Source organism: Lysinibacillus sp. NPDC048646 (genome assembly GCF_050272295.1).
In the GTDB taxonomy this organism is placed as follows: Bacteria; Bacillota; Bacilli; order Bacillales_A; family Planococcaceae; genus Lysinibacillus.
The window spans coordinates 1-87,158 of record NZ_JBNNLZ010000021.1 but is presented as its reverse complement, the minus strand read 5'-3'; the positions used below and the strand labels follow the sequence as shown (position 1 = coordinate 87,158).

81 protein-coding genes, 1 tRNA gene, 1 rRNA gene, 1 pseudogene and 4 riboswitches are annotated in these 87,158 nt (G+C 37.3%); of the genes and pseudogenes, 64 read left to right on the top strand and 20 right to left on the bottom strand.

What is annotated here, in order from left to right; genetic code table 11:
- From rrf to tsaD, 7 genes are all read left to right on the top strand, one after another.
- Positions 1–94 (top strand): 5S ribosomal RNA (gene rrf, locus ACQKII_RS18980); the annotation flags it as partial.
- 184 nt (positions 95–278) lie between these two features.
- Positions 279–351: transfer RNA gene (locus ACQKII_RS18975), tRNA-Asp, on the top strand.
- A gap of 273 nt (positions 352–624) precedes the next feature.
- Positions 625–966: a hypothetical protein gene (locus ACQKII_RS18970; RefSeq protein WP_427461908.1), complete on the top strand. Its 342-nt coding sequence runs from the start codon at positions 625–627 to the stop codon at positions 964–966.
- Between the two features lie 115 nt (positions 967–1,081).
- Positions 1,082–1,531: a tRNA (adenosine(37)-N6)-threonylcarbamoyltransferase complex ATPase subunit type 1 TsaE gene (gene tsaE / locus ACQKII_RS18965; protein ID WP_427461917.1), complete on the top strand. Its 450-nt coding sequence runs from the start codon at positions 1,082–1,084 to the stop codon at positions 1,529–1,531.
- Positions 1,528–2,238, top strand: coding sequence for a tRNA (adenosine(37)-N6)-threonylcarbamoyltransferase complex dimerization subunit type 1 TsaB (tsaB, locus tag ACQKII_RS18960; RefSeq protein WP_427461906.1), 711 nt, complete (start codon positions 1,528–1,530; stop codon positions 2,236–2,238). Before tsaE ends, tsaB begins: the two co-directional genes overlap by 4 nt.
- A complete protein-coding gene (rimI, locus tag ACQKII_RS18955) occupies positions 2,228–2,680 on the top strand; it encodes a ribosomal protein S18-alanine N-acetyltransferase (RefSeq protein ID WP_427461904.1) in 453 nt (150 codons plus the stop codon). The genes tsaB and rimI overlap by 11 nt, the downstream gene beginning before the upstream one ends.
- Positions 2,680–3,699, top strand: a complete 1,020-nt coding sequence (tsaD, locus tag ACQKII_RS18950) for a tRNA (adenosine(37)-N6)-threonylcarbamoyltransferase complex transferase subunit TsaD (RefSeq protein ID WP_427461902.1) — start codon at positions 2,680–2,682, stop codon at positions 3,697–3,699. The genes rimI and tsaD overlap by 1 nt, the downstream gene beginning before the upstream one ends.
- A gap of 477 nt (positions 3,700–4,176) precedes the next feature.
- Here the strand turns inward: tsaD and ACQKII_RS18945 are convergent, their stop codons facing one another.
- On the bottom strand, positions 4,177–6,120 hold the full coding sequence (locus ACQKII_RS18945; RefSeq protein WP_427461915.1) for an ATP-binding cassette domain-containing protein: 1,944 nt from the start codon (positions 6,118–6,120) through the stop codon (positions 4,177–4,179).
- Positions 6,121–6,367: 247 nt separating this feature from the next.
- Between ACQKII_RS18945 and ACQKII_RS18940 the strand changes: the two genes are divergently transcribed.
- The 3 genes from ACQKII_RS18940 to tatC all read left to right on the top strand — a co-directional run bounded on the left by ACQKII_RS18940 (position 6,368) and on the right by tatC (position 8,177).
- Positions 6,368–7,003 carry a redox-sensing transcriptional repressor Rex gene (locus ACQKII_RS18940; RefSeq protein ID WP_427461900.1) on the top strand — a complete coding sequence of 212 codons (636 nt, stop codon included), beginning with the start codon at positions 6,368–6,370 and terminating at the stop codon, positions 7,001–7,003.
- A gap of 152 nt (positions 7,004–7,155) precedes the next feature.
- On the top strand, positions 7,156–7,341 hold the full coding sequence (locus tag ACQKII_RS18935; RefSeq protein WP_268807934.1) for a twin-arginine translocase TatA/TatE family subunit: 186 nt from the start codon (positions 7,156–7,158) through the stop codon (positions 7,339–7,341).
- A gap of 17 nt (positions 7,342–7,358) precedes the next feature.
- Entirely contained in the window at positions 7,359–8,177 is an 819-nt protein-coding gene (tatC, locus tag ACQKII_RS18930) for a twin-arginine translocase subunit TatC (protein WP_427461898.1), read from the top strand.
- A gap of 124 nt (positions 8,178–8,301) precedes the next feature.
- Here tatC and ACQKII_RS18925 read toward each other — a convergent pair whose 3' ends face one another.
- Entirely contained in the window at positions 8,302–9,066 is a 765-nt protein-coding gene (locus tag ACQKII_RS18925; RefSeq protein WP_427461896.1) for a CPBP family intramembrane glutamic endopeptidase, read from the bottom strand.
- 172 nt (positions 9,067–9,238) lie between these two features.
- On the opposite strand from ACQKII_RS18925, the gene groES reads away from it, so the two are divergent.
- The 7 genes from groES to ACQKII_RS18890 all read left to right on the top strand — a co-directional run bounded on the left by groES (position 9,239) and on the right by ACQKII_RS18890 (position 15,567).
- On the top strand, positions 9,239–9,523 hold the full coding sequence (groES, locus tag ACQKII_RS18920; protein ID WP_427461894.1) for a co-chaperone GroES: 285 nt from the start codon (positions 9,239–9,241) through the stop codon (positions 9,521–9,523).
- 57 nt (positions 9,524–9,580) lie between these two features.
- Positions 9,581–11,221, top strand: coding sequence for a chaperonin GroEL (gene groL / locus ACQKII_RS18915; RefSeq protein ID WP_427461892.1), 1,641 nt, complete (start codon positions 9,581–9,583; stop codon positions 11,219–11,221).
- Positions 11,222–11,696: 475 nt separating this feature from the next.
- Entirely contained in the window at positions 11,697–12,179 is a 483-nt protein-coding gene (locus ACQKII_RS18910; RefSeq protein WP_427461890.1) for a DUF2975 domain-containing protein, read from the top strand.
- A 10-nt stretch (positions 12,180–12,189) separates the two neighbouring features.
- Positions 12,190–12,411, top strand: coding sequence for a helix-turn-helix domain-containing protein (locus ACQKII_RS18905; RefSeq protein WP_427461888.1), 222 nt, complete (start codon positions 12,190–12,192; stop codon positions 12,409–12,411).
- Positions 12,412–12,731: 320 nt separating this feature from the next.
- Positions 12,732–13,781, top strand: coding sequence for a FecCD family ABC transporter permease (locus ACQKII_RS18900; RefSeq protein ID WP_427461913.1), 1,050 nt, complete (start codon positions 12,732–12,734; stop codon positions 13,779–13,781).
- Between the two features lie 3 nt (positions 13,782–13,784).
- Positions 13,785–14,546 carry an ABC transporter ATP-binding protein gene (locus tag ACQKII_RS18895; RefSeq protein ID WP_143997080.1) on the top strand — a complete coding sequence of 254 codons (762 nt, stop codon included), beginning with the start codon at positions 13,785–13,787 and terminating at the stop codon, positions 14,544–14,546.
- A 10-nt stretch (positions 14,547–14,556) separates the two neighbouring features.
- Positions 14,557–15,567 carry an ABC transporter substrate-binding protein gene (locus ACQKII_RS18890; RefSeq protein ID WP_427461885.1) on the top strand — a complete coding sequence of 337 codons (1,011 nt, stop codon included), beginning with the start codon at positions 14,557–14,559 and terminating at the stop codon, positions 15,565–15,567.
- A 251-nt stretch (positions 15,568–15,818) separates the two neighbouring features.
- Here ACQKII_RS18890 and ACQKII_RS18885 read toward each other — a convergent pair whose 3' ends face one another.
- From ACQKII_RS18885 to ACQKII_RS18875, 3 genes are all read right to left on the bottom strand, one after another.
- Positions 15,819–16,496 carry a 4'-phosphopantetheinyl transferase family protein gene (locus ACQKII_RS18885; protein WP_427461884.1) on the bottom strand — a complete coding sequence of 226 codons (678 nt, stop codon included), beginning with the start codon at positions 16,494–16,496 and terminating at the stop codon, positions 15,819–15,821.
- Positions 16,496–19,669 carry an amino acid adenylation domain-containing protein gene (locus tag ACQKII_RS18880; RefSeq protein WP_427461882.1) on the bottom strand — a complete coding sequence of 1,058 codons (3,174 nt, stop codon included), beginning with the start codon at positions 19,667–19,669 and terminating at the stop codon, positions 16,496–16,498. Before ACQKII_RS18880 ends, ACQKII_RS18885 begins: the two co-directional genes overlap by 1 nt.
- Positions 19,670–19,737: 68 nt before the next feature.
- Positions 19,738–21,489: a methyl-accepting chemotaxis protein gene (locus tag ACQKII_RS18875; protein ID WP_427461880.1), complete on the bottom strand. Its 1,752-nt coding sequence runs from the start codon at positions 21,487–21,489 to the stop codon at positions 19,738–19,740.
- A gap of 647 nt (positions 21,490–22,136) precedes the next feature.
- On the opposite strand from ACQKII_RS18875, the gene ACQKII_RS18870 reads away from it, so the two are divergent.
- The 12 genes from ACQKII_RS18870 (at position 22,137) to ACQKII_RS18815 (ending at position 34,381) form a co-directional block, all read left to right on the top strand.
- Positions 22,137–23,474, top strand: a complete 1,338-nt coding sequence (locus ACQKII_RS18870; RefSeq protein WP_427461878.1) for an AAA family ATPase — start codon at positions 22,137–22,139, stop codon at positions 23,472–23,474.
- Positions 23,467–24,201 carry a hypothetical protein gene (locus tag ACQKII_RS18865; RefSeq protein WP_427461876.1) on the top strand — a complete coding sequence of 245 codons (735 nt, stop codon included), beginning with the start codon at positions 23,467–23,469 and terminating at the stop codon, positions 24,199–24,201. The genes ACQKII_RS18870 and ACQKII_RS18865 overlap by 8 nt, the downstream gene beginning before the upstream one ends.
- A 121-nt stretch (positions 24,202–24,322) precedes the next feature.
- On the top strand, positions 24,323–24,877 hold the full coding sequence (locus ACQKII_RS18860) for a hypothetical protein (protein WP_427461874.1): 555 nt from the start codon (positions 24,323–24,325) through the stop codon (positions 24,875–24,877).
- Positions 24,878–25,040: 163 nt separating this feature from the next.
- A complete protein-coding gene (locus ACQKII_RS18855) occupies positions 25,041–26,330 on the top strand; it encodes a LysM peptidoglycan-binding domain-containing protein (protein ID WP_427461911.1) in 1,290 nt (429 codons plus the stop codon).
- A 132-nt stretch (positions 26,331–26,462) separates the two neighbouring features.
- Positions 26,463–28,691, top strand: a complete 2,229-nt coding sequence (locus ACQKII_RS18850; protein WP_427461872.1) for a YcdB/YcdC domain-containing protein — start codon at positions 26,463–26,465, stop codon at positions 28,689–28,691.
- Positions 28,692–28,816: 125 nt separating this feature from the next.
- Positions 28,817–29,284, top strand: coding sequence for a YusW family protein (locus ACQKII_RS18845; protein ID WP_427461870.1), 468 nt, complete (start codon positions 28,817–28,819; stop codon positions 29,282–29,284).
- Positions 29,285–29,468: 184 nt separating this feature from the next.
- Positions 29,469–29,903: a MarR family winged helix-turn-helix transcriptional regulator gene (locus ACQKII_RS18840; protein ID WP_427461868.1), complete on the top strand. Its 435-nt coding sequence runs from the start codon at positions 29,469–29,471 to the stop codon at positions 29,901–29,903.
- 53 nt (positions 29,904–29,956) lie between these two features.
- Entirely contained in the window at positions 29,957–30,940 is a 984-nt protein-coding gene (locus ACQKII_RS18835; RefSeq protein ID WP_427461866.1) for a ring-cleaving dioxygenase, read from the top strand.
- Positions 30,941–30,966: 26 nt separating this feature from the next.
- Positions 30,967–31,584 carry a nitroreductase family protein gene (locus ACQKII_RS18830; protein WP_427461864.1) on the top strand — a complete coding sequence of 206 codons (618 nt, stop codon included), beginning with the start codon at positions 30,967–30,969 and terminating at the stop codon, positions 31,582–31,584.
- Between the two features lie 62 nt (positions 31,585–31,646).
- Entirely contained in the window at positions 31,647–32,189 is a 543-nt protein-coding gene (locus ACQKII_RS18825; protein ID WP_427461862.1) for an NADPH-dependent FMN reductase, read from the top strand.
- A 133-nt stretch (positions 32,190–32,322) separates the two neighbouring features.
- Complete coding sequence (locus tag ACQKII_RS18820; RefSeq protein ID WP_427461860.1) at positions 32,323–33,717, top strand: ATP-binding protein; 1,395 nt, start codon at positions 32,323–32,325, stop codon at positions 33,715–33,717.
- A complete protein-coding gene (locus ACQKII_RS18815) occupies positions 33,695–34,381 on the top strand; it encodes a response regulator transcription factor (protein WP_427461858.1) in 687 nt (228 codons plus the stop codon). Before ACQKII_RS18820 ends, ACQKII_RS18815 begins: the two co-directional genes overlap by 23 nt.
- 98 nt (positions 34,382–34,479) lie before the next feature.
- Here the strand turns inward: ACQKII_RS18815 and ACQKII_RS18810 are convergent, their stop codons facing one another.
- Together ACQKII_RS18810 and ACQKII_RS18805 are read right to left on the bottom strand one after the other, a co-directional pair.
- Entirely contained in the window at positions 34,480–35,055 is a 576-nt protein-coding gene (locus tag ACQKII_RS18810) for a DUF1541 domain-containing protein (RefSeq protein WP_427461856.1), read from the bottom strand.
- 161 nt (positions 35,056–35,216) lie between these two features.
- Complete coding sequence (locus ACQKII_RS18805) at positions 35,217–35,813, bottom strand: biotin transporter BioY (protein ID WP_427461909.1); 597 nt, start codon at positions 35,811–35,813, stop codon at positions 35,217–35,219.
- Positions 35,814–36,001: 188 nt separating this feature from the next.
- Positions 36,002–36,189, top strand: a riboswitch (cobalamin riboswitch).
- Positions 36,190–36,341: 152 nt separating this feature from the next.
- On the opposite strand from ACQKII_RS18805, the gene ACQKII_RS18800 reads away from it, so the two are divergent.
- Together ACQKII_RS18800 and ACQKII_RS18795 are read left to right on the top strand one after the other, a co-directional pair.
- A complete protein-coding gene (locus ACQKII_RS18800) occupies positions 36,342–37,409 on the top strand; it encodes a FecCD family ABC transporter permease (protein WP_427461854.1) in 1,068 nt (355 codons plus the stop codon).
- A gap of 5 nt (positions 37,410–37,414) precedes the next feature.
- Positions 37,415–38,227 (top strand): ABC transporter ATP-binding protein, encoded by an 813-nt coding sequence (locus ACQKII_RS18795; RefSeq protein WP_427461852.1) that lies wholly within the window; start codon positions 37,415–37,417, stop codon positions 38,225–38,227.
- A 117-nt stretch (positions 38,228–38,344) separates the two neighbouring features.
- On the opposite strand, the gene ACQKII_RS18790 is transcribed toward ACQKII_RS18795, so the two are convergent.
- The 4 genes from ACQKII_RS18790 to ACQKII_RS18775 all read right to left on the bottom strand — a co-directional run bounded on the left by ACQKII_RS18790 (position 38,345) and on the right by ACQKII_RS18775 (position 40,174).
- Positions 38,345–38,653, bottom strand: coding sequence for a monooxygenase (locus ACQKII_RS18790; protein WP_427461851.1), 309 nt, complete (start codon positions 38,651–38,653; stop codon positions 38,345–38,347).
- Positions 38,654–38,859: 206 nt separating this feature from the next.
- Positions 38,860–39,174, bottom strand: a complete 315-nt coding sequence (locus ACQKII_RS18785) for a DMT family transporter (RefSeq protein WP_427461849.1) — start codon at positions 39,172–39,174, stop codon at positions 38,860–38,862.
- A complete protein-coding gene (locus ACQKII_RS18780; RefSeq protein WP_427461847.1) occupies positions 39,174–39,527 on the bottom strand; it encodes a DMT family transporter in 354 nt (117 codons plus the stop codon). The genes ACQKII_RS18785 and ACQKII_RS18780 overlap by 1 nt, the downstream gene beginning before the upstream one ends.
- Before the next feature lie 68 nt (positions 39,528–39,595).
- On the bottom strand, positions 39,596–40,174 hold the full coding sequence (locus ACQKII_RS18775) for a TetR family transcriptional regulator (RefSeq protein ID WP_427461845.1): 579 nt from the start codon (positions 40,172–40,174) through the stop codon (positions 39,596–39,598).
- Positions 40,175–40,326: 152 nt separating this feature from the next.
- On the opposite strand from ACQKII_RS18775, the gene ACQKII_RS18770 reads away from it, so the two are divergent.
- The 4 genes from ACQKII_RS18770 (at position 40,327) to ACQKII_RS18755 (ending at position 44,020) form a co-directional block, all read left to right on the top strand.
- The gene (locus tag ACQKII_RS18770; RefSeq protein ID WP_427461843.1) at positions 40,327–40,497 is read left to right on the top strand and encodes a hypothetical protein; all 171 of its coding nucleotides are present in this window, start codon (positions 40,327–40,329) and stop codon (positions 40,495–40,497) included.
- A 74-nt stretch (positions 40,498–40,571) separates the two neighbouring features.
- Positions 40,572–41,741 carry an endonuclease Q family protein gene (locus ACQKII_RS18765; protein ID WP_427461841.1) on the top strand — a complete coding sequence of 390 codons (1,170 nt, stop codon included), beginning with the start codon at positions 40,572–40,574 and terminating at the stop codon, positions 41,739–41,741.
- 140 nt (positions 41,742–41,881) lie between these two features.
- The gene (locus ACQKII_RS18760; protein ID WP_427461839.1) at positions 41,882–43,501 is read left to right on the top strand and encodes an S-layer homology domain-containing protein; all 1,620 of its coding nucleotides are present in this window, start codon (positions 41,882–41,884) and stop codon (positions 43,499–43,501) included.
- A gap of 150 nt (positions 43,502–43,651) precedes the next feature.
- On the top strand, positions 43,652–44,020 hold the full coding sequence (locus tag ACQKII_RS18755; protein ID WP_427461837.1) for an ion channel: 369 nt from the start codon (positions 43,652–43,654) through the stop codon (positions 44,018–44,020).
- 53 nt (positions 44,021–44,073) lie between these two features.
- Here the strand turns inward: ACQKII_RS18755 and ACQKII_RS18750 are convergent, their stop codons facing one another.
- Both ACQKII_RS18750 and ACQKII_RS18745 read right to left on the bottom strand, forming a co-directional pair.
- On the bottom strand, positions 44,074–44,361 hold the full coding sequence (locus ACQKII_RS18750; protein WP_427461833.1) for a DUF2653 family protein: 288 nt from the start codon (positions 44,359–44,361) through the stop codon (positions 44,074–44,076).
- Positions 44,349–44,822, bottom strand: a complete 474-nt coding sequence (locus tag ACQKII_RS18745) for a hypothetical protein (protein WP_427461832.1) — start codon at positions 44,820–44,822, stop codon at positions 44,349–44,351. The genes ACQKII_RS18750 and ACQKII_RS18745 overlap by 13 nt, the downstream gene beginning before the upstream one ends.
- 180 nt (positions 44,823–45,002) lie before the next feature.
- Here ACQKII_RS18745 and ACQKII_RS18740 point away from each other — a divergent pair, with 180 nt between their 5' ends.
- The 3 genes from ACQKII_RS18740 (at position 45,003) to ACQKII_RS18730 (ending at position 49,221) form a co-directional block, all read left to right on the top strand.
- Positions 45,003–46,019 carry a YdcF family protein gene (locus ACQKII_RS18740; protein ID WP_427461830.1) on the top strand — a complete coding sequence of 339 codons (1,017 nt, stop codon included), beginning with the start codon at positions 45,003–45,005 and terminating at the stop codon, positions 46,017–46,019.
- Positions 46,020–46,092: 73 nt separating this feature from the next.
- Positions 46,093–47,376: an SEL1-like repeat protein gene (locus ACQKII_RS18735; RefSeq protein WP_427461828.1), complete on the top strand. Its 1,284-nt coding sequence runs from the start codon at positions 46,093–46,095 to the stop codon at positions 47,374–47,376.
- Between the two features lie 549 nt (positions 47,377–47,925).
- Positions 47,926–49,221, top strand: coding sequence for a protoglobin domain-containing protein (locus tag ACQKII_RS18730; RefSeq protein WP_427461826.1), 1,296 nt, complete (start codon positions 47,926–47,928; stop codon positions 49,219–49,221).
- Between the two features lie 283 nt (positions 49,222–49,504).
- Here the strand turns inward: ACQKII_RS18730 and ACQKII_RS18725 are convergent, their stop codons facing one another.
- The gene (locus ACQKII_RS18725; protein WP_427461824.1) at positions 49,505–49,714 is read right to left on the bottom strand and encodes a hypothetical protein; all 210 of its coding nucleotides are present in this window, start codon (positions 49,712–49,714) and stop codon (positions 49,505–49,507) included.
- A gap of 176 nt (positions 49,715–49,890) precedes the next feature.
- Here ACQKII_RS18725 and hemG point away from each other — a divergent pair, with 176 nt between their 5' ends.
- The 4 genes from hemG (at position 49,891) to ACQKII_RS18705 (ending at position 57,539) form a co-directional block, all read left to right on the top strand.
- Positions 49,891–51,279 (top strand): protoporphyrinogen oxidase, encoded by a 1,389-nt coding sequence (hemG, locus tag ACQKII_RS18720; protein ID WP_427461822.1) that lies wholly within the window; start codon positions 49,891–49,893, stop codon positions 51,277–51,279.
- Positions 51,280–51,403: 124 nt separating this feature from the next.
- Positions 51,404–51,505: riboswitch (SAM riboswitch) on the top strand.
- A 97-nt stretch (positions 51,506–51,602) separates the two neighbouring features.
- On the top strand, positions 51,603–53,450 hold the full coding sequence (locus ACQKII_RS18715; RefSeq protein WP_427461820.1) for a bifunctional homocysteine S-methyltransferase/methylenetetrahydrofolate reductase: 1,848 nt from the start codon (positions 51,603–51,605) through the stop codon (positions 53,448–53,450).
- On the top strand, positions 53,443–56,874 hold the full coding sequence (gene metH / locus ACQKII_RS18710) for a methionine synthase (protein WP_427461818.1): 3,432 nt from the start codon (positions 53,443–53,445) through the stop codon (positions 56,872–56,874). The genes ACQKII_RS18715 and metH overlap by 8 nt, the downstream gene beginning before the upstream one ends.
- Positions 56,875–57,038: 164 nt before the next feature.
- On the top strand, positions 57,039–57,539 hold the full coding sequence (locus ACQKII_RS18705) for an N-acetyltransferase family protein (protein ID WP_427461817.1): 501 nt from the start codon (positions 57,039–57,041) through the stop codon (positions 57,537–57,539).
- 15 nt (positions 57,540–57,554) lie between these two features.
- Here ACQKII_RS18705 and ACQKII_RS18700 read toward each other — a convergent pair.
- Positions 57,555–57,757 (bottom strand): annotated as a pseudogene (locus ACQKII_RS18700) (IS5/IS1182 family transposase); the annotation flags it as partial.
- 254 nt (positions 57,758–58,011) lie between these two features.
- Between ACQKII_RS18700 and ACQKII_RS18695 the strand changes: the two are divergent.
- From ACQKII_RS18695 to ACQKII_RS18680, 4 genes are all read left to right on the top strand, one after another.
- Entirely contained in the window at positions 58,012–59,043 is a 1,032-nt protein-coding gene (locus tag ACQKII_RS18695; RefSeq protein ID WP_427461815.1) for a fatty acid desaturase, read from the top strand.
- A gap of 223 nt (positions 59,044–59,266) precedes the next feature.
- Positions 59,267–60,412, top strand: a complete 1,146-nt coding sequence (locus tag ACQKII_RS18690) for a sensor histidine kinase (protein ID WP_427461813.1) — start codon at positions 59,267–59,269, stop codon at positions 60,410–60,412.
- Positions 60,413–60,431: 19 nt separating this feature from the next.
- A complete protein-coding gene (locus tag ACQKII_RS18685) occupies positions 60,432–61,037 on the top strand; it encodes a response regulator (RefSeq protein WP_427461811.1) in 606 nt (201 codons plus the stop codon).
- 87 nt (positions 61,038–61,124) lie between these two features.
- Complete coding sequence (locus tag ACQKII_RS18680) at positions 61,125–61,841, top strand: 3-ketoacyl-ACP reductase (protein WP_427461809.1); 717 nt, start codon at positions 61,125–61,127, stop codon at positions 61,839–61,841.
- Between the two features lie 393 nt (positions 61,842–62,234).
- On the opposite strand, the gene ACQKII_RS18675 is transcribed toward ACQKII_RS18680, so the two are convergent.
- From ACQKII_RS18675 to ACQKII_RS18665, 3 genes are all read right to left on the bottom strand, one after another.
- The gene (locus ACQKII_RS18675) at positions 62,235–63,209 is read right to left on the bottom strand and encodes a proline dehydrogenase family protein (RefSeq protein ID WP_427461807.1); all 975 of its coding nucleotides are present in this window, start codon (positions 63,207–63,209) and stop codon (positions 62,235–62,237) included.
- A gap of 74 nt (positions 63,210–63,283) precedes the next feature.
- Positions 63,284–64,036: an ABC transporter permease gene (locus ACQKII_RS18670; RefSeq protein WP_427461805.1), complete on the bottom strand. Its 753-nt coding sequence runs from the start codon at positions 64,034–64,036 to the stop codon at positions 63,284–63,286.
- Complete coding sequence (locus ACQKII_RS18665; RefSeq protein WP_427461803.1) at positions 64,033–64,764, bottom strand: phosphate ABC transporter ATP-binding protein; 732 nt, start codon at positions 64,762–64,764, stop codon at positions 64,033–64,035. Before ACQKII_RS18665 ends, ACQKII_RS18670 begins: the two co-directional genes overlap by 4 nt.
- A gap of 124 nt (positions 64,765–64,888) precedes the next feature.
- Between ACQKII_RS18665 and ACQKII_RS18660 the strand changes: the two genes are divergently transcribed.
- A complete protein-coding gene (locus tag ACQKII_RS18660) occupies positions 64,889–65,389 on the top strand; it encodes a methylated-DNA--[protein]-cysteine S-methyltransferase (protein WP_427461802.1) in 501 nt (166 codons plus the stop codon).
- 58 nt (positions 65,390–65,447) lie between these two features.
- Here ACQKII_RS18660 and ACQKII_RS18655 read toward each other — a convergent pair whose 3' ends face one another.
- Positions 65,448–66,743 carry an ammonium transporter gene (locus ACQKII_RS18655; protein WP_427461800.1) on the bottom strand — a complete coding sequence of 432 codons (1,296 nt, stop codon included), beginning with the start codon at positions 66,741–66,743 and terminating at the stop codon, positions 65,448–65,450.
- Positions 66,744–66,757: 14 nt separating this feature from the next.
- On the bottom strand, positions 66,758–67,099 hold the full coding sequence (locus tag ACQKII_RS18650; RefSeq protein ID WP_427461798.1) for a P-II family nitrogen regulator: 342 nt from the start codon (positions 67,097–67,099) through the stop codon (positions 66,758–66,760).
- 312 nt (positions 67,100–67,411) lie between these two features.
- Between ACQKII_RS18650 and ACQKII_RS18645 the strand changes: the two genes are divergently transcribed.
- The 17 genes from ACQKII_RS18645 to ACQKII_RS18565 all read left to right on the top strand — a co-directional run bounded on the left by ACQKII_RS18645 (position 67,412) and on the right by ACQKII_RS18565 (position 86,799).
- The gene (locus ACQKII_RS18645) at positions 67,412–68,881 is read left to right on the top strand and encodes a nicotinate phosphoribosyltransferase (protein WP_427461796.1); all 1,470 of its coding nucleotides are present in this window, start codon (positions 67,412–67,414) and stop codon (positions 68,879–68,881) included.
- 15 nt (positions 68,882–68,896) lie between these two features.
- Positions 68,897–69,721 carry an ammonia-dependent NAD(+) synthetase gene (gene nadE / locus ACQKII_RS18640; protein ID WP_427461794.1) on the top strand — a complete coding sequence of 275 codons (825 nt, stop codon included), beginning with the start codon at positions 68,897–68,899 and terminating at the stop codon, positions 69,719–69,721.
- A gap of 164 nt (positions 69,722–69,885) precedes the next feature.
- Entirely contained in the window at positions 69,886–70,206 is a 321-nt protein-coding gene (locus tag ACQKII_RS18635; RefSeq protein ID WP_427461792.1) for an NAD synthetase, read from the top strand.
- A gap of 334 nt (positions 70,207–70,540) precedes the next feature.
- Positions 70,541–71,179, top strand: a complete 639-nt coding sequence (locus ACQKII_RS18630; protein ID WP_143996299.1) for a nitrous oxide reductase accessory protein NosL — start codon at positions 70,541–70,543, stop codon at positions 71,177–71,179.
- Positions 71,180–71,236: 57 nt separating this feature from the next.
- A complete protein-coding gene (locus ACQKII_RS18625; RefSeq protein ID WP_427461790.1) occupies positions 71,237–72,511 on the top strand; it encodes a right-handed parallel beta-helix repeat-containing protein in 1,275 nt (424 codons plus the stop codon).
- Positions 72,508–72,960, top strand: a complete 453-nt coding sequence (locus ACQKII_RS18620) for a nitrous oxide reductase accessory protein NosL (RefSeq protein ID WP_427461788.1) — start codon at positions 72,508–72,510, stop codon at positions 72,958–72,960. The genes ACQKII_RS18625 and ACQKII_RS18620 overlap by 4 nt, the downstream gene beginning before the upstream one ends.
- Positions 72,957–73,769: an ABC transporter permease gene (locus ACQKII_RS18615; RefSeq protein WP_427461786.1), complete on the top strand. Its 813-nt coding sequence runs from the start codon at positions 72,957–72,959 to the stop codon at positions 73,767–73,769. Before ACQKII_RS18620 ends, ACQKII_RS18615 begins: the two co-directional genes overlap by 4 nt.
- The gene (locus tag ACQKII_RS18610; protein ID WP_427461784.1) at positions 73,769–74,446 is read left to right on the top strand and encodes an ABC transporter ATP-binding protein; all 678 of its coding nucleotides are present in this window, start codon (positions 73,769–73,771) and stop codon (positions 74,444–74,446) included. Before ACQKII_RS18615 ends, ACQKII_RS18610 begins: the two co-directional genes overlap by 1 nt.
- Positions 74,447–74,743: 297 nt before the next feature.
- Entirely contained in the window at positions 74,744–75,688 is a 945-nt protein-coding gene (locus tag ACQKII_RS18605) for an AAA family ATPase (protein WP_427461782.1), read from the top strand.
- Positions 75,685–76,866, top strand: a complete 1,182-nt coding sequence (locus ACQKII_RS18600) for a DUF58 domain-containing protein (protein ID WP_427461780.1) — start codon at positions 75,685–75,687, stop codon at positions 76,864–76,866. Before ACQKII_RS18605 ends, ACQKII_RS18600 begins: the two co-directional genes overlap by 4 nt.
- Entirely contained in the window at positions 76,863–79,046 is a 2,184-nt protein-coding gene (locus tag ACQKII_RS18595) for a transglutaminase TgpA family protein (RefSeq protein ID WP_427461778.1), read from the top strand. The genes ACQKII_RS18600 and ACQKII_RS18595 overlap by 4 nt, the downstream gene beginning before the upstream one ends.
- Positions 79,047–79,081: 35 nt before the next feature.
- Positions 79,082–79,183: riboswitch (purine riboswitch) on the top strand.
- Between the two features lie 153 nt (positions 79,184–79,336).
- Positions 79,337–80,890: a glutamine-hydrolyzing GMP synthase gene (gene guaA / locus ACQKII_RS18590; protein WP_427461776.1), complete on the top strand. Its 1,554-nt coding sequence runs from the start codon at positions 79,337–79,339 to the stop codon at positions 80,888–80,890.
- 399 nt (positions 80,891–81,289) lie between these two features.
- Entirely contained in the window at positions 81,290–81,439 is a 150-nt protein-coding gene (locus tag ACQKII_RS18585; protein WP_016429071.1) for a hypothetical protein, read from the top strand.
- A 452-nt stretch (positions 81,440–81,891) separates the two neighbouring features.
- The gene (locus ACQKII_RS18580) at positions 81,892–82,977 is read left to right on the top strand and encodes an SH3 domain-containing protein (RefSeq protein WP_427461774.1); all 1,086 of its coding nucleotides are present in this window, start codon (positions 81,892–81,894) and stop codon (positions 82,975–82,977) included.
- Positions 82,978–83,774: 797 nt separating this feature from the next.
- Entirely contained in the window at positions 83,775–83,981 is a 207-nt protein-coding gene (locus ACQKII_RS18575; RefSeq protein WP_427461772.1) for a hypothetical protein, read from the top strand.
- 584 nt (positions 83,982–84,565) lie between these two features.
- The gene (locus ACQKII_RS18570) at positions 84,566–84,778 is read left to right on the top strand and encodes a hypothetical protein (protein WP_427461770.1); all 213 of its coding nucleotides are present in this window, start codon (positions 84,566–84,568) and stop codon (positions 84,776–84,778) included.
- A gap of 485 nt (positions 84,779–85,263) precedes the next feature.
- Positions 85,264–85,365: riboswitch (purine riboswitch) on the top strand.
- Between the two features lie 129 nt (positions 85,366–85,494).
- On the top strand, positions 85,495–86,799 hold the full coding sequence (locus tag ACQKII_RS18565; protein ID WP_427461768.1) for an NCS2 family permease: 1,305 nt from the start codon (positions 85,495–85,497) through the stop codon (positions 86,797–86,799).
- Positions 86,800–87,158: the final 359 nt, after the last annotated feature.

The window sequence follows — 87,158 nt, the reverse complement described above, 5'->3', positions numbered from 1 at the left end:
TCACACCCGTTCCCATACCGAACACGGAAGTTAAGCTCTTTAGCGCCGATGGTAGTTGGGGGCTTCCCCCTGTGAGAGTAGGACGTCGCTAGGCATCCAAAACAGTCAGCTGATTGCTGGCTGTTTTTTTATGTTCTTTAATAGATAGTTGGATTTTTTAGAGTTGGTACTAATCTATAAATAAAATTACAGAATTTTTTACTATATTTTATTGTAAATATGAAAAAAATCATTGTGTAGTAAACGTATTTATGTTATATTTATTAATGTCTTAAAGAGGTCCCGTGGTGTAGCGGTTAACATGCCTGCCTGTCACGCAGGAGATCGCCGGTTCGATCCCGGTCGGGACCGTTATTTATTGATTATACTGCTCTTATGATATGAAAATATCATAAGGGCTTTTTTATTTTTATTGGAATAATAAGAGTTATTTTCCATGGATATACAATGTAAGAGGAGAACATGCACACGAGTATTATAGGAACGAAATGGTATATGATTACATATGTATAGTGAGACAAATAGAATTTATCCATATAAGCAAAGAAAAATTTAAGAAGTTTCTCAAGTGATGGTGATGGGTACTAATTTAGTAATAGGTAGAATGTGTACAGGAGGGATAGTATGCGATATTACTATTTCTGGAGAATGATATATGCAGGCATATTCATAGGGTCATTAGCTATTATAGGAGGCTGTGTAGATCGAATTATTGAAATAGAAGAGTCTAATACGTATCACTGGCAAAGAAATATGAATCAAGCCGAATTTGAACAATTAAAAAAGGGTATGACATATTTAGAAGTCGTTGAAATTGTAGGAGGCGCTGGTGAAAAGACAAAGAATAATCATTACCGTTGGGATGATGAAATTCTCCTGACGCAAGCCTATATTGTTCAGTTTAAGGATGATAAATTGATAAGTAAAGAGGTTATGATAGTGAAGGGTCATTCAACAAGAGAGTAGACACGTCTTCGAAAAGATGGCGTGTTTATTTTTTTGAAAATTACTGGATGCTTTGAACATTTGCGTTTGTTTCGGTAAACTAGAAGTAATGTAGCTAGGAGAGGACAAAAAGATGATGTTTGAAATAATAATGAATTCACTTGAGGATACGGAAAATTTTGCACTAAAGCTCGCGGACTTACTAGAAGCACAGGATACGATTACGTTAGAGGGTGATCTTGGTGCTGGTAAGACTACATTTACAAAGGCACTGGCAAAAGGGCTAGGTGTGACGAGAACAGTTAATAGTCCAACATTTACAATTATCAAACAGTATGAGGGGCGTTTATCTTTTAATCATTTAGATGTGTATCGTCTGGCAGAAAGTGATGAAGACCTTGGATGGGACGAGTTATTTTATGGAGATGCTGTGTCAGTAGTCGAGTGGGCCCATTTAATTGAGCAGGATTTACCGCGGGAACGTTTAGGGATTGAGATTTACCGAATTGGGGAACATGAACGTCGATTCGTGTTAACGCCTCAAGGAGAGCGATATGAGGCATTATGTGAGGAGCTAATAATATGATTTGGTTAGGAATTGAAACGGCGAATGCACCACTTTCTGTTGCTGTTGTAAAGGATGGTAAGGTGGTGGCAGAGGTTGTTCAAAATATTAAATTAACGCATTCTGCAGGTGCGATGCCTGCAATTGAAAATATTCTTGCGAATGCAGGGGTAAAACCCAATGAATTAGATGCCATTGCTGTATCAGAGGGACCTGGTTCTTATACGGGTGTACGCATTGGTGTAACGCTTGCTAAAACATTGGCATGGACGCTACATAAACCATTAGTAGGTATATCTAGCTTAAAGGTATTAGCAGCAAATGCTACACTCTATGATGGACTAATTTGTCCTATCTTTGATGCGCGTCGTGACAATGTCTACACAGCTGTTTATAAAGGAGCTGAACTTGATGTGGTTGTAGAGGATTATCACGATCATATTGATGGACTGTTAAACCGTTTGAAGGCTTTTGAGTCGCCAGTATTATTTATTGGAGCTGATGTCCATGCTTTTTGGGATAAAATCATAGAGGTATTGGGAGATTATGCCCTTCGTGCTCCATTTAGTAATGAATTACCTCGTGCGAGTGAGGTTATACGTTTAGCAAGTATGAGGGAGTTGCCGAGCGTAGAGGAAATACATCATTTTATACCGCAATACAAACGTATTACTGAGGCTGAGGCAAATTGGTTAAAGGGACAAAAGGAGAAGGCTCATGAGCAGTGATATAACATATCGTAAAATGGTGTCTGAAGATGTACCAGAAGTATTTGCAATTGAGCATGCATCGTTTCCAATACCCTGGACGCTTGATTCTTTTTACTATGAAATGCATGAAAATCAATATGCCTATTATGTGTTGGCAGTGGATGAAAGCAATAATATTATAGGTTTCTGTGGTATGTGGATGGTCATAGATGCTGCGCAAATTACGAATGTGGCAGTTACAGAGAATGCTCGTGGTCGAGGAATAGGTGAAGGCTTAATGCGAGAGGCGATACGCATTGCACGTGAACATGGAATGGATATAATGAGTCTAGAAGTGCGTGAGAGTAATACTGTGGCACAAAACCTTTATCGTAAGCTCGCGTTTCAAGATGGCGGCATACGTAAAGGTTATTATACAGATAACGGGGAGGATGCCCTTGTCATGTGGGTGAATTTATAATGGATAATCGAGTTATTTTAGCAATTGAATCAAGTTGTGATGAGACAGCAGCAGCCATTATTCGTAATGGTTCAGAGATTATTTCGAATGTTGTCGCGTCACAAATCGACAGTCATAAACGATTTGGTGGGGTTGTACCAGAAATTGCATCCCGTCACCATGTAGAGCAAATTACCGTTGTCATTGAAGAGGCACTAGCGAAGGCAAATATGAAACCAGCTGATTTAGATGCAGTTGCGGTAACAGAGGGTCCAGGTCTTGTAGGAGCACTGTTAATCGGTATAAATGCGGCGAAGGCTTTTGCGTTTGCAAACAATTTGCCTATTTTAGGCGTACATCATATTGCAGGACATATTTATGCAAATGCACTGGTACAACCAATGGAGTTTCCACTTCTAGCTCTTGTGGTATCAGGAGGACATACGGAACTTGTCTATATGAAAGAGCACGGCTCATTTGAAGTAATTGGAGAAACACGGGATGATGCAGCAGGTGAAGCTTACGATAAAGTGGCGCGCGTATTAGGCTTACCATACCCTGGAGGCCCACGTATTGATCAGTTAGCCCATGAAGGAAAGGAAGCAGTTGTTTTCCCTCGTGTATGGCTGGAGGGAGATTCATATGATTTTAGCTTTAGTGGCTTAAAATCGGCAGTTATTAACTATAAGCATAATATGGATCAGCGAGGAGAAGAGATTTCCTCAACGGCTGTTGCAAAAGGCTTTCAAGAAAGTGTAGTGGAAGTGTTAACAGCAAAAACATTGCGTGCAGCTCGTCAGTATAATGTTAAGCAAGTCATTGCAGCGGGCGGTGTAGCAGCGAATAAAGGCTTACGTACATCACTCGAGGTGACTTTTGCTGATGAAGGCATCCCATTCTATGTGCCACCATTGAAATTATGCACAGACAACGCTGCAATGATTGGAGCTGCAGCAACACCGATGTTTGAAGCTGGTAAACGTAGTAATTTGACGATGAACGGTCGCCCGGGAATGGAGTTGAAATCTTGGGTCGAATAGTAAAGTTAGTGACTTAAGGATGACTTATGTCCTAAAAAGGTATCTCAGAAACATTCTGGGATACCTTGTTTTACTTTTTTGAAAAAATAATTAAGTTAAAATAATGAAAGTAAAGGGAGTAAATCCGTTCTTATAATAGCAAGATGTTAATTGACAAATTTTTCAGAAAATTATCCGCAGGTATTGTGAAAAAAACTGCGAACATTCGTACTTATGCACAATTTGTTGATAACTTGTGCATAACTTGTGATTATTCTATATATAGTAGCGTGTTTTTCACAAAAACATGTGGATTAAATAATTTGAAATTGTGGACAATGTGGAAAAGTCTGTTGATATGTTGATATTACTAGATTTATAGTGTGTATAAAACTGTGGGCAGTTTTTGTCGAAAAATAGCACTTGACCAATATATATGAATAAATAGGGCAAGTAAAGAAAAAAACCATGTGACAAGGTACATGGTTTTACGAAGTGTTATGCAATAATATTTTCCAGTTCTTCATTTAGCTCTAGCCACTCCATTTCGAATAGCTCATGTTGCTCTTTAGCGGTAGCTAATTCACTTTGCAATTGCGAAATTTTTTCATGATCTGTGAAAATCTCAGGATTACAAAGCGCTTCTTCTAAACGAGCAATTTCTGTATCTATTTCCTGCATTCTCCCCTCTAAATCTTCGATGGCGCGCCGAATTTGGCGCTCGCGTTTTTTTACTTCTTTGTCTATTTTAGAGGTAGATACCTTTTCTGGAGCTTCTGCATGGATTTGAGGTTGAGCAGCAGCTTTCATTTGTGCAATTTCCAAAAGTTCTTGTTTTTTCTCAAGGTAATAATCATAGTCACCTAAATACTCAAATGAACCATCACCTGACAGCTCGACTACTTTCGTAGCAATTCGATTGATGAAGTAGCGGTCGTGAGATACGAATAATAGTGTTCCAGGATAATCAATCAGCGCATTTTCCAGTACTTCTTTACTGTCTAAGTCTAAGTGGTTGGTCGGCTCATCGAGAATAAGGAAGTTGGCTTTTTGCATCATCAATTTAGCTAATGCAAGTCGGGCCTTCTCGCCACCAGATAGAGAAGTAACGGTTTTATCAACATCTTCTCCACTAAATAGGAAGCGACCAAGTACTGTACGAATATCCTTTTCGTTCATTAATGGCCATTCATCCCACAGTTCTTTTAATACACTTTTATTACTCGAAAGTTTCGCTTGTTCTTGATCATAATAGCTAATCTGTACATTTGTACCGTAACGAATTTCCCCTGTAAGTGCTGGCAAATCCTTCACAATGGTTTTTAATAAAGTTGATTTGCCTACGCCATTTGGACCTACGAGTGCAATACGATCTTCACGGAATGTACGCAATTTAATACCGCTTGAAATTTGCTTATTACCATAACCAACAGTTAACGCATCAATAGACAACACATCATTTCCGCTTTGGCGTTCAATCGTAAAGCCGAAGTTAGCAGATTTTTCATCGCCATCAGGGGAGTCCATCCATTCTGTGCGCTCAAGCATTTTACGACGACTTTGAGCCATTTTTGTCGTAGATGCACGGGCTATATTTTTTTGGATAAAGTCCTCAAGTTTGGCCTTCTCATCTTGTTGGCGTTCAAACATCTTCGTGTCACGCTCATAGTTCTTCGCTTTTTCGTCTAAATAGGCACTATAGTTTCCAGGATATTTCGTCACACGGTGACGAGAGACTTCATAGACAATGGAAACAACTTGGTCTAAGAAATAACGGTCATGAGAAACAATTAAAATTGCACCTTCATAGCCTTTTAAATATGTCTCTAGCCAGGAGAGAGTTTCGATATCTAAATGGTTAGTTGGCTCATCGAGAATTAATAAGTCGGGCTTGCTTAGAAGGAGCTTAGCAAGTGCTAGACGTGTACGCTGTCCCCCGGATAGTGAGCTTATAGCCTTTTCATAGTCATCAGGATAAAACTGCATACCGTGTAGTACAGAACGAGTATCTGATTCATACTGATAGCCGCCTGCATCCTTAAAATCGTGCTGTAATTGGTCATACTCAGACATTATTTTTGCATATATATCGGCATTTTCATAAACAGCTGGATCAGCCATTTGTTGTTCAAGGGAACGTAAAGTCTTTTCTTGTGCATGTAGCGCTTCGAAAATTGTCATCATTTCGTCCCAAATCGATAATGTAGAATTTAGCCCAGCATGTTGTTCTAAATATCCTATTTGTACACCCTTCGGAATAATGATATCACCAGAGTCATACGACATTTGGCCAGCAATTATTTTTAGTAAAGTGGATTTGCCAGCGCCGTTGCGTCCTACTAATGCTACGCGATCACGGTGTTGAACTTCTAGTTTTACACCACTTAAAATTTCATCTGCAATGAAGGATTTATATAGTTGATTGACTTGTAATACAATCATTCTTGACACCTCAATTCCTTCTTAGTGTAAAGGATGGGAGATTTGCTTGCAATGTCAGTGCTTTACTTATTCCGAGCTGTCATGTAAGATTGAAACGATTTCCCTTTAGTTGGTGGCGTATTAGACGCCACTAACTAAAGGGAAATCCTCCAGTGGATGTCAAAAATTTTAATCGTATAAGCATGTTTCAAAATTAGTATTCAAATCCGCTGAGGCGAATTTGATGTGTTTATAAGGAGGAAAAAGTTTGAAACAAGAAGTGAAAATTCCACAAGCTACGACCAAAAGACTTCCTCTTTACTATCGATTTATCCAAAACTTTGCACAAGAAGGAATGGAACGTATTTCGTCGAAGGAACTGAGTGAAGCAATGAAAATTGACTCTGCAACTATTCGCCGTGACTTTTCTTATTTCGGAGCGCTAGGCAAAAAAGGATATGGCTATGATGTGCAACATCTATTAACGTTTTTTAGCCAAACACTCGATCAGCATGAAACAACAAAAGTAGCGTTAATTGGTGTAGGGAATCTAGGTAATGCGTTATTAAAGTATAATTTCCAAAAAAATCATAATACACACATTGTGGTTGCATTTGATTCAAAGGCACCTAAAGAAGGCAAAATGACAAGTAATATTCCTGTTTATCATCCTGATTTATTAGAGGAAAAGTATGCGGAATATGGTGCGGAACTGGCTATTTTAACGGTATCTCCTCGCTCTGCGCAGAAAACGGCAGACCGATTAGCAGCAATGAATGCAAAGGGCATATTAAATTTTACGCCAGAGCGTATTACAGTACCTGAGAAGATGCAACTCTTAACAATTGATTTGTCTGTAGAATTGCAGGCATTAATTTATTTAATACGTAATCAGGAAGATTAGGGATTACATAGAGGATTGGAATTTTTGTCAAATCACGGTGCTAGATATTTAACGTTTAGAAGATATCTAGACGAAAAACTTTCACATATAATTAGTTAGCAAAATGACGAAATATGCGTTAAAATGATGGATATAAAGAGGAGGTGGCTTGAGTGGGTGGTATTGGTCCAATGAGCCTCATTATTATCGGTGTTGTTGCTTTATTAATTTTTGGTCCTAAGAAGTTGCCGGAGCTAGGTAAAGCATTCGGTTCGACTCTTCGCGAATTCAAAAATGCAACTAAAGGATTAGCAGACGATGAAGATGATGACAAGAAAAAGAAAGAATTAGATAAGTAAGTTAGGATGTTTGAGGAATGAATCCAAAAGATCTAACTGTCATTCAACATATAGAAGAATTAAGAAAACGGCTTTTCATTGTTGCCGTTTTCTTTGTGCTAGCGATGATTGGAAGCTTCTTTGTTGCAAAACCACTTGTAAAGTATATTCAGGATACAGGTAAGTCTTATAATTTAGAACTCCATGCATTTGATGTGACGACACCACTTGCGATTTATTTTCAAGTGATTTTTTTACTTGCATTTATTCTCTCTTCACCAGTGTTAATGTATCAATTATGGGCATTTATTAGCCCAGGACTTCGTGAGGTAGAGCGAAAAGCAACACTTAGTTATATACCGTATTCGTTTATTTTGTTTATTGCCGGAGTATCTTTTTCGTATTTTTTACTATTCCCTTATGTCATGAAGTTTATGATGAATTTATCTGGGGAACTTGAAATTACTCAGGTAATAGGCGTACATGAATACTTCTCGTTTTTATTTAAACTCACAATACCTTTTGGTTTTCTGTTCCAACTACCCATTGTGGTATTGTTCTTTTCACGTATTGGGATATTAAGTCCTAATTTACTAATACGTATTCGAAAGTATTCATATTTTGCATTATTTGTTTGTGCTGCTTTGATAGCACCGCCTGAATTAGGATCGCATTTAATGGTTTCAGTACCGTTGTTTATGCTTTATGAAGTTAGTATCATGATTTCACGTGTTGGCTATAAGAAATACTTAAAATCAGAAGAAATTCGTTTGAAGGAAGAGCAAGAGGCTGAGCAAAAGCGTCAGGTTGAAGAGGCCCTTGAGCAACAGCGTCGTCAAATTGAAGAATTAAAATAATATTTAACTATAGGAAGCCCGATGCATTATAAAATGCACGGGCTTTTTGTTATGTTAGAAACTATAAACGTTCTGCTATAAAAAACCGCTCTGGTGTCACTATACCCAGAGCGGTCAAAAAAATTTATTGCATTTTTTCTAGTTCTTCAAGAAACTTTTGCAGTGGTTTTGCATAGAATTGTATGAGTGTCACAAATCCATTTAACATTATATGTGCGATGATTGATGTCCATATTCGTTTTGTTTTGTGATATAAAAAAGCAAAGATTAAACCGCAAATTGTATAGAGTAAGATATGTGAAAAATCGAAGTGAATTAGTGCAAAAAAGATCGCACTCACGATGGCGGCTACCCAGAAGTTTGTAGTCTGGACAAGCGAACCAAAAATAACACGACGGAAGACGAATTCTTCCAAAATAGGACCAAATACAACAATGGCTAGAATAGCAATTGGGGCACCTTTGGCAATAGCTACAATGTCAGCCGTGTTTTGTGAGCCGCCTTCAATACCAAAGATGGCCATTTCAATAGCTGCACCGATCATTTGTCCGAAAAATACAAGGAAGAAACCGATGATTCCCCACATGATTGTTAGTGGGATTGTTTCCTTTTTACCTTGATAGACATCCCAAAATGATTTGTCACGAGATGTTAAGATTAAACTTAGAATCAAAGCAATGGCAAAGCTAAGCGCGATATACCAACCTTGTGTTATAGGGGCTGCTTGTTCAGCGGGTAAACCCGTCGTACTCATCAGAACTTTGTGGAACGGCAAAATTAGCCATTTGCCTGACAACTGCATGATAATGTAAATGATTAAAACGTAGAGAGCTGTTTTTTTATGGTTAATACCTTTTAGAGAATTATTCACAGACAAAATCCTTTCCATTCATATGCTTCTTTTCTATTGTAGAGGAATATGGAAAGAAAACAAAATTTTTCGAAGTTCTGGCTTGCAAAAAAAGAAGTGATTGATTATCATAATAAATGTGTTAGCACTCATTGATATAGAGTGCTAATAAACTAACAACAAATATTTTATTAATAGGAGGTTGTTTCACTTGTTAAGACCACTAGGAGATCGTATTGTAATCGAACTAATCGAGGTAGAAGAAAAATCTGCATTTGGGATTGTACTACCAGATTCTGCAAAAGAAAAGCCGCAAGAAGGTAAAGTAGTAGCAGTTGGGACAGGTCGTGTTTTAGAAAACGGACAACGTGTAGAGCTTGACGTTAAAGTTGACGACCACATTATATTCTCTAAATATTCAGGTACAGAAGTTAAATTTGAAGGCAATGAATATTTAATTTTACGTGAAGGCGATGTTCTTGCAATTATTCAATAATATTAAAATATATTAATTAAGCTTAACGAATATTCCATTTCAGGAGGGTAAATTCAAATGGCAAAAGATATTAAATTCTCAGAAGAAGCTCGTTCATTAATGCTTCAAGGTGTAGATAAATTAGCTAACACAGTGAAAGTGACATTAGGGCCAAAAGGTCGTAACGTTGTTTTAGAAAAAAAATTCGGTTCACCACTTATTACAAATGATGGTGTAACTATCGCAAAAGAAATAGAGCTTGAAAATGCATATGAAAACATGGGTGCAAAATTAGTAGCAGAAGTTGCTTCTAAAACAAATGAAATCGCAGGGGACGGTACAACAACTGCAACAGTTCTTGCACAAGCAATCATCCGTGAAGGTTTGAAAAACGTAACGGCTGGTGCAAACCCAGTAGGTATCCGTAAAGGAATCGACAAAGCGGTAGCAGCAGCTCTAACTGAATTACATGCCATTTCTCGTCCAGTAAGTAACAAAGAAGAAATCGCACAAGTCGCGGCTATTTCTGCTGCTGACGAAGAAGTTGGTGAATTAATTGCAGAAGCTATGGAGCGCGTTGGTAACGACGGCGTTATCACAATCGAAGAGTCAAAAGGCTTCACAACTGAGCTTGATGTTGTAGAAGGTATGCAATTCGACCGCGGTTATGCATCTCACTATATGGTAACAGACACAGATAAAATGGAAGCGGTACTAGAAAACCCTTATATTTTAATTACAGATAAAAAGATTACGAACATTCAAGAAGTTCTACCATTATTAGAGCAAGTGGTACAACAAGGTCGTCCACTGTTAATTATCGCTGAAGATGTTGAAGGTGAAGCTCTTGCCACACTTGTTGTGAACAAACTACGTGGTACATTCAACGCTGTAGCGGTTAAAGCGCCTGGATTCGGTGATCGTCGTAAAGCAATGCTTGAGGACATCGCAATTCTTACAGGTGGTCAAGTAATCACTGAAGAATTAGGATTAGATCTAAAATCTGCCGATATTACTTCACTTGGTCGCGCAGCAAAAGTTGTTGTCACAAAAGACAATACAACAATCGTAGAAGGCGTTGGCGGTGCAGATGCAGTTGAAGGTCGTATTGGCCAAATTCGTGCGCAACTTGCTGACACAACTTCAGAATTTGATAAAGAAAAATTACAAGAACGTCTTGCAAAACTTGCTGGCGGGGTAGCAGTCATTAAAGTGGGTGCTGCAACAGAAACAGAATTAAAAGAACGTAAACTCCGCATTGAAGATGCTCTTAACTCAACTCGTGCAGCAGTTGAAGAAGGTATTGTTTCAGGTGGTGGTACGGCACTTCTTAACGTATATGCAGCAGTTGAAAAAGTGGCTGACGTAGTAGATGGAGACGTAGCGACAGGCGTTAAAATCGTCCTTCGCGCATTAGAAGAACCAGTTCGCCAAATTGCCAACAATGCAGGTCTTGAAGGTTCAATCATCGTGGATCGCCTAAAACGCGAAGAAATCGGTGTAGGCTTCAATGCTGCAACAGGCGAATGGGTAAACATGATGGAAGCAGGCGTAGTAGACCCAGCGAAAGTAACTCGCTCAGCACTACAAAACGCAGCATCTGTCGCAGCTCTATTCCTAACAACGGAAGCGGTAGTTGCAGACATTCCAGAACCAGCTGGTGCAGGCATGGGTATGCCTGACATGGGCGGTATGGGTGGTATGGGCGGCATGATGTAATAAGCCGCTTCAACCCTTGATATGACTGGGTTTTATGTAAGGCGAAAGTGTGATGTTAACATTTTGCTAACATTAATGATTTTAACGGAGGCTTCTCATAAGTTCACTGAACTTTTGGGAAGCTTCTTTTTTCATTTCTTTTTGAACAATACTAAAATCGATTAATAATGATCGAATTACATACATTTTATCTTCATTGATACTATATTGAGGTTTGTTCATCAGTAATTAGTAGGTGTAGCAATATGCTGACCTTCCATGTGTATAAACATCGGCAGTATTCATAGAAATTTGCAATTTGGCCAATGCCTCAGGGCAATAGCAATAAACAAAGTTATAAAGAAGAGGTACAAAGTTATTTTCAAAGCGTTCACTGTAAAGAGGTATTAATTCATAAAAATCAATAAAAATTTATTGAAATTCGATAAATGTTGTATTAAAATCAAATTAACAATAAATAAGTGAGGTGCTTTTTATGAAAAGAGGTTCAACACTCTTTTTAAAGATCGCTGTTATTTTTAGTGGAATTCCTGTACTTGCTTTGTGCATATTTTTAGTACCTGAAATAGCAAATTATGCAGCAGAACTGTATCCAGATCATGCATATATCAAATATCTTGTTTTCATCGACTTGTATGCAACGGCTATACCTTTTTACTATGCTTTGTATCAGGCTATTAAAATTTTAAGCTATATCGATAAGAATAAAGCGTTCTCGGAATTATCTGTTAAATCTTTAAAGATTATTAAATACTGTGCATTTATCATCAGTGGGTTGTATGTGGTAGGCATGCCACTCTTCTATCTCATAGCGGAAATGGACGACGCCCCAGGCCTCATATTAATTGGAATGGTCTTTATTTTTGCTTCTATGGCAATTGGAGTGTTTGCTTGGGTTCTTCAAAAGCTTTTAAAAGAGGCGATCGATATAAAATCAGAAAACGATTTAACAGTCTGAGGTGGGGGATATGACAATTATTATTAATATTGATGTGATGTTAGCAAAACGAAAAATGAGCGTAACGGAGCTTTCAGAGAGGGTTGGGATTACGATGGCGAACCTTTCCATTCTGAAAAACGGGAAAGCAAAAGCGGTTCGTTTTTCAACATTAGAAGCGATATGTAAGGCTTTGGATTGTCAGCCAGGTGATATTTTGGAGTACAAAAGTAATGAAGACACGCAAGAATAATAAAGTAGGAAGAAGCGTTAATGCAAAAGGGATTAACGCTTTTTTTATGGAGCTTATTATACGAACGAGGCAGGTTAGGTGAAAATGAATTAGTATGTAAAAGCCCCCATGAGTTTTCCTGAACTCATGAGGGCTTTTACTTTTCTGTTGTTGAGGTTAATGAAGCTACAATTTCGCAAATTATTCTTAAATAAAATTTCTTATTGTATTTCATATAATTATAAATTACAATACTAATGATAATGATAATCGTTATCATTTATGTTAGTATTGTAGATAGAGGTGAAATCTTGAATAAACAAGAAATAAACAGAATAGGGATGGGCAACATTTATTATGTGATTATTGTTCTTTTAATAGCCTTAATACTGTTATCCGCTGTTTTTTCTGTATCGATAGGACAAGTGAATATACCGTTCAAGCAATCTATGGACATATTATTGCATGCTATAACAAATGGATGGCTTGGATCACTAGATAATGTCCAAAATGAATCTTACTTGAATATTATTTTACAGGTGAGGATGCCTCGCGTTATTTTGGCGTTGTTGATAGGCATCGGGCTTTCATTGTGTGGAACTGTTATGCAAGCAGTTGTACAAAATCCGCTAGCTGACCCCTATATACTTGGCATTTCGTCAGGTGCTTCTTTAGGTGCAACATTTGCCATTTTAGTTGGATTTGGAAGTAGTGCGTTTTTGGCTCAATTTGGTGTAGCGTTCGGTGCCTTTGTTGGTGCCATGTTTACATCAATGGCAGTACTGATTTTATCGAGTATAGGCGGTAAAGCGACATCGGTAAAACTCGTTCTTTCAGGGGTTGTCATTGGTGCATTATGTAGTTCTTTCTCAAGTCTAATTATCTTTTTTGCTAATGATGCCGAAGGAATTAAAACCGTTACATTTTGGTCTATGGGAAGCTTGGCCTCCGCAAGTTGGGAGAAGACGCCTATCATGGCAGTAGTAATTTTACTTGGTTGTGGACTGTTCCTGTTCCAGCATCGCGTATTAAATACGATGCTACTAGGTGATGAGTCAGCTATTACGCTTGGTATTAATTTAAGTGTCTATCGTAAATTTTATATGATTATCACTGCGCTTATTACAGGGACAATGGTTGCATACGCAGGAATGATTGGTTTTGTAGGTTTGATTATCCCTCATATCACAAGGGGGATTTTTGGGGCGGATCATAAACAATTAATGCCGGGTACTTTACTTTTAGGTGGTCTATTCATGATTTGGGCAGACATCTTGTCAAGAACATTAATACATAATGTGGAATTGCCTATTGGAATCATTACTTCAGTTATTGGATCACCATTATTTATCTACATGATTGTGAAAAAAGGCTACAACTTCGGAGGGTAGAAAATGGAATTGACTGCAAAGGACATGGAAATAAGGATTGGGAAGAAAGATATTGTTAAAAATGTTTCAATCCTCGTAAAAAAACAACAATTTGTTGGCCTTATTGGACCGAATGGATGTGGCAAATCAACGCTATTAAAAAGTATTTATAAAAGCTTGGTTCCTCAAAAGGGGATGGTTTTTTTAGATGATTTGGATGTATTAAAGACTTCAGAGAAAAAGATTTCTCAGCGCTTGGGTGTAGTAGGACAGTTTAATGAAATGAACTTCGATTTGACCGTACAGCAAATGGTTATGTTGGGCAGGACACCCCATAAAAAAATGCTAGAGTCAGATAAACAAGAAGATTTTGAGATTGTGGAGGAAGCTTTAACAACAACCAATTTACTTGATTACAAAAATCGTGGTTTTTTATCGTTGTCTGGTGGAGAAAAGCAAAGGGTTATTCTTGCGAGAACCATTGCGCAGCAACCGAAATTCATGATTTTAGATGAACCAACGAACCACCTAGATATTCGCTATCAGATTGAAATTTTATCATGTGTAAAAGGTCTGAACATTGGCGTACTAGCCGCACTTCATGATTTAGAAATGGCAGCGCATTACTGCGATTATCTTTATGCGATAAAAGATGGAGAGGTCTATGCTCACGGTACACCTGAAGAAGTTTTAACATCAGATACAATTCAAGCATTGTATCAAATAAAATGCCAAACATATACGAATCCTGTTACAAATGGATTAAGTTTTGCATATGGAATATAGGAGGATTACAGTGAAAAAGAATTTATTACTTGGAATAGGTTTAGCAGCCATATTAACATTGACGGCTTGTGGAGGGACAACTAAAAGTACCTCAAAGGTATCAGAAACGCAAGATCATTACCCATTGACGATTCAAAGCTTTACGAAAGCTGAAGGTGGGACAACATGGGATAAGAAAGATCAAGTGTTTGATAAAGCACCTGAAAGAATAATGGCTAATACTCGTCCAGCGGCAGAACTATTATTGCATCTAGGCTTAGGCGATAAAATTGTAGGGGTAGGGGCAAACTTCGGAGAACCCGATAAATCAGTAGAAGAAGCATATTCAAAATTAAATATACTAAGTGACGAGTATGTTGGAAAAGAAGTAACTTTAGGAACTAACCCAGACTTAGTATTTGGACGAGGCGGTTTATTTGATAATGCAGACTGGGGTGTAGGTACAGTAGATACACTCAATGATATGAACATTAAAACGTATGTACTTGAGTCATCTGTTACAGGCGGAACGTATGATTCTATTTATAAAGATATTGAAAACATTGGTGAAATTTTTAGTGTTCAAGATAAAGCAGATAACTTTATAAAAGAGTTAAAAGACAGACAAACAGCGATTACTTCAAAATTAGAAAGTATTAAAGACCACAAAACTTTTGCTTATCTGCATACAAACGATCCAAAAGAGCTTTTTGTATATCCTGCACACGATGAAACATTCTTCAATGACGCTTTTAAAATGATAAAGTTAGATAATATATTTGAGGATGAGTTAGGCGATGTAAGTGTTGAAACGCTTATTGAGTCAGATCCAGATGTCTTAATCATACCAAACTGGGATGGCTCTGACCTTGAAAAAGTACGTGAAGCGATCTATGCGAATCCAAAGTTATCAAGCATGAAGGCAATTAAAAATAAACAAATTTATATAGTTGATTACAATTATTTGTTTGGTTATGGTTATAACACGATCGATGGGATGGAACTTTTAGCTAAAGAAATGTATCCAGATTTGTTTAAATAGATTTAGTGAAATAGAAAGCAGTAGAAAATAAAAAGGACTTGCCAAGAGGGTGCTAAACCTTGTTGGCAAGTCCGATTTTTTTGATTAAAGCTCCTAGAGGTTCACATTATTCTGTATGAAGTCATGTTGAAGGAGCTTCTACAAAAGTGATTAGAACATGGAAGTCGGATACATCAGTTGGACACGAAAAGAAGCCCCTTTGCAGTTTATCAGTTGCACAAGGGGCATTGATTCCAAATAAGTCGATCGTATTAAACAAGCTCATTCCTGGTCAATGTTGTTTGTTTAACAGGGGACTGTTCGCGATCCCAACAAATTGTAAGAGGATGTTGTTGGTCAACATATAACGATTGTGTATAAATGTCCTTACGCTTGCTTTTTAATTCAACTATATCCAATGACATTGGCGTTGCGTTTGGAAATAGTCCAGTTTTATAGATGGCTTCCTTCATTGTCCAAAGTTCATAAAATAACTTAGAGCGATCAATTTTAGAATATTGATTAATCCTATTTATTTCTCCCTCTGACATGGCATAGGCCATTACATCTTCATTTAAACATTCTATCTTTTCAACATCAACCCCAACATGACCTTGGTGGGTTAGCGCAGCGACAATCCATTCGCCAGAGTGTGAAAGATTAAAATCGCCTTGCCAACTAGCTTGGTTGGCAAGATAGGGGCGACCGATCGCATTGCGAGCAATTATTGCATGTTGTATATCTGCAAATTCACGAATCATCCATCTAACTAGAACGGTTCCTAGTAATGCCCGTTGCCTATCCTGCCAATGCTTGTACCTTAATATTCTAAGTCGATCCTCATGGGGAAGCTTAAATAAGAATGCTTCAGATTCCCATTGTAATAATTGCCGGCCAATAGGGAGCGTGAATAAGTGTACGCCACTTTTCATCGTACCTAATCTCGACATCATTTGACTCCTACAGGTAGTGGCTCCGGAAAATAGCCCATTTGGATGCCATAATTAATCATTGTTCGGATAAAGGTTGAATTTGGCTCTGCACAAGTGACGCCCGTATTCATTAAAAATTTCTGTGTTTTATTGGTATTAAATATAAATGGTGAGTCGCTTGCTCCATCACCATCAAGCTGAGCAATAGCCAATGATAAATATTCCTGCAATGCTTGTGGATGATCCCCGTTTAATAACCAATGTTTATACTCATCTGCGGCTATCATTTCTAACGTATAGCCAAGTCCCTTCAGATCCTCTATAAAATCGAGGTATGTTAGGGGGACAGGGTTACACAGGTGGAATGTATGTCCATTCGATTTGGGCTGGCAAGCAAGTGCAACAAGCGCTTGGCTAGCGTAATTTATCGGTGTAAAATCAACATGCCAGTTAGCTTCCGGCGTTTTCCCTAAACAAAGCATAGATTTAATCATTCGATAAAAAGCATTACCATCCATATTGCGTTGGAACTTACCTGTTTCAGAATGACAAGTTAAATTTCCTACACGGTAAATAGAAACTGGAATCCCATCTTTCACAGCATTTCTAACAAGTTTCTCTGCCTCTAACTTACTTTGGTTATAGACATTTTCAAGGGTTACATCATAGTCAAAATCTCCATGAACTTGATTGTGTTCCCATTGGCTTGCAGCGAGCTCCTCTGGAATCCCAATTGTTGAGACATGATGGAAATGAACACCAACTTTGCGTTTCGCAAGCTCAAGTAAGTACCTAGTTCCCTCAATATTGACATCGTGAAAATGTGCAGCCGCGCCAAAATGTCTTACATCTGCACCACAATGTATAATTGCATCGATTTTTTCAGTAAGTGTATGTTCATCTTCAGTTGATAAATTGAGTGCCGGTTTACCTAAATCACCTTGAATGACTGTTACGCGCTTATTAAGCTTAGCAACGATTGCTTCATCGAAATAAAATCGCACACTCTCCTTCAATTTTTCTTCTAGTGTTACATGTGAATTTTCTCTAATCAGACAATATATATGGGCGTTTGATTTAACCAATAGCTCGTATAATACATGACTTCCTAAGTAGCCTGTGGCACCTGTCAATAAAACAGTACTTATTGGCAATGGTTTCTTGGTTACAGTGACTGGCAGCGCACTAGGCTCCATCAAATCCTTCAGGACAAAGTCAGCGGCTTGATCAGTTGTATTATTTTCTTCAGGTTGATGGTTACTCATATAGTTGTCTAATTCTGCAATGGTTTGATACTGGAAGAAATCTTGTATTTTTAAAAATGGCGCATGTTTTTTTACTTGAACAAGAATTTCAAGTATTTTTAGTGAATGTCCACCAATATGAAAGAAATTATTATGAATCCCGACACGCTCAATACCAAGTACTTGCTCCCAAGCATGCGCTAACATTTGTTGTATGGCATTTTTAGGAGCATCATAGTGACTTGCTAAAGGTGTTGCAACATCCATCTCAGCTAATATTTTACGATCGATTTTACCAGTAGGGGATAGTGGCATTTCTAGGACTTCAATTAAGCGCTCGGGTAACATATATTCAGGTAGATTACTTGCCAAATACTCCCGGATTTCGGCCTGTTCTACAGATATACCACCGGATACAGTGTAGTAAGCGAATAAGCTATTATTACCATCTGCCATTTTCTTCGCGAGAATTACTGCTTCTTGAATGCTAGGCTGATTGGCCAATACAGCTTCAATTTCCCCAATTTCAATTCGAAATCCTCTTACTTTGACTTGCGAATCTTTGCGACCTACAAATTCAATGACACCGCTCGGCAATAAGCGCACTAAGTCACCTGTTCGATACATTAACTTTCCTGGCTCATCTGAAAATAAATGGGGGACAAATGCTTCGGCAGTTTTTTCAGGCTGATTTAAATAACCAGCGGCTAAACCGGTACCTGCGATATATAATTCTCCAGGTTCATTGATAGGACAAAGTTGACCCTCCTTATTGACAATATACATTTCATAATTTGCAATCGGTTTGCCGATAGGGATACTTGATTGGCCGTCCGTCACTTCATCTTTCACTTTGTAATAAGAAGACAAAACAGTACATTCTGTTGGGCCATACACATTAATAATCTCCGTATTTGTCCCGAATTTTTCTTGCCATTTTTGTAATACGGCAGACATCAGTGCTTCTCCACCGACTGACAAATATTTAAGTGATGACAATGCATCTTTTTGCTCTATAGGCAAATACGTAGCAAGTTGAGTAAAGAAAGCATTTGGTATAGTGGCCGCCGTAACTCTTTCTCGCTTAATCATATCTGCAAATGCCTCAATCGATACCCGTTCTATACTTGTTAACATATGTAATCTAGCACCAGAGAAGAAAGCCGTAAACGTTTCCGTTATAGATGGATCAAAACTATAGGAGATAAATTGAGAAAAGACATCTTGCTCTGTAGCATGATAAATTCTTTGATTATCCGTTATTAAATTGATAACAGAGTAATGTCTGAGCATCGTACCTTTAGGCTTGCCCGTAGATCCTGAGGTATATATGATATAGGCTAAATCAGCAGGATTTAAATCGATGTTGATATTCTCTGTTGAAAATGTTTCTTCCATTTGATTCAGTGTAAAAACTGTGCGAGAGTGAAAATCGCTATGTAGTAAATCATCAAGTAATTGAGTATGTTCAACTTTGGTTAGTATAAATGGAGCACCTGTATCGTTCAATAGATAATGACAACGTTCTTGCGGATAGCTTGGATCAATGGGCACATATACGCCACCAGCCTTCAAAGTACCGAGCAGGCTGACCACAGTTTCCTTGCATCGCTCCATCACAATCGCTACATAATCGCCTTTTTGTAGCCCATTAGCTACCAGCATATGTGCAATTTGATTGGAGCGCTCATTTAGCTGACGATAAGTCATCGTGCCACCATCAAACGACAATGCAATTTTATTTGCAAACAGTGCAGCTGATTGATAAAAAATTTCTGGTATTGTTTTATCTTTTTCATAAGAGGCTTCTGTGTGATTTAACGCAAGATATAAGTTCTTTTCCTCATTCGTTAACAGTTGCGTACGATTGGCAGGTAGCAACTGTTGGTCATAAATTTTTGTTTTAAGAATGGGTGTAACTAAATCAAGTCCTCGTTTTAAATTCAATCCTGACAACTCCTATTTTGTAAAAAAAGTATTCAATGGAAAAGTCATTCCCATTGAATACTTTTTCATTATGATTTCACTATAAATGTATTAACAACACTTAATAGTTCAGTAGATAGCTCCGTTAATACTTGTGCCTCGTCTGAAACTTTGTGCACAGTATTTAGCTGAGAAACAGAAGCTTCAGCTACCGCTCGTGTATTATCTCTAGAATGTCCCGAAAACTTCTCCATATCCTGAACAGATGAAGTTACTTCTTCCATACCTGCAGCCATTTCTTCAATTGTTGCCGATAGTTCTTGAATCTGACCTGAAACCTGATGAATCGAAGTTAAAATTTGACCAAAAGACTTCTCAGAATCGTTAATCATCAACAAACCATTATCTACTTCCTCCACAGCATGTATCATCACATTAACAGATTCATTTGTATCATTTTGGATATGAGATATAAGCGTGGAGATTTCTCTCGCTGATGCCTCTGATTGCTCAGCAAGTTTGCGTACTTCATCTGCTACCACCGCAAAACCACTTCCAGCTTCTCCCGCTCGAGCCGCTTCAATGGCAGCATTCAGCGCCAGTAGATTCGTTTGAGATGCAATGCCTGTAATGATACCGACGATTTCCTCAATTTTACCTGAATGGGCACCTAACATTTTTACTGATGCTGCCGATTGATTTACCGCGTTACTGATTGCATTCATCTGTGCAACAGATTTGTTGGTTGAATCATTTCCTTTTTCAGCTTCCTCTGATGCAAGAATAGAGGATTCAGCTATCTGATTTGATGTCATTGCAATACGTTGAATGCCAATACTCATTTCCTCAATCGTGATTGAACTTTCTTGCGCTTTTTGAACTTGTAAATCCGCGCCGCCAGCAATTTCCTGCATGGATGAAGCAACATTATTATAAGAGTCTGTTGCTACTTGCATATGTGTAGATAAAACATGTGCTGAATTTGAGACACGTGACGAAACATTCGTTGCACTCTGAATAACTGTTCTCAAATTTTCTATCATCAGATTAAAATTATTTGTCAGCAAGCCGATTTCATCATTTGAATTAACAGGCAAAGCTTCCAGTTCCAAATTTCCTTCAGCCACTTTTTTCGATTGCTGTGAAAGTTGTTGAATGGGTGTTAGTTTCCTTTTTAATAGCGAATAAACTACGATTGAAGAACCTATTAAGAAAATAACGGTAACTAATAGTGTCCATAATGCTTCTGACATCGCTTTAGCGGTTACCATAGATACATCATAGTCAATTGCATAAGCGGCTAGGATAGAGCCATTCTCATCCAATATAGGTGTTAATCCTGTTTTATAGCTTCCGAACTTATCGCTATATATATCGGTTGCAGTTGCCTTTTCTGTTTCAAATACCTCTTTAATTCTTGTAAGAAAATCTGTGGATAGACCCATTTCAATCATGTCTTGATTATATTCTGCACCCGAATCTAGAATGCTCGATGAAAGAACGGGAGCATTTATATTTTCACCATCTACTGTAATGAGAAATAAGTTTGTGATAATGTCAGAAGCATCATTGATTTTATCCATTTCCTTTGTCAAAAGAAGGGCATCTGCATTATCAGCGCTAGGTTGCTCCAATATAGAATTTAAAGTATCAAGATCTATTGTTTGAGATAAAATCATCCCTTTATCAAAGAGGGATTGATCCATATCTTTTAAATTGCTATTTTTTACAATATAATACGAAAGTCCCATAGTGACTAATCCGAATAACAGTAAGATACTTACCATTATAACTGTCAATTTCTTACTGATTGACATTTGCTTTTTCTTGCTTTTTTTCATACTCTCTCTCTTCCTCCTAAAATTACATATAAGACATATTTCTAGTGAAAAATGGACAACCGATGATGTAACAGCAAAATGTAAATGAAATAAATACTATGTTGCAGTAGCTGGGTTGATGTAATCATATAAGGTATTCATTTTACGTTTTGTCAGTATTTCTTTGAGAAAATAGTAAAGTAATCCATTCATTACCTAATCTTAATCAACTATACTGCCAAAAAATACGATTCACAACCCAAAGAACTAACTATTTACACAGAAAAAATTTGATAACACAATAATATAATTAGTATTTTTTTACCATTCATTTTAGGTATCTGTGCATATTTTTAATTAAAAATTATAATTAATTAGTATGAATCTAAAATGGTGAGTGGATGTCTATTTCAGTGGACGCTAAATCTTATGCGTATATGTACGCTAATAAATGAATAACTGTGCCATAGTTTTTCATACAGTAACGCATTGAATTCTTAATATATTTATTTTCGAAAATAATTGTGGCGAACCTATCGGCAATATTATGTGTAGCAGTATGTTGGGTTCATAAGATCTTGAAGAAAATATATTAAAATCTAATTTGTTATAAAATATAACAAAATTAATTATAATAGAAGAAAATACTTTTAAGGATGTTAAACATAATGGCGATTATAAAAATCAAGAAAATAAAGGTGCAAAATTTAAGAAATGTACGCAATGGTGAGATTACATTATCGGTGGATTTTGAGTCATTTTTTAAGGCGAATGTTGTTGGTCTGTACGGACAAAATGGTTCAGGGAAAACGACAATGGTTGATGCATTTGGTTTACTGAAGACACTTATTTCTGGTTGGCTTGCTGACGTTAAACTGCCTACTAGAGAAAAACGAATGATAATGGCAGGGGCGGACAAAGCAAGTATCGATATAGAATTTCTTGTGGAAAATCAATTTGGTACTTTTTATGTCCATTATTTTGTGGAGTTACAAGAAGACGGAAAAAGATTGTACACAACGGCCGAGCGAATGACTTACAGAGAAAACGAAAAAGGCAAACGCGCAAAGGTTCTTGTTTATGTGACAGAAGAGGATGTGCAAATACGTAATGCATCTCTTGTAGATATGAATGAAAAACAGCGTGTCCAAATGCTTGTCATCCATCAATTAGCAAGAAAGCAATATATGTCTTTTATCTTTCACAAAGATTTAAAGTTATTGTTACGAGAGAAGTTGACTGAATTAGAAATGGAACTGCTGCATAATTTGGCAATCGACTTTAATCAAGATTTGCATATTGTAAACAATCAAAACATTGCCCCTTTATTTGAAGAGCGGTTTATGCCATTTAGCGTCCATTTAGAAAGAACGCGTGGTTCAATTTCTTATGATTTGAATGGACCAGCATTATTACCAGAAGATGCTTTTTATGTATTATGCGAAGTGATTGAACAAAGTAATCGCGTATTAGCGACGATTATACCAGGGCTTACGATTAAAATTAATGTTATTACCGAGCAGACTTTAGATAGTGGTGAAAAGGGGATACGATTTGAGTTTTTATCGCAACGAGGTGACCGTGAATTACCTCTTCGAACTGAATCAGAGGGGATTTTAAAAATTATTTCAGTGCTTAGTGTACTAATCGCTGTCTATAATAATCCGAATGCTTGCGTGATCATCGATGAATTAGATTCAGGTATATTTGAATATTTATTAGGCGAGTTGTTAACAGTGATTGATGAGGGCGGGAAAGGACAGCTTATTTTTACGTCCCATAATTTACGTGTGTTAGAGGTGCTTGCCATTAAAAATTTATGGTTTACGACGACAAATGAAAATTACCGATATATGCAACTCAAGGGCATTAAAGAAGTGAATAATGCGAGAGATGTCTATTTACGTGCCATTCAATTAGGTGGACAGGACGAAGAGGTTTATAGGGAAACAAAAACATTTAAAATCAAACGTGCTTTTAGAAAAGCAGGTGTGCAACATGACTAAAAAGGTACTATTGATTATTGTTGAAGGACAAACAGAACAAATTGTGTTAGAAGATTATCTAGATGAACATTTTGTTAATTCGACGATTCGTTTCGATGTGCAACGAGAGGATATCCTAACCAAGTGGGATTCTAAAAAGAATATACCTAATATTAAAAATAGTGTGGGACGAGTTATTCACAACTATTTAGAAAAATATAAGTTTTTAGCGAAAGATCTAACTGCTGTTGTGCACATTACAGATGCGGATGGCTGCTTTATAGCACCAGAATTTGTACAGGTGAAGTCAGATATTGAACAAAATTTATACTACACAGAGGATGCTATATTCGTAAAAACAGAGAAGCGTAAGGAGCAGATTGAACAGCGTAATGAGATGAAGGCAAATAATGCTAAAATTCTAATCGCTCATGATCATTTTAGTATTAATCGCTTAAAAGTACCCTATCAGCTTTTTTACTTTTCAACTAACTTAGAGCATGTTTTGTGGAATGAGCGCAATGAAGTTGCGACTGAAAAAATTCATAAAGCGGATACCTTTATTGACAATTTGTCGGGCTCCATTGAAGAATTTCTTGGAGAATTTCTTCCTGTGAATACTGCACTTTCTTATAGGGAAAAAATGAAAGAAAGTTGGGCGTTTTTAATGGACGGCTGTAATTCTCTTCAACGTGGAACGAATGTGCCATTATTGTTTGAAATGATTAAGTCCAGTGTGCAAAAGTAATGTATGAGAAACCTCCCATGACAGAAGTGAATGGGAGGTTTTTTCATTTGCATAAAGAAATTTTGAAAAAAAGTGTAACAATACAAGTGTTCTAGCGACTTAATGGGGGAGGCGCAGGGTAATGAAAAATCCTTATGATTATCTAATTGGTGGCTTTAGTTTTATTTTTATTGATTTGAAACTATACGGTGAAGTGCTTGATATAGCACCAGATTTTATTGGATATGCATTTTTGGTTTATGGTATCTATCTATTACCAGTATTTCATAATTTAAAGCGTTGGTCGAAAAATTTTGCCATTATTTTAATGGTGATGTCATTTTTAGTGGAGTTAGATCAATGGCTTGGTTCATTGCTACTTGGGCAAGTCGGCGAACAGTTCATGCAGTTTTTACTGATTGTCTTTATGTATTATGTTTTTCAATTATTGCTACATGTTCATGAGCATAAACAATTAGAAGTTAAAACATTTAAAACGTATCAAAAGTTTATGGCATTGATGCTTTGCGGATTTGTGATGCATGCTTTTTCTATCAATGTTGAGGGTAACTTGCGGGAAAACTTTTACTTTATAGGAGCCATGCTACAGGTAATAGCGTATATACTATTTAGTAACTATTGTCGTGCTGGCTCTAAATACTTTAAAGAAATGAAGAAGGTCCATTCGCTACAATAAGCGCTGGACCTTTATTTTTTTACATAGCTATATTTCTGTAATTTTACTTGTACGAAATCGAGAAAATTACTACAGTGTGTAGGTTTTACAATGACATGTTTCCTTGTACCATTTCATAAGCTTTATAGGTATGATTTCATCACGCTAAGAAGGAGGCAATCACATTCAAATACATGTTGTACGGGCAGGAGAGTCCATATGGAGTATTGCGCAAGCTTATGGGACAACGGTTCAGAGCATTGTTGACGCCAATCAAATTCCTGATCCCAATCGATTAGTCATTGGGCAAGCACTTGTGATTCCAATTGTGGGGAGTTTTTATTATGTGCAGCCTGGAGATAGTCTATGGTCAATTGGCCACCGCTTTGGCATCAATTATTTAACGCTAGCACAGGTAAACGGTATTAGTCCTAATCAGCCTTTATCAATTGGTATGCGACTTTATATTCCACCAGCTCCGAAAACAAGGGCTGAAACATTGGCCTATTTAGAGCCGAGGGGTACATCTGTAAGTGAAGCACTGCTGAGTCAAGCAAGGGAAGCGGGTCCTTATCTAACGTATCTTGCATTATTTAGCTATGAGGCAAGGAGAGATGGGACACTAAAGGTGCCACCAAGCCAAGGTGTGCCAGAGATTGCGGATGATACAGGGGCATCTCTGGCGATGGTAATCTCCAATTTAGAAGATTTCCGATTTAGTGGTGAGTTAGCAAGGGATATTTTCCAAAGCACGGCTGTACAAGATTTACTATTTGAAAACATTATTATAGAAGCAAAGCGTATAAGTAGCATCAAAGATATTCATTTTGATTTCGAAAATTTACCGGGTGATCAAAGAGAAGCATACAACAATTTTTTAAAAAGAGCAGTGGAGCGGTTCCATGCAGCGGGTTATACGGTCTCTACAGCGCTTGCTCCGAAAACAAGTGCTAACCAGCAAGGTCCGTGGGTTGTTGCGCATGACTACAAAGCCCATGGGGAAATTGTAGACTTTGTATTGCTAATGACCTATGAGTGGGGCTATTCAGCGGGACCACCAATGGCTGTTTCCCCACTTCCGGAGGTAGAGGCAGTTGTAAAGTACGCAGTAAGTGAAATACCTGCAAATAAAATATTGCTCGGTCAGAACCTATATGGTTATGACTGGACCTTGCCCTTTGTGCAAGGAGGCCCTATTGCAGAAGCAGTTAGCCCACAAAGAGCCATTGAAATAGCTAAGAAATACAATGCAGCCATTCAATTTGATTGGAGGGCGCAAGCACCTTTCTTTGAATATTACGACGAACAGGGGAGAGCACATATTGTTTGGTTTGAAGACGCAAGATCAATACAAGCAAAGTTCAACTTAATCAAACAGTACAAGCTTCGTGGAGTTGGGTATTGGAAGCTAGGCCTACCATTCCCGCAAAACTGGTTATTAATTGGCTCGAATTTTGATGTGGTGAAGAAATGATGAATGATAGATATTACTTTTTACTCAATATCCAATCTATTTTCTTCAAAGAGGAAATAATCTGTAAATAACATTCCCAATTTTGGTAATGTAGTATATAATTATGGTAAATAGTATTTCAGGAGGGATATTTTGGGTAAATTTAAAAAGTTAGGAATTATTTTAACGTCTACTGCATTTTCTGTTGGTGTACTTTCGCCAATTTCACAAGCTTCTGCAAATGGAAAGGAATCACCAGAGAGAATTGAGATTCAAGTAGCTTCAACGGAGACAAAAGTCACAAAAAGCACGCTTATTAAGCAATTGCGTACATTATTCCCAGACAAATTCAATTTCGTAACAGATAATGATTTCCAAACGGGACGTGGGCATTTCTTTAGAGATGATACGACAATCCGTTACGAATTAAGCTTCCATAAAACAATCAATGGCAAAGATGTTTATGGTAGTTTTACCTTTAAGGGAGACGATTTAGAGCTAGAGAATTTCTATTATCAACCTGCTAATATAGCAGATGCTGTCTACCCTGCAAAGTATTCAGAGGCCGAGGCCCAAAAAATTGCACAGGATTTCCTGAAAAAATTTCCGAATACGGCAAACTATACACTGAGAGAAGATGGCTTCGGTTTTGGTTATGATATTAATATAAATAGACCGTTATCACAGCCAATTTCTTATTCATTTGTTTACTCCCCAACACATAATGGTGTGCCAATTAGTGATCAGCAGATCTCTATTGATGTTCTTGCCAATGGAGAAATTACAGGTATGTATCGTAATACAGAGTCCATTAGTAAGGCCACGTTCGATGGTTTAGAACAGAAAAAAAATGAGGCAGATATACTGGCACAGGTTCGTGATAACTTGGCAGTAGAGCTACGATATTTTATTGATTATGACTATCAAACAGGCGGTCGTAATGTAAAACTTGTTTATATGCCAGCTACAGGTTTCAACGGCGTACATGCTTTAACAGGACAGTGGCAAACAGAGAATGGCTTCACTTCAAATGTGCCAAAGACGAAAAGCGTAGAAAAGCTTTCATCACAACCACTTGCACCGAGAAAGAGTGGCATGACGATAGCAGAAGTTGAAGAATTTGCAAAATCATTCTTGAAAGTCGATGCTGACAAAGCAAAGTTACAGATTGAAATGGTTGACGAAAGAGAAAATGAAAACGGCGAGACAATTTACTCAGTAGGTTATATGTACATGTATGATAATGTTGGCTCAGGTTCATCATTTGAAATTAATAAAGCAACAGGTGAAATTATACAGTACCATGACTTACGTAGAGAATTCACAAAGACAGATGATGCAGCAACTACTATCTCTAAGGATGCTGCACTGACGAAGGCAATCGAATACTTAAAGGAATGGGCTCCATCCTATATGCATGACTATGCGAAGCCAATCGATGAAGTTGTATTTGAGGAATATAGTAAGCAATATTACTTCTCCTTCCCGCGCGTTGTAAATGGCATTGTGGTTGTCGGCGATGAACTGAGTGTAAGTATTAATGCAGATGGTTCACTAGGTTCTTTATGGATTAACAACCAAAAGATTGATAATTGGCCAACTACAAGCAAGGCTATTTCAGCTGATAAAGCAAAAGAATCATATAGCAAGGCACTGAAGTTACAGCTCCAGTATGCTAAGCAAAATAGTGAGGACAAACAGCACTTTGATTTAGTGTATTCTCCAACTTTCGGTGGTAATTTATACAATCAAATCGATGCCATTACTGGTGAATGGCTAAATAGTATAGAAGGGTCAAAAGAAAAACCATTAATTTCTCACCCAACGGCTGCTGATGAGTTGAATTACTTATTGAACCAAAATGTGTTAGAAATTAAAGACCCAGCAAGCTTTAATGCGGATACAGCTGTGACAAAGGGAGAGGCATTGAAAATTATGCTGAAATCTATGACATATGGCTACTTTGGTCCATATGGTGAAGAGGGAGGTACGCAATCCTTCAGTAATATAGATAAAGAACATCCATTGTATGCTATCGTTGAACAAGCTGTAACTATGGGCATTTTACAACCAGCTGATCAATTTGCAGTAGATACAACATTGACTCGTCAAGAGCTTGCAGAATGGTATGTCCGTGTACTACGTTTAGAAAATGCTGCAAAGCATAGCGACATTTACAAGTTAAACTTCGCTGATGCAGGCACTATTGATCCAAAGTACGCAGGATACGTAGCTTTAGCAAGTGCAATGAAATTAATCGATGCGCAGCAAAATAACTTTAATGCGACTGAAAAAGTGACATATGCTGATCTAGCCGTTTCGACAATTCGTTTAGCACGTGCCATTCACGAAAATGACAGCAGCCGTAATTACTATTATTAATTTAACTTTAGGCACTAGATGAATACGGTTTAGCTGAAAGAGCATCCCCTCATTTGAGGAGATGCTCTTTTTAGGTTTGTTTGCTCTCTATTTGGGAATAATAATGATAGAAAGGAGTGTGCGAAATGGGAAGTTTTAAGTTTTTATTAGCAGCGCTTTTACTAGCAGGAGTGCTTTATGGTTGTAATAAGGATGAGGTAAAAAATGTACCCGCTAATGCTCCTACTGAGCAAAATGCTACACAACAAGTGAACGAAAATGCCACCGAGTTAACAGAGTTTAACTTTTTAGAAATTTCATTGGATGTTGATTATTCTCCAACCGAATCCTATGAGGTAGAATTTGAAAATAAAAAATCAGGCATCGAAGCAAAGTTAAAAGATGATCGTAACGATGAAAGGCTTCAAGGTGACGAGGCTTATACTAAATTAGAGCCATTATTTAAACAATTGACTTTTGATTCGACAACACCCAATGATAAAGTGATTGAACAGGTAATTTCAGTATTTCATATTGCAGATGACTTCCAATCCATTGAAGTTGAAGTGGAGTTTTCAGATGGCACAGAAAAAGAATTTAAACAAATAAAGTAAATAAAGTTCCCTATACATTTATTTGTATAGGGAATTTCACACTGTAGACAAATTCGAAAAAATTTGAGAGTTTGCCTTGTCCGTATCAAGAGAGGGAAAATGATTGATGTTTGATAGGCTATGTGTTATTATTATCTCGAATTAAAGATATTTAATTTCGAGGTAAATGAAATGAGGGAGTCGTATGAAGGAAGACAATCGTAATTTAAAAGCATTTACGGTCATGTTCCGAGCTTATCAAGCAATTCAAGATGCGACAAAGAAGGATTTACTTCATTATGATTTAAATCAAACAGAATTTGGGGTACTTGAATTTTTGTACCACTATGGCGAACAGCCGATTCAAGTCATTGGTAAGAAAATATTAATTGCTAGCAGTAGTATTACGTATGTTATTGATAAGCTTGAGCAGAAGGGCCTTGTTTGTCGTCGTGCATGTCCAAGAGATCGTCGTGTTACCTATGCATTGTTAACAGATGAAGGACAAGTATTGATGGCAAGAATTTTTCCACAGCATGAGTACATTATAAATGAAATTTTTGAAGTATTAGATATACATGAAGTGGAAACAATGATCCTGTTACTTAAAAAGGTCGGCCATAATGCCGCTAAAAAATAAAATTTTTTTAACCATATATCTCGAAATCGAGATAAATAGGAGGAGCTAATACTATGAATCACTTAAAAGGAATCCACCACGTTACAGCTATTACAAGTAGCGCTGAAGAAAACTACAAATTTTTTACGTATGTGTTAGGCATGCGTTTAGTGAAAAAAACGGTCAATCAAGATGACATTCAAACGTATCACTTATTCTTTGCAGATGATAAAGGTAGTGCAGGAACAGATATGACATTCTTTGACTTCCCGAATATTCCAAAGGGAGTTCATGGCACAAATGAAATTTCAAAAACATCTTTCCGTGTGCCAACGGATGTAGCCTTAAACTATTGGGTAAAACGATTTGATCGTCTAAATGTTAAACATACGGGCATTAAAGAGCAATTCGGAAAGCAAACTTTATCTTTTGTTGATTTTGATGATCAACACTATCAACTTATTTCTGATGAAAACAACACAGGTGTTGTATCAGGCACACCATGGCAAGACGGACCAATCCCTCTCGAATATGCAATTACAGGATTAGGTCCAGTATTTGTGCGTGTTGCTGATTTAAAATATTTTAAAGACATGCTAGAAAAAGTAATGCTCTTCACAGAAATTGCAAATGAAGGTGACTATCACTTATTCGAGGTAGGCGTGGGCGGTAATGGTGCACAAATAGTGGTAGAATATAACACTGTTTTACCAGTAGCTCGTCAAGGTTTTGGTACTGTGCATCATGCTGCATTCCGTGTTGCAGATCGTGCTGTTTTAGATGAATGGACAGAGCGTTTAGAAGGTTTTGGCTTCCATACATCTGGATACGTAAACCGTCACTTCTTTGAATCACTATATGCGCGTGTGGCACCTCAAATCTTATTTGAATGGGCAACAGATGGTCCAGGTTTTATGGGCGATGAGCCTTATGAAACGTTAGGTGAAAAATTATCATTGCCACCTTTCTTAGAAGCTAAACGTGAACAAATTGAAGGGCTAGTACGTCCTATTGATACTGTAAGAAGTACGGTTTCTTTCGATAAAGAATATGAATAATGATTTATTATATGGGGGTCGTATAAGTGGAATTTACAAAACTAATAGACAAACGTCGGTCTGCAAACAATTTTATCAAAGAAATCCAAATGACCGAGGAGGATATCCGTCCAATTTTAGAGGATGTAAAGCTTGCGCCATCTGCATTTAATTTACAACATGCAGAATACATTATTGTCCTCGATGAGGAAATGAAAGAAAGAGTACGCGAAGCGGCATTTGGTCAATATAAGGTGCATGCAGCTTCGGGTGTGATTTTAGTGTTAGGAGATAAAGAAGCTTATAAACAAACGGTCCATATTAACCAGGGAATGGTCGATTTAGGTATTATTACTGACTATGAGCTTCAGCATCTTATTGATGAAAATACGAACTTTTATGAAGAACGAGGCGAGGAATTTAAGAGGGAAGATGCAATTCGTAATGCATCTCTTTCAGCTATGTTATTCATGTTGGCTGCAAAAAATCGTGGCTGGGATACATGTCCAATGATTGGTTTTGATCAAGAAAGAATGAGAGCTCTGTTCAATGTGCCAGACACGCAAGAAATTGCACTGATGATTACAATCGGCAAGGAAAAAGAAAGTAGTCGTCGCCTACGTGGATATCGTAAACCAGTTGAAGAATTTGCCACCTATTATTAGTGCGGTATAAAATAAAATTGCAAGACAAATAATAAACGCAATGAACATTTAGGAGGAACATCATGAAAGTAGTAGCAATCGTGGGTAGTATCCGTAAAGAATCTTATAATAAACAATTAGCAAATTTCATTCAAAAACGCTATACAGAAAAATTTGAGCTTGAAGTATTAAACTTACGTGATTTACCAATGTATGACCAAGATATCGAAAATGAAGCCCCACAAGCTGTTTTAGATTTTAAAGCAAAAGTAAAAGCAGCAGATGCAGTACTTTGGGTAACACCAGAATATAACGGTACAGTACCAGGGGTTATGGTGAATGCAATTGACTGGTTATCTCGTGTAGACAAAGTAATGGTGGGTAAGCCTTCTTTCATAATGGGTGCATCAATGGGTAACTTAGGGACCGTTAAGGCACAATTACATTTACGTGATATTCTATTCTCACCAGGCATTAATTCCCCATTACTTGGAGGGAATGATGTGTATATAGGCGCTGTACACACTAAATTCGATGCTGAAGGTAAATTAACAGATGAAGGTACTGTACAATTCCTTGACCAAGTTATTGAGAACTTCTTATACTGGATGCCAAAATACGCTTAAAATAAAAGGATGATTCCTCTTTTGATGAGAATCATCCTTTTATTTTTAAATAAGGCTACCAAATTGCTTCTGCATGAAATCTTCAAACTTTAACGATATAATTTTATGAAATTCAAACGATGGTGGTAAGCGGATGAGTAAACTTTCACTAAAGCTTGGTATTATTTTTTTTGTTACATTATTTAGCATTGAGACGTTCATGATGTTTTTTTTACATGTTTCTTTAACCAATTCAAGGGTTGAGGAAGAATTAGATAGTTTACAAGCGAGAGGGAATTCGCATAGAGCAATATTAGAACAAAATTTCAATTTGGAAACCCTCTCTCATGTAGCATTAATGGAATCAGAAGCAAAGACGGATGTGGTCATTACCGATAAGGATGGAAAAACATTGGCAAATTCTAGAGTCTACTCTGAAACTGAAAAATATTTGAAGAACTTAAAGGAGCCTATCCCTTATATGGGAAGCATTTTAGAAGATAATTGGAAAAAAGAAGCGTTTATAGCAACAATAAGCCCGATTCAAAAGGACCAAACGACGATTGGTTATGTCTACATGTTTCAGAATACAGCGTCAATACACGCCTTAATGGAGCGATTAAATAAACATTTCCTAATTGTTGGGATAGTCTCTGGATTGGTAACTATCGCTATCATTATTATTTTATCTAGAAAGCTTGCGCATCCATTAATTCAAATGAAAGAAGCTACCTTGAAACTGAGTAAAGGTGATTTTACAGTAGCTCTTACTACAAACGGCCAAGACGAGCTGAGTGATTTATCCAATGCGATACAGAAATTATCGGATGAATTAAAACATTTGAGACAGGAAAGAAAAGAATTTTTATCGAGTATAGCGCATGAACTAAGAACGCCTTTAACATTCATTAAAGGCTATACCGACATTCTCTATAAACGTGATTTAAGCGATGAAGCTCGACAGAAGTACTTAGCAATCATTATAGAAGAAACAAATCGACTTGCGCGTTTAATAAGTGATCTATTTGATTTAGCAAAGATGGATGAAAACTCTTTTGTCGTAGCAAAAGAACGTCTTAATATGACCGAGTTTTTTTCAAATATTGAGACAAAACTTAGTCCAGCTTTTCAGGAAAAACAGATACATTTCACAGTGCAATGTGAAGAAAAGTTATCTTTAATGGCTGATCCATCAAGGTTTGAACAAATTATTATTAATCTTCTTCATAATGCATTAGCATATTGTACTGCTGGAGATACAACTATAGTACATGTCAAACATTTCAATGAAACATTGCTAATAACGATTGAAGATACGGGAAAAGGTATTCCGAAGAAGGACCTTCCATTTATTTTTGATCGTTTTTACAGGGTAGAGAAATCACGTTCCCGTGCACTAGGTGGTTCAGGTATAGGCCTTGCGATTGTTAAAGAGCTTGTACATGCACACGGTGGAGAAGTCATAGTTCGTAGTGAAGAAACCAAAGGAACTACTTTTGAATTATCGTTTAAGGGAGTCGGAACAAATGACGACAATATTATTAATTGATGATGAACCGAGAATGCTGGACTTATTATCTCTCTATCTAGAGCCTAGATTTCATTGTATTTCAATGTCATCTATCCAAGATGCATTAGCTTATTTAGAAGAACAACATGTGGATTTAATATTGTTGGATATCATGATGCCAGAAATGGATGGATGGCAAGTATGTCAGGAAATTAGGAAGTATTGGAATGTGCCCATTATTATGCTAACAGCTAAAGGGGAACAGACTGATATTGTGAAAGGTCTAAATCTTGGGGCAGATGACTACATGCTAAAACCTTTTGACGAAGAAGAATTGCTTGCACGGATACATGCAGTTTTAAGGAGAACTAAACCAATTGGAAATGAAATTATCTTCGAAGGATTGCGTTTAAATAAAGAGTCTTTTGAATTACATTTTCAGCAGGAAGAGATTGCTTTAACACCGAAAGAATTTTCAATGATAGCGTTATTTCTTGAATATCAAAATAAAGTTTTTTCAAGAGAGCATCTAATAAATAGCGTGTGGGGATTTAATGTTTCGATTGAAGACCGGACAATTGATTCACATGTGCGTAATTTACGAGAGAAATTGAGAAAAAGCGGTTTTCCAGCCGATCATTATTTACAAACCGTGTGGGGAATCGGCTACAAATGGCATAAATCGATTGATGCCGATGGTTGATGATAAAATGAGAGGTTGCTCTAAAAGCGTGCAAGTACGCCAATAAAAATATGCTTGTATTAATTATAGCTGAGGGGCTTATTTAGTAGCCCCTTCAGCTATTCATTTTTGGTTAGTTCATCTTCAGTAACCCATTTGTGATTTGTTACAACATCACCATTTGTTGTGGAAACATAATCAATCATATAAACGGTTGTTTGTAGTGCCTCATCAATGCGCACCGTTGCATTTACCATGCCTTTCATATGAGATGCATCCGTTTTTACTTCTGTTTCAGGTGTTAATGGTGCGCTACCTGGATTTAATAATTCCTCATGAATGACCCATTTGTGATTCTCCACGCGTTTGCCACCTGTAGTAGGTTCATAGGAAATCATGTAAGCAGTTGTATCATAAGAACCAACAATCGTTGCCTCTGCACCTTTCATGCCTTCCATATGTTCATCCGTAATCACAGCAGTGCTACCGACGGGATACATTGGGTTTTCTGCATTTTTCAAAGTTTCTGGTACTTCACCAGAACTGGAATGATTCATCGAAGAATGATCTATTTCAGTTTGCTGTTCAGCAGTGTCTTGTTTTTTTATATCAGCTGTATCTTCTGAACATGCGGATAATGCCAAAAAGGCAACAACCATTAGTAAGCCTACATGCCATTTTCTTTGTAGTTCCATATCCAATTCCTCCTAAATCATTTGCAATTAATATAGCAAATGAATGTGCAGAAAATATGGATGAAGTCAGTATTATTTTACAGATATAAGGATAACCATGAAAACTCCGCTCTCAAGCATGTAGCTGAAGAAGCGGAGTTTTCATCAATATAGGTTTCTTTTTATTTCATAGGAATAATTTTCAGCACTTTTTGCACACGATAGCCGAAAAGTCCAGCGAATACTGCTAAGATAATATCTTTTGGTAATGGGGGCATCATCCACAGCCAAGCCATTTTGTAAGTGAAACCTTCAGGTGCACTAGCCCATAGCTTGTAAGCAAAGTACATCCAGTTTGTACCGAGTAAATAATTAATGGCAGTGGCAATTAGTGCAGCTATGACATAGCTTTTTTTCGTGGCACTTCTTTCTACAATAAGTCCTGCTATAAAGGCAGCTAAAATAAAGGTTACGATAAAGCCAAATGTCGGGCTTAAAATTTGTCCGAAGCCACCACCGAAACGAGCAAAAACGGGTGCTCCGGCTAAACCAATACACATATAGACGGTACAGGCAAGCGCACCTTTTTTGCTACCAAGAATAAGTCCTGCTAAAATAGCAAAAAATGTTTGTAATGTGATAGGTACGCTGCCAACTACCATGAAAGGTGCAAAGGAAGTAATATTGGCACCAATCATCATCAATGTAGAAAATAAGCCAATGTATGCAAGATCGACTGTTCTTAATTTATGATGCGAATGTTCAGCTACGGTTGTCATCATTTCACCCCGATTTAATATAGTTAATAGTGATATTTTAAGAAAATAAAAACTTTGTGTCAACTTGATATTGAAATAAGTTAACGCAAATGCCCCTTCATAGCAATGAGATACAAGGTTAGATATGACAAATAGAAAAAATAGGTATAGACTACAATAATTATGTATGTTAGAATCGTCATAATTTTAATATTTCAGATACTATTGGTGTGATGCCCTTAAAGCATCACTTAAAAGGGAAGTCGGTGTAAATCCGACGCTGTCCCGCAACTGTAACGAGGAGTTCTATGATATATAAGCCACTGTTCAAAATGGGAAGGCTGTCATAGCAATGATGAATCGAAGCCAGGAGACCTGCCAATTAGTTTTTTCCTGTAATGCCCACGAGGATGTAAGCAATTACGGACAATTGAAGGATACGTTTCTTACTTTTGTTTATTCCAGGGTATTTCTATGCAAAATTTTTGCGTAGAATACCCTTTTTTATTGCTTCACATCTATCATTTTTGACTAGGAGTTAATAAACAGATGAATAAACTGACACAACGCCCAAATAAAAAATTTATCTTACTTTCTATGATGCTCCTTCTACTGCTAATCATTTCAATTACATTCGCTATCATGATAGGTTCCGTTTCTATTACACCGTTGTATGTCTGGAAAGTTATCTTTTCGAAAATACCACTCGTTCAAAATTGGGTAGTGCAAGATTGGAGTCGCTCACAAGAAATTATCATATGGCAAATTCGTGTGCCACGTGTTTTCCTTGCCGCAATCGTTGGGGGAGGATTAGCCATTGCAGGTGCTGCCATTCAAGCACTTGTTCGTAATTCAATTGCTGATCCATATATTTTGGGGGTTTCATCAGGTGCAACTGTCGGTGCGACGGCCGTCATAATTTTAGGGGCGTTTTCATTTTTTGGCATATACGCGCTTTCTATCTCGGCCTTTCTAGGCTCTTTAATTGCGATTGTATTAGTTTTTTTCTTATCACGTGTTGGTGGGCGAATTTCTATCTTCCGCTTGTTACTAGCAGGAATGGCGGTATCCTTTATTTTATCTGCCACTTCGAATTTTATATTAATGATGTCCAAGCAAGAGGGCGGCATGAAGGCAGTAATGTATTGGATGCTAGGCAGTCTTGCAGGTGCAAAATGGAGTAATCTACTCATTCCAACGGTTGTTTTCATCATTGTATTTGTATTGCTTTGGCTGCATTATCGAAATTTAAATTTGTTACTACTTGGAGAAGAGGCAGCAGTCACTTTAGGGGTTAATCTACAACAATTCCGAATACAGCTTGTTATTCTAGTATCTCTACTTACAGGTGTACTTGTGGCAGTTAGTGGCTCAATTGGGTTTGTTGGTTTGATTATTCCGCATATTGTACGGTTAATAGTAGGCTCAAATTATAAATACGTTATCCCAATTAGTGCTTTATTAGGAGCAATTTTCTTAGTTTGGGCAGATGCACTTGCACGAATACTAATTGCACCAGAGGAAATGCCAATTGGTATTATTACTGCATTTTGCGGAGGACCATTTTTCATTTGGTTACTGCGTCGTAACAATTATTCTTTCGGAGAAGGAGATTAAAAAATATGACATTAGAAGCACAACATGTATCATTCTCCATTCATGATCAGCGTATTTTACATGAAGTGAGCATTCAAATAAAAGAAAAGCAATTTGTTGGTTTAATTGGTCCTAATGGTAGTGGGAAATCAACACTCTTAAAAAATATGTATCGTCTATTAAAGCCAGAAAGTGGAACGATTTTACTGAACGAGAAAGACATTTTGCAACAATCGAGTAAATCCATTGCTAAAAATTTAGCCGTTGTTAGTCAGGAAACACCTGTATTATTCGATTTTCAAGTAATAGATTTGGTTAGCATGGGCAGAACCCCTCATAAAAAATTGTTTGAACTTGACCATGAAGATGACTTTCGCATTGTCAAAGAAGCATTATCCCAAACGGGCATTGCCCATTTAGAAACACGTAGCTTTGGCTCCCTTTCAGGAGGGGAAAAAAAACGAGTCATGGTTGCTCGTGCTCTCGCTCAGCAAGCCCAGGTGATTATCCTAGATGAGCCAACGAATCATTTAGATATTCAGCACCAATTACAACTGATGGATTTAATTCAGACTTTACATTTGACTGTAGTAGCTGCGCTACACGATTTGAATATCGCTGCTATGTATTGTGATACTATTTATGTTTTACAGCAGGGGAGAATTGTTCATTATGGAACGCCAGAAGAAGTACTGACACCAGCTTTACTATGGGAAGTATTTGGTGTACATGCAGATATTCAAATGCATCATCTGACGGGCAGACCTTACTTAACATATGTATCTGAACAATTCACGAAAATAGCTCCGAAAGAAACTTCGACTTTACAAACAACTTGAAAGAATATTATGAAGGCAAGTACATAGGATAACGCAATAGAAAGCTGGATGCATAAAGTCAAAAGATGAAAAAATGGACATCTCTCAATACATTTGAGAAAGGTCCATTTTTATTTGTTATTGTTGAATTGGGCCGTGGTTAATCTTAGATAATGCTTCATTCACTTCAAAAATTTTGCTACGAATAGTAGTGACACCGAAGCTTGTTAAACGAGCAGAGTGCATAGCTAAATATTTTTCAGCACTTTCTTTACTATTAAATAAGTACACGCCACCAGCTTCTTTAGCAACTGCATTTTCAGTCCAAATCTTCCAGATGAAACCTTCTTCATCGTTAATACTTCTTGCTAAGTCTTGAAAACCTTCAGACATTTCTACACCAAAAGGTCCGTCCATTGTAAAGTCAACCTGTAACAAATAAGCCATTTTTTTTAACTCCTTTATAAGACTTCCTTCAAATTCGCACTAAAACAAGTGAGTAACTAACAATGTTGGTCAAACGCCTCAAGCAAGTCTATCGTAAGATCGCTACTAGCTTGCTCATGAAAAAAACGTTTATACGGCATATTTAACAATACGATGGACTGAAGCTGACGCCATTGACATCTGAAAAATAAAATTTCTTTTTCGCATTAAGCTACTGCTTTTAAACCAGCTACACCAATGATAATGGCAATGATACTAATAATTCGGGTAAAGTTTTTAGATTCTCCAAAGAAAATAATATTAACGACTACGGCACCAACAGTACCAATGCCAATCCATACTATATAGGCAATACTTAACTGTAAATAGTTAAAGGATGCATATAAAAGGGCGAATGACAGACCAAAACCGCCAACATATAATAAGAAATCACGTACCGTTTTTTTCTGACTGTAGAAACGTAAACCAACCACACCGACAATTTCTGCAATAGATGCTAATAAAACGAGTAACCAACCCATTATGCTTCCGCCTCTTTCTTTGTATCCTTATTTGTTGGTGAATTATCAGCCAGCTTAAGCCCAATAACGCCAAGAACTAAAATAAACATAAAGATGGCCTTAATAGCGTTAAATTCACCATCAAAAATAAAAATGTCCATCAGAGTTGTTCCAATTGTCCCTATTCCAGCAAAAATTGCATACACAGTTCCAGTAGGTAGGTTTTCACAAGCCTTTGATAGAAAATGAAAATCAAGAGCAATTAGGGATACAATAATAATCCAATGCCACCAAGTGCTTGCTACATTAAAGCCGAAAATCCAAAACAATTCAAATAAACTTGTTAAACCAACATAAATCCAATCTTTTTGCATCGTTAAATTCCTTTCTTAAATAATTTTTGACTGACAATCAGTCAATTAGGCAGTAAAAGAGAACGTCACTATTTGTGACGTAGGCCGAGTGCATGATGTAAAAAATCAAGAAGTTCAAGTTTTTGGAGTTTAATTGTTTCATCCTCACTGTCATCATACAAATAAATCTGCTCAGCTGCAGACTCTACTAAACCAATAATAAGCTTCGTAGAGCGTGTGGTATTTAAAGAACTGCGTATAATACCCTTCTTTTGTGCCATTGATAAGAAATTGTTCATCCATTCATAGTATGGTGCATAGATGTTTTCCCATTCTTTCATATGCTCTGTTTGGGTGATCCCAGCATAAATAAGAGCAAAGACATCTCGATATTCTTCCGTTAAAGAAAAGACAATATCTATTACTTTTTCAAGCTGTTGTTCAAATAATTCCTGCCCATGAATGCCTTGTTCAATGGCTGCTATAATTTTTTCGACCATGACTTTTGCAATAGCTGGCATGACGGACAGACGTGATGGAAAGTAAAGATAAAATGTGCCTTGTGCAATTCCAGCAGCTTTAACGATATCAGACACTTTCGCTTTTTCAATTCCTTTTTCACGAAATACTTCAATAGCGGCTTGAATAATTTTTTCTTCTTTTGACATCTGAAATCCCTCACTTTTGGAGTACTTATTTAGTATTTTACTGAATAGATGAAATGAAGTCAAAACAAATGACTGATAATCAGTCAGTATTTTTTTTGTATATATAGGTGCTTTTCCGGGAACTTTACTTCTGAAAGGATACGTGATGACAAATGGAAGAGGTTAAGTTTGCTCAATTAGATCAACAGCAGCTCGATAAAATAAATGAGCTGGAGGAGAAAATTGGTGTTACTTTAGTTGCGTATGATTCTGCAACAACGCCATCACAAGGATCGGGTGCTTTTCAGGCTAATAATAGCACTCATAATAATCATCCATCATAATTGTGGGAATGCCTTGCAGCTATGTAAGGTTTTTTCATTTTATTGAAAAGTAATGCTTAAAGGAGAGGTTTTCAATGTTCAAAGAGTACTATGCAGATTTACATATTCATATTGGGCGTACGTTAAGTGACCGTGCAGTAAAGATTACAGGTAGTAAAACTTTAACATTAACAAGGATTTTAGAGACAGCAAGTGCTAGAAAGGGGCTAGACATAATTGGGATTATTGATTGCCAATCGCCTGAAGTAATAGAAGAAATGACGATAATGATTAATCGGGGTGAACTGCAGGAATTAGCTGAAGGGGGTCTTCGTTTTCAAGAGACAATTCTTATCCCCGGCTCGGAAATTGAAATATATGATCGTAACTGTCAAGGACCCATTCATGTGCTAGCCTATTTTCCAACGCTTTTGAAAATGAAGGAGTTTTCGGAATGGATGCGTAAATATATGAAAAATATCCATTTGAGCTCTCAGCGTATTTATTGTGATGGTCGAACATTGCAAGAAAAGGTGCGTGATATAGGGGGACTTTTTATTCCTGCGCATGTATTTACACCTTTTAAAAGCTTGTTTGGTAAAGGCGTACATCTCAGTTTGACGGAAGTATTTGATCCACAGTTAATTGATGCAGTCGAACTAGGCTTAAGCTCAGATACAAATATGGTGAGTGATATAAGCGAACTTCAACAATATACATTCGTGACGAATTCCGATGCACATTCACTCGGAAAAATTGCTCGTGAATATCAAAAGCTACGATTAAAGCAGGCAAACTTTTCAGAACTAAAAAAAGCGCTTCATGAATGGGAAGGTCGAGCGATTGTAGCCAATTATGGATTAAATCCCTTGCTCGGTAAATACCATCAAACAGTATGTACAAAATGTGGGGAACAGTTAAAAACAGCAGCAACAAGCTGTACAGTTTGTGGTAGTGTGCAAATTATAAAAGGTGTTGCGACGCGTATAAAAGAATTATCTGATCCTATTGGGAATGTTCGTGAAAGACCTCCTTATATTCATCAAGTTCCTCTTGAATTTATTCCAGGTTTAGGTCCGAAAATGATGGAACGTCTAATTGAAGCTTTTGGTACGGAGATGACTATCTTGCATCAGGTTACAGTAGAACAGCTTGAACAAATCGTGCCCCATAAAATTGCAAAAATGATTGATTTAGCCCGAACAGGCCAATTAGGTATTGCTGTGGGTGGCGGTGGTGTTTATGGAAAGGTTCAGTTCGAATAGAAAAACAAATAACTTGGCACACAATAGAAAATAGTAGAGGTGCGCAGAAGATAAATTGCATAACCTTGCAATTATTTAACCTATTTTAATCCTTTATCTAGTAAACTAGTTACTATTAGATTGTTAGGAGGAATAGGAATATGCAATTTTCAAAGAAATTCCGTTTTTTAGCTGCTAGTGTACTAGCCTTGCAATTAACAATTCCGGCAGTTGCAAGTGCAGAGGAAACGAGCGATACGATAGCACCAAGCTGGATGAAACAGGCAGATTACGTTGCGCTTGGTGATTCCTTGGCACATGGTATGAATGAGATCGGTGCTATTGGATTGGGGTATACAGATTTTGTAGCGCAAGTTTTGCAACAAGAGGGGTTTATAACATCCTATAACAAAGGATTTGCCTATTCAGGTTATACAACAAAAAATGTGTTGGCAGACTTAAAAAGTGATGTGGAAAAACCAGTAACCGGCTTTGGTTACACAAGTGAGCAGGCAAAACTTCGTGATTCTATTAAAGAAGCGGAGCTAATAACGCTAACAGCGGGGGCCAATGATTTATTGCCAATTTTAAAAGAGTCACTTGCAACAAGTGTGAACGCAGTAGAAATATTAAAAGCTTCTCAGGAAGCAATGAAGAATATTGCAGCTATTTTAGCGGAAATTAACAGTCTAAATCCTCAAGCGCAAGTATACGTCATGGGTTACTATAATTCTTTCCCATATTTAAATGAAGATGTACAGTCGCAATTTAAAATGCTACTAGCAGTCATGAATACGACAATTAAAACAACTGCAGAAAAAGCGGGGGCAGTATTTGTTCCAACTATTGAGGTTGTGGCAAAAGATGTGGCGAACTATTTACCAAACCCAGAAAATATTCATTTAAGTGAAGCAGGATACTCAGCAGTAGCGAACGAAGCATTTTTACCAATTATCAAAGCAAGTACATTATGGGATGCATCTACTGCAATACGAGTAAACGTTGAAAATAGTACAACAATACAGGTGAATTGGCTGGAAGCAACTGATAATGTAGGCGTGACAAAATACAATATCTACGTGAATGGACAGCTAACTTCTTCACAAAGTGCTGATAAAACGGCTATTATTCTTGAAAATCTAGTAGAAAATACTGCTTATACAGTTGCTGTAAAAGCAGTAGATGCAGCGGGCAATGAAAGTATACAAAGTCCATCGGTAATGTTTACAACGGCGGGTACACTAAGTTTTACAGATACCGAAAATCATTGGGCCAAGGATTTTATTCAAAAAGCAGCAAAAGCAGGTATTATGAAGGGCTATTCTGATGGTACGTTTAAACCAGAGCAAAATGTAACACGTGCACAAGTGGCGACGATGCTAGTCCGAAGTCTAGGTTTAACAACAACAGAAAAAGCACCATTTAAAGACATCGCAAACTATGATGCAGAGACACAACAAGAAATTTCAGCTGCATATGCATATGGTCTGATAAAAGGTAATAATGGACAATTTAACCCTGGTCAACCCGTTACTCGTGCACAGTTAGCGTTAATGATTAGTCGTGCATATGAACAGCAAATGAAGCAAGCCTATGTCGCGAAAGATGGTGTGCCATTTACGGATATCGCCGCTTATAATGAGGAGACAAAGCGTGCAATCAGTATGCTATATGAGTTTGGAATTGTTACAGGCAGTAATGGAGAGTTTTTACCAGCTGCTCCAACAAAACGAAGTCATGCAGCGAAAATACTCGTGAATTTTGCTGAGCAGTTGAAATAAAATTATTCAATATTTATTATATCTTTGTTACATTATCTAGTATGGGTAAAAACAAAAGGTAGTGGTTTCGAAAGAGACCCCTACCTTTTGACGTTCAACTTAGAAAACAAGTATATTTTTAATAAGCTGTTATTTGTAAAGGAGAATGAAATGCTATCTTTTATTTTATCTACAAAAAGATTGTTAGGGGGATTATGGAGGGCATTTAAACGACCACAATTTATCTCATTGTTTACAACACTGTCTTTAATCATTCTTTCGGGTACCATGTTTTATAAGGGGATAGAAGGTTGGGACTGGCTCGATGCCTTGTATTTTGCAGTAGTAAGTTTAATTCCAACAGGCGTTGAAACAGGGCTTTATCCAACAAGTGATTTTTCAAAGGTATTTACGATGATTTATCTAGTGATTGGTACAGGGGTTATGTTTATTATGCTTTTAATGCTCGGTCGATCGATGGTTGATTTTTCAATTGTAGAAGGGAAACAAGAAAAATCGAAAAAATTTAATAAAAATTAAAAAGCATTTCAATAAATCTATTTTATAGATTTATTGAAATGCTATTATTATGACTATGAAAGTTTAGCAATAATGCCTTCTTCATCGTCTAACACAAGCTCGATGCCCGTTGAGAATGGATCGCCATGTAACACATCTTTGATCCATACACGTAATGCACCAATCATTGCAGGCGTATCTAAAATTTCTGCTTGTCCAGCAATTTCTACATCTGCACCAAAGCCTGTTTCATCATCATACATAAGCTCAACAATGATTTCATCGGGTTGAATTTTTTTGTGATATGCTTGTGATAAGCAGATTGCATTAATGATATCTTGCTCATTAATTATTTGTGCCATTGTGTAGCTTCCTGTTCTTTACGTTTTTTATCCTTGAACATATTGAAGATTTTCACAACTAGCATCACGATAACTGCAATCGCTGCAAAGTTAATCAATAAACCTAAAATATTCCCAAGTATACCCATTCCGCCAAATAAACTACCGAATAGTAAACCGGCTAAACCACCTAGCATTAAACCCTTCATGAGACCACCAGAGAAGAAGCCGCCCTTTTTAGCGGTAGCTGAATCCGTTTTGTTTGTAGAAGTCGTGTTTTTATTTGTTGTTGCATTATTTTGATCTTTAGATGTATCCTGAGATTTTTGGATATTCGAGCTATTGTTATTGTTTGAGAAGCCCTTCTTACCTGATTTGTACGATTTTGCTTCTGCAGTAGGTGTGTCTGAAACTAAAAGTGTCGCACCAACAGACGCAAACATGAGTGTCGCTGCAAAAAAAGCAGCAAGAATTTTTTTCATTACTTACATTCCTCCAACATAATCTTTTGTTTTGTCATAAAATAGTTCTTAATAGTAAGTTTACATGAACTAATGGGAAAAACAAAATAATCGCTTCTGTAAATTAAGGAATAACGAAATATATGAACAAGTAGTGTCACTATAAAAGATATGCATACACTACAGAATGGGGTGAACATAATGATTCAATCATTAATAGTATTGATAGCACTATTTTTAATAGTGTATTTAACAGAGAAAAGGCGATTTATCAATGTAGTTGTACTTGGCCTACTAGGATTGTTTATGTTGAGAGAAATAATCATGTATTACCCTTTATTGATTCCGAATGAGCAGGGAATCGTGTCGGAGATGGGGATAGTGATTCTACTAGGAAGTTTCCCTAGTGTAATGTTTATATTGTCGATTGCGATGTTTTTTAATAGTAAAGTTTTACTTGAAAAAGAAGGACGTAAATTTCGAAATTTATTACTAGCTATTATTGGTTTGAGCTTTTTTATCATGATGATTTGGTATGTATTTATTATTTTTATGCATATCGAAAATGCAGTTTGGCATATCCTTTTCTTCTATGCATTTTTGATTTTTGGCTATACAATGTTTTTATATACAAGCGTGATGGCCTACGCAACCGTTTATCATTTTACACCTATTACCTATGAGCCTAACTATATTATTGCGCTTGGTTCAGGGTTAATTGGGGACAAAGTGCCACCTCTTTTAGCTAGTCGTTTAGATGAAGCGGTGAAGCAATATAAAAAATACGGTGAACGTCCTATTATTATCGTCTCGGGTGGGCAAGGTAGTGACGAAAAAGTATCCGAGGCATATGCCATGAAAAAATATATTGTTGATGTGCACCAATTACCAACTCAAAAAGTACTAATGGAAGATAAATCGACGAATACTGAGCAGAATATGGCCTTCTCCAAAGCAATAATGGATGAGCATGCACAGGGAAAAAAATATCGTTCTTTGTTTGTCACAAATAATTTTCATGTATTTCGTGCAAGTATTTATGCAAAAAGGGCGAAAATCGATGCCGAAGGTGTTGGCTCAAAAACAGCTTTTTATTATATACCTAATGCTTTTACTCGCGAATTTATTGGTTTATTAGAAATGTATAAATGGGTTCATGTGACGGTCTTTTTATTCATTACATTATTTGTAGGAATAATACTGAGAGCATATGTGTAATCATTCTTGAACTGCCTTCCATATAATGATGATAAGGCAGTTTTTTTACATAGCGCGCAAGGGAGGGAAAACAATGTATGGTCAATTTTTAGCAAAGCAAAATAAGGAACGAATTAAGTCCTTACAACAGCTAACAACAACACAAAATACATGGTTTGCACAAAACATCGCATTACTGACTTTTGAGGAAGTGCAACTAACGACCTTGCAAAAAATGCTGTATCAAGTTGTTCAGGGTCTTTTAAGGAAAAATCAACAACGCCATCTACAAATTGTGCACCCAGAGCAAACACAGACAGTAAAGGAAAATGTATTAACTCTTTTAGCTGAATATGATGATTTGTTACGGGAAGCAATCCCTCTCCCAATTTATATTTTAATTTGGCAAATGACTTCACTTGAGAAATTAGCTTATACAACTGAGGTTGTTGACGATGTACTGGATGTGGTGGAGTGGTATTTTGCCCATCAAGACGGAGAAGTTGAAGTATTTGAAGAGGAAGATTTAGATTATGAAGAAATAATTGACTTATATAAAGAAGCGATCGAAGAAAAAGATGCAGAAGCGCAATTTGAGCTTGGAGAGTATTATAGTGAAGATGACGCACCCTTTCAACCTGAAAAATCGATCAAGTGGTTCGAATTAGCAGCATTGCAGGGCAATGCTGATGCCCAGTATGTACTTGGTAACTATTATTTTGAGGGTATTGGTGTAACAGAAAATTATGATCGTGCGTTGTCGTTCTATGAGGCTGCAGCAAAGCAAGGGCATGCAGATGCTGCGAACAACTTAGCTGATATGTATTTTAATGGTGAGGGTGTACCAGAAAATATGGTACTTGCGAAGCAGTGGTTCGACTTCGCCGCAGCACATGGTGTAGCAGAAGCTATGTTTACATTAGGTATTATGTATGAGCAAGGCTTAGGTGTGACAATTGACGAAGAACAAGCATTTCTTTCCTATAAGAAATCAGCCGAATCAGGTTATGTAGAGGCACAATACAGACTTGGTGGAATTTATTTAGAGGGGCAGTTAGGACAAATACGAGATGTAAATCGTGGTTTGTATTGGTATGAAAAGGCTGCAGTACAATATCATGTAGATGCCTTTTATGACTTAGGTTTTATTTGGAGTAAAGGCTTAACAGGTATTCGTAATATAGAAAAAGGCATTCATTGGTTCAAACAAGCAGCACTTCAAGGAGACCCGGAAGCAAAATTACAACTTGGACATATATATAACAAGGGAGAAGGTATTCCGCGAAATGTTAAAGAAGCTAAAAAATGGTATGAACTTGCAGTTAAAGCTGGTATCGAAGAAGCCACTATTTTACTTGAAGAATTAGAGAAATTGTAAATTATGTTTAAATAATATACAGGTATTTATAATCAATTGTAACATCGGTTTATGCAGTCTTAAAATACTATCTTTAAATCTTTTCTAGGATAGTTCACATAGTATGCGGTTATTAGTTTATAAGTTAAGTAAAATGATGGTTAATTTTTTGTCAGAGGTAACAGGGAAATAGTTAAAGCTGTAAAACGTGAAAAAGTAGAGTGTAATAATTAAGGCTACTCCAAAAATCAGGAGTAGTCTTTTTAGTGTTTTTTGCATTATTTTGTTAAGTATGGGATATTTAGTGGATTAAATTAGGGTATTGAATGGAAAAATGTGTTTAATATAAAATTGACAATCAGGGACAAAATCTATAATGTATATGAGGTATTTTTAAATTGTGAATTAATGTATTTTTGATTATTTTTGTGAAATTATATTATGTTATTTTATTGTAATAATAGCGATGCTAATGGAATCTTTTCGAATATTCATAAATATATATTGGGAAACGGATATAGTATTTGGCTCAGCTTTTTAAAGTAATTGTTAATGAAAGAGGGAAAATGTGTGATTTTTCAAAAACTGAAAAAGGCAACGGCATTAGATTTGCAACAATACACAGTTAAAATGGATATTTCTAGCCAGCAGCCAATGGTAAAGCAGATTGAAATGCTTAATTTAACGAAACGAGATTTACAATATTTAAAAGCTTTCCAACCATTTGTTGAGGACAATATTAATCACATTGTTGACCGATTTTATGACATGATTGTAACTGAGCATAGTTTAGTAGATATCATTAATAGACATAGTTCTGTGGAAAAGCTGAAAGTCACACTCTGTCGTCATATTATTGAAATGTTTAATGGTAATATAGATGATGATTTTTATACAAGACGCATTAATATTGCAAAAGTACATGTACACATTGGACTTAGAACACAATGGTATATTTGTGCTTTCCACGATTTAACCATGTCATTTATAGACTTAGTAGAAAAACATGTAGAACATCCGATGGACCAATTCAATACGATACGTGCTATTTCTAAGATTTCAAATTTTGAACAACAACTTGTCTTAGAATCATTTGAGAATACAGTTGTACAGCTTAAGGAAAATGTAGAACGAGGAAAAGAAGAGGTCGAGAAAAAAATTGTTGAGTCTTCAGAAGGGCTTGCTACGATCTCTCAGGAAACAAATGCTTCCTTCCATCTTTTGAATAGGCAATCTGATGAAATTAAGCAACTGGCGAAAAAATCTCTTCAAGTGTCCACTTTAGCGGAAAGCCAGGCGCTAGAAGGACGGGAACGATTACAAAATCAATCCATGAATATGAATAATATTATTCATTCACTCGATGATATTACAGATAACATTGAGCAATTGTCAGATATGTCGAAGGAAATGGAATCAATTATGAATGTTGTAACAAATATTGCGAACCAAACAAACCTACTAGCATTAAATGCTGCGATTGAAGCAGCTCGAGCTGGAGATGCAGGAAAAGGCTTTAGTGTTGTGGCAGATGAAGTACGGAAATTATCAGATCAAACGAAGGAATCTGTCACAGCGGTTGCGGGATTATTGCAGAAAACGAATGAGCGGACAGATAAACTCGTTCATTCACTTAGTAATATTCAGGAAGAAGTAGCGTCTGGTGAAGAAAACATGGTACAGACTGAAGGTCAATTCAATAAAATATTGGATGCTATGACAGAAGCAAAATGTCAAAATGACCTTATGGAAAAGGAAGTACAGGCTGTTGCAGAGATTTTAAGTGAGCTTGGACTTTCTTTTAACGAAGTAACAAATTCGGCCGACAAATTAGCGAACTTCGCCCAAAATATTAACTTAAACTAGAAATTTAACTGCTTTTGTCACAGAAGATGGAGCTAACTAAAAGATGAATGAGGCTGGGACAAAAGAGAAAAAGTGTTAGATTGACTGAGGTCGATCTAGCACTTTTTTGCTGTAAGCGTTGATGTCCGCTACGGCGGACGCTTTCCAGGGGCGTGGCCTGAGCCTGTAGTCTCAGGCGTCGCCACCTTCGCTACCATCAACTAGTGCTCTCTTCTAAATTTTCCTTCATTTTAGATAGCAAAAATTTAATAACGCCTTTGCTCCTCTTTCTTAAAATTTAAAGTTATGTCCCAGCCTCGTTTTTTTGGATATAAAGGTAAAAATCCTTTGACTGAAATGTAGCAACAGGTGCAATTTTATGAAACGTTAACTTCAGAAAGGCAGGAGTACGAAATCCTGTAGGGAAGATAAATGGAACGGTGGCTAAAATAATCTCAACCTGTGACAATTTATCTGGGCGGATACGTAACGTCAATGAAGCTGTCAGCAGCACACGGCTTGTCCCCCAGAAGTGTAGCAAAATTTATTATAGAGGAAGAACATTGTAATAGTTCAGCGTACTTTTTTGAAGGGCTCCATTTTTGCTAAATTTGTAAAGGGTTTAACGTAATTCTTAGCGAAAAAAGTTTATACTGAATGGAGAGAAATAAAGAAATAGGGGCGGTTAAGATGAAAACAGTGGTTGTATTAGGTAGCGGTATTACAGGATTGTGTACGATGCATTATTTACAACGCCAGGTGAAGCAAAAGGGCTTGGATGTAAAACTAGTGCTCATTGAAAAAAATGCATACTTAGGTGGCAAACTCCATTCTGCATATGAGCAAGGCTTCATCATGGAAACAGGAGCAGATTCCATCGTGGCTCGACATAAAGGAGTCATGGAGCTCGTGCAGGAGCTTGAGTTTGAAGAAGAACTTGTATTCAACGAAACCGGTATATCTTATATTTATACAAATAATGAATTACATGCCATTCCGGCAGACTCGACATTTGGTATTCCAATGAGTCTAGCCTCTCTTGAAGCTAGCACACTTGTATCAGCAGCAGGAAAGCAAGAAGCATTGAAAGATTTAACAATGCCAAATGAAGGTTTTACAAAAGAAAGCTCCATTGGCGAGTTTTTAACATACTATTTAGGCGAGGAACTTGTGAAAAATCAAATAGCACCAGTGCTAGCTGGGGTATACTCAGGGAATTTAAATCAGCTATCCATTGGCTCAACGTTACCGTACTTAATCGACTATAAAAATGACTATGGAAGTGTGATCAAAGGCTTTGATGCGAATCGCGAGCAATTTGTAAAAGCTACAAATAAAAAATTTATTTCATTTAAAAAAGGTTTGTCATCACTTATTGACCGACTTGAAGAAACGTTAACGGATGTAGAAATTGTCAAAGAGATAGCGACAACACAGGTGAAGAAAGAGGAGGGCCACTATGGTGTTACGTTAGCAAATGGTGTAACGATTGAAGCAGATCATGTCGTCTTAGCATTGCCTAACGAGGCTGTACAATATTTATTGCAAGACACGTCATTAAATAATTATTTTGAAAAATTTAATACCGCATCAGCGATTACGATTTATTTAGGCTTTGATGTACCGGATGCTGTCCTCCCAGCAGACGGAACGGGCTTTATTGTGTCACATAATTCGAATTTACAATGCAATGCGGCAACATGGACGAGCAGAAAATGGCAGCATACATCAGCAGACAGTAAATTACTTGTACGATTGTTTTATAAGAGCATTAACCCTGCCTATGAGGAATTATGTGCAATGACAGATGAAGAATTGGCTGTTGTAGCACTAGAGGATGTACGAAAAAGCTTAGGTATTGAGGAAAACCCAACTGTTGTGAATGTTACGAAATGGATTGATCAAATGCCAAAATATGATTTAGCTCATCAAGAAGCATTAAAAGGATTAACAGCTGAACTTGCAGAAAGATATCCTAATTTATCAATTGCAGGTTGTTCTTATTTCGGCGTAGGGATCGGTGCTTGTATTCAAAATGGTAAAAAAATCGGTGAAGAGCTAGCTGAAAAATTATCTTAAGTTTTAGGGAAAACTCAAAAAACATTTATTTCGTGTGAAAAATCCTTTGTTACGTGAAATAGTCTTGACTCTATCGTTTGTAAACGATATGATTCTTTTAATTATTTAAAAAATTCATACTACATTCTTATCAAGAGAAGCTGAGGGACTGGCCCTGCGACGCTTCAGCAACCAACTTCGTGTCAGGTGCTAAATCCAGAAGACCTTTTTGGTCCGAAGATGAGAAGGAAAAAACAATTACGATTCGTTAAAGCCTTCTTTTTTTGTGAAAGAAGGCTTTTTATATTTTTATTTTGAAAACAAGGGAAGCGAGGTTACGTTTTATGGGATTGCTTGAAAAGTTAAAAACACAAGTCTTAACAGCAGATGGTGCAATAGGCACTGTACTATATGGTTATGGTTTGGAGTACTGCCACGAAGAAATGAATGTACAACGACCAGAATTAATTGAAAAGATTCATCGTGAATATATTGCGGCTGGCGCTGATATTATCCAAACTAATACATATGGTGCCAATGCGATTAAATTAGCTCGATATGGGTTAGAAACACGTGTGCAGCAGTTCAATGAAGCAGCGATTACGATTGCCAAGCGTGCAGCAGCAGATGGTGGACAATTTGTACTTGGTACAATCGGAGGAATCCGTGGTATTCGTAAAAGTGATGCAACATTAGAAGAAATTTTAATGACTGTTGAAGAACAGGCAACAGTGTTACTTGCAGGTAATCCAGATGGCCTTTTACTAGAAACGTATTATGATTTTGAAGAGTTAACAGCATCATTATCCATGTTACGGACAAAAACAAATTTACCGATTATTGTACAAGTATCCATGCATGAGCCGGGGATACTGCAAAACGGGATGACATTAAATCATGCCTTACATGAGTTAGAGACACTTGGTGCGGATGTGGTTGGTGTTAACTGTCGATTAGGCCCCCATCATACAATTCAAGCATTCGAAGGGGTAGAGCTTCCTGATAAGGCATTTATGTCAGCATATCCGAATGCTTCTCTATTAGATGTGGAGGATGGACGTGTCGTATATGAGTCAGAAGCAGATTACTTTGGTCGAGCGGCAGTTGCTCTACGAAATCAAGGCGTACGTTTAATCGGTGGTTGTTGTGGGACGACACCCAAGCATATTGCTGCAGCTAAAAAATACTTAGAAGAGCTAGCACCTGTTGAAGAAAAATATGCAAAGCCAGAAAAGGTTGAAATCGTTCGTGAGGCAGAACCCGCAACGTATGAGCCGTTACATGAAAAGGTCAAACGTGAGCGTTCTATCATTGTAGAATTAGATACACCAAGACATTTAGAAATTGACGGTTTTATGGATGGGGCCAAAAAGCTCTACGATGCAGGCGCTGATGTGGTGATGATGGCAGATAATTCTTTAGCATCCCCGCGTATTAGCAATATTGCGATGGGCGCTTTGCTTAAGGGAACACAAGGTATACGACCACTGACGCATATTACATGCCGCGACCGTAATTTAATTGGTCTGCAATCGCATTTGATGGGCCTAAATGCACTTGGGATTCATGATATTTTAGCAGTTACTGGGGATCCGACAAAGGTGGGCGATTTCCCAGGTGCGACAAGTGTTTATGATGTATCCTCAATGGAACTTATACAACTTATTAAGCAGTTGAATGAAGGAGTATCATTCTCTGGAAAGCCACTTCGTAAAAAGGCTAACTTCTCGGTAGCGGCAGCATTCAATCCGAATGTACGTGTATTGGACCGTGCCGTGGTACGATTAGAGAAGAAGATTGAACATGGTGCAGATTACTTCATTTCACAGCCTGTGTATACGAAGGAAAAGATTGTAGAAATTTACGAGGCAACGAAGCATTTAGACGCACCGATTTATATTGGAATTATGCCCGTTACGAGCTATAAGAGTGCAGAGTTTTTACACCATGAAGTGCCAGGTATTAAATTATCTGAGGATGCATTAGCACGCATGAAGGCTTGTGGTGACGATAAGGATCGTGCAACGTTAGAAGGAATTGAGATTGCAAAAGAATTAGTAGAAGTAGCGGCGGAATATTTCAATGGTATTTACTTAATAACACCATTTTTACGCTATGATATGACGCTAGAGTTGATGCAATATATTGAGCAATTGGATGAACAGAAAAAAGGGGTACGTATAGATGGCTAAGCACTTAATTGAAGAGCAACTAGAGAAAAGAATTTTAATTCTTGATGGCGCAATGGGTACAATGCTACAAAATGAAAACTTATCTGCAGAGGATTTTGGCGGTGAGGAGCTTGATGGTTGTAATGAGAATCTTGTGCTAACAAGACCGGATGTACTGGATAAGGTTCACCGAAAATATTTAGAAGCAGGTGCAGACATTATTTGTACAAATACGTTTGGGGGTACACCAATCGTATTAAATGAATATAATCTTGGCGCAAAGACCGAAGAAATTAATAAGCGTGCTGTGGAAATTGCTCGTAAGGTTGTGGATGAGTTTTCGACACAAGCATGGCCTCGTTTTGTGGCCGGAGCGATGGGACCGACAACCAAAACATTATCCGTAACCGGTGGTATTACATTTGATGAGCTTGAGGAAAACTTCTATGTGCAGGCGAAGGCATTAATAGAAGCAGGTGCAGATCTTCTTTTACTAGAAACGAGTCAGGATATGCTGAACGTAAAGGCTGGGACACTAGGTGTGTCACGTGCCTTTGAAACTACTGGAAAAGAAATCCCGGTGATGATTTCAGGTACGATTGAACCAATGGGAACAACACTTGCAGGTCAAACAATTGATGCATTTTATATTTCAATTGAGCATATTAAGCCGTTATCAGTTGGCTTAAACTGTGCAACAGGTCCAGAGTTCATGACAGACCATATTCGTTCACTTGCAGAGCTTTCTACTGGCTATATTAGCTGTTATCCAAATGCAGGCTTACCGGACGAAGAAGGTTGCTATCATGAATCACCAGAATCACTTTCGCAGAAATTAAAAGGCTTCGCTGAAAAAGGTTGGTTGAATATTGTCGGTGGTTGTTGTGGGACTACACCAGCGCATATTGCAGCTATCCGCGAGGCAATAAAAGATGAAAAACCACGTCAATTACCTGAAGCGACACACGGGCATGTTGTATCTGGTATCGAGCCATTAGTCTATGACGATTCCATGCGACCATTATTTATTGGGGAGCGGACGAATGTTATTGGCTCACGTAAATTTAAAAACTTAATTATAGATGGTAAGTTTGAGGAAGCAGCAGAAATTGCCCGTGCGCAGGTGAAAAATGGCGCGCATGTTATCGATATTTGTTTAGCAAACCCTGACCGTGATGAATTAGCAGATATGCGTGGTTTCATGCAAGAGGTCGTGAAAAAGGTGAAAGTGCCACTTGTAATTGACTCAACAGATGAAAAAGTGATTGAGGAAGCGTTGAAATTCTCTCAAGGTAAGGCCATCATTAACTCCATTAACCTTGAGGATGGCGAGGAACGTTTTGATGCGGTTATGCCTCTTGTGAAAAAATATGGTGGCTCATTAGTTGTCGGTACAATTGACGAACAAGGTATGGCGGTAGATCGTCAGCGCAAGTTAGAAATTGCCGAACGTTCTTATCAATTATTAACGGAGAAATGGGATCTAGCACCAGAAGACATTATTTTTGATCCTTTAATGTTCCCAGTTGGTACAGGAGATGAGCAATATATTGGTTCAGCACTTGAAACAATTGAGGGAATTCGACTAATCAAAGAAAAAATGCCAAGAGCATTGACAGTGCTCGGTGTTAGTAATATTTCATTCGGTTTACCACCAGTAGGTCGGGAGGTTTTGAATGCCGTCTATCTATATCACTGTACACTAGCTGGCTTAGATTATGCGATTGTCAATACGGAAAAGTTAGAGCGCTATGCGTCGATTCCTGAAGAGGAAATTAAGCTTGCTAACGATTTATTATTCAATACGAATAATGAAACACTTGCAGTATTCACCGATTTTTATCGTGATAAGAAGAAAGAAAAAACTGAAGCGGATATTCCAAAAACAGTGGAAGGTCGCTTAGCTTACTATATTTTAGAGGGTACAAAGGAAGGGCTAATTGAAGATTTAGACGCTGCTCGTGAAATTTATGATGCACCACTTGATATTATAAATGGTCCATTAATGAAAGGGATGGCTGAGGTAGGTCGCTTATTTAACGATAATCAGCTCATCGTGGCGGAAGTTCTACAATCAGCAGGTGTTATGAAGGCAGCAGTAGCACATCTTGAGCAATTCATGGAAAAAGATGAAGAAAGCGCAGGCAAAGGTAAAATGGTGCTTGCTACTGTAAAAGGCGATGTGCATGATATCGGTAAAAACCTAGTGGATATTATTTTAAGTAACAACGGCTTTAAGGTAGTGGATCTTGGCATCAAAGTTACACCAGCGCAGTTAATCGAAGCCGTTCGCAAGGAGAAGCCTGATTTCATCGGACTTTCTGGCCTACTTGTAAAATCTGCACAACAAATGGTTATTACCGCACAGGACTTTAAGGAAGCGGGTATTGATGTCCCAATTTTAGTAGGTGGTGCAGCATTGTCTCGTCGCTTTACAGAAACGAAAATTGCTAACGAATATGATGGTCCTGTTATTTATTCTAAGGATGCGATGCAAGGGTTAGAGCAAGCAAATCTATTAATGGGTACGGAGACTCGAAAGCACTTTTTAGCAGAAATTGCAGACTCGCGTCAAAAACGATTAGAGGCCGATGAAAAACGTGCGGCTCGCCCTGTGAAAGAAGTAACAGTTAAGCCTGCCCGTACAGTCAAGGATGCGAGTGTTTTCTTACCAGCGGATGTTCGTCGCCATGTGAAAAAGGATTATTCTGTCTCTCATTTATATCCTTACGTGAATATGCGCACATTAATTGGTCATCATTTAGGCTTAAAAGGGCAAGTACAACAATTACTAGAAGCTGGGGATTCTCGTGCTACAGAACTAAAAGATTTAGTAGATGACTATCTACAAAGCGACTTGCTGAAACCATCAGGCATGTATCAGTTCTTCCCAGCGCAAGCAGATGGTGATGATGTAGTGATTTATGATCCAGCAGATAGTAAAACAGAAATAGAGCGTTTTACATTCCCACGTCAACAGATTGAGCCTTTTATGTGCCTGGCAGATTTCTTAAAAACAGTAGAAAGTGGCGAAATGGATTATATTGCACTCATGGTTGTAACAGCAGGACAAGGTGTGATGGTAACGGCACGACAGTTAAAAGAACAAGGGAAATTCTTAGAAAGTCATGCGCTGCAATCAACGGCTCTTGAATTAGCAGAAGGTTTTGCTGAGCGAATGCATCAAGAAATTCGTGACCAATGGGGATTCTCTGATGCAACAGACTTCACGATGCGCGACCGTTTTGCAGCGAAATACCAAGGACAGCGTTTCTCATTTGGCTACCCAGCGTGTCCAAACTTAGAAGACCAAGAGAAATTATTCGGCTTATTGAAGCCAGAGGATATTGGTGTTCAGCTAACAGAGGGCTTTATGATGGAGCCGGAAGCATCTGTGTCAGCGATTGTGTTTGCACATCCAGATGCACGATATTTTAACGTGTAATGTTAAGACAAAAGGTTTGACTTTACGTAGTAAGAACCAAAGTAAAAGCCTCGGCGGATGTCACGGATTTTGAATTGGGCTTGTTCAATTCAAAATCTCATGACATCAATTACGTTAAGACGTAATTGATTATGTGTAATACCTACAGTAGGGACGTGTAGACGATGATTCGATTAATGGAAGTAAAAGATTTACCCGAGGTTTTAGATATCTACAATGACATCATTTTAACGAGTACAGCTGTATATCGTTATGAAACGCAATCATTAAATGAAAAGAGACAATGGTTTGACGAGCAAAAACAATCAGGTAATCCACTGTTAGTCTTTGAGGAAGACGGAGAAGTGGCAGGTTTTGCTACATATAGCCAGTTCCGTCCATACCCTGGTTACAAGCATACGATGGAGCATTCGGTATATGTGCATAAAGAACATTATCAGAAAGGTATTGCGACTAAGCTGATGCGTGAATTAATACGAATTGCCGAGGAGCAAGGGGTCAAAACACTTGTAGCGGGTATTGATGCCGTGAATGTAGGAAGTATTAAAGCTCATGAAAAATTGGGTTTTGAATATGCAGGAACGATCAAAAATGCAGGTTATAAATTTGAAGAATGGCTGGATTTAGCGTTTTATCAACTACATTTAACCGGACCGAAAAACTAAAAAGGATATGACATTCACATCTGTATTTTGGAAGAGACGTTCATAATTTTCACAGAAGGTAGAGAAATGAGGGACCTTTTGACACATTGAAAGAATGTTAAAGACATATTGAACAAAAATTATTTTAAAGAGAACGATTGGATTATTACTTGGACACCCATAAGGTGAATATGGTTTTCAACTAATGGATAGATAAAACAAAAATCAATCGCTGCCTCCTGCGGGAAAAGCGGGAAGTCGAGATCCTGGACTGAGCGAAGTAGCTCGACCCCGTCGGTAGTGGAAATCAACGGTTTTTTCTGATTTTATTGTAAAAAAAAGACTGTTGGCAAACTCAAAATTTTTCAAGTTGGTCTACGATCTGAAAGGATATGACATTTGTCATATCCTTTTTATGATGTTTGCGTCTGTTGCGCATTATAATCTTATTTTATGATGAGGTCATAAGCAAAAGGAAACGAGGGAAAACGAAATGGCTACAGATAAAGAAAAAACAAAAAAACTGCGCCAAGATGTAGCACCATTTGCGAAATCAGATACTGGTAAAAGTGTTTTTCAAATGGTGAATACAATTGTCCCGTTAATTGTTCTATGGGTCGCTGGATATATGTTAGTTGATGTCTCACCTTGGCTAACTGCGGGTTTAAGTGTAATTTCAGCTGGATTTGTCGTACGAGCATTCATTATTTTCCATGATTGTACACACGGTTCATTTTTCAAAAGTAAAAAAGCAAACGACTGGGTTGGCTTATTTACTGGAGTAATAACTTCATTCCCATATGAAAAATGGAAGCGTGAGCATACAATTCACCACGCAACAAGTTCGAACTTAGATAAGCGTGGTATCGGTGATATAGATATGATGACAGTGGAAGAATATTTAGAAGCTTCTAAAGGGCAACGTTTATGGTATCGTTTTTACCGTAATCCACTTGTAATGTTCGGTTTAGGTCCACTATATATGGTGTTAGTGTTAAATCGTTTTAACCGTAAAGATGCAAAACCAAAGGAACGTGCGAATACGCATATTACGAATGTTATTATTGCAGGTGTTTGTGTAGCGTTAATTTACTTCTTGGGCTGGCAGTCATTCTTGTTAGTGCAAGGTGTCACATTATTCATTGCAGGTTCACTGGGAATTTGGTTATTTTACATCCAACATACGTACGAAGATTCTTATTTTGAACATGATACTGAGTGGGATTATGTAAAAGCAGCTGTGGAAGGTAGTTCATACTATAAATTACCGAAGCTATTACAATGGGCAACTGGTAATATTGGTTTCCACCATGTTCACCATTTAGCACCTCGTGTACCTAACTACAACCTTGAAAAAGCGCATAATGAAACACCGCCTTTACAAACAGCAACAACAATTACATTGCGCACAAGTTTAGAATCATTACGCTACAAATTATATGATGAAGAACGTGGGAAATTTGTATCATTTAAAGATGTTAATGAAATTATTAAACGAAAAGCGAAAGGCAGTATAGCTGCTTAGTCGAAATTGATCAGCCATCTCATCTTGGGATGGCTGTTTTACATAAGGTGGCCTTTTGTATGGAAACGTGAAGCCACAGAAACGAAAGTTTGACTGTGCGAAAGCGAAGCGACAGCAACGAAAGTTTTGACCGTGCGAAAGCGAAGCGACAGCAACGAAAGGGGCGCATGTATGCTTTTCTTGTTATAATAAAGGGAAAAGTAGGAAAGATCGTGAGGTTATGATGAGAAAGTGGCATAGTATTATACCGAATAGTCCCATGCTTAGCATTTATTTATGGATTATTTTTTGTTTTCTACCGTTTTTCTTTATTTTTAAAAAATCTTCATATATAGAAATATCGATAGGTATTACCTTTTTAATGCTGTATTTTATTTTTTATCGTTTTTCCGTAAATTCGAAAAATGGGCTCGTTTATATGTGGATTAGCTTCGAGATGGTCATTAATATTATTTTAACTATACTATACGGCTATGTGTATTTATCCATATTCACGGCGTTTTTCATCGGAAACATTCGTAGACCTGTAGGCTTTTATATTATGTACGGCTTGCATATAGGCTTCACAGTGATTTCTACAGGGATTGGTTTCTTCGTGGAACTGCACTTATTTTTATCGCAGCTTCCCTTTGTAGTACTAACGATTTTAGCAGTTGTACTCTTGCCGCTTACTATTTATTCCAAAAATAAACGTGAAAATTTAGAAGGTCAATTGGAAACTGCGAATGAAAGAATTGCGGAATTGATTATTTTTGAAGAACGACAACGCATTGCGCGTGATTTACACGATACACTAGGTCAAAAATTATCGATGATTGGATTGAAAAGTGACCTAGCCTCAAGACTTATTGCGCGTGATCCGCAGCAGGCGTTAGTAGAGATTAGAGATATTCGACAAACCGCAAGTATTGCGTTAAAAGAGGTTCGTGAATTAGTTTCAGATATGCGTACAGCAAAATTTGAGGATGAACTTATGCGTATTTCTCAAATCCTAAAAGCGGCCGAAATGGAGTTTGTTTTTGATGGTGATAAGGATTCACTACAGGTGCCACCCCTTGTGGAGAATGTTTTATCCATGTGTTTAAAAGAGGCGGTAACGAATGTCGTCAAGCATAGTGGTGCCACTAAATGTGAAATTGCCTTCCATCAAAATTTCAAAGAAGTATACCTAGTCGTCCGTGATAATGGACAGGGTATTTCAAAAAAGCAGGTATTGAAGAGTGGTAATGGATTAAATGGGATGCGAGAGCGTTTAGAATTTATCAATGGCTCCTTTAAGATAGAGAATGAGGAAGGCACAACATTAACCGTGTCCATTCCGGTGACCATCACACATCAAAAAGTCAAAGAAAACCTGAAGAACATATAGAGGAAAAGAGGATTGTGACATGATTCGAATTGTAATTGCTGAAGATCAAGGTATGCTGTTAGGGGCACTTCGTTCGTTACTCAGTATGGAGGATGATATGGAGGTCGTTGGGTTAGCAAAAAATGGTGAGGAAGCATTGGCACTTGTAGAAGAGTATCAGCCTGATATTTGTGTCATGGATATCGAAATGCCAGTGAAAACTGGACTTGATGCTGCTGAAGAATTGCATGGTTCGGATTGTAAAGTCATTATTTTAACAACTTTTGCCAGACCAGGCTATTTTGAACGGGCAAGAAAAGCAGGTGTTCGTGGTTATTTACTTAAGGATAGTCCAATAGAGGAATTGGTAAGTGCTATTCGCACGATTATGGACGGTAAACGTATATATGCTCCTGAACTTGTTGATTTTGTGTATGAGGATGATAGTGAAAACCCTTTAACTGAGCGCGAAAGTCAAGTGCTGACATTGGTTGCTGAAGGTAAGACAACAAAGGAAATTGCAGCAGAGTTATTTTTATCGGCGGGAACTGTACGTAACTATATTTCAACTATCTTAGAAAAGTTACATGTTGGGAATCGTATTGAAGCTATTGCCCGCTTTAAAGAAAAAGGTTGGAATAAGTAAGACTTCTGAATGTACTTTTGACAGATGAATAGGTATGCTAAAAAACGAAGATTTAATCTATAAACTATTCAAAAGGGAGTAAGAGGTATGCAAACTATTTCTGGAAAAACTGCTTTAATTACTGGTGCGGGTCGAGGTATTGGACGTGCGACAGCAATCGCCTTTGCGAAAGAAGGCATTAACGTTGGACTTGTAGGCCGTACAGTAGAGAATTTACAACATGTCGCAGAAGAGTTAAAGGCGTATGATGTGAAGGTAGCAATTGCGGCTGCAGATGTAGCCAATTTAGATTCTATTTCAAAGGCTGTAGAAACCATCCGTGCGGGGTTAGGCCCAATCGATATTTTAGTAAATAACGCAGGTATTTCAAAATTCGGTAAGTTTTTAGAACTTTCACCAGAAGACTGGACAAATATTGTAGATGTAAATGTAAAAGGTGTGTATTACACAACGCGTGCTGTACTACCTGAAATGATTGAACGTGAATCAGGAGATATCATTAATATTTCATCTACAGCAGGTCAAAAAGGTGCTCCAATTACAAGTGCCTACAGCGCATCGAAAGCAGCCGTTATCGGTATGAGTGAGTCATTAATGTTAGAGGTTCGTAAGCATAATATCCGCGTTGTGACGCTAACACCAAGTACGGTCGCAACAGATATGGCTGTTGAATTACAATTAACTGACGGCAATCCTGAAAAAGTTATGCAGGCGGAGGACCTAGCTGACTTAATGGTAGCCCAATTAAAATTACATCCACGTGTTGTTTTAAAACATGCTGGTTTATGGTCAACAAATCCTTAAATATGTGGCGGGAAGCAAATTCTCGCCGCATTTTTTTTTTTGTAAGGCATGTATCGGAGAAATGAAAATATCGTCCATAATTATTATAATATTCACGATAAATTAAGGAACATTTCGGATAAAACTATAAAATGAAACTTCAATTAGTGAGGGTTTTCTTCATTCCCCACAATAAATAGAGGAACACAAGCTAAAACCTTCACATCCTGTGAAAAAGCTTGTGTGACCAACATCCTGTTGCCCCGAACCAATAGGGCGTTTACAAGTCAGTTGATCGCCAACCTAGTTTCTCTTTTAACTTGAGGCGGGCGTGTCTTACTGACCGTTAATGCGGGATAAATGTGTCTGATAAATAAAAAGACCTTATCGCCAATAGACGATAAGGTTGGAAGATTATTTATTGCGCTTTGTTAAGCGTCCAAGAACGAATGCACCTGCTGCAACAGCGAGGATTGTATTCGTTTTTTTCGTAAATACTTGTTTTGTTACAAGATTAATATTTTGTGGGCGCTCTGCTAAACGACGCATAAAGTAACCGTACCAATCTTCGCCAAATGGTACGTATACGCAGAAGTTATAGCCTTCTTTTGATAGCTCTTTTTGCATGTCCGTACGGAAGCCGTAAAGCATTTGGAATTCGAATTTATCAAGCGGTATATTATTGTCAGCGACAAAGCGTTTTACGTGAGCGATGACATTATGGTCATGTGTTGCAATTGATGTGAATTTACCGTGAAGTAAATGGTATTCAATAAGTTCGATATAGTTTAAGTCAATATCTAATTTATCTTGGAAAGCTACTTCGACAGGTTCTTTATAGGCACCTTTTACGATTCGTAGACGATAATTTTGGAATTTCTCGATATCATCTTTTGCACGGTAAAAGTATGATTGAATAACTGTGCCGACATTATTAAATGTTTTAGAAAGTTCTTCTACCATATCAAAGGACGTTTGGAGACGACCGTAATCTTCCATATCAAAATTCACAAAAATATCATGTGCAGCTGCTTTTTCAACAATTTCATATAAATTGTCATAGCAAAAATCAACGTCAATATCTAAGCCCAACTGAGATGGCTTTAGTGATATATGAGCATTGACACCGTTTTCATGAATCGCTTCAATAACAGCAAGGATTTGTTCTTTGGCCGCAGTTGCTTCTTCTTCACTAGAAACAAATTCCCCTAAGTTATCTACTGTACAAGAGATATTATGGGCATTTAGTTCTTTGATGCTTGCAATCGTTTCTTCTATATTTGTACCAGCTACTACATTTTGGGCTCCTAATTTTAGGCCGTATTTTTTAGCAGTACTATTTAATAGTTGGTTCTCAGATAATTGAATGAAAAAATCGCGTAATAACATGGTCATTCTCCTCACAGCATTTTTCTTTCTAGTATAACATATTTGGAAAATATGTAATGGATTCGTGGAAACAATTATTTGTTATCTAGTATTTGCATACGTTCATTAAAAAGTGCTGGATAGCTTAAAAAGCCTATCATTATGCTCGATAATGTTGCGGTTGTTAGAAGTGCGAAAATGATCAAAAGTTGAAATTGTACCGCTTGGATAGGGTCTGCACCACCGATTATTTGACCACTCATCATACCTGGTAGTTGCACAAGCCCAATTGTTTTTTGGCTTTCAATTGTTGGGATCATACTTGCTTTAATAGCACTAATTAATTGCCGATGAATGGCCTGTTTTGGGGTACCGCCGAGTGATAAAATCAGTTCTATTTCATTTTGATGACTTGTAATTTCTGCTGTAAAACGATTTAAAAATAATATAGATAATACCATAGAATTTCCAATCAACATACCGCTAATAGGAATGATATACTGTGCTGTTGCAGGTATAATGCCAAAACCTATTAATACGCCTTGTGTCACAAACTCAACCACAACAAGGGTAATGGCTATCTTCCATGTAATTCCTCTTATTCCTTCTCCTTTTTTACGAGCGTTTAGAGTTGCAACAAAAATCATCAATGCCACCATCGATAAAATATAAATAATGCTTCCTGTGTCAAAGACTAATTTTAAAATGTAGCCAACTGCTAATAACTGGATAATTGAGCGTATAGTTGCAATGATCGTATCTTTTTCAAGACCAAGCTTTAAAGTTTTTGATAATATCAATGGAATTAACACAAAAATCAATGTAAGGGAGAGTGCTGTATAAGTCATGCGTTTATCCCCTTTACAAATTCAGTAACACGAGGATTTTTGGGTGCATTCAGTAGTGAACTTTGTCCAGTTTCGATAAGTTCTCCATCCATCATAACCCATGTGTAATGCCCAATTGTTAGTGCTTGCTGTAAGTTATGTGTAATCCAAATCATCGTGACATTGTATTTTTTGTTTAATGTAACAATGAGTGCCTCAATGTCCTGTACTGATTGACGATCGAGGGCAGAGGTAATCTCATCTAATAATAGGATAGAAGATTGATTGATGAGGGTGCGTGCGATTGATACCTTTTGGCGTTGTCCACCGGATAATTCAGTTGTTGAACGTTGTAAGAAGCTTTCATCAAGTCCGACGTCTTGTAGATACTGGGTGGCTTCTTGTTCGGTTAGTGTTTTTCCTTGTAGGGAACGAGGAAGAGCTAGATTATGAAAAACCGAGCCAGCAATCATTGGAGCGGCTTGAAGAGCGATACCTACCTGTCTACGTAAAGTAGTAGGTTCATAGGAAGCAATTGGTTGATCATCAATGAAAATATTTCCCTCTGTCGGTGTCAGTAGCCCATTACACATTTTCAGCAACGTTGTTTTACCTGCACCTGAGGGTCCTACGAGTGTCGTAATTTTTCCCTTCGGTATTGACCCGGTAATTGTTTTTAAAATGGTCTTATTTTTTACTGAAAAGCTGACCTGTTGAAAGTGAATTGCGGGTTTGTATAACGTTTTCATATAGTGGGCACTCCTTTATACTAGTAAGTAGTATTACTGTAGCATAGAAATAAATGGATGCTACAGATATTTTTCATTTTCGCAATAGAGTACTAATAAATGATATGTAAGGAGAATAGGATAAATGGATGTTTTATATATAGATACGCTAACATATGCACAGGGGAAAATGTACATCGTTGCATCGGAAGAAGGTCTTGTTTATATCGGAACACCAAATGCGCCGTTTGTTGAAGTAGAAGTTTGGGCGAAGAAGCCATTTAAAGGCTATAGCTTCCAAGAGAATAAAGAAAAACTAGTACCTTACGTAAAACAACTAACGGCTTATTTTAATGGACAACTTACTGAATTTGATATACCAATTCATGTGAAGGGAACACCTTTTCAGCTAGCGGTATGGGATGCTTTAAAAGCGCTTCCTTTCGGTACGACAACATCATACTCTGATATTGCACAACGGATTGGAAACCCAAAAGCGGTAAGGGCTGTTGGGAGTGCAATAGGCGCCAACCCAATATTGGCTATTATTCCATGTCATCGTGTCATTGGGAAAAATGGTAAGCTTACAGGTTTTCGCAGTGGTCTAGCGATGAAAGAGTTTTTACTTCAATTAGAGAGAGCATAAAAAGGAGCCTTCTCATATGTTCTGTGAGAAGGCTCTTTTTTGCCGAAAAAGTATTTTTTTATACATGTTCCTCATGTACGTTTGTTGGAGATTTACCGAAATGTGTTAATCGTTGAGCAAATGTTTCCCCTTGTACAGCAGAACTTTTGAAAATATCTTGGTATTCGTAAGCTGGCGTACCGTGTTCGATAACATCTAGACCAGCAACCTCTTCCTCCGTTGTTACACGTAATGGGACAAATACTTTTATGATGAATAAGCCGGCAGATACTGACACGCCAACCCAAGCGATTGTTGCGATAACACCAATTACTTGAACACCAAGTAAACCAAAACCTCCACCGTAGAATAAACCTTGACCGCCAACATCAAATAATCCAACGGCAAGTGTTCCCCAAACACCACAAATACCATGAACAGCTATCGCCCCTACAGGATCATCAACTTTCAGCTTCCACTCTATGAAACGGACGCCTTCCACTAATAATGGCGCTGCAATCAAACCGATTATAATGGAACCGATAATGCTGACGTTCGCTGCACCAGCTGTAATACCTACAAGTCCTGCTAACGCACCGTTTAGTGTTAGTGAGCCGTCAATGTGACCGTAGCGGAATTTAGTATAAAAAGCAGTAGCCACAACACCAGCGGCAGCAGCGAAAAATGTGTTAGCAATAACACTAGGTACAAGTGTGGGATCGGCCGCTAACGTAGATGCGCCGTTAAAGCCGAACCATCCGAACCAAAGTAAGAACACACCTAATGCACCTAATGGAATACTATGGCCTGTTATAACGTTGACGCGTCCATTTTCATATTTTCCTAGACGAGGACCGATAATTGCTGCTGCCACAAAGGCTGCTACTGCACCTGTTAAGTGAACAACAGTTGAACCGGCGAAATCTACGAAACCTAAATCCGTTAACCAGCCTTGACCGCTCCAAATCCAGTGACCAACTACAGGATAAACTAAAAACGTCATTAAAACGATAACTCCGATATAAGCAAAAATATTAGTACGCTCTGCTACAGCACCTGATAGAATGGTTGCGCCAGTTGCTGCAAACATTGTTTGGAAGATAAAGAATGAAAGGTCATCTACACCATTTAAAGCGAAGCCACTTGTTCCGATGATACCACCAGCTGTATCGCCAAACATAAAAGCGTAACCACAAAAGAAATAAACGATACCACCAAGTGAAATGGTTAGAAAGTTTTTCATGATAATATTGACTGCATTTTTCGATCGAGTAAATCCAGCCTCAACCATTGCAAATCCTGCATGCATAAAGAATACTAAAACTGTTCCGAGCATAACCCAAACTAAATTTACAGATAACATCACTTCATCCATTTACATCGCCCCCTTTAATCTACTGCAACTGATCCGACTTCTTTAGTGCGGATACGAATTGCCTGTTCCACTGGATAAATAAAGATCTTACCGTCTCCAACTTTACCAGTCGCTGCATCACGTAATAGAACTTGCACTATGGCATCAACTTTTTCGTCATCGACAATCATTTCTAACTTTAATTTTGGTAAAAATTCAATCTCATACGCATTCCCACGAAATAAACCTGTCCGGCCTAATTGGCGACCACAGCCAGCGATTTCTGAAATACTTAGACCTGCAATTCCTTCCTTTGCAAGACCATCCCTAACAATGCCGAAAACTTCGGGACGAATAATTGCCTCTATTTTTTTCATCAAAACCAGCTCCTTGTGTTAATTTAATTTACATGTTAAAACGAATAAATAAACAACGCAATTATTATTTTGATAGTTATGTAAGGTTATATAACATTGAATGTTTCGTTTTTCGAAGTAAAATGCAAAAAAGCTAATTATTTAAGGAATGAAAGCGGTGCTAAAATTTGTGTCTGAAATGTGTACAGTTCGAAATTTTCTGATTATTTATGTAAGGAAATCTAACATCTGCGTTCAAAGATGTTAAACGCAAGAATTTGGGTATATAGTGTATACTAGGGCTAATTATGAAAGCGGAAGAAGGGTTTTCTTATGAGATCAAACTATGTTGACGATAGCTTAGCGCTGCACACAGACTTATATCAAATCAATATGGCGGAGTCCTATTGGGCTGATGGCATACATAATAGAAAAGCAATTTTTGAATTATATTTTAGAAAATTACCGTTTGGCAATGGTTATGCAATATTTGCAGGGTTAGAGCGAATGCTCGAGTATTTGCGGAATTTTCGCTTTAGTGAATCGGATATTGCGTATTTACGTGAAGTGGTTGGCTATAAAGAAGACTTTATCGACTATTTAAAAAATATTCGATTTACAGGGGACATGTATTCAATGGTGGAAGGGGAGCTTGTTTTCGCAAATGAACCAATTGTACGCATTGAAGCACCTTTAGTGGAGGCCCAACTAATCGAGACGGCGCTACTGAACATTGTAAACTATCAAACCCTGATAGCAACAAAGGCGAGTCGTATTAAGCAAATTGTAAAAAATGAAACGGCAATGGAATTTGGAACGCGTCGTGCGCAAGAAATGGATGCAGCTATTTGGGGAACGCGTGCGGCCTTTATCGGTGGTTTTGCATCTACTAGTAACGTTCGTGCAGGTAAATTATTTAACATTCCTGTATCGGGTACACATGCACATGCGCTTGTGCAGGCATATAAAAATGATTATGATGCATTTCATGCCTATGCTAGACGTCACCGTGATTGTGTATTCTTAGTGGATACTTACAACACATTGAAATCAGGTGTGCCAACAGCAATAAAAGTAGCAAAGGAACTTGGAGATAAAATTAATTTTGTTGGTATCCGCTTAGATAGTGGGGATATTGCTTTCTTATCAAAAGAAGCGCGTCGTATGCTAGATGAAGCTGGCTACCATGATGCGAAAATCGTGGTTTCCAACGATCTTGATGAATACACGATTTTGAACTTAAAGGCTCAAAACGCACGCGTGGATGTATGGGGAATTGGAACAAAGCTTATTACAGCTTACGATCAACCTGCGCTAGGGGCTGTTTATAAAATGGTTGCTATCGAAAATGATAAAGGTCAGCTAGAAGATACAATTAAAATTTCTGCGAATGCTGAAAAGGTTTCGACACCAGGTCTCAAAAATTTATATCGCATTATCGATCGTAAGAATGGCAAAGCAGAGGGAGACTATATTACGATGCATGACGAAGACCCTCAATCCGAAGAACGTATTAAAATGTTCCACCCTGTGCATACATTTGTATCGAAATTTGTAACGAACTTTGAAGCGAAAAATTTACATCAACATGTTATTAGAAATGGCTTTGTAAGCTATCAAAATCCTACATTAGAAGAAATGCGTACTTATGCTGCCGATAATTTGGAATTGCTATGGGATGAATATAAGCGTTCCATGAATCCAGAAGAGTATCCGGTCGATTTAAGTCAAAAATGCTGGGATAATAAAATGCGCAATATAGAAGAAGTTCGGGACATGGTCAATAGAATTGTGAAAGAGTAAGGAGTGGAAAGTGATATGACTTTACAGCAACAAATCATTCAGGAATTACGTGTATTACCGATCATTGATGCACAAGAAGAAATTCGAAAATCCGTTGATTTTTTGAAAGCATATGCACGCAGGTATAGCTTTGTAAAAGGTTTTGTGCTTGGCATATCAGGTGGACAAGACTCTACTTTGACAGGAAAGCTAACACAACTTGCTATTGATGAGTTGAATGCAGAGGCGGGAGAAATGAAATATTCATTTTGGGCAGTTCGTTTACCGTATGGTGTGCAAGCGGATGAACAGGACTGTCAGGATGCAATAGATTATATAAAACCTACGAAGACCTATACAGTGAACATTAATGAAGCGGTAGATGCCAGTGTCCGTGCATTAGCAATTGCTGGTGTAGAGCTGAGTGATTTTGCAAAAGGGAATGAAAAAGCGCGTGAACGAATGAAAGTACAGTTTTCGATTGCTGCGATGAATAGCGCCGTTGTTTTAGGAACAGATCATGCTGCGGAGGCAATCACTGGTTTTTATACAAAATTTGGTGATGGTGCAGCGGATTTAATGCCGATTTATCGTCTTAACAAACGTCAAGGTAAACAGTTGTTGGCGGCGCTAGAATGCCCAGCGCACTTGTATTTAAAAGTACCAACAGCAGATTTAGAGGAAAATCGTCCATCATTACCAGACGAAGTGGCCTTAGGCCTAACTTATGACCAAATTGATGATTATTTAGAGGGGAAGGAAATTCCTAAAGAGGCTTGTGAATTGCTAGAAGGACATTATTTACGGTCACAGCATAAACGCCATATGCCGATCACAATTTTTGATGTTTTTTGGAAATAAAATAATTCTATGGTAAAAGAGCTGGTCTAAAGTGTATGGTACATACTTTTCGGACATGCTCTTTTCTACTTTTTTATGGTTTTGGTTCTAGAAGCTTGATTGCGAGCATATAATGTCGATATAAATACCTATAAAGTTGAAAAAGTAAAGGAGGGGTAATTATTATGAGGACTTCTAGAGTAAGTGCAACGACAAACAGTACTTTTCGTAATGAACAGCAATATTTGCATGCAGGTGATATTAGCCATAATTTCGGACAAAATCCTAAACAAAAATTTAAGCAGAGCATGCATAAGAGTAATGAAAATAAACAGACAATTAAAAAGAAACAAATCAAGCCACATAGTCGAAATAAAATAGAGCCATCTTATGTAGATAACGGAAGTGATCTGCAAATACGTAATGAACTATCTGAAACAGCTGTAAAACTCAGTCGTTTAAGCAAGCAAAAGAAACGTCTCAATAGTTACCGCTCTTCTATATAACCAAATAACCAATCGTGAAATTGACCCTCTCTGCCATTTATGGTGAAGGGGGTTTTTATGTGCCTTCAAAAAAATCGGTAAAGTTTCATAACGCTCAAGTAAGTCCCTGCTCCGCTCAGTTGACATAAGCGCTGTACCGATAAAATACCACTCTGATTATGTGTTTTAGACAAATGGCTATGCACTAAATAACCAATGAAAATCTTGATTTCGAGACGTTCAATAATTAGTCAATTGGATTTTTCCGATTCTTCACAGGGATTTTCATCTTATTTCACAACTCATCTGTAAAGTAATAAGTGGCAACAGAAAAAAAGAATTGGGGGAAGCAGTTGTGAAAAAATTATGGATACCTGCACTGGCAATTTTACTATTACTAGGTGCATGTGGTGCAGAGAAAACGCAAGTCAAGGAAGCTGAATCTAAGCAAGGGGAAGCGACAACTACATCAGAAATCAAGGATACTTCTGTACAAATTGCTTCATTGGTTGATCCACGTTTACAAGAGCCGAAAGAAGATACTGTTTGTGAAATGTGTAATATGAAAGTTTATATGAAGGATCATGAAATGGGTATGTTTTCTACACAAGCGATTAAAGAGGATGGGACAGTTACTTTTTACGATGACATTGGCTGCTTACTAAATGCAGAGGTAGCGAATGAAGAAAAAAATGAAAAATTTGTTCGTGATTACAATACAAAAGCATGGGCAAAGGTAGAGGATGTCACAATCGTCAAAACAGAGCTGAAATCACCGATGAACTGGGGCTATATTTATTTCAGTGAAAAAGCAGATGCAGATAAATATATAGCTGAAAACCCTAAAGCATATGTAGAAGAATTACATAAAATTAAAGAGGATGCTCTTGAGCGTCGCAAAAAGAAAATGCAAGAAAAAGAAGCAAATGGTGATGTGGAGTCAATGCAAATGGAAGAAATGAGTCAAGAACAAGGGCATGACAATAATCATTAATACAGGAAGGCTAGGGGAATCCCCTAGTCTTTTTATGCTGAACAGGGAGGAAGCGGTATGGTGAAGAAAATAGGTAGTGTCTTATTGTTCTTACTATTTATGAGCCAGACAGTCTATGCAGATTTTGATATACAAAAGTCTATTGATAAAGCAAAGCCTGGAGCAACAATTACAATCCCGGCTGGACAGTATGAAGGTAACTTTGTATTAACGAAAAAAATAACACTGCGTGGTGAACAAGGAACAGAGCTAGTCGCACTTGGGGACGAGCCGGTGCTTCGTATTGACAGTGCTGCAACAGTGACAATTGAAAATATGACATTATCGGGTAATAAACAAGCGATTGTGGCAAGTGGCGTAGATGGTCTAGAGCTAAGATATCTGAACATTAAGGATATTCATACAGGCGTGCATATTCAACGGTCGAAAAATGTGCATATACAACACATTGAAGTAGCTGGTAATAAGGAACATTATTCGAAAAAGGGCAATGGACTAGCGATTTTTAAGAGTGAGGATGTTGTGGTTGAGGACACCAACATAAAAGATGTACAGGATGGGATTTACGTAGAAGAAGTGGAGAACATTCTTATACAAAATAACAAAATATCAAACAGCCGTTATGGTACACATTTTATGTATTCAAGTAATGCACAGGCGTTTCATAATACATATCAAAATAACGTCACGGGTCTCATGATTATGATGACTAGTGACATTTCTATCAAGAGCAATCATCTAGCGAATCACAACGGTTTAAATAGCTACGGTATGTTGTTCTATGACGTACAGCAAGCGGTTGTGGAACTTAATACAATTATGAACAATCGAACAGGTGTGGCGTTGCAAAAAAGTACAGGTGTTCAAATAGCGAATAATGATTTCCGAATGAATCAAACGGCACTTGAAGGAATGAAGGTAGATGGCACTTCGATGGTGACGAATAATATATTTACAGGCAATATTATGACGGCACGCTCTGATCAGCAAGGCTTTTTACTTGCGAATAATTATTACGATGATTACTCGGGCATTGATTTAGAGAATGACGGGATTGGCGATGTTCCGTACGTGGCCGTGTCAAGTTTTGGACAATGGATGGTGCGTCAGCCTGTTTATCAATATTTTGTGGCATCACCTAGTGTGGTTTTGCTAACTTCACTTGATCAACAAATAAATAAGACTGAGAAGACGGTACTTGTCGATGTTGCACCGAAGCTAAAGATAAAGCAAATAACAAAAAACAACGAGATAAATTTAAAACAGTTATTAATGGGATTGCTCATTGTAATCGCTAGTATGTGGTTCTGGAAAAGAGGGATGATGGAATGAAAAAATGGATACTGATTGTCGTTGTATGTTGTGTATTACTAGTTAGCTGTCGTGAAGAAACATATGGACCACGTGAAATTGTTGGTGAAACGGATGTTTGCAAAATTTGCAATATGAGTATAGTTCATCATGAATATGCGGGACAAATTGCTCTAAAAAACGGTGATTATGAAATTTTCGATGATCTAGGTTGTCTAATGGAATATATTCATGCAAATGGAGAAGATGAGATTGGTGCCGCATTTATTAAGGATACTATCAAAAACGAGTGGGTAGATGTTTTTGATGCGACGTTTGTCTATAACAAGGAGTATTGGACACCGATGAATTATGGCGTATTGGCTTTTAAAACGAAGGATTCCGCAATTGAATGGATGGCTACAAATGGGGATGGACAGGTTCTAGTTTATAAGGATTTACATGATTTTAACTGGGGGATTCACCAATGATGGATAGTATGCTCATGAAACTTGAATTGAAGCAGATGTTGAGAAGTCGGTGGATGCAACTTGTAGGCTTGCTGTTTACATTCGTTTTTATAGCGATTATAGTCATTCAACAAATGGCGCTGCCTGATGTTGAAGGCTTTACGCGCCAAACAGCTTCGTTTTTAAATGTATTATTATTTTTGTTACCGTTATTTATTTTAACAATAGGCAGTATGAGTGTTGCTGGTGATATCGAATCGGGTTGGTTTTCTTTATTAAAGACATATCCCATGACTATGACGCGATACATTGTCGGAAAGTATGTGGCATCTGTTGTTGCCTTTGTATTAGTTGTTGTGGGAGCGTTTGGTGTTGTGCTGGCACTTGGGGGATTTCTTGGTGGTGTACGTTTGCCATTAATTTTTATTACCCTGACGTTCATATGTATTGTGATATTCGCGTCACTAGCAATCGCCATTGGAGCGTTTGCAAAAACAAGATTATTTGCACTGTCGCTGTCGCTTATTTTATGGTCATTTTTTCTGTTGCTTTTATCATACGCATTAATGGCAATTGGTACAGTAGTTGCGGGGCATATTTTACAAAAGCTAACGATTATAGTAATGCACCTTAATCCTGCGGAATGGCTACGCTTTGGCTACTTTATTTTTTCTGATCAAGCGAGTGTACTGGGACCAGCGTTTTATGGTGTCACACAGTTTTATTCTTCATATCTAGGCTATGCGGTCTATGGGGCAGTGACAGTTCTTTGGGTAACTGTACCGCTACTATGTGCAAGTAAGCTACTACAGAAAAGAGGGAGAAGCTAATGTTACTTGAGGCGAGGGATTTATCGCAAATATACGAAAATAATAAAGGTCTTAAAAAAGCATCCTTTTCTGTGAGGGCCGGACGTATATTGGCACTTGCTGGAGGAAATGGTGCAGGTAAAAGCACACTTATTCGCCTCTTGACTGGTCAGGAAACACAAATGGCTGGGGAGCTTATTTGGCAGGAGCGGCAGGCTATTCGTTTTATGCCGGACGATGTAGATTTTCCATCGATGCTAACAGCAGTAGAAGTTATCCAGTTACTGGCTTCGTTAAAAAAAGTTGAGATACATGAAAGCTTGGAAGTTTTAAAACGTGTAGGATTATGGGATGTAAAGAAACAAAAGGTTCAGCAATTTTCAAAAGGCATGCGTCAGCGTCTAAATCTAGCGCAGAGTTTACTTGGAAATGGACCATTACTTATTTTAGATGAGCCAACAAATGGTCTTGATCCATATTGGATTGCTGAGCTGAAAAAAATGATGTTAGAAGAAAAAGCGAAAGGTTGTACAGTAGTATTTTCCACGCATTTATTAGCTTTTGCAGAGGAAGTAGCGGATGATGTATTGGTTTTACATGAAGGGGAAATATTAATTTCTGGGGACTTGAAGAAAATACTTGCGGAAGAAAATAACGCTACTTTAGAAAAAATATGGTTAAAAAAATTAAATTTGTAACATTTTGATAGGTGATAACGTTATATACTAGTAACTGTGCTTGTTTGAAAAGAAACTTCAGACAAGCCTTTTTTAGTGTGCTTCAAAGGACGGATGAACGCCATCTTATTATGAAGAATTACGAATAAGAAACAAGGAGAACGTACATAATGGTCCAACTGATGTTGCTAAATATTAAATAATCCAAATGTTGGCGGTTTGACATAATTGTGTTACTAAGCAGTTTTCGTTATGCTTAAAGTAAGTTATCGTGCAATTCACACAATTGCTTGGTGAAATAAGGAGGTATTTTGATTTATGAATTCACAAATACAAATTGTACTAGAAAACATAGAAAAAGTGATGATTGGGAAAAGGGAAGTGGCGGAGCTTAGTCTAGTGGCATTGCTCGCAAAGGGGCATGTATTATTAGAAGATGTGCCAGGTGTTGGTAAGACAATGATGGTGCGTGCACTTGCAAAATCATTTGATGCTCAGTTTAAACGTATTCAGTTCACGCCGGATTTATTGCCGTCTGATGTTGTAGGTGTATCTATATACAATCCGAAAACAATGGAATTTGAATTTCGACCAGGTCCAATTATGGGCGATGTCGTGTTAGCAGATGAAATAAATCGAACTTCTCCAAAAACACAATCAGCTTTACTGGAGGGAATGGAAGAAGCTTCAGTTACTATTGATGGCAATACACTTAAAATAACTCAGCCGTTTTTTGTAATGGCTACGCAAAACCCTATTGAACATGAAGGAACGTATCCACTACCAGAGGCGCAGTTAGATCGGTTTTTACTAAAAATAAAAATGGGTTATCCTTCAAGAGGACAAGAGGTGGAAATATTACGCCGAGCAGAAAATGGAAAGCCGATTGAAAAAATTGATGCTGTTCTATCAGTGGCACAATTAATTGAATTGCAGGAGCTTGTCCAAGGTGTCTACGTTGAAGATTCCGTTAAAAAATATATGGTTGAACTGGCTACACAAACGAGGGAGAACAGCTATGTGCATTTAGGGGTTAGCCCACGTGCGACAATTGCCCTAATGAAAGCTTCACAGGCCTATGCATTTATAAAAGGACGTAGTTTTGTGACACCGGATGATGTTCAGTATTTAGTTCCTTTCGTCTTTAGTCATCGCATAACACTGAAGCCAGATGCTCGCTATGATAATGTAACATCTGAGGAAATTATTGAACGTATTATTGCGAAAACGCCTGTGCCCACTAAGAGGTTTGCAGAGCAATGAAAAAATGGCGAGCTCTTTTTGAGAAAAGTAAACATTTCCTATTAGTGACCTTGCTGATGCTAATAACGTTCTGTTATGCCATGTTCCAGGGGGGCTTTGTTAGCTGGTTTGTATTTTTTACTGTTAGTCCCTTTTTGCTATATGCCTTCATTTTTTTGTTAGTTAGAGAAGAGATAGTAGGGGTAGAACGTAAAATTGAACCTTCTCATGTAGTAAGTGGACAATCAGTTAAAGTAACAATAAGCATAGAGCGAAAGACGCGTTTTCCATTTGCTTATATGATGATGGAGGAGCTTGTTAACAGTGAACCACTTGTGCAAGCAAAGGTACAGGGCACAAGTAACATTAAATTTGTTGGCTTTGGAAAAAAGTTTAATTGGAATTATACACTTGAAAGCTTGCCACGTGGAGAGCATCAATATTTAGGTGTTTCCATTGTCTTTAGTGATTTTTTTGGATGGGCAAAGAAGCGCACAGTAATAGAAAAAGAGCAAATAGTTTTAGTGTACCCGAGGGTAAGGGAAATGGCATACGCTGCGCTGCAAACAAAATTCGATATGGGTACAATGATGTCACCATATTCAGTAGTGAAGGATACATCGATGGCTGTAGGTTTACGTGAGTATGTGCCGGGTGACCGATTTTCATGGATTCATTGGAAATCCTTTGCAAAAACACAAACACTTCAGTCAAAAGAATTTGAAGATCGGCAGTCTCAGGAGATATTGTTAGTGATGCATGCAGGGACTTCGCCGTTATTTGAAGAGAAGGTGGAGCTTGCTGCTTCAATGTTACAAACAATTGTGCGAGGACGTGGAGATATTTCTTTTGTTTCATCAGGGGCAAATACGAAGGTGTTTCCACTTGTTCAAAGTGAAAAGCAACTAGATCAAGTGATGCATCATTTAGCTGCTATAAAACCTATCGGAAATGCTGAGTTTCAATTACGGTATCAGCAAAGCTTTAAGCAGATTGCGTCACTTCTACTTGTTACGAACGATGTGTCGGATGAATTACTACATAGTCTCGCCAATATGGCGAAATACTGTATTTGTTTTGTAGTCGCGGAGCAACCACCTAAGCTGCCAGAGATAGCAAAACGTTATAAGCAAATTCAAATTGTACATGTGGATCCAACAGATTATTATCACTTATTCACGGAGGTGATGAAGCCGTGAAAAAATCACTAGGAAATTTTGTAGAATTAGCAATCGCATACGTCATTATTTTCTTTATATTACGTGAATGGCTTGTTCCGGTAATGGAGTTAACGAATACAGGTCTAATTCATTTGTTTTTAGTGTTTATCGGCTTAGCTCTTGTACTTAGCTTATTCGCTGTCAATCCGCTGTTGTCGGGGCTTGTGAAACTTGGCTATATTACATGGTTCGTTGTATTTGTTTATAGCGAAAACGCTGTGTTATCTGGAGAGACAGTGCCATTTTTAATAAATGAAGTGAAATTGAATATGGCAACTATACTTTCTGGGGATTTTGGACAAGTTTCGGATTCGTTTAGAACTGTACTATTTCTAGCGCTTATTTGGATGCTGATATACCTAATTCATCATTGGATTACGGTGCATAAGAATATTTTCTATTTCTTTGTACTGACAGTTTTCTTCATCGCTACACTAGATACATTTAGTGAATATGACGGAAAAGTGGCAATTGTTAAAGTGGTTGTACTTGGTCTTATCATGACGGGCGTGCTGTTTGTGAAGCGTTTATGGCTTCAAACAGGTGCACCAAGTGAAGTGGCTGGGAAGTGGAAAATTGTTGTACCGATGCTTGTTTCGGTAATGCTTGTGACTTTGGTTGCCTACTTTTTACCAAAAGGAGGGCCTACCTGGGCAGACCCAGTTCCATTTATCCAAAGTGTTACAGGTCAAGGAGATTCAGTGACAGGTGGGAACTCTGTTGGCTATAGCGAGGATGATAGTCAGTTAGGAGGACCATTTAAAGGTGATGATACACTGATTTTTACCGCTAGTTCTCGTGATCGACATTATTGGCGTATTGATACAAAGGATACCTATACTTCCAAGGGGTGGATTCAATCTAACGAGAAATTTGGGGAAGCATTTTATCAGGATAATAGTATAATTCCTACCTCACTACAGGTAGGTCCACCTGAAAATGAACGACAAATTGAAATGGATATAAAGGTCCCTATGCCATTTTTAATACAAACATATGGTATGCAATACGTTTCAACAGAAGACCCTACAGTTTTTATACAGAATGAGCAAACGGAAAAAATATTGACAAAGCAACAAAATGGGGATACTAAATTATTGTCTAATTACACGATAGCTTATAGTGAAGCACTCTATAGCATGCAGCAACTTCGCTTATCTGAGCCATCAATGCTTGAAACGTTAGATCCTACTTTAGATCGCTTTTTACAACTACCGAATACGCTGCCACAACGTGTTAAGGATTTGGCTGCGGACTTGATACAAGATAATGCGACGGTGTATGAACAAGTAAAAGCAGTTGAAGGTTATTTCTCAAATGGTGGTTTTAGCTACGATAAAACAGCTGCGGCTATTCCAGCAGAAGGCCAAGATTATGTTGATCAGTTTTTATTTGATACCAAAATTGGCTATTGTGATAATTTCTCTACTTCAATGGTTGTGCTGTTGCGATCAGTGGGTATACCTGCACGATGGGTGAAGGGCTTTGCACCTGGAGATATGGGACCCATCTCAAGTGGTGTACGTGAGTATCACGTAACAAATGATAATGCGCATTCATGGGTAGAGGCCTATATTCCTGGGACAGGTTGGATTGAGTTCGAACCTACAATTGGCTTTTCAGGAACGGTTAATATTGATTATGATTTAGATCGTGAGTCGTCACAACAAGAGGAAGTTTTACAACCAGAAGAACAGAAAGAGCAACCACAAAAAGAAGAACCAGAAACAAAAAAAGCAAAGACTAGTTCATCATTTAACTTAAGTGATGTTTGGAAGTGGTTAATAAAACACACTTACGTATGGTTAGCTATTATTGTTTTAGGAGTTATAGTAAGTTTAACGCTCTTTATGCAACGTAAAACATGGATTCCTAAAATGCAGGTGCGTGCTTATCGTAAAAAAGAAGCGGATTGGACAAATTTTGATGCTTCTTATCAAGTATTGACAAAGCAATTATCACGCATTGGTCTACGTCGAAAAGATGGCGAGACATTACGGGCATTCGCGGAGCGGGTAGATGCATCGTTAGAGACCGGTGAGATGCAAAAACTAACGGCTGTATATGAGCAACATATTTATGGGAATGATGCGAAGGACGTTGATTTTATAAAACTGAAAGAAAGTTGGGAATATTTAATCAATCGCACAATCGGTTGATTTTAGTGGGTACAAAGAGTAAAATGAAAAAAATTATATATGATTAGGATTGCTTTCATATAAGTTCGAAAATAGGGTTCGGATGTTTCTACGAAATCACCGTAAATGATTTCTCTATGAAGGTGAATGTTTTGGTTAGGTGAGAAGTTTAGAGGATCACTTTTCTTTGCTACGCATTTGCCTTTATAAATCAAGAACTTATGGACGCGTAGGAAGTTTTTACTTTCGTACGCGTTTTTCTTTGAACATATGAAAAAAATTCTTTAAAAATAGAAGAAGAGGTGGAAATATTGTCAGTAAGCCCTTTAGTAAAAGAGCAAGAAAAAATCGTTGTTTTAGATTTCGGTAGTCAATTTAACCAATTAATTACGCGACGTATTCGTGAATTTGGTGTGTTTAGTGAATTGCACCCTCATACAATTACAGCAGAAGAGATTAAAGACATGAACGCAGCAGGTATCATCTTTTCAGGTGGTCCAAACTCTGTTTATGATGAAAATGCCTTCCATGTAGATCCAGCTATTTTTGAACTAGGCTTACCAATCTTAGGAATTTGCTATGGTATGCAATTAATGGCTTATACGCAAGGCGGTAAAGTTGAAGGTGCTGAGACACGTGAATATGGTAAAGCGGAAGTACAAGTAACAGCTGCTAACAAATTATTCGGTGATTTACCATCTGAACAAATCGTATGGATGAGCCATGGCGACCACGTAACAGAAGTACCTGCAGGATTTGAAGTGATCGCAACAAGTGCTGCTTGTCCAATCGCTGCAATGGCAAACGTAGAACGTAAACTATATGCAGTACAATTCCACCCAGAAGTTCGTCACTCTGTATATGGTAATGACTTGCTACGTCAATATGTATTCGATATTTGTGGCGCTAAAGGTGATTGGTCAATGGCGAACTTTATCGAGCTAGAAATTGCTAAAATTCGCGAAACAGTTGGCGACAAAAAAGTATTATGTGCCCTTTCTGGGGGTGTGGATTCTTCTGTTGTTGCGGTACTGATTCATAAAGCAATTGGCGACCAACTTACTTGTATGTTTGTAGACCACAACTTAAACCGTAAAGGTGAAGTTGCACAGGTTATGAAAACATTCACGGAAGATTTCGATATGAACCTACTCAAAATCGATGCACGTCAACGTTTTATGGACAAACTTGCGGGCGTTTCTGATCCAGAGAAAAAACGTAAAATTATCGGTAATGAATTTATTTATGTATTCGATGAAGAAGCATCAAAACTTCAAGGTATGGATTTCCTAGCACAAGGTACGTTATATACAGACATTATTGAATCGGGTACAACAACTGCCCAAACAATTAAATCTCACCATAATGTAGGCGGTCTTCCTGAAGACATGCAGTTCAAACTAATTGAACCACTAAAAACACTATTTAAAGACGAAGTGCGTGCTTTAGGTTTAGAGCTAGGTCTAGATGAAAAAATCGTTTGGCGTCAACCATTCCCAGGCCCTGGTCTAGGTATTCGCGTACTTGGTGAAGTGACAGAAGAAAAACTTGAAATCGTGCGTGAATCTGATTTTATTTTACGTGAAGAAATTGCAAAAGCAGGTCTTGATCGCGACATTTGGCAATACTTCACAGTATTACCTGATATCCGTTCAGTTGGCGTAATGGGCGATGCTCGTACGTATGACTATGCAATCGGTATCCGTGCAGTAACGTCAATCGACGGCATGACTTCTGACTGGGCACGTATCCCTTGGGATGTATTAGAGAAAGTTTCTGTACGCCTAGTAAACGAAGTAAAACACGTAAACCGCGTGCTGTATGATATTACATCTAAGCCACCAGCAACGATTGAGTGGGAATAGGACTGTTCAGTAATATAAACTAAACAGGTTATAAACGCAGTCATATCAATGTCTAACGTAGTTTGTTAAGAACTAAATCAATGATTAACGTAAAACTATTTATATTTCAAAAATTAAACTCTCTTTTAGTTATTTATAACAAATAACTGGAAGAGGTTTTTTGTTTTAGTTAAAATTAGCGACTTGATTGATGACTTTAAAATGAATCAGCAAATTTAAGGTCGTAAAGATAAGTATAATGAATACCATTTGGCTATGAATTATTTTACTAAGTTTTTACTGATATATGCAAGGTTAGGCAGTACACTAATAAAGTAAAAAGGTTTACTTCAGTAAAATAAGGTATATTATATTTGTTGAATAGATTCTCTTTAAAAACAAGAAAAGTAGGTGAACAAAGTGGGGAAATATCAATTGGATACCAAAGGTCAGGTGGCTGTGGCAAAGTATCATGAAAAACATAAGCCTGCCAAATTTGATAAAAAGCAGCAACTTGAAAAAATACGTGCGGAGTATTTGAAAAAAAAGCAAAAACAAACAGATAAATAATATGAATGAAAACATAGGAAGACTAAAATCTCCCTATGTTTTTCTTATTCGAAGTTCTTTTTTTCAATTGATTGGGAATAATTTGTTAAGTGAATATATGAAAAAAAGCCTATTTTTAAGGATATGTCAATTTGTTGAATCCTTAAAATAGGCTTTTTTTATAGTTTCATACAAAATTCTCGCTCTATATTTTAGAGGAAAACAGTCTTTAAAGATAAAAATCCCCAGCGGATGTCACGGATTTGGAAGAGGAGCTTTTCGAGCAAGTTCGAAAAAATCCAGACACATTGTTTATATGCGTGTCAGCGGCAATTACGCCGAGGCGTAATTGATACCATTATATGTTTTATTGGTCTTTACACGCTTAAAATTTGGGAATAGATATTGTGGAAATATATACAGTCAATAGGATAAATGGTAGAATAGTGAAAATATATAAGGGGGTAAATTGATTGAATATACTCAAGAAATGGTTTGTTGCAGTTTTTGTACTCGTGATGCTATTTAACATTAAGCACCAAGTAGCAGATGCGGCTGATTATCGAACAGTGAAGGTTGTAAGTGGCTCAAGCTTGCTTGTGAGAGAGTCGCCGAATGATACAGCCAATTCTATTGGCAATCTAATTAAGGATGAATTTGTGATAGAGTTTTCTTCCTCAAATGGTTGGTCCCACATTCAAGCAGGAGATGTAAAGGGATATGTTACTTCCTCTTTTTTAAGTGTTCCACCTTCGAAGATTAAAATCGCAAATTCTAAAAGTGGTCTCGTTGTGAAAACTAAGCCATCTCCTTCAGCACCAACATTAGCTACATTAAAGTATAATATGATTGTTGAAGACTATGGATCAGTAGGAAATGGTTGGTCATTTGTGCAATATGGCAATGTGGTAGGCTATGTTAAATCCGATTTTATTGGGCAGGCTAAAACAACGACAAAGTACGTTAATACAGGTAGTGGGGTTATTGTTCGAAATATTGCTAGTCAATCTGGAGCTTCAGTAGGTTCATTAAGTAATGGTACACAGGTAACTGTACATGCTACATTAGTAGGTTGGTCCTATGTGACCGTTGGTGATATCAAAGGATACGTAGTAGATGCATTTTTATCCACAAAGAAACCTGTTGTGCCTTTCAATAATATTAACTTTAACTTGACTATTCGTGATGTAGAGAAAAATGAAAAATCAAAGTTAATACAAAAACTTCAAGATGGTAGAGAGACTTATTTAATCTATGAAACGACAAAATATGGCTATTCAGCAGAGTTGACATACATTTTTATAGGTGGGCAATTAGAGTATATTAGCTATGATTTCCTTCCTGAACAAGATAGTTATCACACATGGGATCAAATGTCTACTTTACATGACCGACTACATAGACAAGGGATTGCAGAATTTGGTAATGACTATCAATTTACCTATACAAAATATAGCAGTTTACATACAAACTGGGAAAAGAATGGTTACACAGCTTTGATCACTGTGAATGATGACAATCTTTATACATCAGCAAGATTAACGTATTATCGTAAATAAAATTTCGCTCTAAATGGACACTTTCTAACATGAATTTGACTATTATAAATCCAAAGACAGGTACCCTATGCTACTTGTAGTTCATTTTTAGTTTGTTCAAGTGGTGTGCTATGTGTGGATGTTGCGTAGACAAATTCTATAATACTCTCGGTTTTTTTCGTCCTGACGATATGTATGGCAAAACTAATGGTGTGTTGTACAAATATCAAGAAATAGATACACAAACTACACAAGAACCCAGTAACGTTTAATCACTTGTATACTGTGTATTTGTGCACCGTTGAAACAGATACGTCCTTCAACTTATTTACTAAATTTTGTTATATAAAAATTTATCGTAGATTCTTAGTTAGAGAAACTGCTTTTTACATGCAACTATTTATAATGAAAAATTAAACTCTCTTTTATTCGTGTTTTGCGAATGAAGGAGGGTTTTTTTGTCCAAAATTATTGAACTAATAGACGATTTTCGTTTGAATCAAGAGAGGAAGTCAGAATATATAGATTTTGTACCTATCGATTAAAGCGGTGGTATGATTTTATGTTAATGGAATTTGAAATTGAGGAAGTAAAGGACGTTCAACACAACATATGAAAAAATATGTGCAACATTGTTCAGCAGCAGGGACTTGAAAAGCATGTTTTGAATGGAAATTGACAGTCCTTATTAGATTACCTTAAAGAGTATATTTTTATTATTATTAAATTAACGAGTTGAGATAATTTAATAAAATTAAATAAAGGTATTTGTTTATCATTTGATCTTTTACTTTTAGGCAGAAAACATGAGGTAGCAATTGAGGAATTTAAAAATTTATTTAAAACAACGTGCAAAATATTATATTTATTATTCGATTTTATTTATTGTGCTATTGATATGCGTGACTTATTTTATCGGCAGACCAATACATTTTGTTGCACCAACAATTGGAATGGTAACGGGTTATGGAATTTTAGAAGTATTTAATTATAAAGATTGGAAGAAAAATAAAATGAACTTTTGAAACACATTTAGAGTACATAAAGTAATCCATTCTACCCTAGCTTCAAAAAGGGGATACCTAAAACATCACAAATAACAGTATGTACCTAGCCTGCCCATACAGCCGAAGAACGCACTGCATGCCCGACGCAACACCATGCATGGCACATAGTCACTATGGTGGGTAAGATACCACAGATACTAGTAGACAGTAATAGTAATAGTAATAGCATCTTTCACCAGGTAAATATGAACACAAATAAAAGCATGAAAAACCACTGTGCAGTCAGTGGGACACGATAGCGTAAAGGCTTAGGAGTTATATTGTGCTGAAAACTAGGAAATGAATCTCATGATGTTCACTCAGTAATGATGAGAAGCACACCCTATGGAGGGCGACATAGCGTGCTGGGGCGGTCTGTTGTATAAAAAATATATTATCGGCTTCAAAAGTTTTTGTGGTTAAAAAAGGTATTTCGAAAGGGACTCTGGTGATTTATCTTTACTTCAAAGATGATTACTTAATTATTAATCAATAAGGCAGTTAGTAAAAAACTCTTTACTTATTCTTTTCTTTGTAAATGATTTAAAAGAGGGGATTTAAAAATGGTTAGCTTAATTATAGGAGGATGGGTTGGATTAACATTACCCATTCTTTTTTCTGTAGTTTTTGGACTACTTAAATCGATTGTTAATGCTGATGATACAGGCATAAGTATGATAATTATCAGTATATTAATTTGTATCTTAGCTGTTTATGTTGGAATTAAATTATTTGAAAAGAAAATACAACTAAGGTTAGAAAAGCGAAAGAGATAAATATTGCTTCTTCAACTTTAAGGGTAGTACTTTTAAGGGTATTACTTCAAAGAAATAGCCATTTTTATCAATGATTTTCAGGTTTTCATAACATGTTAAAGTTATCAAAGTGACGGATTAAGAACGAAAAATAGTTGAACATAGAAACATTAGCAATGAAAGAACTTATTCCACTATCAAAAATTAACATTTCACTTGAGTAACATAAATTTTTTACAATGTATCGAACAATTTAAAATAGCCGTCACTCCTCGTTTATTGAGGAAGAACATGCTTTTTAAAGAGTTTATACTAAGTATCGATGAAAAAAAGATATAAATTTGAAAGAAAAGCGAATTTTTCGCAAAAGGGTTCTTTTCTATTTTTATCAATGATTTTATAAAACATGAACATTAAATTAGTATTTTACACGAACTTTCGTATTTTTTTTTTATGAAATGTTCGGAAATGGGCTTGAAATCTAAAAAATGAAATGATATATTACGAATGTAAATTAAATAAGTCGTCGTATAATGTCGGGGATAAGGCCCGTGAGTTTCTACCAAGTTACCGTAAATAACTTGACTACGATTTAGTTTTATACGAATGTATAGACACTAAAAACTTTCACACAATAGATGTGATGAAATGTATCGTAGACATGCGACTAGTAGAATAGTCAGTGTGTCTTTTTTGTTTTCGATATTGAAGACGACAACACGGAGGATTTTTTAAAAATGAAAAAGTATTTCATGTTCGATGAGCTGGGTACGAATTACCGTCGCGAAATAATCGGTGGTATTACTACTTTCCTTGCTATGGCTTATATCTTAGCAGTTAACCCGAATATCTTAAGTAATGCGGGAATGGATACAGGTGCAGTTTTTGTTGCTACGGCATTAGCGGCAGCAGTAGGTTCGCTTATTATGGGGATTTTTGCTAAGTTCCCAATTTCATTAGCTCCTGGTATGGGACTTAATGCATTTTTCGCTTTTACTGTGGTAGGAGCATATGGTATCCCGTGGCAAACAGGTTTAACAGGCGTATTTTTTTCAGGGATCATTTTCATTATTCTTTCATTGACAGGTATTCGTGAAACAGTTATTAATGCAATACCAGCTCAACTCAAATATGCAGTATCAGCTGGTATTGGTTTATTTATTACATTTGTTGGTTTACAGGGTGCTGGCATTATTGAAGATAGTCCGGCAACTTTAGTTACATTAGGTTCATTTACAGGTTCAACATTATTAGCAGTATTCGGTATTATTCTTTCAGTCATCCTAATCATTAAATTCCGTAGTGTCGGTATTTTCTTAGGGATGGTTATCACTGCAATCGTTGGTATGATTACTGGTGTAATTGCACCGCCAGATGCAGTTGTTTCGGCGATTCCAAGTGTAGATTCAACATTTATGGTTGCACTTAACCCAATTTTTCATGACTTTGGTTCTTTACTAAACGTTAAATTTTTAGTTGTAGTGTTAACATTTTTATTCGTTGACTTCTTCGATACAGCGGGTACATTAATGGCGGTTGCAACACAAGCTGGTTTAGTAAAAGATGACAAACTACCACGTGCAAGCCGTGCTCTAATGGCTGATGCACTTGCAACAACAATTGGTTCTTTGTTCGGTACTTCAACTACTACTGCTTATGTAGAGTCAACTTCAGGTGTAGCTGCAGGTGCTCGTTCAGGCTTTGCGGCAGTTGTAACGGCTGTATTATTCCTGGTAGCATTGTTCTTCTCACCATTACTTGCGGTGGTAACGCCAGCAGTAACCGCTCCAGCACTTGTTATCGTAGGTGTTTTAATGGTATCGTCTTTACGTTTAATTGATTGGGATAAATTCGAAATTGCAGTACCGGCATTCTTTACAGTATTAATGATGCCTCTTGGTTATTCAATTGCAACTGGTATCGCAATTGGTTTCGTATTCTATCCAGTGACAATGCTTTTAGCGGGTCGTAAAAAAGAAATTCACCCTATGATGTACGGATTATTCTTTGTTTTCCTTGCATACTTCATCTGGGTTCGATAAATTTTGAAAAAGAATCGCCACTAAACTTACAGTTTGGTGGTGATTTTTTCGTTTGTTAAATCATATCTATTAATATAGAAGAAACTCGTTTTTTTATATACTGAATAGTTTTACTTTAAGGAAACACTTGCAAACTATATATTAGAATGGTATATTTAATCACGTTGTTACGATAACAAACGAACAACAAAACAAAAACTTAACAAAGTGTTGACAATAAGTTAACGACATGTTAAAGTATAAAAAGTTACTTAAACAGTAACTAACAACATGAACCTTGAAAACTGAACAAGCAAAACGTAATCAATAAAGTTTTTAGTAGCTAACTTCGGTAAGTGAACGAAACAAAATTTTGGACA

Bases quoted from the DNA above. Each gene is read 5' to 3' on its own strand.
- ACQKII_RS18970 (WP_427461908.1), top strand. From the start codon at position 625: ATGCGATATTACTATTTCTGGAGAATGATATATGCAGGCATATTCATA.
- tsaE (WP_427461917.1), top strand. From the start codon at position 1,082: ATGTTTGAAATAATAATGAATTCACTTGAGGATACGGAAAATTTTGCA.
- tsaB (WP_427461906.1), top strand. From the start codon at position 1,528: ATGATTTGGTTAGGAATTGAAACGGCGAATGCACCACTTTCTGTTGCT.
- rimI (WP_427461904.1), top strand. From the start codon at position 2,228: ATGAGCAGTGATATAACATATCGTAAAATGGTGTCTGAAGATGTACCA.
- tsaD (WP_427461902.1), top strand. From the start codon at position 2,680: ATGGATAATCGAGTTATTTTAGCAATTGAATCAAGTTGTGATGAGACA.
- ACQKII_RS18945 (WP_427461915.1), bottom strand. From the start codon at position 6,120: ATGATTGTATTACAAGTCAATCAACTATATAAATCCTTCATTGCAGAT.
- tatC (WP_427461898.1), top strand. From the start codon at position 7,359: ATGAATCCAAAAGATCTAACTGTCATTCAACATATAGAAGAATTAAGA.
- ACQKII_RS18925 (WP_427461896.1), bottom strand. From the start codon at position 9,066: ATGGAAAGGATTTTGTCTGTGAATAATTCTCTAAAAGGTATTAACCAT.
- groL (WP_427461892.1), top strand. From the start codon at position 9,581: ATGGCAAAAGATATTAAATTCTCAGAAGAAGCTCGTTCATTAATGCTT.
- ACQKII_RS18910 (WP_427461890.1), top strand. From the start codon at position 11,697: ATGAAAAGAGGTTCAACACTCTTTTTAAAGATCGCTGTTATTTTTAGT.
- ACQKII_RS18905 (WP_427461888.1), top strand. From the start codon at position 12,190: ATGACAATTATTATTAATATTGATGTGATGTTAGCAAAACGAAAAATG.
- ACQKII_RS18900 (WP_427461913.1), top strand. From the start codon at position 12,732: ATGGGCAACATTTATTATGTGATTATTGTTCTTTTAATAGCCTTAATA.
- ACQKII_RS18895 (WP_143997080.1), top strand. From the start codon at position 13,785: ATGGAATTGACTGCAAAGGACATGGAAATAAGGATTGGGAAGAAAGAT.
- ACQKII_RS18885 (WP_427461884.1), bottom strand. From the start codon at position 16,496: ATGTCGAGATTAGGTACGATGAAAAGTGGCGTACACTTATTCACGCTC.
- ACQKII_RS18875 (WP_427461880.1), bottom strand. From the start codon at position 21,489: ATGAAAAAAAGCAAGAAAAAGCAAATGTCAATCAGTAAGAAATTGACA.
- ACQKII_RS18870 (WP_427461878.1), top strand. From the start codon at position 22,137: ATGGCGATTATAAAAATCAAGAAAATAAAGGTGCAAAATTTAAGAAAT.
- ACQKII_RS18865 (WP_427461876.1), top strand. From the start codon at position 23,467: ATGACTAAAAAGGTACTATTGATTATTGTTGAAGGACAAACAGAACAA.
- ACQKII_RS18860 (WP_427461874.1), top strand. From the start codon at position 24,323: ATGAAAAATCCTTATGATTATCTAATTGGTGGCTTTAGTTTTATTTTT.
- ACQKII_RS18845 (WP_427461870.1), top strand. From the start codon at position 28,817: ATGGGAAGTTTTAAGTTTTTATTAGCAGCGCTTTTACTAGCAGGAGTG.
- ACQKII_RS18840 (WP_427461868.1), top strand. From the start codon at position 29,469: ATGAAGGAAGACAATCGTAATTTAAAAGCATTTACGGTCATGTTCCGA.
- ACQKII_RS18835 (WP_427461866.1), top strand. From the start codon at position 29,957: ATGAATCACTTAAAAGGAATCCACCACGTTACAGCTATTACAAGTAGC.
- ACQKII_RS18825 (WP_427461862.1), top strand. From the start codon at position 31,647: ATGAAAGTAGTAGCAATCGTGGGTAGTATCCGTAAAGAATCTTATAAT.
- ACQKII_RS18820 (WP_427461860.1), top strand. From the start codon at position 32,323: ATGAGTAAACTTTCACTAAAGCTTGGTATTATTTTTTTTGTTACATTA.
- ACQKII_RS18815 (WP_427461858.1), top strand. From the start codon at position 33,695: ATGACGACAATATTATTAATTGATGATGAACCGAGAATGCTGGACTTA.
- ACQKII_RS18810 (WP_427461856.1), bottom strand. From the start codon at position 35,055: ATGGAACTACAAAGAAAATGGCATGTAGGCTTACTAATGGTTGTTGCC.
- ACQKII_RS18805 (WP_427461909.1), bottom strand. From the start codon at position 35,813: ATGACAACCGTAGCTGAACATTCGCATCATAAATTAAGAACAGTCGAT.
- ACQKII_RS18800 (WP_427461854.1), top strand. From the start codon at position 36,342: ATGAATAAACTGACACAACGCCCAAATAAAAAATTTATCTTACTTTCT.
- ACQKII_RS18795 (WP_427461852.1), top strand. From the start codon at position 37,415: ATGACATTAGAAGCACAACATGTATCATTCTCCATTCATGATCAGCGT.
- ACQKII_RS18790 (WP_427461851.1), bottom strand. From the start codon at position 38,653: ATGGCTTATTTGTTACAGGTTGACTTTACAATGGACGGACCTTTTGGT.
- ACQKII_RS18785 (WP_427461849.1), bottom strand. From the start codon at position 39,174: ATGGGTTGGTTACTCGTTTTATTAGCATCTATTGCAGAAATTGTCGGT.
- ACQKII_RS18780 (WP_427461847.1), bottom strand. From the start codon at position 39,527: ATGCAAAAAGATTGGATTTATGTTGGTTTAACAAGTTTATTTGAATTG.
- ACQKII_RS18775 (WP_427461845.1), bottom strand. From the start codon at position 40,174: ATGTCAAAAGAAGAAAAAATTATTCAAGCCGCTATTGAAGTATTTCGT.
- ACQKII_RS18770 (WP_427461843.1), top strand. From the start codon at position 40,327: ATGGAAGAGGTTAAGTTTGCTCAATTAGATCAACAGCAGCTCGATAAA.
- ACQKII_RS18765 (WP_427461841.1), top strand. From the start codon at position 40,572: ATGTTCAAAGAGTACTATGCAGATTTACATATTCATATTGGGCGTACG.
- ACQKII_RS18760 (WP_427461839.1), top strand. From the start codon at position 41,882: ATGCAATTTTCAAAGAAATTCCGTTTTTTAGCTGCTAGTGTACTAGCC.
- ACQKII_RS18755 (WP_427461837.1), top strand. From the start codon at position 43,652: ATGCTATCTTTTATTTTATCTACAAAAAGATTGTTAGGGGGATTATGG.
- ACQKII_RS18750 (WP_427461833.1), bottom strand. From the start codon at position 44,361: ATGGCACAAATAATTAATGAGCAAGATATCATTAATGCAATCTGCTTA.
- ACQKII_RS18745 (WP_427461832.1), bottom strand. From the start codon at position 44,822: ATGAAAAAAATTCTTGCTGCTTTTTTTGCAGCGACACTCATGTTTGCG.
- ACQKII_RS18740 (WP_427461830.1), top strand. From the start codon at position 45,003: ATGATTCAATCATTAATAGTATTGATAGCACTATTTTTAATAGTGTAT.
- ACQKII_RS18735 (WP_427461828.1), top strand. From the start codon at position 46,093: ATGTATGGTCAATTTTTAGCAAAGCAAAATAAGGAACGAATTAAGTCC.
- hemG (WP_427461822.1), top strand. From the start codon at position 49,891: ATGAAAACAGTGGTTGTATTAGGTAGCGGTATTACAGGATTGTGTACG.
- ACQKII_RS18715 (WP_427461820.1), top strand. From the start codon at position 51,603: ATGGGATTGCTTGAAAAGTTAAAAACACAAGTCTTAACAGCAGATGGT.
- metH (WP_427461818.1), top strand. From the start codon at position 53,443: ATGGCTAAGCACTTAATTGAAGAGCAACTAGAGAAAAGAATTTTAATT.
- ACQKII_RS18705 (WP_427461817.1), top strand. From the start codon at position 57,039: ATGATTCGATTAATGGAAGTAAAAGATTTACCCGAGGTTTTAGATATC.
- ACQKII_RS18695 (WP_427461815.1), top strand. From the start codon at position 58,012: ATGGCTACAGATAAAGAAAAAACAAAAAAACTGCGCCAAGATGTAGCA.
- ACQKII_RS18690 (WP_427461813.1), top strand. From the start codon at position 59,267: ATGAGAAAGTGGCATAGTATTATACCGAATAGTCCCATGCTTAGCATT.
- ACQKII_RS18685 (WP_427461811.1), top strand. From the start codon at position 60,432: ATGATTCGAATTGTAATTGCTGAAGATCAAGGTATGCTGTTAGGGGCA.
- ACQKII_RS18680 (WP_427461809.1), top strand. From the start codon at position 61,125: ATGCAAACTATTTCTGGAAAAACTGCTTTAATTACTGGTGCGGGTCGA.
- ACQKII_RS18675 (WP_427461807.1), bottom strand. From the start codon at position 63,209: ATGTTATTACGCGATTTTTTCATTCAATTATCTGAGAACCAACTATTA.
- ACQKII_RS18670 (WP_427461805.1), bottom strand. From the start codon at position 64,036: ATGACTTATACAGCACTCTCCCTTACATTGATTTTTGTGTTAATTCCA.
- ACQKII_RS18665 (WP_427461803.1), bottom strand. From the start codon at position 64,764: ATGAAAACGTTATACAAACCCGCAATTCACTTTCAACAGGTCAGCTTT.
- ACQKII_RS18660 (WP_427461802.1), top strand. From the start codon at position 64,889: ATGGATGTTTTATATATAGATACGCTAACATATGCACAGGGGAAAATG.
- ACQKII_RS18655 (WP_427461800.1), bottom strand. From the start codon at position 66,743: ATGGATGAAGTGATGTTATCTGTAAATTTAGTTTGGGTTATGCTCGGA.
- ACQKII_RS18650 (WP_427461798.1), bottom strand. From the start codon at position 67,099: ATGAAAAAAATAGAGGCAATTATTCGTCCCGAAGTTTTCGGCATTGTT.
- ACQKII_RS18645 (WP_427461796.1), top strand. From the start codon at position 67,412: ATGAGATCAAACTATGTTGACGATAGCTTAGCGCTGCACACAGACTTA.
- nadE (WP_427461794.1), top strand. From the start codon at position 68,897: ATGACTTTACAGCAACAAATCATTCAGGAATTACGTGTATTACCGATC.
- ACQKII_RS18635 (WP_427461792.1), top strand. From the start codon at position 69,886: ATGAGGACTTCTAGAGTAAGTGCAACGACAAACAGTACTTTTCGTAAT.
- ACQKII_RS18625 (WP_427461790.1), top strand. From the start codon at position 71,237: ATGGTGAAGAAAATAGGTAGTGTCTTATTGTTCTTACTATTTATGAGC.
- ACQKII_RS18620 (WP_427461788.1), top strand. From the start codon at position 72,508: ATGAAAAAATGGATACTGATTGTCGTTGTATGTTGTGTATTACTAGTT.
- ACQKII_RS18615 (WP_427461786.1), top strand. From the start codon at position 72,957: ATGATGGATAGTATGCTCATGAAACTTGAATTGAAGCAGATGTTGAGA.
- ACQKII_RS18610 (WP_427461784.1), top strand. From the start codon at position 73,769: ATGTTACTTGAGGCGAGGGATTTATCGCAAATATACGAAAATAATAAA.
- ACQKII_RS18605 (WP_427461782.1), top strand. From the start codon at position 74,744: ATGAATTCACAAATACAAATTGTACTAGAAAACATAGAAAAAGTGATG.
- ACQKII_RS18600 (WP_427461780.1), top strand. From the start codon at position 75,685: ATGAAAAAATGGCGAGCTCTTTTTGAGAAAAGTAAACATTTCCTATTA.
- ACQKII_RS18570 (WP_427461770.1), top strand. From the start codon at position 84,566: ATGGTTAGCTTAATTATAGGAGGATGGGTTGGATTAACATTACCCATT.
- ACQKII_RS18565 (WP_427461768.1), top strand. From the start codon at position 85,495: ATGAAAAAGTATTTCATGTTCGATGAGCTGGGTACGAATTACCGTCGC.